The organism is Brevibacterium sp. UCMA 11752 (genome assembly GCF_021532235.1).
Taxonomy (GTDB): domain Bacteria; phylum Actinomycetota; class Actinomycetes; order Actinomycetales; family Brevibacteriaceae; genus Brevibacterium; species Brevibacterium antiquum.
In genome coordinates, this window is sequence record NZ_JACBOS010000003.1 from 1,438,352 (window position 1) to 1,553,694 (window position 115,343).

General features: G+C 63.7%; 105 protein-coding genes and 1 tRNA gene. 67 read left to right on the forward strand and 39 right to left on the reverse strand.

Annotation, left to right across the window (positions count from 1 at the left end):
- Positions 1 to 139: 139 nt before the first annotated feature.
- On the reverse strand, positions 140 to 1,240 hold the full coding sequence (gene pstS / locus HU144_RS06390; RefSeq protein ID WP_125188310.1) for a phosphate ABC transporter substrate-binding protein PstS: 1,101 nt from the start codon (positions 1,238 to 1,240) through the stop codon (positions 140 to 142).
- A gap of 337 nt (positions 1,241 to 1,577) precedes the next feature.
- Here pstS and HU144_RS06395 point away from each other — a divergent pair, with 337 nt between their 5' ends.
- A complete protein-coding gene (locus HU144_RS06395) occupies positions 1,578 to 2,393 on the forward strand; it encodes a class I SAM-dependent methyltransferase (protein WP_235350616.1) in 816 nt (271 codons plus the stop codon).
- 62 nt (positions 2,394 to 2,455) lie between these two features.
- On the opposite strand, the gene HU144_RS06400 is transcribed toward HU144_RS06395, so the two are convergent.
- From HU144_RS06400 to HU144_RS06420, 5 genes are all read right to left on the reverse strand, one after another.
- Positions 2,456 to 3,430 carry an NUDIX hydrolase gene (locus tag HU144_RS06400; RefSeq protein WP_235350617.1) on the reverse strand — a complete coding sequence of 325 codons (975 nt, stop codon included), beginning with the start codon at positions 3,428 to 3,430 and terminating at the stop codon, positions 2,456 to 2,458.
- Positions 3,427 to 5,571 carry an RNA degradosome polyphosphate kinase gene (locus tag HU144_RS06405; RefSeq protein ID WP_235350618.1) on the reverse strand — a complete coding sequence of 715 codons (2,145 nt, stop codon included), beginning with the start codon at positions 5,569 to 5,571 and terminating at the stop codon, positions 3,427 to 3,429. Before HU144_RS06405 ends, HU144_RS06400 begins: the two co-directional genes overlap by 4 nt.
- 4 nt (positions 5,572 to 5,575) lie before the next feature.
- Positions 5,576 to 6,544: a mycothiol synthase gene (gene mshD, locus HU144_RS06410; protein ID WP_235350619.1), complete on the reverse strand. Its 969-nt coding sequence runs from the start codon at positions 6,542 to 6,544 to the stop codon at positions 5,576 to 5,578.
- The gene (locus HU144_RS06415) at positions 6,541 to 7,536 is read right to left on the reverse strand and encodes a winged helix-turn-helix domain-containing protein (protein WP_442862643.1); all 996 of its coding nucleotides are present in this window, start codon (positions 7,534 to 7,536) and stop codon (positions 6,541 to 6,543) included. The genes mshD and HU144_RS06415 overlap by 4 nt, the downstream gene beginning before the upstream one ends.
- A 167-nt stretch (positions 7,537 to 7,703) precedes the next feature.
- Positions 7,704 to 8,519, reverse strand: coding sequence for a class I SAM-dependent methyltransferase (locus HU144_RS06420; protein ID WP_235350620.1), 816 nt, complete (start codon positions 8,517 to 8,519; stop codon positions 7,704 to 7,706).
- Positions 8,520 to 8,727: 208 nt separating this feature from the next.
- Here HU144_RS06420 and HU144_RS06425 point away from each other — a divergent pair, with 208 nt between their 5' ends.
- The 22 genes from HU144_RS06425 (at position 8,728) to HU144_RS06530 (ending at position 35,501) form a co-directional block, all read left to right on the forward strand.
- Positions 8,728 to 9,531, forward strand: a complete 804-nt coding sequence (locus tag HU144_RS06425; protein ID WP_235350621.1) for an ammonia permease — start codon at positions 8,728 to 8,730, stop codon at positions 9,529 to 9,531.
- A 250-nt stretch (positions 9,532 to 9,781) separates the two neighbouring features.
- Positions 9,782 to 10,381: an FABP family protein gene (locus HU144_RS06430; RefSeq protein ID WP_235350622.1), complete on the forward strand. Its 600-nt coding sequence runs from the start codon at positions 9,782 to 9,784 to the stop codon at positions 10,379 to 10,381.
- Between the two features lies 1 nt (position 10,382).
- Positions 10,383 to 11,519 carry a CAF17-like 4Fe-4S cluster assembly/insertion protein YgfZ gene (ygfZ, locus tag HU144_RS06435; RefSeq protein ID WP_235350623.1) on the forward strand — a complete coding sequence of 379 codons (1,137 nt, stop codon included), beginning with the start codon at positions 10,383 to 10,385 and terminating at the stop codon, positions 11,517 to 11,519.
- 229 nt (positions 11,520 to 11,748) lie between these two features.
- Positions 11,749 to 13,113 carry a 4-aminobutyrate--2-oxoglutarate transaminase gene (gene gabT / locus HU144_RS06440; RefSeq protein WP_143920651.1) on the forward strand — a complete coding sequence of 455 codons (1,365 nt, stop codon included), beginning with the start codon at positions 11,749 to 11,751 and terminating at the stop codon, positions 13,111 to 13,113.
- Positions 13,114 to 13,488: 375 nt separating this feature from the next.
- Positions 13,489 to 14,787, forward strand: coding sequence for a sensor histidine kinase (locus HU144_RS06445; RefSeq protein ID WP_235350624.1), 1,299 nt, complete (start codon positions 13,489 to 13,491; stop codon positions 14,785 to 14,787).
- On the forward strand, positions 14,784 to 15,479 hold the full coding sequence (locus HU144_RS06450) for a response regulator (RefSeq protein ID WP_235350625.1): 696 nt from the start codon (positions 14,784 to 14,786) through the stop codon (positions 15,477 to 15,479). Before HU144_RS06445 ends, HU144_RS06450 begins: the two co-directional genes overlap by 4 nt.
- Positions 15,480 to 15,657: 178 nt before the next feature.
- A complete protein-coding gene (locus HU144_RS06455; protein ID WP_235350626.1) occupies positions 15,658 to 17,328 on the forward strand; it encodes a PucR family transcriptional regulator in 1,671 nt (556 codons plus the stop codon).
- 166 nt (positions 17,329 to 17,494) lie between these two features.
- On the forward strand, positions 17,495 to 18,925 hold the full coding sequence (locus HU144_RS06460; protein WP_235350627.1) for a diaminopimelate decarboxylase: 1,431 nt from the start codon (positions 17,495 to 17,497) through the stop codon (positions 18,923 to 18,925).
- Positions 18,925 to 20,385, forward strand: a complete 1,461-nt coding sequence (locus HU144_RS06465) for a Na+/H+ antiporter NhaC family protein (RefSeq protein WP_235350628.1) — start codon at positions 18,925 to 18,927, stop codon at positions 20,383 to 20,385. Before HU144_RS06460 ends, HU144_RS06465 begins: the two co-directional genes overlap by 1 nt.
- 3 nt (positions 20,386 to 20,388) lie before the next feature.
- Positions 20,389 to 22,029, forward strand: coding sequence for an N-acyl-D-amino-acid deacylase family protein (locus tag HU144_RS06470; protein WP_235350629.1), 1,641 nt, complete (start codon positions 20,389 to 20,391; stop codon positions 22,027 to 22,029).
- A 189-nt stretch (positions 22,030 to 22,218) separates the two neighbouring features.
- A complete protein-coding gene (locus tag HU144_RS06475) occupies positions 22,219 to 24,045 on the forward strand; it encodes an ABC transporter substrate-binding protein (protein WP_235350630.1) in 1,827 nt (608 codons plus the stop codon).
- 152 nt (positions 24,046 to 24,197) lie between these two features.
- On the forward strand, positions 24,198 to 25,277 hold the full coding sequence (locus HU144_RS06480; protein ID WP_235350631.1) for an ABC transporter permease: 1,080 nt from the start codon (positions 24,198 to 24,200) through the stop codon (positions 25,275 to 25,277).
- The gene (locus tag HU144_RS06485; RefSeq protein ID WP_235350632.1) at positions 25,277 to 26,245 is read left to right on the forward strand and encodes an ABC transporter permease; all 969 of its coding nucleotides are present in this window, start codon (positions 25,277 to 25,279) and stop codon (positions 26,243 to 26,245) included. The genes HU144_RS06480 and HU144_RS06485 overlap by 1 nt, the downstream gene beginning before the upstream one ends.
- Entirely contained in the window at positions 26,245 to 27,900 is a 1,656-nt protein-coding gene (locus HU144_RS06490; protein WP_235350633.1) for an ATP-binding cassette domain-containing protein, read from the forward strand. Before HU144_RS06485 ends, HU144_RS06490 begins: the two co-directional genes overlap by 1 nt.
- The gene (locus HU144_RS06495; RefSeq protein ID WP_235350634.1) at positions 27,893 to 29,011 is read left to right on the forward strand and encodes a S66 peptidase family protein; all 1,119 of its coding nucleotides are present in this window, start codon (positions 27,893 to 27,895) and stop codon (positions 29,009 to 29,011) included. Before HU144_RS06490 ends, HU144_RS06495 begins: the two co-directional genes overlap by 8 nt.
- 48 nt (positions 29,012 to 29,059) lie before the next feature.
- A complete protein-coding gene (locus tag HU144_RS06500) occupies positions 29,060 to 29,968 on the forward strand; it encodes a serine hydrolase (protein ID WP_235350635.1) in 909 nt (302 codons plus the stop codon).
- Positions 29,969 to 30,051: 83 nt separating this feature from the next.
- Positions 30,052 to 30,366, forward strand: coding sequence for a DUF3870 domain-containing protein (locus tag HU144_RS06505; protein ID WP_235350636.1), 315 nt, complete (start codon positions 30,052 to 30,054; stop codon positions 30,364 to 30,366).
- Between the two features lie 153 nt (positions 30,367 to 30,519).
- A complete protein-coding gene (locus HU144_RS06510) occupies positions 30,520 to 31,671 on the forward strand; it encodes a DUF819 family protein (RefSeq protein ID WP_235350637.1) in 1,152 nt (383 codons plus the stop codon).
- 101 nt (positions 31,672 to 31,772) lie between these two features.
- Positions 31,773 to 32,861 carry a dipeptidase gene (locus HU144_RS06515; protein ID WP_235350638.1) on the forward strand — a complete coding sequence of 363 codons (1,089 nt, stop codon included), beginning with the start codon at positions 31,773 to 31,775 and terminating at the stop codon, positions 32,859 to 32,861.
- Complete coding sequence (locus HU144_RS06520) at positions 32,858 to 33,568, forward strand: type 1 glutamine amidotransferase (RefSeq protein WP_235350639.1); 711 nt, start codon at positions 32,858 to 32,860, stop codon at positions 33,566 to 33,568. Before HU144_RS06515 ends, HU144_RS06520 begins: the two co-directional genes overlap by 4 nt.
- A gap of 39 nt (positions 33,569 to 33,607) precedes the next feature.
- Positions 33,608 to 35,038, forward strand: coding sequence for an APC family permease (locus tag HU144_RS06525; RefSeq protein ID WP_235350640.1), 1,431 nt, complete (start codon positions 33,608 to 33,610; stop codon positions 35,036 to 35,038).
- Between the two features lie 67 nt (positions 35,039 to 35,105).
- The gene (locus tag HU144_RS06530; RefSeq protein ID WP_235349562.1) at positions 35,106 to 35,501 is read left to right on the forward strand and encodes a universal stress protein; all 396 of its coding nucleotides are present in this window, start codon (positions 35,106 to 35,108) and stop codon (positions 35,499 to 35,501) included.
- Between the two features lie 204 nt (positions 35,502 to 35,705).
- Here the strand turns inward: HU144_RS06530 and HU144_RS06535 are convergent, their stop codons facing one another.
- Positions 35,706 to 36,734 carry an NAD(P)/FAD-dependent oxidoreductase gene (locus HU144_RS06535; RefSeq protein WP_235349561.1) on the reverse strand — a complete coding sequence of 343 codons (1,029 nt, stop codon included), beginning with the start codon at positions 36,732 to 36,734 and terminating at the stop codon, positions 35,706 to 35,708.
- Between the two features lie 151 nt (positions 36,735 to 36,885).
- On the opposite strand from HU144_RS06535, the gene HU144_RS06540 reads away from it, so the two are divergent.
- The 4 genes from HU144_RS06540 (at position 36,886) to HU144_RS06555 (ending at position 42,671) form a co-directional block, all read left to right on the forward strand.
- A complete protein-coding gene (locus tag HU144_RS06540; RefSeq protein WP_235349560.1) occupies positions 36,886 to 37,335 on the forward strand; it encodes a helix-turn-helix domain-containing protein in 450 nt (149 codons plus the stop codon).
- A 270-nt stretch (positions 37,336 to 37,605) separates the two neighbouring features.
- Entirely contained in the window at positions 37,606 to 39,936 is a 2,331-nt protein-coding gene (locus HU144_RS06545; RefSeq protein WP_235350641.1) for an HNH endonuclease signature motif containing protein, read from the forward strand.
- 159 nt (positions 39,937 to 40,095) lie between these two features.
- Positions 40,096 to 41,208, forward strand: a complete 1,113-nt coding sequence (locus HU144_RS06550; protein ID WP_235350642.1) for an LLM class flavin-dependent oxidoreductase — start codon at positions 40,096 to 40,098, stop codon at positions 41,206 to 41,208.
- A gap of 374 nt (positions 41,209 to 41,582) precedes the next feature.
- Positions 41,583 to 42,671: a C40 family peptidase gene (locus tag HU144_RS06555; RefSeq protein WP_235350643.1), complete on the forward strand. Its 1,089-nt coding sequence runs from the start codon at positions 41,583 to 41,585 to the stop codon at positions 42,669 to 42,671.
- Between the two features lie 389 nt (positions 42,672 to 43,060).
- Here the strand turns inward: HU144_RS06555 and pepN are convergent, their stop codons facing one another.
- Complete coding sequence (pepN, locus tag HU144_RS06560) at positions 43,061 to 45,922, reverse strand: aminopeptidase N (protein WP_235350644.1); 2,862 nt, start codon at positions 45,920 to 45,922, stop codon at positions 43,061 to 43,063.
- 30 nt (positions 45,923 to 45,952) lie between these two features.
- Between pepN and HU144_RS06565 the strand changes: the two genes are divergently transcribed.
- Positions 45,953 to 47,155, forward strand: coding sequence for an FUSC family protein (locus HU144_RS06565; RefSeq protein WP_235350645.1), 1,203 nt, complete (start codon positions 45,953 to 45,955; stop codon positions 47,153 to 47,155).
- A gap of 19 nt (positions 47,156 to 47,174) precedes the next feature.
- Here the strand turns inward: HU144_RS06565 and HU144_RS06570 are convergent, their stop codons facing one another.
- On the reverse strand, positions 47,175 to 47,777 hold the full coding sequence (locus HU144_RS06570; RefSeq protein ID WP_235350646.1) for a helix-turn-helix domain-containing protein: 603 nt from the start codon (positions 47,775 to 47,777) through the stop codon (positions 47,175 to 47,177).
- Between the two features lie 65 nt (positions 47,778 to 47,842).
- On the opposite strand from HU144_RS06570, the gene HU144_RS06575 reads away from it, so the two are divergent.
- The 7 genes from HU144_RS06575 to HU144_RS06605 all read left to right on the forward strand — a co-directional run bounded on the left by HU144_RS06575 (position 47,843) and on the right by HU144_RS06605 (position 52,925).
- The gene (locus HU144_RS06575; protein WP_235350647.1) at positions 47,843 to 48,646 is read left to right on the forward strand and encodes an AzlC family ABC transporter permease; all 804 of its coding nucleotides are present in this window, start codon (positions 47,843 to 47,845) and stop codon (positions 48,644 to 48,646) included.
- A complete protein-coding gene (locus HU144_RS06580; protein WP_235350648.1) occupies positions 48,643 to 49,083 on the forward strand; it encodes an AzlD domain-containing protein in 441 nt (146 codons plus the stop codon). Before HU144_RS06575 ends, HU144_RS06580 begins: the two co-directional genes overlap by 4 nt.
- Before the next feature lie 215 nt (positions 49,084 to 49,298).
- Positions 49,299 to 49,628 carry a DUF2516 family protein gene (locus HU144_RS06585; protein WP_143920622.1) on the forward strand — a complete coding sequence of 110 codons (330 nt, stop codon included), beginning with the start codon at positions 49,299 to 49,301 and terminating at the stop codon, positions 49,626 to 49,628.
- Between the two features lie 21 nt (positions 49,629 to 49,649).
- A complete protein-coding gene (locus HU144_RS06590) occupies positions 49,650 to 50,480 on the forward strand; it encodes an alpha/beta fold hydrolase (RefSeq protein ID WP_235350649.1) in 831 nt (276 codons plus the stop codon).
- 9 nt (positions 50,481 to 50,489) lie between these two features.
- The gene (locus HU144_RS06595) at positions 50,490 to 51,983 is read left to right on the forward strand and encodes a glycosyltransferase (RefSeq protein ID WP_235350650.1); all 1,494 of its coding nucleotides are present in this window, start codon (positions 50,490 to 50,492) and stop codon (positions 51,981 to 51,983) included.
- Between the two features lie 70 nt (positions 51,984 to 52,053).
- Positions 52,054 to 52,572, forward strand: a complete 519-nt coding sequence (locus HU144_RS06600) for a YbjN domain-containing protein (RefSeq protein ID WP_235350651.1) — start codon at positions 52,054 to 52,056, stop codon at positions 52,570 to 52,572.
- The gene (locus HU144_RS06605) at positions 52,569 to 52,925 is read left to right on the forward strand and encodes an iron chaperone (protein WP_235350652.1); all 357 of its coding nucleotides are present in this window, start codon (positions 52,569 to 52,571) and stop codon (positions 52,923 to 52,925) included. Before HU144_RS06600 ends, HU144_RS06605 begins: the two co-directional genes overlap by 4 nt.
- Positions 52,926 to 52,928: 3 nt before the next feature.
- Here HU144_RS06605 and HU144_RS06610 read toward each other — a convergent pair whose 3' ends face one another.
- Together HU144_RS06610 and HU144_RS06615 are read right to left on the reverse strand one after the other, a co-directional pair.
- Positions 52,929 to 53,555, reverse strand: a complete 627-nt coding sequence (locus tag HU144_RS06610) for a GNAT family N-acetyltransferase (protein ID WP_235350653.1) — start codon at positions 53,553 to 53,555, stop codon at positions 52,929 to 52,931.
- A complete protein-coding gene (locus HU144_RS06615) occupies positions 53,552 to 54,499 on the reverse strand; it encodes a bile acid:sodium symporter family protein (protein ID WP_442862670.1) in 948 nt (315 codons plus the stop codon). Before HU144_RS06615 ends, HU144_RS06610 begins: the two co-directional genes overlap by 4 nt.
- Before the next feature lie 315 nt (positions 54,500 to 54,814).
- Here HU144_RS06615 and HU144_RS06620 point away from each other — a divergent pair, with 315 nt between their 5' ends.
- Positions 54,815 to 55,558 carry a phosphoglyceromutase gene (locus HU144_RS06620; protein WP_235350655.1) on the forward strand — a complete coding sequence of 248 codons (744 nt, stop codon included), beginning with the start codon at positions 54,815 to 54,817 and terminating at the stop codon, positions 55,556 to 55,558.
- A 19-nt stretch (positions 55,559 to 55,577) separates the two neighbouring features.
- Here the strand turns inward: HU144_RS06620 and HU144_RS06625 are convergent, their stop codons facing one another.
- Positions 55,578 to 56,513, reverse strand: coding sequence for a LysR family transcriptional regulator (locus tag HU144_RS06625; RefSeq protein ID WP_235350656.1), 936 nt, complete (start codon positions 56,511 to 56,513; stop codon positions 55,578 to 55,580).
- A 71-nt stretch (positions 56,514 to 56,584) separates the two neighbouring features.
- Between HU144_RS06625 and HU144_RS06630 the strand changes: the two genes are divergently transcribed.
- The gene (locus HU144_RS06630) at positions 56,585 to 57,535 is read left to right on the forward strand and encodes an EamA family transporter (RefSeq protein WP_235350657.1); all 951 of its coding nucleotides are present in this window, start codon (positions 56,585 to 56,587) and stop codon (positions 57,533 to 57,535) included.
- Positions 57,536 to 57,555: 20 nt separating this feature from the next.
- Here HU144_RS06630 and phoU read toward each other — a convergent pair whose 3' ends face one another.
- Positions 57,556 to 58,218: a phosphate signaling complex protein PhoU gene (gene phoU, locus HU144_RS06635; RefSeq protein WP_235350658.1), complete on the reverse strand. Its 663-nt coding sequence runs from the start codon at positions 58,216 to 58,218 to the stop codon at positions 57,556 to 57,558.
- Between the two features lie 216 nt (positions 58,219 to 58,434).
- Here phoU and HU144_RS06640 point away from each other — a divergent pair, with 216 nt between their 5' ends.
- On the forward strand, positions 58,435 to 59,820 hold the full coding sequence (locus HU144_RS06640) for a sensor histidine kinase (RefSeq protein WP_235350659.1): 1,386 nt from the start codon (positions 58,435 to 58,437) through the stop codon (positions 59,818 to 59,820).
- Positions 59,817 to 60,500, forward strand: a complete 684-nt coding sequence (locus tag HU144_RS06645) for a response regulator (RefSeq protein WP_204233162.1) — start codon at positions 59,817 to 59,819, stop codon at positions 60,498 to 60,500. Before HU144_RS06640 ends, HU144_RS06645 begins: the two co-directional genes overlap by 4 nt.
- A gap of 183 nt (positions 60,501 to 60,683) precedes the next feature.
- Here the strand turns inward: HU144_RS06645 and HU144_RS06650 are convergent, their stop codons facing one another.
- The gene (locus HU144_RS06650; RefSeq protein WP_235350660.1) at positions 60,684 to 61,256 is read right to left on the reverse strand and encodes a hypothetical protein; all 573 of its coding nucleotides are present in this window, start codon (positions 61,254 to 61,256) and stop codon (positions 60,684 to 60,686) included.
- Positions 61,257 to 61,541: 285 nt separating this feature from the next.
- On the opposite strand from HU144_RS06650, the gene HU144_RS06655 reads away from it, so the two are divergent.
- The 4 genes from HU144_RS06655 to HU144_RS06670 all read left to right on the forward strand — a co-directional run bounded on the left by HU144_RS06655 (position 61,542) and on the right by HU144_RS06670 (position 64,633).
- Positions 61,542 to 62,024 (forward strand): CarD family transcriptional regulator, encoded by a 483-nt coding sequence (locus tag HU144_RS06655; RefSeq protein WP_009883639.1) that lies wholly within the window; start codon positions 61,542 to 61,544, stop codon positions 62,022 to 62,024.
- A gap of 41 nt (positions 62,025 to 62,065) precedes the next feature.
- Positions 62,066 to 63,046, forward strand: coding sequence for an IspD/TarI family cytidylyltransferase (locus tag HU144_RS06660; protein WP_235350661.1), 981 nt, complete (start codon positions 62,066 to 62,068; stop codon positions 63,044 to 63,046).
- 2 nt (positions 63,047 to 63,048) lie between these two features.
- Positions 63,049 to 63,573 carry a 2-C-methyl-D-erythritol 2,4-cyclodiphosphate synthase gene (gene ispF / locus HU144_RS06665; protein WP_235352669.1) on the forward strand — a complete coding sequence of 175 codons (525 nt, stop codon included), beginning with the start codon at positions 63,049 to 63,051 and terminating at the stop codon, positions 63,571 to 63,573.
- A 259-nt stretch (positions 63,574 to 63,832) separates the two neighbouring features.
- Positions 63,833 to 64,633, forward strand: coding sequence for a hypothetical protein (locus tag HU144_RS06670; protein ID WP_235350662.1), 801 nt, complete (start codon positions 63,833 to 63,835; stop codon positions 64,631 to 64,633).
- Here HU144_RS06670 and HU144_RS06675 read toward each other — a convergent pair.
- From HU144_RS06675 to HU144_RS06695, 5 genes are all read right to left on the reverse strand, one after another.
- Positions 64,603 to 66,015 carry an amino acid permease gene (locus tag HU144_RS06675; protein WP_235350663.1) on the reverse strand — a complete coding sequence of 471 codons (1,413 nt, stop codon included), beginning with the start codon at positions 66,013 to 66,015 and terminating at the stop codon, positions 64,603 to 64,605. The genes HU144_RS06670 and HU144_RS06675 overlap by 31 nt on opposite strands.
- 187 nt (positions 66,016 to 66,202) lie before the next feature.
- The gene (locus HU144_RS06680; RefSeq protein WP_096159744.1) at positions 66,203 to 66,874 is read right to left on the reverse strand and encodes an MBL fold metallo-hydrolase; all 672 of its coding nucleotides are present in this window, start codon (positions 66,872 to 66,874) and stop codon (positions 66,203 to 66,205) included.
- The gene (locus HU144_RS06685; RefSeq protein ID WP_069600873.1) at positions 66,874 to 67,965 is read right to left on the reverse strand and encodes an S-(hydroxymethyl)mycothiol dehydrogenase; all 1,092 of its coding nucleotides are present in this window, start codon (positions 67,963 to 67,965) and stop codon (positions 66,874 to 66,876) included. Before HU144_RS06685 ends, HU144_RS06680 begins: the two co-directional genes overlap by 1 nt.
- Positions 67,966 to 68,318: 353 nt before the next feature.
- Entirely contained in the window at positions 68,319 to 68,423 is a 105-nt protein-coding gene (locus tag HU144_RS06690) for a methionine/alanine import family NSS transporter small subunit (RefSeq protein ID WP_083248838.1), read from the reverse strand.
- On the reverse strand, positions 68,423 to 69,991 hold the full coding sequence (locus tag HU144_RS06695) for a sodium-dependent transporter (RefSeq protein ID WP_235350664.1): 1,569 nt from the start codon (positions 69,989 to 69,991) through the stop codon (positions 68,423 to 68,425). The genes HU144_RS06690 and HU144_RS06695 overlap by 1 nt, the downstream gene beginning before the upstream one ends.
- A gap of 295 nt (positions 69,992 to 70,286) precedes the next feature.
- On the opposite strand from HU144_RS06695, the gene cysS reads away from it, so the two are divergent.
- Together cysS and rlmB are read left to right on the forward strand one after the other, a co-directional pair.
- Positions 70,287 to 71,738: a cysteine--tRNA ligase gene (cysS, locus tag HU144_RS06700; RefSeq protein WP_235350665.1), complete on the forward strand. Its 1,452-nt coding sequence runs from the start codon at positions 70,287 to 70,289 to the stop codon at positions 71,736 to 71,738.
- A 78-nt stretch (positions 71,739 to 71,816) separates the two neighbouring features.
- Complete coding sequence (rlmB, locus tag HU144_RS06705; RefSeq protein ID WP_235350666.1) at positions 71,817 to 72,752, forward strand: 23S rRNA (guanosine(2251)-2'-O)-methyltransferase RlmB; 936 nt, start codon at positions 71,817 to 71,819, stop codon at positions 72,750 to 72,752.
- A gap of 100 nt (positions 72,753 to 72,852) precedes the next feature.
- Here the strand turns inward: rlmB and HU144_RS06710 are convergent, their stop codons facing one another.
- The 4 genes from HU144_RS06710 to HU144_RS06725 all read right to left on the reverse strand — a co-directional run bounded on the left by HU144_RS06710 (position 72,853) and on the right by HU144_RS06725 (position 77,563).
- Positions 72,853 to 74,352, reverse strand: coding sequence for an amino acid permease (locus HU144_RS06710; RefSeq protein ID WP_235350667.1), 1,500 nt, complete (start codon positions 74,350 to 74,352; stop codon positions 72,853 to 72,855).
- 187 nt (positions 74,353 to 74,539) lie between these two features.
- Positions 74,540 to 75,415, reverse strand: a complete 876-nt coding sequence (locus HU144_RS06715; protein WP_235352670.1) for an SDR family NAD(P)-dependent oxidoreductase — start codon at positions 75,413 to 75,415, stop codon at positions 74,540 to 74,542.
- Positions 75,416 to 75,583: 168 nt separating this feature from the next.
- Entirely contained in the window at positions 75,584 to 76,852 is a 1,269-nt protein-coding gene (locus HU144_RS19390) for a DUF4032 domain-containing protein (protein WP_235350668.1), read from the reverse strand.
- A 3-nt stretch (positions 76,853 to 76,855) separates the two neighbouring features.
- Positions 76,856 to 77,563, reverse strand: coding sequence for an ABC transporter ATP-binding protein (locus HU144_RS06725; RefSeq protein WP_235350669.1), 708 nt, complete (start codon positions 77,561 to 77,563; stop codon positions 76,856 to 76,858).
- Between the two features lie 359 nt (positions 77,564 to 77,922).
- Here HU144_RS06725 and HU144_RS06730 point away from each other — a divergent pair, with 359 nt between their 5' ends.
- Complete coding sequence (locus tag HU144_RS06730) at positions 77,923 to 78,903, forward strand: LacI family DNA-binding transcriptional regulator (protein WP_235350670.1); 981 nt, start codon at positions 77,923 to 77,925, stop codon at positions 78,901 to 78,903.
- A complete protein-coding gene (locus tag HU144_RS06735; RefSeq protein WP_235350671.1) occupies positions 78,900 to 79,982 on the forward strand; it encodes a LacI family DNA-binding transcriptional regulator in 1,083 nt (360 codons plus the stop codon). Before HU144_RS06730 ends, HU144_RS06735 begins: the two co-directional genes overlap by 4 nt.
- Positions 79,983 to 80,049: 67 nt before the next feature.
- Here HU144_RS06735 and HU144_RS06740 read toward each other — a convergent pair whose 3' ends face one another.
- Positions 80,050 to 81,021: a trehalose-phosphatase gene (locus tag HU144_RS06740; protein ID WP_235350672.1), complete on the reverse strand. Its 972-nt coding sequence runs from the start codon at positions 81,019 to 81,021 to the stop codon at positions 80,050 to 80,052.
- Complete coding sequence (locus HU144_RS06745; protein WP_235350673.1) at positions 81,018 to 82,598, reverse strand: alpha,alpha-trehalose-phosphate synthase (UDP-forming); 1,581 nt, start codon at positions 82,596 to 82,598, stop codon at positions 81,018 to 81,020. Before HU144_RS06745 ends, HU144_RS06740 begins: the two co-directional genes overlap by 4 nt.
- Positions 82,599 to 82,663: 65 nt before the next feature.
- Here HU144_RS06745 and HU144_RS06750 point away from each other — a divergent pair, with 65 nt between their 5' ends.
- The 4 genes from HU144_RS06750 to HU144_RS06765 all read left to right on the forward strand — a co-directional run bounded on the left by HU144_RS06750 (position 82,664) and on the right by HU144_RS06765 (position 86,959).
- The gene (locus HU144_RS06750) at positions 82,664 to 84,796 is read left to right on the forward strand and encodes a serine/threonine-protein kinase (RefSeq protein WP_235350674.1); all 2,133 of its coding nucleotides are present in this window, start codon (positions 82,664 to 82,666) and stop codon (positions 84,794 to 84,796) included.
- A 156-nt stretch (positions 84,797 to 84,952) separates the two neighbouring features.
- Entirely contained in the window at positions 84,953 to 85,813 is an 861-nt protein-coding gene (locus HU144_RS06755; protein ID WP_235350675.1) for a DsbA family protein, read from the forward strand.
- A gap of 145 nt (positions 85,814 to 85,958) precedes the next feature.
- A tRNA-Thr gene (locus HU144_RS06760) sits at positions 85,959 to 86,034 on the forward strand.
- Between the two features lie 292 nt (positions 86,035 to 86,326).
- A complete protein-coding gene (locus HU144_RS06765; protein WP_235350676.1) occupies positions 86,327 to 86,959 on the forward strand; it encodes a hypothetical protein in 633 nt (210 codons plus the stop codon).
- 35 nt (positions 86,960 to 86,994) lie between these two features.
- Here HU144_RS06765 and HU144_RS06770 read toward each other — a convergent pair whose 3' ends face one another.
- The 4 genes from HU144_RS06770 to HU144_RS06785 form a co-directional block, all read right to left on the reverse strand.
- Positions 86,995 to 89,010 carry an ABC1 kinase family protein gene (locus HU144_RS06770; RefSeq protein WP_235350677.1) on the reverse strand — a complete coding sequence of 672 codons (2,016 nt, stop codon included), beginning with the start codon at positions 89,008 to 89,010 and terminating at the stop codon, positions 86,995 to 86,997.
- A 99-nt stretch (positions 89,011 to 89,109) separates the two neighbouring features.
- Positions 89,110 to 90,339 (reverse strand): MFS transporter, encoded by a 1,230-nt coding sequence (locus HU144_RS06775; RefSeq protein ID WP_235350678.1) that lies wholly within the window; start codon positions 90,337 to 90,339, stop codon positions 89,110 to 89,112.
- Between the two features lie 25 nt (positions 90,340 to 90,364).
- Entirely contained in the window at positions 90,365 to 91,555 is a 1,191-nt protein-coding gene (locus tag HU144_RS06780; protein ID WP_235350679.1) for a sensor histidine kinase, read from the reverse strand.
- The gene (locus HU144_RS06785; RefSeq protein ID WP_235350680.1) at positions 91,552 to 92,286 is read right to left on the reverse strand and encodes a response regulator transcription factor; all 735 of its coding nucleotides are present in this window, start codon (positions 92,284 to 92,286) and stop codon (positions 91,552 to 91,554) included. The genes HU144_RS06780 and HU144_RS06785 overlap by 4 nt, the downstream gene beginning before the upstream one ends.
- 106 nt (positions 92,287 to 92,392) lie before the next feature.
- Between HU144_RS06785 and HU144_RS06790 the strand changes: the two genes are divergently transcribed.
- Positions 92,393 to 93,592: a low temperature requirement protein A gene (locus HU144_RS06790; RefSeq protein WP_235350681.1), complete on the forward strand. Its 1,200-nt coding sequence runs from the start codon at positions 92,393 to 92,395 to the stop codon at positions 93,590 to 93,592.
- Between the two features lie 34 nt (positions 93,593 to 93,626).
- Here HU144_RS06790 and HU144_RS06795 read toward each other — a convergent pair whose 3' ends face one another.
- Positions 93,627 to 93,971 carry a hypothetical protein gene (locus HU144_RS06795; RefSeq protein WP_235350682.1) on the reverse strand — a complete coding sequence of 115 codons (345 nt, stop codon included), beginning with the start codon at positions 93,969 to 93,971 and terminating at the stop codon, positions 93,627 to 93,629.
- Positions 93,968 to 94,579, reverse strand: coding sequence for a winged helix-turn-helix domain-containing protein (locus HU144_RS06800; RefSeq protein WP_235350683.1), 612 nt, complete (start codon positions 94,577 to 94,579; stop codon positions 93,968 to 93,970). Before HU144_RS06800 ends, HU144_RS06795 begins: the two co-directional genes overlap by 4 nt.
- 93 nt (positions 94,580 to 94,672) lie before the next feature.
- On the opposite strand from HU144_RS06800, the gene HU144_RS06805 reads away from it, so the two are divergent.
- From HU144_RS06805 to HU144_RS06820, 4 genes are read left to right on the forward strand one after another with little or no spacing between them, the layout of a single operon-like run.
- Positions 94,673 to 95,797: a M4 family metallopeptidase gene (locus HU144_RS06805; RefSeq protein WP_235350684.1), complete on the forward strand. Its 1,125-nt coding sequence runs from the start codon at positions 94,673 to 94,675 to the stop codon at positions 95,795 to 95,797.
- Entirely contained in the window at positions 95,794 to 96,177 is a 384-nt protein-coding gene (locus tag HU144_RS06810; protein ID WP_235350685.1) for a hypothetical protein, read from the forward strand. The genes HU144_RS06805 and HU144_RS06810 overlap by 4 nt, the downstream gene beginning before the upstream one ends.
- Positions 96,178 to 96,226: 49 nt before the next feature.
- Positions 96,227 to 97,126: a tryptophan 2,3-dioxygenase gene (locus HU144_RS06815; protein ID WP_235350686.1), complete on the forward strand. Its 900-nt coding sequence runs from the start codon at positions 96,227 to 96,229 to the stop codon at positions 97,124 to 97,126.
- 47 nt (positions 97,127 to 97,173) lie between these two features.
- Positions 97,174 to 98,010 carry a PaaX family transcriptional regulator gene (locus HU144_RS06820; protein WP_268826130.1) on the forward strand — a complete coding sequence of 279 codons (837 nt, stop codon included), beginning with the start codon at positions 97,174 to 97,176 and terminating at the stop codon, positions 98,008 to 98,010.
- 74 nt (positions 98,011 to 98,084) lie between these two features.
- Here the strand turns inward: HU144_RS06820 and HU144_RS06825 are convergent, their stop codons facing one another.
- The gene (locus HU144_RS06825) at positions 98,085 to 98,855 is read right to left on the reverse strand and encodes an alpha/beta hydrolase (protein ID WP_235350688.1); all 771 of its coding nucleotides are present in this window, start codon (positions 98,853 to 98,855) and stop codon (positions 98,085 to 98,087) included.
- Positions 98,852 to 99,646 (reverse strand): SGNH/GDSL hydrolase family protein, encoded by a 795-nt coding sequence (locus HU144_RS06830; RefSeq protein WP_235350689.1) that lies wholly within the window; start codon positions 99,644 to 99,646, stop codon positions 98,852 to 98,854. Before HU144_RS06830 ends, HU144_RS06825 begins: the two co-directional genes overlap by 4 nt.
- 202 nt (positions 99,647 to 99,848) lie before the next feature.
- Here HU144_RS06830 and HU144_RS06835 point away from each other — a divergent pair, with 202 nt between their 5' ends.
- Both HU144_RS06835 and HU144_RS06840 read left to right on the forward strand, forming a co-directional pair.
- A complete protein-coding gene (locus HU144_RS06835; RefSeq protein WP_235350690.1) occupies positions 99,849 to 101,129 on the forward strand; it encodes an amidohydrolase in 1,281 nt (426 codons plus the stop codon).
- The gene (locus tag HU144_RS06840; RefSeq protein ID WP_235350691.1) at positions 101,126 to 102,868 is read left to right on the forward strand and encodes a threonine/serine ThrE exporter family protein; all 1,743 of its coding nucleotides are present in this window, start codon (positions 101,126 to 101,128) and stop codon (positions 102,866 to 102,868) included. Before HU144_RS06835 ends, HU144_RS06840 begins: the two co-directional genes overlap by 4 nt.
- 93 nt (positions 102,869 to 102,961) lie before the next feature.
- Here the strand turns inward: HU144_RS06840 and HU144_RS06845 are convergent, their stop codons facing one another.
- Positions 102,962 to 103,672: a uracil-DNA glycosylase gene (locus HU144_RS06845; RefSeq protein ID WP_235350692.1), complete on the reverse strand. Its 711-nt coding sequence runs from the start codon at positions 103,670 to 103,672 to the stop codon at positions 102,962 to 102,964.
- Positions 103,673 to 103,835: 163 nt separating this feature from the next.
- On the opposite strand from HU144_RS06845, the gene HU144_RS06850 reads away from it, so the two are divergent.
- From HU144_RS06850 to HU144_RS06875, 6 genes are all read left to right on the forward strand, one after another.
- Positions 103,836 to 105,302, forward strand: coding sequence for an aldehyde dehydrogenase family protein (locus HU144_RS06850; protein WP_235350693.1), 1,467 nt, complete (start codon positions 103,836 to 103,838; stop codon positions 105,300 to 105,302).
- Positions 105,303 to 105,571: 269 nt separating this feature from the next.
- A complete protein-coding gene (locus HU144_RS06855; protein ID WP_009881872.1) occupies positions 105,572 to 105,838 on the forward strand; it encodes a DUF3263 domain-containing protein in 267 nt (88 codons plus the stop codon).
- A 2-nt stretch (positions 105,839 to 105,840) separates the two neighbouring features.
- Positions 105,841 to 106,413, forward strand: coding sequence for a LytR C-terminal domain-containing protein (locus HU144_RS06860; RefSeq protein ID WP_235350694.1), 573 nt, complete (start codon positions 105,841 to 105,843; stop codon positions 106,411 to 106,413).
- A gap of 314 nt (positions 106,414 to 106,727) precedes the next feature.
- On the forward strand, positions 106,728 to 106,931 hold the full coding sequence (locus tag HU144_RS06865) for a cold-shock protein (protein ID WP_009881874.1): 204 nt from the start codon (positions 106,728 to 106,730) through the stop codon (positions 106,929 to 106,931).
- A 479-nt stretch (positions 106,932 to 107,410) separates the two neighbouring features.
- Entirely contained in the window at positions 107,411 to 109,048 is a 1,638-nt protein-coding gene (gene groL, locus HU144_RS06870) for a chaperonin GroEL (protein WP_198396524.1), read from the forward strand.
- A gap of 93 nt (positions 109,049 to 109,141) precedes the next feature.
- A complete protein-coding gene (locus HU144_RS06875; RefSeq protein WP_235350695.1) occupies positions 109,142 to 109,525 on the forward strand; it encodes a nuclear transport factor 2 family protein in 384 nt (127 codons plus the stop codon).
- A 69-nt stretch (positions 109,526 to 109,594) separates the two neighbouring features.
- Here HU144_RS06875 and HU144_RS06880 read toward each other — a convergent pair whose 3' ends face one another.
- On the reverse strand, positions 109,595 to 110,368 hold the full coding sequence (locus HU144_RS06880) for a DUF1707 SHOCT-like domain-containing protein (protein ID WP_235350696.1): 774 nt from the start codon (positions 110,366 to 110,368) through the stop codon (positions 109,595 to 109,597).
- 52 nt (positions 110,369 to 110,420) lie between these two features.
- Here HU144_RS06880 and HU144_RS06885 point away from each other — a divergent pair, with 52 nt between their 5' ends.
- From HU144_RS06885 to HU144_RS06895, 3 genes are all read left to right on the forward strand, one after another.
- Positions 110,421 to 111,170, forward strand: a complete 750-nt coding sequence (locus HU144_RS06885; RefSeq protein ID WP_235350697.1) for a sulfite exporter TauE/SafE family protein — start codon at positions 110,421 to 110,423, stop codon at positions 111,168 to 111,170.
- 178 nt (positions 111,171 to 111,348) lie between these two features.
- Positions 111,349 to 112,179, forward strand: coding sequence for a hypothetical protein (locus tag HU144_RS06890; protein ID WP_235350698.1), 831 nt, complete (start codon positions 111,349 to 111,351; stop codon positions 112,177 to 112,179).
- On the forward strand, positions 112,179 to 112,391 hold the full coding sequence (locus HU144_RS06895; protein ID WP_235346753.1) for an RNA-binding S4 domain-containing protein: 213 nt from the start codon (positions 112,179 to 112,181) through the stop codon (positions 112,389 to 112,391). Before HU144_RS06890 ends, HU144_RS06895 begins: the two co-directional genes overlap by 1 nt.
- Before the next feature lie 152 nt (positions 112,392 to 112,543).
- Here HU144_RS06895 and pspAB read toward each other — a convergent pair whose 3' ends face one another.
- From pspAB to HU144_RS06915, 4 genes are all read right to left on the reverse strand, one after another.
- Complete coding sequence (gene pspAB / locus HU144_RS06900; RefSeq protein ID WP_198396529.1) at positions 112,544 to 113,143, reverse strand: PspA-associated protein PspAB; 600 nt, start codon at positions 113,141 to 113,143, stop codon at positions 112,544 to 112,546.
- A gap of 51 nt (positions 113,144 to 113,194) precedes the next feature.
- Positions 113,195 to 114,103, reverse strand: a complete 909-nt coding sequence (htpX, locus tag HU144_RS06905) for a zinc metalloprotease HtpX (protein ID WP_235350699.1) — start codon at positions 114,101 to 114,103, stop codon at positions 113,195 to 113,197.
- 87 nt (positions 114,104 to 114,190) lie between these two features.
- Positions 114,191 to 114,475: a PspA-associated protein PspAA gene (gene pspAA, locus HU144_RS06910; RefSeq protein ID WP_198396531.1), complete on the reverse strand. Its 285-nt coding sequence runs from the start codon at positions 114,473 to 114,475 to the stop codon at positions 114,191 to 114,193.
- Entirely contained in the window at positions 114,472 to 115,218 is a 747-nt protein-coding gene (locus tag HU144_RS06915; protein WP_235350700.1) for a PspA/IM30 family protein, read from the reverse strand. Before HU144_RS06915 ends, pspAA begins: the two co-directional genes overlap by 4 nt.
- Between the last annotated feature and the right edge of the window lie 125 nt (positions 115,219 to 115,343).

Sequence of the window (115,343 nt, forward strand, 5' to 3'; positions counted from 1 at the left end):
GTCTGTGTGCTGGTCGGCACAAGTGCTCCTCATGAAACTTGCGGCGGATCCGGTGGAAGGATCCCTAGGCACCGAAGAGCGGCGCAGGGTCGCTGCGCCGCTCTTCGACATATCAATTCTGCAGGTCAGTGACCAAGAATCAGCCTTCAACCTTGATCGAATCGATGACGGTCTCGATCTGCGAACGCAGATCGTCGGACAGTGGTGCAGAGCCGGCGGAATCCGCTGCCGACTTCTGTCCTTCTTCGGACACGACGAACTTCTCCCACGCCTTGACCATGTCCACGGTCTCCTGGTCCTTGTAGGACGAGCAGACGACGTGGTAGGAGACGAGGACGATCGGGTAGGCGCCCGATTCGGTGGTGTCGCGAGCCAGGTCGAAGGCAAGGTCGCCTTCGCTGCGGCCCTTGACCTTGTCGGACGCGTCGACGACCTTGGACGCAGCGTCGGCCGAGAGCTCGACGTATTCTTCGCCGACCTTCACCTTGGCCTTGCTCAGTGATCCGACGGCTGAAGCGTCGGCGTAGCCGATGGCTCCATCGGTGTCGGAGACGGTCTGCACGACACCATCGGTGCCCTGTGCAGCTTCGCCACCGAAGTCCTTCGGGAAGTCGCCGCTGATCTCAGCGTCCCAGTCCTTCTCGGCCGTGGCCTTGAGGTACTCGGCGAAGTTCTCCGTGGTTCCGGAGTCATCTGCACGGTGCACGGCGGTGATCTTCGTGTCGGGGAGATCGGCATCCGGGTTGTCGGCCTTGATCGCCTTGTCGTTCCACTTGCTGATCTCACCCTTGAAGATCTTGGCGATCGTCGAAGGCGCGAGGTTGAGCTCATCGACGCCCTTGACGTTGAAGGTCACTGCGATGGGGGAGATGTAGACGGGGAACTCGTAGGCACCATCGGCGCCGCAAGCTTCTTTGCCCTGCTTGACCTCGTCGTCGTCGAGGTGAGCGTCAGACCCGGCGAACTGAGCGTTTCCGGCCAGGAACTGCTCACGGCCCGCACCTGAACCGTCAGGGGAGTAGTTGACGGTCACGCCGGAGTTCTCTGAGGCGAAGTCGGCAGTCCATGCGTCCATCGCGGCCTTCTGCGATGAGGCGCCGATTCCGGTCAGTGTGCCCTGCAGGTCACTGTCGCCGCCGCTTGCTTCTTCTCCGGTGGCAGAGGTTCCGCCGCATGCCGACAGGGTGAGTGCGCCGGCTGCGAGGATTGCAGCGGATGGTGCCAGGTGCTTCAGCTTCACGAAGATGCCTTTCGAATATGAGAACACTGTTCGAGATTGCTCGATCTTTCGTGTTACACGCTAGGGATCGTGTGTAAAGCTCTGGGAGTCGCTAAGTGAATGGAAGGTGAATGACGCCTGAAGGCTTCGGGTCCGGGCGAGTGCTCCATCACAGGAACCCGCGGATTCATGAAAGGATGCTTGTCGGGACGACGGTGTCCCGATTCCGCTGGGCCGAATCGGCCTGATTTCGCGGGGCCGCGCTGAGGTTCGTCCACCTCTTGTCGATGATCACCGGGGTCCATAGAGTGACGTGCCAGAACATACCGTCATTCATATTCTCGATGAGGAGAAGCCCATGTCAGCCGAGCACCACTACATGTTCGAAGACGCCGTCGAGGAAGAGGTTCGTCTGCGTGAGCAGTCGACCGTCCTGGACCCTCTGACCGAAGAGCTGCTTGTTCGAGCCGGACTCGGTCCCGGGATGAAGGTGCTGGATCTTGGCACCGGGACCGGTGCCGTGGCCGCGATCGCAGCGAAGCTCGTCGGAGAGACCGGCTATGTTCTCGGCATCGACCGGGACGTCGAGTCCCTGACAGCTGCCCGAGCAGCCCTGGCCGGTGTGCCCCACGTCGAATTCGCCGAAGCGGTCCTTCCCGATCTGGAACTCGACGGCGCCTTCGACGCCGTCGTCGGACGGACTGTGATCATGCATGTCCCCGATCCCGTGGCGGTTCTACGGTCTGCCGCCCTGCAGCTTCGTCCGGGCGGGCTGCTGTGCATGCACGAGCCCGATATGGCCTACATGTGGACGAACGAGGAGACCCCGCTCTGGAATCGAGCGCGCACCTGGATCCTCCAGGCCTTCGACGAGCTCGGCGTGCATGCCAAGATGGGGCCGGAGCTCTTCACCGCTTACCGCGCAGCGGGCCTGCCGGATCCGACGATGATGATGGGTGCACCGGTGGGCGGAGGTGGGGATTCGCCTGCTTTCGGATGGTCGAACACCATCACTGCGGTCGTGCCGCTGCTGGAGAGACTGGGAATCGCCAGCGCCGAGGAGATCGGGATCGACACGCTCACCGATCGGCTCAATGATGAGATCGATGCCCTCGACGGCATGGTCATGGGCCCGCCGATGTACGGAGCATGGTGCAGACTCCCCGCCCACTGAGGAAGCAGCCCCACTGAGGAACCAGCCTCGCTGAGGAACCGGGTCCCGCTGAGGAACCAGTCTCAGGCGTCGATCGGGCGGATCCGTTCGAATTCGACGATGCGTGGCACTGCGCCCGGACGCACATAGGCGACGAGGATCTCACCGGGTTTGAGGTAGGGGTCTTCGCGCGGCAGCTTCTCCGCGATGCGCTGTGGGGCGTACTTCGCGTAGACCTCGAGGATCAGCGGCAGGACAGGCCGGTGGGTGCAGTAGATGACCGGCCTGCCCTTCTCCAGCAGCTTCTCGATGAATCGGGAGGTCTTGTCGGGGTTCGCAGAGCTCGCCTTCTCGCTCAGACTCGAAGCCCTTCGGATCGGCTTGCCGGTCGCCGCGGACAGCGGAGCGAGCGTGGCCATGCACCGCTTCCAGGGGCTCGAGATCAGTCTCTTCGTCCCCCACGCTGAAAGCAGCCCGGTCAGTGCCATGGCCTGGCGGGTCCCCAGAGCCAGCAGCGGGCGCACGTGCTCCGTCTCATGCCACTTCGCTCGGGGAAATGCCTTCCCGTGGCGGACGAGGATCAGAGGCCAGGCACGCAGTGCGTTGGTCGAATCGAACTTCTCCAGCGCATCGAGCTGGTCGCGATCCGCGTAGGAAGTCAGCTTCGTTCGCGCCTCGCCGACGGGAAACCACTTCACCTCGTCGACCTCGCGTTGGTTCATCGGCGTGAAGGTGTGCTCGCCCTTGACCTGTGCTGACCAGTAGAAGACCTTCTTGAGGTATTTTCCGCTGACCATGTATTCCGCCGCGGGCAGGGGGACGCCGAGGGTGATGTCGAGTCCCGTCTCCTCCTTGACCTCGCGAATCGCCGTCTCCGGAAGGGTTTCGCCGGATTCCACCTTGCCCTTGGGCCAGGACCAGTCGTTGTAGCGGGGGCGGTGGATGAGAGCGACTTCGAGTCCTTCGCTGCCGTTGCGCCAGCACAGCGCCCCTGCAGCGAGGATATCGGCGGTGACGCGTGAGGATGCCTGCGCGGATCCGACCGATTTCGGGCTCAAGCCTCTTCTCCGATCTGCCGGCGCTTTCGATGTCGGCGGATGAGCTCCGTCTGGTACTCGGTGAGCCGGTTGCCCTCATCGTCGTGGGTGCTGCGCGTCCACTTGCCGTCAGCGGCGAGCACGAACGCCGAGGTGGTGTCGGCGAAGGCGAGGTCGAAGAGCTCGATGATCTCGGCCTTGTGGTTCGGGGCGACGAGCTCGACGAGGGTTTCGACGCGGCGGTCGAGGTTGCGGTGCATCATGTCAGCTGATCCGATGTAGACGATCGGGTCACCGCCGTTGCCGAAGACGAAGGTTCGCGAATGCTCGAGGAAGCGGCCGAGCACGGACCGTACTGTGATGTTCTCACTTACGCCGGGGATGCCTGGTCGCAGGGCGCAGATGCCGCGGACGAAGACCTCGACCTGGACTCCGGCGCGGGATGCCTTGTACAGAGCGTCGATGATCGCTTCGTCGACGATGGAGTTGACCTTGATCCGAACCGACCCGCTGCCACCCGCCTCGGCGATGGCGATCTCCTTGTCGATGAGTTCGGTCAGCCCCGAACGGACCCGGGTGGGGGCGACGAGCAGGCGCGAGTATTCGGCCAGGGGCGCGTAGCCCGAGAGCTGATTGAACAGCTTCGTCAGGTCATCGGCGACGCTCTTGTCCTTGGTCAGCAGCCCGAAGTCCTCATATCCGCGAGCGGTCTTCGGGTGATAGTTGCCGGTGCCGACGTGGCAGTAGCGGGTCAGACCCTCAGCCTCCTGGCGGACGACGAGGGAGAGCTTCGCGTGGGTCTTGAGCCCGACGATTCCGTAGACGACGTGGACGCCGGCGCGTTCGAGTTTGCGCGCCCACGTGATGTTGGCCTCCTCGTCGAAGCGGGCCTTGATCTCCACGACCGCGAGCACCTGGATGCCTGCCTGTGCGGCGTCGACGAGGGCATCGATGATCGGCGAGTCGCCCGAGGTGCGGTAGAGGGTCTGCTTGATGGCGAGCACGTTCTTGTCCGCTGCCGCCTGCTCGAGGAACGCCTGCACGCTCGTGGAGAACGAGTCGTAGGGATGGTGGAGCAGGATGTCGCGGTTCGAAACTGCCGCGAAGACGTCGACCTGGTCGCTGGATTCACGCAGGGACAGATCCTTGTTCATCTGCGGGACCATCTTGCGGAAGTGCAGGTCATCGCGGGGGACGTCGGCGATGTCTGACATGCCGGAGAGGTCGAGAGGGGTGGGCAGCTGGTAGATCTCGTTCTCGTCGATGCCGAGTTCGTCCTTGAGCATCTCGCGGACCCGAGGATGGATGTTCTCCGTGATCTCCAACCTCACTGCGGGGCCGAAGCGGCGGCGCAGCAGTTCCTTCTCCAGAGCCTTGAGGAGGTTCTCCGCATCGTCCTCCTCGACCTCGAGGTCCTCATTGCGGGTGACGCGGAAGGTCGAGTGGTGGATGATCTCCATTCCCTCGAAGAGCGTGTCGAGGTGTTCGGCGATGATGTCCTCGAGCGCGACGAAGCGGGCGGGGACGTCGCGGCCGGCGGGACGATCCGTGGCCGTGGCGACATTGAAGAACCGGGGCAGGCGCGGCGGCACCTTGACCCGGGCGAAGAGCTCCTTGCCTGAATCCTGGTAGCGCAGCAGGACGCCGAGGTTGAGTGAGAGTCCGGAGATGTAGGGGAACGGGTGAGCCGGATCCACTGCGAGTGGGGTGAGGACGGGGAAGACGTGGCCGGCGAAGAACTCATCGACTCTTGCGCGTTCGTCCTCGGTGAGCTCATCCACCTGGACCTTCGTGATCGACTCCGCATCGAGGCGGGGACCGATGTCGTCCTTGAGCAGGGTGGCGTGGCGGGTCATGAGGTCATGCGCCCGGACGCCGATCGCGTGCATGACCTGCAGCGGCATCCGGCCGGTGACGCTGGGCACGGCCAATCCGGTGTTGATGCGGCGTTTGAGGCCGGCGACGCGGACCATGAAGAACTCGTCGAGGTTGGTTGCGAAGATGGAGAGGAATCGGACCCTTTCCAGCAACGGCATATCAGGGTCGGAGGCGAGATCGAGGACACGCTCGTTGAACGCCAGCCAGCTGAGCTCCCGGTCGAGGAATCGATCCTTTGGATCCGGCAGACCCAGTTCCGCTCCGACTGCAGTGATGTCGTACATCGCTCTACTCCTGATTGCGTTCGGTCGAGGAAGCCGGCGCATAGGACACGTGCGCCACCGCGACATGGAATCCCAGCCGCTCGTACAAGCCTAGCGCCGGCGCATTGTCGGATTCGACGTAGAGTTCGATCACACTCGCACCGGCGGTGACCATCCGGCGCATGCCCTCGATCGTCAGCGCCTTGCCCACACCCTTGGCATGGATGCTCGGGTCGACCCCGACGACATAGACCTCGCCGAGGCGGCCCTCAGCGTCGGCGTCCGTGAGCTTGGTCTGGTGGAAGCCGATGACCTGGCCAGCCCGGATGGCGAGGATCACCGAATCCGGGTCGAAGTCGGGTGCCCGGATGATCTCGGCGAAGTCCTCGGCCGTCTGCGACCCCTGCTCCGGGTGCCAGTCGAAGGCCGCATTGTTGACTCGCCGCCAACCGTCCTCATCACCGGGGGCGAAGGAGCGGATCGTGACACCCTCCGGCGCCGAGGTCTGCGGCAGGTCATCGATTGAGAGTCCCGAACCGGTGCGCATCTGGTAGAGAACGCGATCACGACCGAGGTCGTGCTTCTTCGCCAGTGCCTGCGCGCCTGGGTGGTCGCCGTGTGACCAGCACCAGGAGTCGGGCTCTTCCTGAAGGATCGTCGACAGCAGCTCTCCGCCCAGGCCCTGACCGCGGTGATCGGGGTCGATGAGGAATTCGGCCGCATGACGATCGCCCTGGAGCGCGCGGATGCCGAAGCCGATGAGAGCGCCGTCGTCGGCGTTCGAGTCTGCTGAGTCGTCGGCATAGATTCGCCATACGCTGGAAGCCGTCTGCGCCGAATGAGATTCGTCCTCGCCGGTGGCGATGGCCAGGAGTCCGCCGGAGATCTCAGCGGACCCATCGGTTTCTGCCACGCGGTCGAGGAAGGTCAGCTCCGCCTCGGCGAGGGTGGTGATCGGGGTTCCGGTCACGGCTCCGCTGGCTTCGATTCTCATACCTTCACGTCCTCCTCGTTCGACTCTGCTTCCGGCCGTTCATGCTCTGGCTGTTCGTGCTCCGCGACCTCGTCAGTGGCCGACGCTGCGTCGGCTTCCACCGCTGCGTCGGTGTCTGGCGCCTCTTCGGTATCTGACTCTGCCTCGTCACTGTCACCGTCACCGTCGCCGTCGCCGTGTGCGGCCGCGGAGTCGGGGCTGAAGCGGTAGCCGACGTAGCGGACGGTGTGGATGGCGTTCTCGAAGTCTTTGCCGAGTTTCGCACGCACGCGGCGGACATGCACATCGACGGTGCGGGTCCCTCCGAAGTAGTCATCGCCCCACACCGCAAGAAGGATCTCGTCGCGGGTGAAGACTCGTTCGGGGTGCATCGCGAAGAACTTCAGCAGGGCGAATTCGCGGTAGGTCAGATCGAGGCTGCGCTCGCCCAGGTGTGCGGTGAACGCGGTCTCGTCGATGCGCAGGGCGCCGCTGACGACGATCATGGGCTCGCCCTCGCTCGTCCAGGGGCCGCTGGTGTTCCAGGATGGACGCTCGGGCCGCGATCCTCCGGTGGTGGCTGTCGAGCCGGCCGCGCTCACGCCGGCTCGGCCTCCCCACGAGGTGGCGCCGTGTGAGGCCTGCGCTCGGTGGTGATCACGTGCCAGACGCAGGCGTGCCTCCACCTCGGCGGGGCCGGCAGTGGTGAGGACGATGTCGGACACGTTCCATTTCGCCGAGGCGGTGGCCAGTCCGCCTTCGCTGAGCACGACGATGATCGGAGCTGCGATGCGCGTCTGCGCCACCGCCTCGGCGATGGCGGGTGCCAAGGACAGGTCCAGGCAGGCGTCGGCGACGACGATGTCGGCACTGAGCGAGTTGGAGTCTGCCCGGCTCAGCTGATCGAGGCTGAGGCGTTCGATCTGGTGGCCGAGATACTGCAGGGACTCTGGGGCGACGGGGGAGTCGAGGCGGGGTGCAGGGCAGATGTGCAGGATTCGCATGTGCTCCATCCACCTCCTCGGGCTCGGCTCGGCCGCTGAAGCAGCAGCCTGGGAAAAGTATACCGAGGGTGCCCAGCTGTGCTTCTCCGATACCTGGGGGAGGGGCAATGGGTCACAGGGGAAGGGTCAACGGGTTACAGGAGAGAACGGGTCACACGAGAAGTGAGGGATGCCGGTCATGCGCTCGGCTTGCGTCCTGTCGTGTACGTCAGCGAGAAGAAGCGCGCACGGAACTCGGGGTCGGTGAGCATGGTGCGGTAGCGGTCCAGGTCCTCGCGACGGAGGCCGGTGGCGAGGAGCCCTTCCTCATTCTGCAGGCTGAGGTTCAGATGGTAGCTCGTCCAGGGTCCACCGCCGCGGGCGAGGGGAACGAGGTGCTGCGCGGCGACATCCGCGAGCCCGGCTCCGAACATCTCGACCTCGGTCCGGTCGGCCCAGCCGTAGTCGCAGTCGACTTCCGGGCCGAACCGCTGATACGCCGCGTGGTTGTATCTCCGCCACGCCGCGTGGTCGGATTCCTCCGGTGCCACGAGCAGTTCCGCGGCGACACCGACATCTGCGATGACGAGCCATCCTCCGGGAGCCAGCTGTTCGACGAGCTGGGCGAAGACCCGTCTCCGGGCAGGCAGGTGGGCGAGGACCAGGCGCGCATGGATGAGGTCGAACGGCCCGATGGGGACGCCGTTGTGGACATCGTGATGGACGACAGCGACATCCGGCGATGCAACCAGGTTCGTCACGTCCTTGTCGACAGCCAGGACGCTGCCACCGAAATCTGCTGCCATCATCTCGGCGATGGAGCCGTTTCCGGCTCCGACCTCAAGATACCTTGCGTTCTCCTTCGGTTGCAGCGACCTCAGCACTGTACGCGTCGTCGGGTCGAGGAGTGCGGATAGAAGGGTGAGCTGCTGTGTGCCCAGATCGGCTCCAGCTCCGCAGCTGAGGTCGTATTCGTCGGCGGTGCAGCTGCCTGTTGTCAGCACATTGGTCATGAGATTCTCCATCAGAAGTGAGCAGGTTCGCATCAGCGTAGGTCGCTGCCTCAGGAGTGAACAGGGTCGGCTGTGACTCAGCAGATGCCCGCAACGACAGACGAGATGCCCGCAACGACAGACGATGAGCGGCGTCGGTGACGTCGGCGGGGATCGCCGACACTGGCCCAAATCGCGTCGCCTCGGCCGAATAAGGCACGATAGTGCTGTGATCAGATGGATTCGAGTAGTTGTCGCGCTGGCCTTGGCGCTGGCCCTCAGTGCCTCCGTGTACTGGGGCTACACCTTGTTCCTGCTGGCGACCGGGCTCATCGTCTTCGGCGTCGCCTACGGCTGGCCGCGACTGACAGACTCACCGCAGCCCCGCGCGACGTCGATCATGCTCGGCCTCTTCGGCGTGGCCGGACTGCTCGCGGCGTTCCGCGACGACGCAGCACCCTATCTTGACTGGCTTCCGGTCCTGGCGGGTCTCGGTCTGCTCTGGACCTTCGTGCAGAATCTCACCCGCGGAATGGGTGCCTCTGATGCAGTTGCCAACGTCTCAGCTCAAGTTGCGGGCGTAGTCATCGTCCTGTCCGCGAGCACCTGGGTCGCGGCGATCACCGTGCCCGGCGACAAGGAAGCCATCGTCGTCGGTCTCGTCTCGCTTATCGTCGCCGGTTGCATGACAGCCCTGCCCTGGCCTGCGATCTACACGTCTCCGCTGGCGATTGCGATGCCGGTCGCGGTCGCCGGGATCCTCTCGGTCCTCATCTTCAAGGACGCCATCAGCGTTCCTGTCTCGCTCGTCCTCGGCGGCATCATGGGACTGTTGGTCGCCGGCGTCGACCGCATGCTCGGACTCATCGCCTATAGCCAGTACCAGGCTGTGAGCCTTGAACTCTCCCAGAACATCGAGTTGAAGAAGAACGTGGAGAAGGCCCGCAGCTTCGCCGTTCAGCTCGCGCTCGGGGCCGCACCCATCGCCCTCGGCGGTGTCGTCGTCTATTCCCTGGAGCGCATCGCCTTCTGACCTCGGCTGTGAGGTCCGACACGGTGAGCGCGACTCCGCGTTGATACCGTGCTCAGGTTCGTGCTGAAGCCGTGTTCAGAGCACGGCCTGAGTGCGCATACCGCAGATGGGAAATGTAGACTGGGAGCATGGATAACCTTGTCGCTCTCGAAATCGTATTCTCCAGTCTCGTCGGCATTGCCGCTCTCGGCGCCATGGGCGTCGGAGTCAAGGTCGTCACGGCTCTGTTCAAAGACAATCGCTGAACTCAATGATCGAACTTGATGCCTCGGTTCACCCCGAGCTCGTTCCCCTGTCCTGGCTGATCGGTTCGTGGGAAGGCGTCGGAGTCGTCGGCTACGCGGACACCCCTGAGAAGCAGTTCGGCCAGCGCGTCGACTTCGTCGCCCATCCCGGAACCCCGTTCCTGCAGTACACCGCGCATGCGTGGCTGCTGACCGAGGACGGGGAACTGGAATCGACGCTGACTCTGGAGACCGGGATCTGGCAGCTCGTGCGCCCGCGCGATGCCGGTGACGTCGGCCCGGGAATGCTCGTGCCCACCGAAGAGCCCAGCTTCACCTCGGCGGCCGCCGTCGACACTCTGCGCACGAATGATGACGGATTCGAGATCGAAGCCGAGATCGTCCACCCGCACGGCGTGATGGAACTCTACGCAGGCCACGTCAAGGGGCCGCGCATCGACCTCTCCACCGATGTCGTCGCCCGGACCAAGACCGCGAAGGAGTACACGGCCTCGACCCGCATGTACGGCCTCGTCGGCGGGGAGCTCATGTGGGCCTGGGACATGGCCGCACTGGGCCACGAACTCGCCACACACTCCTCAGCCCGACTGAAGAAGATTGCCTGATATGACTGCCTCATCGCTGAATCGCCCACTGAGCTCCACCGCGGTATTCGGCGGCGAAGGGCTCGAGCACACCCCTGCCCACTACGGCTCGCCGCTGCGCGAACAGCGGGCACTGCTCGAAAAGGGTGCGATCGTCGATCTGCCCCACCTGCGGATCCTGCGTCTGAGCGGATCCGATCGCCTCACCTGGCTGAATTCCATCACCACGCAGAAGCTCGACACCCTGGCGCCGGGCGTGGCCACAGAGACTCTCGTCCTTGACCCGAACGGCCGCATCGAAGGCTGGCTGAAGCTCGTCGACGACGGCGAATCGCTGTGGGCGATCAGTGAGCTGCGCACCGACGAGACTCTCGAATTCCTCCGCAAGATGGTATTCATGATGCGGGTGACGATCGACGACGTCAGCGATGAGTTCCAATGCATCGGCGCCGTCGTGAAGCTCCCCGACAGCCTGCCCGTGACCCAGCTGTGGTCCGATCCCTGGCCGCACATCGGGACCGGTTCGGCCTCGTACGCCGAGGTCGATCTCGGACTCGAGGTGGCAGGGGAGGACCACCCCGGGCTCGAGACTCAGTTCGTCATCGGCATCATCGCCCGCGCAGATCTGCAGACCACCTCGGCGAGCGAATTCACCATGGCCGGGTTCGACGCCTGGGAAGCCGTGCGGATCGCCGCCTGGCGTCCGGGCACGAACGAGATCGACCACAAGTCGCTCGTCGGCGAACTCGATCTGCTGCGTACCTCGGTGCACCTGGCCAAGGGCTGCTACCGAGGTCAGGAGGCCGTGGCCCGCGTGCACAACCTGGGCCAGCCGCCCCGCAGGCTCGTCTTCGTCCACCTCGACGGATCCGGGCACATCCAGCCCGAAGCCGGCGCCGAGGTGCTCGCTGAGGTCCGCGGTTCCGAACGGTCCGTGGGCCAGCTGACCTCGGTCGCACTGCACTGGGAACTCGGGCCGATCGGCCTGGCCGTGGTCAAACGCAATCTCTCCGCCGAGGCTGAAGTCAGCTTCGATCTGGGCGATGACGCACCCCGTGTGGCCGGGGCCCAGGAGACGATCGTCGCGCCCGTGCGCGAACACGACATCGAACTTCCGGGACGCAACAAGGACACCGACATGCGGAATCAGCAACGCTGATTTCCTCCCTCGGCGGAAGCAGTGGAATCGGCGAGCGAATCCGCATCGGCGGCCCTCAGGCCCGACTCTCAGGCCCGACTTGAAACGCCTTGTGAGCGTATTCTGCACGGTTTTCGAGTCGTACCGATGGCAACGGATTTCGTACCGCCTGGATCTGCGGCAGGCGTGATCTGACCAGCCTGCGGACGGTAAGTGACAAGAACCGTCGAAAGGCTCTAATCTTCTCGTTATGACAGCTTTGGAAATTGGCGGCGAAGCTCTGCCGCAGGAACGTAAACTCGTCACCGAGATCCCCGGGCCGAAGTCCCGTGAGATCGAGGAACGACGCAAGTCGGCAGTGGCACCGGGAGTCGGCTCGAGCCTGCCCGCCTATGTGGTGGCCGCCGGTGGCGGAATCCTCAAAGACGTCGATGGCAACCAGATCATCGACCTGGGAGCCGGCATCGCCGTGACGACGGCGGGCAACTCGAACCCCCGCGTGGTCAAGGCCGCCACCGAGCAGCTCCAGTCCTTCACCCACACCTGCTTCATGGTCAACCCGTACGAGGGTTACGTCGAGGTCGCCGAGGCGCTCAACCGTCTGACCCCGGGCGATCATGAGAAGCGCTCCATCCTGCTCAACTCCGGCGCCGAGGCTGTCGAAAACGCCGTCAAGATCGCCCGTGTCCATACTGGCCGCGACGCCGTCGTCGTCTTCGACCACGCCTACCACGGCCGTACCAACCTGACCATGTCGATGACTGCGAAGGCCACCCCCTACAAGGCCGGTTTCGGCCCGTTCGCCGGTGAGGTCTACCGCGCACCCATGTCCTACCCTTACCGCGACAACGATGCTGCAGGCACCAAGGTCAGTGGCGAGGAAGCGGCCAAGCGCGTCATCACCATGATCGAGAAGCAGATCGGCGCCGAAAGTGTCGCTGCGATCGTCATCGAGCCCATCCAGGGTGAGGGCGGCTTCATCGTCCCAGCCGAGGGCTTCCTGCCTGCGCTGGTTGAGTTCGCGAAGGAGAAGGGCATCGTCTTCGTCGCCGACGAGGTTCAGGCCGGCTTCGCCCGCACTGGCAAGATGTTCGCCTCCGAGTGGGAAGACATCGTCCCCGATATCATCACCACCGCGAAGGGCATCGCCGGCGGTCTGCCGCTCTCGGCCGTGACCGGCCGCGCAGAGATCATGGACTCGGTCGGACCGGGTCGCCTCGGCGGGACCTACGGCGGCAACCCTGTCGCCTGTGCGGCAGCGCTCGGCGCCATCGCCTCCTACGAGGAGGACGGACTCGTTGAGAACGCCGCTCACATCGGCGAGGTCGTCACCGACCGCCTCACTAAGCTCCAGAGCAAGCACCCGGAGGTCGGTGACATCCGCGGCCGCGGCGCCATGATCGCTGCCGAATTCGTCCAGCACGACTCGATCGATCCGAACCCGGACCTGGTCAAGAAGATCGCTGACTACTGCGCGAAGAACGGGGTCCTCGTGCTCACTACGGGAACCTTCGGCAACATCCTGCGCTTCCTGCCCCCGCTGACGATCTCCGATGAACTCCTGGGCGACGCCTTCGACGTCATCGAAGAGGCTGTCGCCGCTTCCGTGGCCTGACAGCTCGAATCCGGCCCCGCTCGCAGGGCGGAGTCTGCGGGTTCTGACGGCGACGTATCGACCTCATGTGAGGTCGATACGCCGCCGTCGGCCGTTGTGGAGCCGGGTGGGAGTGGTGCTCAGCCGCGGTGATATCGCCAGGTCCAAGGGGGCGGGCTGATGTCACCGGTTCCATGAGGGTGGGGTGATGCCACTACTTCCATGGGGACGGGATGAAGTCACCGCTTCCATGGGGATGGTCCCGGTTTTCACGAGGGGTGTGCTGCTGCGGGGAGTGCCGTTGCAACGCTATCCTGCTTGCCGCAATCGGGCATCGCACGTAAGTATGAGATCCGACTGCTTCGGCAGGGACGCGGGTATAGCACAATAGGTTCCATGGCATCAGCGGCAGACGACGGCACCATGAGTGCGCTCAACAGATTGTGGCTCGTATTCCGTGGACCGCGCTTCGTGGATCTGCCCATGCGGCTCCTCGCCCTCATCATGGGGCTGACCGTGCTGATTCCCGGATCGTTCGAGATCGCAGAGCCTCGCTACATGGTCCTGCTCGTCTGTGCCTATGCTCTGCTCATCCTCTCCCCGTTCTTCCCTTTGGCGACGGTGTTCGTCTCGACCGGGCTGAGCCTCGTCTTCGTCGTGCCCTACCCCGACCTGGAGAACATGTTCCCCGAGTCGCTCATCTTCGCCACGGCGGTGCTGTTCAGCCAGCGGCGATGGGTCGGCTCAGCCATCGCCACCGTGGGACTGCTCGCCTATCTCATCACCTGCACCGAGCTGGCAGCCTACGACGGTGGCATTGCAGGGTTCATCGACTTCGGGTACGGCTGGGTCACCTACTCGCTGATCGGCTTGGCTGCCGGAATCGTCGAGCTGAGGATCCAACGCGAGATCCATCGCCGGGAGCGAGCCGCCGTGGAACACCAGCAGGCGGTGGAATCGTTGCGTGCACGCTTCACCAGCGATATGCACGACACCATCTCGAACTCACTCGCAACAGAGGGCGCAATCATCAAAGCACTGGCCAGAGGGTCGCGAGATCTCGGCACCAACCGTCAGCTCGCCGAGCTCTCCCTGGTCAACACCGAGGCGTCGAAGCGTCTGCGGCAGCTCGTCACGCAACTCAGCGACGGAGACGAGCGGCTGCCCAGGATTCGGCTGCAGGCCGAGGCGAAAGCACTGGCCACGTCCATTGAGAACGGCTGTGCCGCCGGCGGTGTGGCGTTGACGCTCACTGTCGGCACCCTTCCCCGATATGCATCCCCGGTACTGGGCGCACATTTCACCGCAATCATGCGAGAACTGGCGACGAACGTCATCCGACACTCCCTGCCGGGAACCGAGTCGAGTCTGACCGTCAACGTGGATCGTGAGGGATCTGACGCAGCCGTCCTGCGATTCCGCACGGAGAACGAGGCAGCGACGTCGCTGACGCGTCCACCTCGATCTCTCAGTCGGCGCGCTCAGGCCCTGGGCGGGTCATGCACCACGGGATCGAATCCCCAGGGCCGCGTCGTCGTCGACGTCTCCCAACCGCTGCGATTCAACGACTCGGCCGATGGGGACGAGGCCGACGCTGCCTGTGTCCGCGACGATTTCACCGCTGCCGCGTCCTCCGCAGTTCTTGAAGCGAATGCCGAGCGCGATGCGTCAGCAACGAAGAGCCAGAGAGTATGAGCAGCTCGGCCGGGTCGGAGATCGACAGCTCACCCGCAGACGAGCGCATCGTCGTGCTCGTCGTCGACGACGATTCGTGGACGACGAGAGCCGTGGCGGCAGCTCTGTTCGATGACGGAGGGTTCTCAGTTCTCGAACCTCAGCACTCCGGGGAAGACGCCGTCGAAGCGTTCGATCGTCTTCGCCCGGATCTCGTCCTGCTGGATGTCAACATGCATCCGGGGATGAGCGGAGTCGATGCGGCCCGGGAGATCATGTGTCTCGATCCGGAGGCGACGATCGTCGTGCTGACCACTGTCTCGCCCGGGCCAGGAATCACACGTGCGCTCGAGGCCGGAGCGATAGCGGCGGTGAACAAATCCGCCACCGATGCCGAACTCGTTCGCGTCGCGCGAGCGGCAGTCGCAGGTGAGTCTCCGGCCCTGCTGCGATCCTTGGCAGAGGACATCATGATCAGCGGCGACATCGCCGCTGATGGTTCGAGAACGGTGCCGGCTCTGACTCCGAGTGAGAAGCTCCTGCTCCGGCAGATCTGCGAGGGGATGGACTACTCGGAGATCGCCGAACAGCAGGTCGTCAGCGTCTATACAGTGAAGTCCCACGCCAGAAATCTGCGCATCAAATTGGATGCGAAGAATCTGGCGCAGGTCGTCATCCGTGCCATCCAGCACAAGTTCTACGTTCCGGAATGACGAAACTCGTCCGAAGGAGTGAGGCGCGAGGACTCGGTCACGAACTTCCCGGAGTTCGTCGATTCGATTTCTTCGGCGATCGATCCCCGTCCAACTGCGGAATGTCTGAAGCGCAAGCGGGTTCGGCAGACGACCGGGTCACGAGGTGTGTGGGTGCACTGTTGACTACAGTGGGTGTATGAGTGAAACGAACGCCCTACGCGTCTCCCGCCTGTTGCAGGAGACCGCGGGGTTTCTGCTTCCCCTGACTCAGACCGAAATCGACGTCGAGGTGACTCGCATCGAACTCGACCTCGACCTGCGAAGCTCGGCTGCTGCTCTCGGGTCTCCTGCTGGACTCGCGGGGGCCGTCGTCCTCGTCACCGAAGCAGTAGACAGCGTGGCCGGACTCAACGCGATCCGCTCACGATTTGCGGGTGCCGCGGCACTCATTGTGCCGCCGGGAACGCACACCCACCTCGGTGAGGGGACATCTGCCTCAGCGCTGCCCATTCTGCTCGAGCGGTCCACGGGCGTGACCTGGTCCGAGGTCCTCGTCCACCTGCGACAGCTCAACGAGGGTGCCGCGAGCGCCCTGGCTTGGCCCGACGTCGATGATCTCAGCGCGCTGGCCGCGGTCATCGCGGAGATGACGGGTGCGTCGATCACGATCGAGGACCCGGCGTCGCGTGTGCTCGCGCACTCCAACCTCGGCGATGAGATCGATGACATTCGACGGGAGACGATCCTCTCGGGTGCGATTCCTCAATGGCGGATCGCTGAGCTTGAGGAGTCCGGATTCCTCGACGTCGTCCGCCGCTCGACTGATGTCGTCGAGAGACGAGCCGCGGGCGCCTCTCCTGCCCGTTCGGTGATCGCACTGCGCAGCGAGGGCGAGCTGCTCGGCACGATCTGGGCTGCCTACCCGGATTCGCTGGATCCCGCGTCACTGCGCGATGTCCTCCGCGATGCTGCCCGAGCCGCACTGCCGGTCATGCTGCGGACCCTGCGACGTTCCCCGTTCGAGAAGCGGATCCGTCGTGAAGCCCTCGGGTCGATCCTCGGTGGCTCGCCGGACCTCGGGCCGGCCGCGACCCTGCTCGCGCTGCCATTCTCCGGGCATTATGCAACGCTGGCCTTCGCCGAGGTGGCCCCCGACCGAGAGCCCGTGCTGAGGTTTCATCTGCGGGCCGCCTTCGCCGACGCCGTGCTCGCCCACGTAGGGTCGGACGGTCATCTGGCCGTGCTCGTGCACATGAGCGAAGGGATGGAAGCCGCCGATATCAGGTCTCATGTCGCCTCGGCTCTGCAGCGGTCCCTGTCTCCGAGCCAGCCGCTGCACTTCGGGGTGGGCGTCGGGGTCGAACGTCTCGACCTTGTGCATCGATCGTGGACCGAGGCAGTGTACGTCCTCGATGCGCTGCTGACACGGTCGAAGAGCGGCGCGACCACATCTGCAGGCAGTATGCCCGCGGGCAACCAGTCTGCGGACAACGAGTCTGCGGGTGCCACCTGCGCCGACGACCAAAGCATGGTCCGCGGTGCGACAGCCGAGGACGTCGCGGCCGAACTCGTTGGACTCGAGGCTGCTGATGCCCTGCGCTCCGTAGGGCCTCGCATCACCGAGCCTGCCCGACTGCTTGCCGAGCATGATGCAAAGCACCAGGGGCAGCTGCTCGAGACCCTGCGGGTGTACTTTGCCACGGTCGGCAATTCCGCCGAGGCCTCCCGTCGTCTGCACGTCCACACGAATTCGCTGCGGCATCGTCTCAGCCGGATCGAAGAGATCACCGGACTGTCGACAGCCGATCGGTCCGGACGTCTGTGGCTTGAGCTCGCGGTGCTCGTCTTCGACCGAGAGCGAGCCTGAGTCGAGACTGACATCGACTCCCCGCGTTCAGCAGTCGTCCAATGATCGCCAAGGCGGGCGGCTGTGCGATTCTCACAAAGGTCAACAGCAAAGTTTGGCAGATTATTGTCCGTTCGTCCTGGTGCTCGCGTTCTACAGTGGCAGCACACCACGAACGAAGGACAGTATGCACAGCAACCAGTCGGGGCCATCGGTCCTGGTCAGCCGGGACCAAGCTATCAAGGCAGTCGCGAACAGCACGGTGGGCCAGGTCCCGCAGCTCGACGATTCGACACCGGTGATCGGACTCATCGACTTAGACCAGATCGAAACAGCATATGAGCATCTGACATCTGCCTTCGCCGGAGACAATGACGTCCTCCACGCCGTGGCCTGCAAAGCCGTGCCCCTGCAGCCCCTGCTGCGCTATTACGCCGAGGCCGGCGCTGGCTGCGAGGTCGCCAGTCCGGGAGAACTCGAGCTGGCTCTGAGCGCCGGATTCGCGCCGGAGAACATCGTCTTCGACTCCCCGGCGAAGACCATGAGCGAGCTCAAGCGCGCCGTCGAACTCGGGGTTTCGATGAACATCGACAACTTCACCGAGCTCGAGCGACTCGACGGGCTTCTCGACGGACAAACCACCTCGGCGACGGTGGGCGGCTCCACCGGGACCACCTCGGCGAGGGTGGGGGTTCGGATCAATCCGCAGTCAGGGACGGGCACGATCGGTGCGCTGTCCACCGCCACGCAGACCTCGAAATTCGGCATCGGACTGGCCGACCCCGGGGCTCGCGAGGCACTCATCGAGGCTTATCTGGCACGTCCCTGGCTCAACCAGATCCACGTCCATTCGGGTTCCCAGGGCATCAGCCTCGACCAGGCCGCAGCAGGTGTCGAAGCGGTCGTCGAACTGGCGCAGGAGATCAATGCTCGCGCCGCGCAGACTCACGGACGCGACCGCCAGGTCACCCGCATCGACATCGGCGGAGGACTGCCCGTGAACTTCGCAGGCGAGGACATCACCCCGACCTTCGCCGAATACCGGGCCGTGCTCGAAGCACAGGTCCCGGGCCTGTTCGACTTCGACATCATCACCGAATTCGGGCGAGCCCTCTTGGCCAAGGCCGGCACCATCCTCACCTATGTCGAGTATGCGAAGGTCACCGGCGGTCGGCGCATCGCCATGACCCACGCGGGCGTCCAGGTCGCGACCCGCACGGCCTACGCCCCCGCAGACTGGCCGCTGCGGATCCTGCCCTTCAACCCCGACGGCAGTCCTAAATCCGCCGAGGCGGTACCTACCGATGTCGCCGGCCCCGCCTGCTTCGCCGGTGACCTCCTGGCCCGCGACCGAATGCTGCCGCGCCTCGACGCCGGCGACATCGTCGCCGTGCCCGATACCGGCGCCTATTACTTCTCCAATCCGTTCTCCTACAACCTGCTCCCGCGGGTCCCGATCTTCGGGTACCGGGTACGGCCCGACGTGAGCGCCGATGCCCACCGTCACCTCGGCGAGGGAGAGGTTGAGTTCTCGCTCATCCGGCGCGGACAGACCATCGCAGAGGTCCTCGCCGAGGCGGCGGGCAGCGATTGGCAGACACAGAGCTTGGGGGTTTGATGGCCGACAGCAACGAAGCGAGCAATGAAGCCACTTCACTCCGTTCCGACAAGAACGAATCTTCCAATGCCTATGAGATTTCGTTGTCGCCCCGGCGTTCTCGCCTGATATGGTCTCTTGCCGGACTCGGCATCGTATTGGCCATAGTGGCGGCCTTCGTCTCGGACGGTCCCACCCTGTGGGGGCTGCTACCCATCGTCCTGTACGCGGTCCTGGCGATCCTCGGCATGGACATTGTCGTCGCCACCGTCGTCTCAGTGGTTGCGGGGCTCATCATCGGCAAGATGGGTGTCCTTGAAATCGGCACACTGCTGGGCGACTCCCTGGCCGATCAGATCACGATCATTGGCCTCATCATCATGCTCGGCGCCGGAGTCGGGGAAGTGCTCAAAGTGACCGGGGTTGCTCAGAGCATCGTGTCATCTGTCATGCACGTCTTCGGCCGCAGCGGCAGGAATGCCGTCGTCTTCGGAGTGATGATCTCATGTCTCATCCTGGTGGCATCTCTTGGCACCCTCGCTGGTGCGATCGCCATTGCGGCTCCGATACTGCTGCCGATCACCGCGCGATTGGGCTTCACGAAATCGGCCACTGCGTCGATGCTCTTCATCGGAGGGTGTGCTGGCCTCGCTATCGCTCCATTCGCAGGCTCGAACGTGGCCATTATGGAGGCTGCCGAGGTCAACTATGGTCAATACATTCTCTATGGTGCCGGACCAATCGCACTGCTGTCTTTGGCTCTCGGGATCCCGATCGTTTCGCTGATGCAACGGTGGACTGCGAAGAAGGGAGATTTCTACTCTGCCGAAGAAGTCGGTGGGGCCGAAACGGTGTCATCGAGTTCGAGACTTCCCACCGCAGTCTTCCTGGTGCTGCTTGCCATATCGGTCGTCTTCGCCGCTGTCACTTCCGCCGGCACCACCTTCCCTCTGTTGGCTCTTCCAGTCTTGGGCATTGCCACCGCTGTCGCGAATCGAATGCGTCCTCAGGACATCGTCTCGACGATCTATCGAGGGTGCTCGCAGGTGATCAGCATCTTCCTCCTCTTCTGGCTTCTGGCCGCGTTGTTCATCGTGATCGATCTTCTGGCGCCGTTCGATGTTGTGATGGACCTCTTCGGCTCCCAACTTCAGTCAGCTTCTCCGTTCGTATTCACAGTCATCATCGCTCTGTTGGGATGGGTCGGAGTTCCGGGTGCGACCGCCGCACAGGTCGTATTGCTCGATAAGGTGTTCGGCGATCTGGGGGCCACCTTAGGTGTCACCGCGGGTTCGTGGGTCGTTGTCCTCTTGTTCGCATCGAAGGCTGATACATACGGCCCCTTCCCGAACGGGAACATGATCGGTGTGATGGGGCTGGCCCGGTCGACCAATCTGCGCAACATGCTCATCACAGGTTGGATGCTGCTGGTCCCCGCCTGTGTCCTGTATTTCATCATTCTCTTCGTCGAAACCAGGTAGGAAATGCTCGACCTTCTGATCACCAACGCACGAATCGTCGACGGAACGGGGCGGCCCGGCTTCCCCGGCCAAGTGGGCATAGAGGCCGGCCGGATTACCCTAGTTGAGCAGGCACTCGACCACGAGATGGATGACGACCGCCACCGATCTGTCGCGAAGTCGGATGTCGAGTCGAAACAGGCACGACGAGTGCTCGACGCCAGAGGCCAGGTGCTCTCTCCCGGATTCATCGATCTTCATTCTCATGCAGACTTTTCGATCATGTCGTCTCCTGCGGCTGAGACCCAGCTCGCGCAAGGAGTGACGACTGCGCTCGTCGGCAATTGCGGGTCTTCGCCATTCCCGGCCCGCTCGGTAGATGCAATTCAGCAGGATAACGCCCACCTGGATGCAGTCCTCTCCGGTGAGTGGAGCGACGCCCAAGGGTACGCGGAGGAAGTGTCCTCTCTTGTGCCTGGAATCAACCTCGCCTTGCAAGTGGGATTGTCGAGCATCCGCAACTACGTCATGGGACCAGTTGACGAGGCTCCCAATGATGCACAGCTGAAAGAGATGACCGAGCAAGTTGCTCGCGCGGCTGACGCGGGAGTCTTCGGTTTCTCAAGCGGCTTGATCTACACCCCTGGTTCGTACGCACGTCCCGCGGAAGTCGAGGCGCTTGTCACCGAGGCAGCTAAGCGCGGTCTGCTCTATTCGACACACATGCGGAACGAGTCGAACATGCTCTTGGAGGCTGTGGGAGAAGCGATTGAGACGGCGGACCGCGCTGGAGCCAAGCTCGAGGTCTCACATCTTAAGTCCATGGGCCCCGAGAATTACGGTCTGACCGTCGAGGCTCTGAGGCTGATCGAAAAAGCCCGGCAACGTGGGCTGGACATCAAAGCCGATGTCTATCCGTACACTGCCTCGAGCACTCGATTGACCTCTAGACTGCCTGGCTATGCGTTGGACGGTGGCAAGAAGGCGCTCCTCGAGCGGCTCGTTGATCCGCAGCAGCGTCTCAGCATCGGACGAGACATGGCCTCGCGTTTCGGCCGAGATATCGACCCCGAAGGAGTGGTGATCGCTTCGCTGGGCGAGCCTGGCTCGACCGGTGCCGAATACTATTGGACGATCGGAAAATCCTTAGCTGAGATCGGCCGCCAGGAAGGCTGCAGTGCGGAGGAGGCCGCGATGCGAGTACTGGTCGCGCACGACGCATCCGTCGGAATCGTCAACCACGCGATGTCTCCGGATGACGTCGCCTCGGTACTGGCCCATCCACTGGTATCGGTTGCAAGCGACGGCTGGACGATGAGTGCGACGGGAACAGGCAAACCGCATCCTCGATCCTTCGGAACGTTTGCTCATGTATTGGGCAAGTACGTACGTGAAGACGGACTCATCTCGCTGGAAGAAGCAGTTCGGAAAATGACCAGTCAACCCGCCGAGCGACTGGACTTCACTGACAGAGGCATTGTCGAAGTCGGACGAATCGCCGATATCGTCATCTTCGATCCCGACACGATCCGCCAGAACGCAACATATGACGACCCTTGGCAACTTGCGACGGGGGTATCGACAGTTCTCATCCATGGAAATGCAGCAGTCGAGGACGGTTCGATAGACAATCGCAGATTTGGTCGAGTTCTGCGGAAGGGATGATTTCCCAGCGGCGAGGACGCAGGAAGCCCGAGACGTTTATCAACGTGGATGCTTGGAGGTGACAATGGCGCAGAACGACAGGGCGCGCTTGCCCCGAATTGACGTTCCGAGAACTTAAGATGAAGTGTGAGCAGGCTCTCACCTGCAACGACTGATAACTGAATCACCAAATCGAGAAAAAGGACAACGATGTTCGCTCAATATAAGCTGCGCAAGCGGTTGGGAACGTGCCTTGCCGGTCTTGCGGCAATGGCACTCCTCGGCTCTATGGCCGCCGCCCCTGCTCAAGCAGAGACCACCGAGGCCGCCGACGATTCCAAGGTGCTGCGGATCGCCACCGACGGCTTCATCGACTCGTTCAATCCGTTCACCTCCTTCTACCTGATGCCGACGAATACGTTCAAATACATGTACGAGAACCTCGTCGGCAACAGTGCCGAAGACACGCAGGTCTCGGAAGGTCTCGCCACCGAATGGGACACCGATTCCGAGGGCAAGGTCTGGACGTACAAGATACGTCCCGATATGAAGTGGTCCGATGGAGAACCGCTGACAGCAGAGGACGTCTCCTGGACATACAACCAGATGATGGAGAAGGAGGAACTGTCGGTCGCCAATGGCGCCCTCGTCGAGAACTTCGACAAGGTCGAAACCCCAGACGACCAGACCGTGGTCATCACTCTGAAGGACCCACAGGCGAACAACCCGGGCCAGGAGATTCCGGTCGTTCCCGAGCACATCTGGTCGAAGGTCGACAAGCCCGGCGAGTTCAAGAACGATGAGAAGACCGTGGGCTCGGGGCCCTTCCAGCTCGAGAGCTACGAGGCGAACAAGTCCGTCACGCTCAAGGCTAACCCCAACTTCTGGCGCGGTGAGCCCAAGCTCGACGAGATCCAATACCGCTACTACACGAATTCCGACGCCCAGGTGCAGGCGATCCGCTCCGGTGAAGTCGACTTCATCACCGGACTGACTCCCGAGCAGTTCAAGGCCATCGAAGGCGCCGACAACGTCGAGACCAATGTGGGCAACGGGCGCAGGTTCCAGGGAATCTCCATCAACTCCGGACTGGCCGACGCCGACAACAAGGAATTCGGCACCGGCAATGAGGCGCTCAAGGACAAGAAGGTCCGCCAAGCCATCCGAGCAGGCATCGACATCGACACCCTGCGTGATCAGGTGCTGCAGGACTACGGACAGCCTGCCACAAGCTTCGTGCCATCCGTGTATGAGACGTGGGCGCTTCCCGAAGACGATCCGGCGATCACCGGCTTCAACGTCGAGAAGGCGAAGAAGCTTCTCGACGACGCCGGTTGGAAGGAAGGCTCCGACGGCATCCGCGAGAAAGACGGCGAGAAGCTTCAGCTGCGCTTCCTCACCGACTCCGACGCCACGGTCGAACAGAACACGGCGAAGTTCCTCAAACCGTGGATGAAGGACATCGGCATCAGCCTCAAGAACGAGGCCAGCGACGTCGACACCGTGTCCGAGCGCACCACCAAGGGTGACTACGACATGTACTTCTCAGGATGGTCGCTCGGCCCGGACCCCGACTACCAGTTGTTCATCAACACCTGCGATTCGCGCCCCGACGCCGACGGCAACGGCGGAACCAGCCAGGACGGCTACTGCAACAAGGACTTCGACAAGCTCTACCAGCAGCAACACGTCGAACTCGACGAGGGCAAACGCGCCGACCTGGTCCACCAGGCGCTGGCCCAGCACTACGAGGACACCGCTTCGATCACGCTGTGGTACCCGAACCAGCTCGAGGCCTTCCGCTCCGACCGGTTCACCGGTTTCACCAAGCAGCCCACTGAGGGCGGCATCATCGCCAACCAGGTCGGCTACTGGGGATACTCCTCGGTCGAACCCGCCAGCGCGGAGGACGCTTCCGGTGACGGCGGCGGCCTGGGCGCAGGCGGCTGGATCGGCATCGCCGTCGCAGCCATCGTGGTCATCGGCGGAGGCGGCTTCCTGATCAGCCGTCGCAAGAAGTCCGACGATCGCGAATAGCCCCAGCACCGACAGACGTCGTCGGCGAGTGTCGTACCCACGGCGCTCGCCGACGATGGTCCTCGTCATTCCAACCCACCCGACGATGGTCCCTGCACCACCTGCTTCCCCAGCGAGACCAGGAGTTTCCCAGTGAGACCAGGAGTTTCCCAGTGACAACACCGACGCACGACCTCCCCACCCCCGCGGGTGGCCCCGACCCAGGAGGCTCCGGCATCTCCGGAGGTCCCAGCCGCGACATGGACGAACCGCCGAAGGGCGCCTCGTTCATCAGCTATCTCCTGCGCAAACTCGGCGGCGCCCTGACCTCGATGATCCTCGTCATCGTCCTCGGCTTCTTCGCCTTCCGCATGCTGCCCGGCGACCCCGTACTCAAGATCGCCAAGGAACGGCCCATGAGTCCGGCTCAGATCGCCGAACTGCGCAGTCAGTACGGTCTCGACAAACCGGTCATCGTCCAATTCTGGGACTACCTGGTCGGCATCTTCACCGGCGACTTCGGCGAAAGCTACGTCTACCGCAAACCCGTCGCCGCGCTCATCGGCGAATACTTGGGGCCCACGCTCCTGCTCACAGCCACGGCCGCAGTCATCGCCATCGGACTGGGCCTGTGGCTGGGCCAGCTCTCGGCCTGGCGCCGCAATTCGCTCTTCGACAAGATCGCCTCCTCGACCTCGCTCGTATTCTGGTCGGTGCCCACCTTCTGGCTGGGCCTCATCCTCCTCATGATCTTCGGCGGCACCCTGCAGTGGCTGCCCACCGGCGGCATGATCACCCCCGGTCTGGACCCCTGGTCGTTCGCCGGCATCGTCGACATCATCAAGCACCTGATCCTGCCGGTCATCACCATGGTGGCCGTCGTCTACGCACAGTTCCTCATGGTCATGCGCGCCTCCCTCATCGAAGAGATGAGCGAGGACTATCTGACCACCGCCCGGGCGAAGGGCCTGACCGAGGACGAGGTGCGCAAGAAGCATGCCGTACCCAACGCACTGCTGCCCACGGTCACCGTCGTGTTCATGCACATCGGCGGACTCATCGCCGGTGCGGTCACCGTCGAAGCCGTATTCTCCTGGCCAGGCCTGGGCAAGCTGACGTTCGAGGCGATCAGCGGGCCGGACCTGCCGCTGCTGCAGGGCACCTTCGTCGTGTTCTCGGCCATCATCATCGTCATGAATCTGGCAGCCGACATCGTCTACCGGTTCCTGGATCCACGAGTCAGGAGGGCCTGATGAGCAAGAACGACACCACCGCCGAGGCGAACGCTCCCGAACCGAACCCAAGCACCACCTCGGCGAACGCTCCCGTCATCGACGGCGCGAAGCTCGTCCGTGAACGCCGACTGAACAACGCCAAGAAGAACTGGTCCCTGTTCCGCTCCGACATCCCCGCGATGGTCGGCGCGATCGTGCTCGTCTTCTTCGTCCTCATCGCGATCTTCGCCCCACTCATCGCCCCCGCCTCGATGCTCGATGTGACGAAGCAGCTCGACGTGCCCCGCTACGCCCCGCCGAGCCTCGCCCATCCGCTGGGCACCGACGATCTGGGCCGCGAACTCTGGGTCCGCATCCTCTGGGGCGCCCGAGTGTCCATCCTCGTCGGCGTCGCCGCCACGGTGATGTCGATGGTCATCGGCACCGTGATGGGTCTGGCAGCCGGACACTTCTCCGGACTCTTCGGCGCCATCGTCATGCGCATCATCGACTTCTTCATCGTCCTGCCCTCCCTGCTGCTGGCGATCGTCCTCTCCTCCGTCCTCGAACGGGGAGTCTTCACGATCGTCATCGCGATCGGCCTGACCTCCTGGGCATCGACGGCACGCATCGTGCGCTCCCAGACCTTGAGCGTTGAGTCTCGGCTCTACATCGAAAGGGCGCGCATCCTCGGCGCCGGACATAGGCACATCCTGTTCAAGCACATGCTGCCCGCGGTGATGCCGCTGGTGCTGGCGAACACGACCCTGACGGTGGGCAGCGCGATCATCGCCGAGTCGACCCTGTCCTTCCTGGGCTTGGGGGACACGAGCAAGGAATCGTGGGGAACGATCCTGAAGAACTCGATGGACATCTCCGCCGCGACCTCGGGCTACTGGTGGTACGTGCTCACACCCGGCATCGCGATCCTGCTCGTGGTGCTCGCCTTCACGATGGTCGGGCGTGCGTTCGAAGCCATCATCAACCCAGCCCTGAGGAGCCGCTGATGACCGACCTCAGCTTTGACAAGGTCTCGATCACCTACCGTTCGGCCTCGGCCCGCGGCAACGTCACCGCCGTCAGCGACATCAGCCTCGACCTGCCCACCGGTGCCACTCTCGGCATCGCCGGGGAATCCGGCTCGGGCAAGTCCACGTTGATCATGTCGGTCCTGCGCCTGCTGCCCAAGTCCGCGCAGATCGACGGGCAGGTCAGCCTCGGCGGGAAGGACATCAGGGATCTCAGCTTCGGCCAGATCCGGGCGGTGCGCTGGGCGCAGGCCTCGATCGTCTTCCAGGGCGCTCTGCACTCGCTCAACCCCGTGCGCGAGGTGGGCGGACAGATCGTCGAGGCCCTCGAACACCACTCGAAGGGCACCTGGACGACACCGGCCAAACGACGAGACCGGATGTTCGAACTTCTCAGCGAGGTCGACCTCGATCCGAGCAAGGCCGTGGCGTATCCGCATGAGCTCTCCGGTGGACAGAAGCAGCGGATCATGATCGCCATGGCCCTGGCCTGCGAACCGGACATCATCATCGCCGACGAACCGACCACCGCCCTCGACGTCATCGTGCAGAAGCAGATTCTCGTGGGCCTGGCGAAGCTGGTCGCCGAACGCGGGATCTCGCTGCTCATGATCAGCCACGACCTCGCCGTGCTCTCCGCAGTGTGTGAGAACCTCGCGATCATGCGCAACGGCAGGCTCGTCGAGTACGGTCCCAGCGACCAGGTGTGCCTGTCGCCGCAGGAGAACTATACGAAGCAGCTGGCCGGTGCGTTCCCGCAGATCGGAGACGCCGAATCGCGGATGAATCCCCGAACCCTCAAGCCCGCCGAGGTGCGCCGGGCCGAACCGTTCACGATGACCGACGAGGTGGTCCTCGAGGCCAAGAACCTCAACGTCTCCTTCGACACCCGGCAGGGCAGGGAACGGGCCGTGCGCGACGTCGATCTGGCGCTGCACAAGGCCGAGATCCTCGCAGTCGTCGGCCAGTCCGGCTCGGGCAAGACGACCCTGGCCAGGTCTCTGCTCGGCCTGCAGGAGGTGGATCCGGGCTCGCAGATGGAGTTCGCTGGCAAGTCCCTGCCGAAGAAGGCGAAGGCACTGCGGACCTTCCGTCGACAGGTGCAGATGATCCTCCAAGACCCCTCGGGCTCGCTCAACCCGAAGCGCAGCGTCTACGAAGCGGTGGTCGAGGGCCTGCGCGTGCAGAAGATCACCGACAACGAATACGCGCGAGTCATCGGGGCACTGGAAGCCGCCGAACTGACTCCCGCGGCCGACTACCTCGAGTCGATCCCGCAGGAGCTCTCCGGCGGACAGAGGCAGAGGGTCGTCATCGCCGGAGCGCTGGCGCTGGACCCGCAGGTGCTCATCGCCGATGAACCCGTCGCCTCACTCGACGCCTCCGTGCGCGGAGAGATCCTCTCCCTGTTCCTGGCGCTGAAGAAGAACCTGGGGATGAGCGCCCTGATCATCACCCACGACCTCGGACTGGCGTGGAACATCGCCGATACAGTGGCCGTGATGAAGAAGGGCGAGATCGTCGAGTACGGCGATGTCGACACCGTGCTGTCGAACCCGCAGCACGCGTACACGCAGGAACTCCTCGCTGCAGTTCCCCGATTGGGAAGTCAGAGTCTGGTCAAGCATGCATAGCTCCACCCCTTCCGACGCTCAGACGAACTCGAGCACGAGCCCGTACCTGGGCACCGCGCCGCTGCAGGCCGGCGACACCGTCCGCCTCATCGCACCCTCGGGGCCCACAGATGAGGAGTCTCTGCTGCGAGCGATCGCGCAGCTCGAATCCTGGGGGCTGCACGTGGTCGTCGGCGACAACGTCCGCGCTCGTCACCCACGCGTGAAGTACCTGGCGGGAACCGACGAGCAGCGCCGCACTGACCTCGTCGAGGCCTGGTGCGATCCGGACGCCGCAGCGGTCATCGCTCTGCGCGGGGGATTCGGGGCGATGCGGCTGCTCGACGGCATCGACTTCGACCTCATGCGCACCCACGCGCTGCGCCCGGACGGGCGCCCCAAGCTGCTGACCGGCTCTTCGGACATCACCGCGCTGCACCAGGCCTGGGACCACCACCTGTCGGTGGCGACGCTGTTCTGCCCGATGGTCGGCAACGATCCGTTCAAGAACTCCACGGTCGTGCCGGCCGAGGTGGCCAGCTGGCTGTTCGCACCCTGGGGTGGCCGCGAACTCGGGTTCCCCGCCCTCGACGGAGTCACGGGGGAGTCCGGGGCTGAGTGGACGTTTTGGTCCGATAAACGGGCCGAGGATCAGCCCGAAACGTCCACCCAAGACCAGGGTGGGCGCCCGCTCAGCCGGGCGCGAACCTTGGTTCCGGGGACGGGGAAGGGCCGCCTCGGCGGGGGAAATCTCAGTCTGGTCGCGGCCGGGATGGGCAGTCCGGAACTGGCCGGGGTGCGTGAGCTGCGTGAGCGCAGCGGACCCTCGATCCTCATGCTCGAGGACGTTGAGGAGGAACTCTACCGACTCGACAACCTGCTCGTGCAACTGGTCCGCGGCGGCTGGTTCGATTCGGCGGACGCAGTGGTGCTGGGATCCTGGCAGGACTGCGCCGAGATCGACGAGGTCGAGTCGTTGGTCATGGACTACCTCGGCGAGGCGGGAATACCGATCGTGAGCGAGATGGGCTTCGGGCATGACCCGGATGCGCCGAGCACTCCGTTGGGAGTCGCCGTCACACTCGAGGCTCCGGCCCAGGGCCGACCGCGAATGTGGGTGGACGGGGCGTGAAGGGACTGTGATGCTGAAAGATGTCGATGGAGAAGAGGAATTCGCACGATGACGGAACACATGACGATGAGTGGGGACATGAACACGGGGACGGCGTCGAACATGGGGACGGCGTTGAACACGGCTACGGCGCCGAACACGACTGCGGCGTCGAACATGGGCAACGTGGACTTCGACAGACTGCCGGGAGTGCGCTTCAGCGCCCTGGCCTTCGACATCGACAGCGGCGAACGCGTGTTCGCCCACAACGAGAACGATGAACTCGACACCGCCAGCATGGGCAAGGTGTTCCTCCTGCACACGGCTCTGCAGATGCACGTCAACGGCAATCTCAACCTGTCCGAGCGTCTGTCGCGGCGACCCTCGGAGCGAGTCGACGAGTCGGGCATCTGGTATCTGATGGAGCAGGACGAACTGAGCGTCTATGACGTGGCCGTGCTCGTCGGGGCGTTCAGCGACAACTTCGCGACCAATGTGCTCATTCGCCGGATCGGCCTCGAGAACGTCGCCCGCCAGGTCGAGGATCTGGGATACAGGAACTCCGGCCTCCATGACTTCCTCCGCTGGCCGCGACCGGCCAAGGCGCCGCGAACACTGTCGACGGGCACCGCGGCCGAGCTCAGCGACTTCATGGCCCGGCACGCGAAGGACGAGTTCTGGGACGAGTCGACGAACGAGATCTTCCGACGCTGGTTGGGCGCCGGCGCGGACACCTCGATGGTCGCCTCGGCTTTCGATCTCGATCCTCTGGCCCACTACAACTATCAGCGCGACGTGTGGGTCTGGAACAAGACCGGCACGAACGGGACGATCCGGGCCGATGCCGGAATCGCCATGACACCGACTCGGCGGGTCGCCTACGCCGTGTTCGCCAACTGGGAGAAGGACACGGACCGGGTCGTCGACGTCATGCCGATCATGCGCGAAGCCGGCGACGCCATCCACCGATTCCTCTGACGATCCGGACATCGATCAGCATTCTCAATCGGCTCGAGAATACGCACTCTCACACGCCGTTCCTCGAGTATCGTTGATGTCCTATGACCTCCTCGATCTACGTCACAGGCGAAGCGAAAGCACCGTCGAACAATCCGATCATGGCACAGTACGGATTGTTCTACATCGCCTTCGAGATCGAGGCGGAGACACATCGAGTCCTCGATGTCGACTGCTCGGCGACGTTGGCCCTGACAAGGAAGTTCATCAGGGGCCTGTTCGTCGATGCAGACATCAGGGACACCGGTCGACTCACGGATTCGATCACAGCCAGATACCACGGGTCCTCCCAGAAGGCGCTCATCGTCGCGGTGAACAACGCGGCGAAGAAGTACCAAGAGCTCCCGCCTCTCGGCTGATTCGACTCCTCGACCACCAAGATTGCCTGGGCCCTCACCGGACCGGATCCAATCGACGACCGCACATGGCTTCACCGCGCACTGCGCCTGCACCTCGTGGAATGGACCGAGGGCAGGCCGACGCGGTCCTATCCACCTGAAGGAGTGTCGTTTGTGATTACGGACGGTTTTCTATTCATCAGCCTGCTGCTGGCGATTTCGGCGATTCTCGTCGTCGCCGATCGCAGCGGGAAATTCAAAGTATTCAGATATGTCCCCGGGTTCGTCTTCCTCTACATCGTGGCGGCCCTGCTCAACACGGTCGGCATGTTCGACCATGACGCGATAGACGGCGTCGGCGACGGGTTGCAGGACGCGCTGCTGCCGGCGATGATCCTGCTCCTGCTGTTCAAATGCGATGTGCGACAGATCATCCGGCTCGGACCGAAACTGCTGCTGACCTTCGTGGTGACGGCTGCGAGCATCATCATCGGCTTCATCGTCGCCTACCTGATCGTGCATTCGGCTTTGGCTCCCGAATCGTGGAAGGCCCTCGGTGCGCTCAATGCGTCATGGACCGGTGGTTCGGCCAATATGGTCGCCGTTCAGAATATTCTGGAGGCGCCGGAGGACATCTTCGGCTATGTGCTCATCGTCGACACCGTTCTCTACTCCTTCTGGCTGCTCCTCATCTTCTCTTCGGTCGCCGTCTCCGATAAGTTCAACAGATGGACGAAGGCAGACACCTCGAAGTTCGACTTCGCCGATCGGGTCACCGACGAGGAGGAGAAGCCGATGACGCTGTCCTCGATCATCGGTCTGCTGGGCTTCTCCCTGCTCGTCTCCGCCTTGGCAGCCAAGGCGGGCGAATTGCTCCCGGAAGTGGGCACGGTGATCAATGCCTCGGCCTGGACGATCCTCATCGTGAGCATCCTGGGCCTGGTCATCGGGTCTACCCGGTGGGGACGGGCAGCGGGCTCGAGCCAGCTTGCGACCATCATGCTCTACATCATCATCGGCATCATCGCCTCCGGATCCGACTTCACCTCGCTGGCCGAAGCCCCGATCTATCTGGTCGCCGGCGTGATCGTGCTCCTCGTCCACATCGTCATCATGCTCGTCTATGCGAAGCTGACGAAGACCGAACTGTTCAGCATCGCCGTGGCCAGCACCGCGAACATCGGGGGAATCGCCTCGGCACCGGTGGTCGCGGGTGCTTTCAACCGTCAGCTGGTGCCGGTGGGCGTGCTCTTCGCGCTCATCGGAACGTTTTCCGGAACCTTCCTCGGGCTGTGGTCGGCGCAGCTGATGTCGGGCATCGGATGATGAGCGTGATTCGGCGCCCGAGACCGCACAGATTTCCACCCCACTCACCGACGATCATCCGAACTGAAACCGACGATCTTCCGAACTGAAGGAGCACACTCATGACAATCGACGTTTTCGACGGACACAACGATCTCGCCTGGTACCTGCGGGAGGAGCGCGACTACAGCGTTGAAGGCCTCAACGACCCCAGCATCTCGCCCTTCACCACAATGGACCAGCTGCGGGAAGGCAGCGTCGCGGCGCAGTACTGGTCGGTCTACGTCCACTCCTCGATCACCGGGTCGGACGCGATCAAGGCCACCTGGGAGCAGATCGACGCCGTTCAGCGCGTCGTCACCGCCTACCCCGAACGGCTCCAGTTCGCCCGCACCGCCGCCGAGGTGGTCGCCGCCCGGGAGGCCGGAAAGGTGGCCTCGCTGATGGGCGTCGAAGGCGGGCAGCAGATCGACGAATCACTGGCCGTGCTCCGTTCCTACGCGCGCGCCGGATCCCGGTACATGACCCTGACCTGGTCGACGACGCACTCCTGGGCGGACTCGGCCACGGACGAACCGCAGCACGGGGGCTTAAGCTCCTTCGGCTGTGAGGTCGTGGCGGAGATGAACCGGATCGGCATGATCGTCGACCTCTCACACGTCGCGCCCAGCGTCATGCACCAGTCCCTGGACATCACCACCCTGCCGGTGATCTTCAGCCACTCCTGCGCCTTCGGCCTCAACCCGCATCCGCGCAACATCCCCGATGACGTCCTCGAGCGGTTGCCCGGCAACGGGGGAGTGGCGATGATGACCTTCGTGCCCTCCTTCGTCTCGAACGCGCGCCGCGAATGGGTCGATGCCGGGGAGAACGGCACCGCCCCCGAGGTGACCGTGGCCGATGTCGCCGATCACTGCGATTACGTCCGCGAACGGATCGGAATCGACCATATCGGCCTGGGCGGGGACATCTGCGGCGTCGATGAGCTGCCGACCGGACTCGGCGACGCCGGGCAGTACCCGGCCCTGTTCTCGGAGCTGAGTTCACGTGGCTGGTCGGGCTCCGATCTGCACAAGCTCGGCTTCGACAATGCGATGCGGGTCCTCGAAGCGCACGAGGACGCCTACACCCGCTTCCTGGGGACCTCAGCGGGATCGGGGAACACAGCAGGGACGGGTCGCACGGCCACCTCGGCGGAGGAATCAGCATGACCAGGCTGCTCGTCATCGTCAACCACATCGAATCCCAGCCGGGACTGCTCACGCAGTGGATGATCAGCGAGAACATCGAGTTCGACCTGCGCATCGGCGGCGTATCGCGACTGCCGGAAACCAGCGCTCTGAGCGGCTATGACGGGCTGATCATGCTCGGCGGCGGATATATGCCCGATGAGACCGATAGGGCGCCCTGGCTGGAGGCCGAGGCGCGACTGTCACGGCATGCGCTGGAGACGGATCTGCCGCAGTTCGGCATCTGCCTGGGCGGACAGCTCATCGCCCACGTCATCGGCGGGGATGTGCGGGCGCAGACCGGCGCGCCGGAGAAGGGGTACACCTGGATCGACATGACGGAGGACGCGGCACAGGACCCGGTGTTCTCCAGCATCGGAAAACGCGCGGCCTTCGTCGAGAGTCATGTCGACCGGATCGTCGACCTTCCGGATGAGGCAACCCTGCTTGCGACCAGTACAGCCTGCCGATTTCAGGCGTTTCGGATCGGCAATGCGTGGGGTACACAATTCCATCCCGAGTCGACAGGCGAGAATATACGCAGCTGGGACGCGGAAAAACTGCAAGAATTGGGGTTCAACAAGGACACGCTCCTCGAACAGGCCGAGGAGCGCGGCGAGGATAGCCGGAGGGACGCGAAGGCGCTCCTGACAGGCTTCCTCGACGTGGTCCGCAGCAGACAACAGTGATCCCGACGCGGCGATCGCGGACGACATGGAGGAACCATCGTGAGTCATAGCAACAGCACCGCCGAGGCGAGTCCGGGGTCTGGGGGCCAGCCGGAGACCCTGAAGCGGGTCATGGGCCCCAAGCTTCTGCTTCTCTTTATCGTCGGCGACATCCTCGGCACGGGTGTCTACGCGCTGACGGGGAAGGTGGCCGGTCAGGTAGGAGGTGCCGGCTGGGTACCGGTCATCCTCGCCTTCAGCATCGCCGCGATCACGGCATTCTCCTACATGGAGCTCGTCACCAAGTACCCGCACGCCGCTGGTGCCGCGCTCTACACGCACAAGGCATTCGGGGTTCACTTCGTCACCTTCCTCGTCGCCTTCGCCGTCCTCAGCTCCGGAATCACCTCGGCGTCAACTGCGTCGACGGTGTTTGCGGAGAACATGGCTGCCGGCTTCGGCTGGGACCTCCCTGTCACGGCCACGATGTGGATCGCAGTCGGGTTCCTCGCGCTTGTCGCGGCGATCAACCTCCGCGGTGTGAGTGAGAGCGTGTGGTTCAACGTGGTCCTGACCACGATCGAGCTCACCGGCCTGCTGTTGGTCATTCTCGTCGGGTTCTTCGCCCTCGGTTCGGGCAGCGCCGACTTCTCACGGGTGATGATCTTCGAGACCGCCGACGACAAGAGCATCTTCCTGGCGGTCACCGCGGCCACCTCGCTGGCGTTCTTCTCGATGGTCGGATTCGAAGACTCTGTGAACATGGTCGAGGAGACCAAGGACCCACAGGTCTTCCCGAAGATCATGCTCAGTGGTCTGACGATCACCGGCATCATCTACGTGCTGGTGTCGATCGTGGCCGTCGCCGCCGTACCGATCGGTGTGCTAAAGGAGAGCAAGACGCCGTTGCTCGAAGTCTTCGAAGCCGGTGCTCCGGGCCTGCCGATCGACGAGATCTTCCCGTTCCTGACCATGTTCGCGGTCGCGAACACGGCACTGATCAACATGCTCATGGCCAGCCGCCTGCTGTACGGGATGTCGAAGCAGAACGTGCTGCCACCGGTGTTCGCCAAGGTTCTCAAGGGGCGCCGCTCGCCCTGGGTGTCGATCCTCTTCACCACCCTCATCGCCTTCGCTCTCATCATCGCCGTCTCCACCTTCCTGCCGGAGACCGTGATCGCCTCCCTGGGCGGAACCACGTCGCTGCTGCTTCTGGCCGTCTTCGCAGTCGTCAATTGCGCGGTCCTCGTGCTGCGCAAGAAGACTGTCGAGCACAAGCACTTCCGCGCCCCCACCTTCCTGCCGTGGCTGGGCGTCTTCACCTGCTTGTTCCTCGTCGGGCCGTGGGCCCGACTCGATGACCTCATCCAGTACCAGATCGCGGTGGCGCTGATCGGCATCGGCGTCGTCCTCTGGGCGATCACCTGGCTGTGGAACCGCTCGGTCAAGGGCGCGAGCACCAAGTTCCGCAATCCCGAGGAACTCACATGATCGCAGTACTCTCAGAAGGTTCAATCCTGAGAAAAGGTTCAATCCTGACAACAAGTGAAGGTGAAAAATGACTGTCGTCGTGGGCTATGTCAACAATCCAGCAGGCCATGCGGCCCTTGACAGGGGCATTGCAGAGGCGAAGAGGGACAACCTTGACCTGGTCGTCGTCAACGCCTCCCGCTCATCTGATCGCAGCGATGCCTACCGCCTCGGCGAGGGGGAGATCAAGTCGGTCCGGGACTACCTGTCGCGCTCCGGTGTGCAGGCGCAGGTGCTGACGCGTGGCAGCGAGTACGACCCCGCGGAGCAGATTCTCGATGCCGCCGCCGAGGTGGGGGCTCAGCTGATCGTGCTCGGCACCCGGAAGCGGACCCCGGTTGGGAAGTTCCTCCTGGGGTCGACGATCCAACGCGTCATCCTCGAATCCGTCTGCCCTGTCCTCTGTGTGAAGGCCAGCCACTGACCTGAGCCCGACGTCGTGGGGTGGCCCACGACGGCGGGTGGCATGGTGGCCGGGTGACTCGGCGGCCTGGGCACCTCGATGGTCGGGTAACTCGACGGCCGGGGCGTCTCGACGGTTGGGCCACCTCGGCGGCCGGGTGATTCGACGGTCAGGTCGTCTCGCAGTGACCGTGTTCGGCACCTGAAATCGGGCCGGGGGTGATTGCTACGAGACTGAGCTCATGATGAGTTCGGCGTTGACCTGCGCACCGACCAGGACACCGCTGGCCGCGCTCGCCACCACCATGGCCGAGATGTCCGCGCTGTTTCCCACCGCCCAGACTCCGGGTACATCTGTGGCGCCGTTCGCCTCGGCGGGTATGGACGAGCCCATGCCGGTCGGGTGGTCGACGACGGTGCCGCCGAGCTGCTCGAAGATCTCGCCGTTCGCCCGGAAGTACGGCCCGACGGCCAGAGCGTCGAAGGTCATGCTGTCGTTGTCGCGCAGCGTGACGACGGTGCCGGACTCGGTGCGTTCCACCGCTTCGACTGCCGAGTCGACGTAGACGATGCCAAGCGAGTCGAGCATTCTCCTCTGCGCCTCATCCGGTGCCGGAGCATTGTGTCGCAGGAAGGTGACGCGGTCGCTGAGCTGGGAGAACATCATCGCCTGGTGGTATGACATGGCGGTAGTGCCGATGATGCCGATGTTCTGGCCGCGAACCTCGTAGCCGTGGCAGTAGGGGCAGTGAAGAACGGTATCGCCCCACCCGTCGGCCAGCCCCGGGATGTCGGGGAGCACGTCGGTGAGCCCGGTCGCGATGACGATTCGCTTCGCCTCGATGGAGATTCCGACCGATGTCTCGAGATCGAAGCCAAGTGTCTCTGGTGCCTGCGTCCTATTAGCGGCGCTGAGGACTGTGGCGTCGATGAACTGGACTCCATATGCTTCGGCCTCCTGACGCCCCTTGGCTAGGAGGCCGAGCGGGTTGACGCCCTCATGGCCGAGGACGTTGTGAGCGTGAGCGCTCGCCGCGTTGCGTGGGGAACCGGCGTCGATGACGATGACGCTGCGAAGCGAGCGAGCCAAAGCGATCGATGCGGCCAGACCACCGGCACCTCCGCCGATGACGGCCACCTCGGCGATGAGCTTCTGCCGGCTCGGCTGGTTTGGCTGACTCTGCAGTGAGGGATGCGGCTGATTCTGCTGGGTGGGGTGCGGCTGATTCTGTGGTGTGGGGTGTGATTCTGACATATCAGTCCTTGGCTCGGTGAGTGAGAAAGCGGGTACCTCTGCAGTTTCACCCTTCAAGCTACTGATGTGCAAGTAAATTTGCAGAATTGGCAAATTCTGGCAGTTTGTGACCCATGATTGAGGGTGCGCAGCACGAATCGAACACAGGCAGATGGGCGAGCGGCGGGTCGGGATCTCACTGAGCACCTTGTCGCGGTTGGAGCTTGGAAAGCGGAAGCCCAGCCTGGAGCTGCTCCTTCCTTTGGCGGGCATCTACGGGCCGCCACTCGATGAGCTCGTCGGAACGCCGCCGATCGGAGACCCGCGAATTCACATCACGCCACAGAAGATCAATGGTCGGACCGTGCTGCCGCTGAGCCGAGGTTCCATCGGAGTTCAAGCGTTCAAGCACATCGTCGACGGCAAGCAGGCGCCGAAGCTCGGCGCGCTGAAAACGCACCCCGGATTCGAATGGGTCTACGTGATCAGGGGCAGGCTCAGTCTGATCCTGGGTGACAGATCGATGACCCTGGACGCAGGGGAAGCTGCTGAATTCGACACCCATACCCCGCACTGGCTCGGAAGCGCGGAAGCGCGGAAGTGTCCGGCGTCGAGTATCTGAGCCTTTTCGGACCGGAGGGGCAGCGCGTCCACCTCAGGAAATAGCCTCGCCGAGGCTGTTTCAAGGTCGGGTTGTGGCCGTGAGGGCTGGTCGATCAACGGCCTCATCTGCTCTGATTCCAGATCTGAAGAGTCAAAATATAGAAGATCGTCGAGTCATAACATGACGATCCTAAAAGAATAGAACAAAACTATAGACAGGCTGACTGTGATGAGAGTAAAATTGGAATCAAGCGGACAACACAGCAGTTGACGAATGGATTCCGAGATCATGACTCTCACCCCCGACCGCAAGCGCCACAAGAAGAACGGGCATGACGAACCAGCCTCTTCCGCTGTGCCTGGTGGGGAAGACGAGGTGGGTCAGGACTCTCCCACCTATCGAGAGCTTCTGCGTGATGCCGGCTTCGACCTTGATGGTCACCCATTGGCCGATCGCTTCGATGAAGTAGCCACGCCGCCCCCGAGTGATTTCGAATTCGCCGACGCGGATCATCCTGCCGAGCCTGCGGAACGCGCCGAATCGACAAAATCTGCGGAATCCTTCGAGCGAACAGAGCCTTGCGAGGTACGTGAGTCGATTGATCCTGAACAAGCCGATGAGTTCACAGACGCTGCGCGACGAGCCCGTTGGAGTGGCCGTAACCCGTGGAAGGCGAGCGTTGATGATCCGGATGCGCAGGCCGAACTCAAGCGTCGTGCAGCGGAGATCGACGTTGAAAAAGAAGAGTGGATGCAAAAGAAGTCCGAGGAAGCTGCGGCCGAGTGCAGTGCCGGCGAGGACACCTCGGAAAACAGCGAAAACGGAGACTGGGCAGCCTTCCTGGGTCAGCAGTCTGCGGATGAGCCGACTGGCGGAGAACCACCGAACCGTTCAAGACTCACGAGCGAGACCGACTCTGAGTTCGTTCGAGGTGGCGCCTCCGACTCTGTTCCAGTTGGTGCCTCCGACTCTGCTCCGGTTGGCGCCTCCGATTCAGATGGTCCCCTCGCTTCGGAGCATCCTCTTCTTGACGAGCACGCCTGGGTGAGTTTGGAGCGTATCGCTCCGGAAGTTGCGAATAGCATCCACGGACTTCGGTCCCTCGTCGGTGACCTCGAATCATTCAATCGTCCGATGGGTCCCGACGATGCGGTAACGGTGTTGGATGGGCTGGAGACAGTCAATCGGCTGGTCGAATCACTCTCAGTCGTGACTCTCTCCGTCTTCGAACGGGTGGGAACCCCTCGAGACTATGGGGCGAAGTCGACGAAGGCGCTGGTCCAGAACCGCCTCAACCTCTCCGAGAGAGAGGCCTACCGTCGATCTGAACTGGCTGAGAAGCTGGGCAATCAGGTGAGTTTCAGTGGCCAGTCGATCGGGCCGAAGTGTCCTCTGGTATCCCAAGCCCTTCAGCGCGGATCGCTCTCATCAACACAGGCGAGCACAATCATCGGCTGTCTGAAAGACCTGCCACTTCGAGTGAGTCTGGAGGATCAGCTCGAAGCGGAGAGGATCCTGGTTGAAAAGGCTCCGAAGGTGCGTGTGAAGGACATCCAGCAGCTATTCAATGAGATCCTCGCTTGGCTCGACCCGGATGGCGACCTTCCAAATGAGGCTCCAAAGCGTGATGAGCTCTCAGTCAGCCTGCGTCAGCGAAAAGACGGAACCTGGGCGCTTAAGGGAGTCCTCGATCCCGTAACGGGCGGCATCATGAGCGGACACCTCACCTCGAGGATCAAAGCAGACGACAGAGAGACTTCAGGTTCTGACCGGCAGCAAGATTCGGCCACAGACTCAGGCTCGATCTCCGCGGGAAGTATCTCGGCGGCGGACCAAGAGGTGGTTGACGTATTCAGCCAGGTTCTGCGAGGCGATCGCTCGGACGCAGTTGACCCCTCGCTTGAGCTCGGCTTCGACCATGAAATCGGCGGCTGGCAGCGCGAGGCGAAGGATGACCCCGCCACGGATGGCCGTGATGTACCACCCGGATACGGAGTGAGGGAAGATGGCTCCACGGTGGCGATGGCCGGTCGCCAACCGAGCGTGAAGAACAAGATCTATGAACGGTTCGCCACAATGATCGGCCGAATCGAAATGAATCGGGTGATGGCGGGTGCGCCCTTCGCGCTCGTGGTGACAGCGAAAGCTGAGGACCTTGCGAAGCAGTCTGGTCGTGCTGTCACCGACGCAGAGGCATCATTTCCGATGCAGACAGCCTCTTACGAAGGACTGAACGGTTCGGTGTTCTTCCACCTCATGGGCGAGAAGACGAAGAGTATGGAGCTGGCCACCGAGAGACGGTTCGCCACCTCGAAGCAATTGGCGATTCTGTCCAGCAGAGACCAAGGCTGCACATTCCCCGGTTGTGACACCCCACCCGGATGGTGCGATGCACACCATATAGTTCCGTGGGCGAACGAAGGCAGGACCGATGTCAACAATCTGACATTGGCATGTGGATCCCATCACCACCTGATCGACGATTCGGATTGGCACACCGTGATGCTCAAGGATGGGCGCCCGGCATGGGTGCCGCCTGCGACGATCGATCCCGCCAGACGCCCGATCTTGCACGCACGATTCATTGCAAAAGAGATCACCGATACTCTCTTCGACTAGTGCTGGCTTAGCGGGGCAGGGGAGAGGTGTGCGTCGCCTGAAGTCTGCCTCTGTCTGATGTCGGTCCCTGTCTGATGTCGGTCCCTGTCTGATACGCCAGGGGCGCGGTCACCAGGACGTGAGCAAGGTCAAGCGGTGCAGTCCCAGGTCACGTGGGGAATGAGGAATGAAGCTGTTGAGGCAGCTGTTGCCTTGGTTATGGAGCTTTCTATTCTTGACCTTGTGCCGGTCCGTGTCGGACAGAGCACCTCAGATTCATTCGCTGCCTCCCACGAACTGATTCAGTCCGCGGACAAACTGGGGTATACCCGCTATTGGGTTGCCGAACACCACAACATGCCATCGATCGCGTCAACGATGCCCGGTGCCGAACTCATGTACCTCGGTCAGGGAACCGAGCGCATTCGCCTCGGATCCGGCGGCGTGATGCTGCCCAACCACGCTCCGCTGGCAGTAGCGGAACTCTTCTCCCTCCTCTCGGCGGTCTACGGTGACCGCATCGACCTGGGGATCGGACGGGCACCCGGCACCGATCCGATCACCTCGGCGGCCATGAGGGGACACCTCGGCGAAGGTCGAATGGTCGACAGGGAGGGGCGAACCGTCGATCCCGTCGAACAATTCCCGCAGCACGTCATCGACACGTTGAGCCTGATGAAGCCCGAAGGTCTGCGCGTTCCGCTCCATGGCGGCCGTGAGCACGTCCTGCATGCGACTCCTGCCGCCGTGCCGGGAACACAGCCATTGCCGTGGCTGCTCGGCTCATCCGGCTACTCCGCCCGACTAGCTGCCCAGCTCGGCATGCCCTACGTGTTCGCCAACCACTTCGCGGCGGGTGCCACGACCGGAATGAAGATCTATCGTGACAACTTCACCCCGGGTGCGTACGGCGACAAGCCGCAGACCTTCGTCACGGTCAATGCAGTGGTCTCGCCGACTGAGGAAGAAGCGCAGCTGCGCTCCGAGCCGTTCCTGTTGCAGATGTCTCGCCTGCGAACCGGCGGACGAATGGAACCTTTGCGCTTGGCCGGCGATGACGTGCGATCAGTCAGGACCGACCAGGAACGTATGGTCGGTGAAGAGATGTCTGAGAACTGGATCATCGGCGACGCCAAATCCGCCAAAGCCCAGCTCGAAGAGCTCGCCAGTCGTTTCGAGGTCGACGAGATCATGATCCAGCCCGTCGCAGGAGCGATGGAAGGTGAAGGTCTCCGCCAGGACGCTGCGAGGATCCAATCGCTTGAGCTGCTGGCCGCCGAGTTCCTCAACTGAAGGCACCAGGTCTGAGCTGACAGCAACGGCCTGGCCTGAACACCCGATCTAGAACTGAAGGCGGCGCCTCGAAATTGGGACGCCGCCTTCAGCTGCAATGCTCGTCCGAAGTCTCATCTCTGTATCGATTGGGACAAGGGCACTTCTATTCAACGTGGCATCGCGATATCCTGCCACAGTGTCGACGTTGTCGTCTGCTTCAGAGCGGACGGTAATATTGGCACTGTGCGGCGCTTCGATGCGCATGGGTCCGATCGATGTCGACCACAGATTTCGATACCGGTCGATGCCATGGGTGGCGGAGCACGCATACCGAATGACGTTCGGAGACTTCCCCCACGCGGGAGTGACACCCGCAGACCGAAAGAGAAATAATGCGTACCAAAATTGCTGTTTCGGCGGCACTTGGGCTCGGACTTGTATTCGGCGCAGGAGCTCCTGCGCTGTCGAGCAACCTGACGTCGACCGATGAAGAATCTGCAACCGATTTGGCAGCTGCAGTCGTCCCGGGCCAGGAGCTTGAGCGGATCACCGACGGAAAGATCGAAAAGGGCGAAACCGCCTACGTCGATGTCACTGTCGCCACCCTGTGGACCGATTCGAAAGCGCCCCGGAAGGTCGACAAGCCTGCCCTTGGCCATCCAGTCGACCTCGACAAATGGAACAAGAATCTCAAGAAGACCGATGTGCGACGCGGTCTGACCGGCAAGGTCGAGACGCAAGCCGCATACGGTTCCGAAGTCACTGTCCTCAAAACCAAGGGCGACTGGGCCCAGGTTGCGGTCAAGGAGCAATCGACGTCCAAGAACAAGAAGGGCTACCCGGGCTGGGTGCCGAAGAAGCAGCTTGTCGAGAACGACCGATTCGGGAAGCTCAAGGACGACCAGCCCCGCGCGGTCGTGACGAAGAAGAAGAGTGAACTCGAAGGTATTGAGTTCACCAAGGACACCGGTGCGGATGTCAGCTTCAACGTCGATCTTCCGCTCATTGCCCAAGACGTCGATGATGTGCGCGTGGCGCTCCCCGGTGGCGGCGCAGCGTGGATCGACTTCGACGACGTCGCCGTCTACGACACCGGTGGCAAGCCGGCGAAGCCCAGTGGCTCTGACCTCGTCAAGACTGCGAAGCAGTTCGACGGATTGCGTTACCTGTGGGCCGGAGTCTCGCCCTACGGCTTCGACTGCTCGGGCTTCACCTACAGCATCTACCGGGCCCATGGCATCGACATTCCCCGTGACTCGGGTGAGCAGGCCACCGCTGGCAAGAAGGTCTCCGAAGGTGACCTCAAAGCAGGCGATCTGCTGTTCTTCTCGACCAGCTCGGGAACCGTCCATCACGTCGGAATGTACGTCGGCGACGGCAAGATGATCCATTCGCCCAACGCGTCCAAAGACGTCTATGTCACCGACTGGAAGTCATGGGACACCGGCAATGAGTTCTCCGGAGCTCGCCGAATCATCTGAGCTCGGCATTGAGCGGTTGGCTGATTCCGGCCGACAGTGATGTCGCAAGTGCTGACGTCGCAAGTGCTGATGTCGCAAGTGCTGACGTCGCAAGTGCTGACGTCGCAAGACAGAGCGAAGGCCGATGCCCCACTTGAAATGGGGAATCGGCCTTCGCTCTGTCTCGTCATACTCCTCCACGACCGCTGCGGAAGAGGCAGCAGTCCTGGCCCCGGTTAGGCGACATCAGCCGCCCGGTCAGGCCCACTGAGCTGACTTGTCAGGCCCGCTGGGTCGCCTGGTCTGGCCCGCCGAACGGCCGTGTCTGGCCCGCTGCGCTGACTTGTCTGGCCCACCGGTTCGTCCGCTGGCCCGCCGAAGAGGCAGGCGGGCCCACTCGAGGGGACAGATCAGTGGCGTGAGCTCTGGGTCGACTTGAGATAGATCGCTCGGGCCAGATCGTCGCGTCGTTCGATGAGCAGCCGACGCAGCGCAGCCGGAGCATCGCTGTGCGCGGCCAACCAGGCATCGGTCTTCTCAACCGCTGCCTCTTCATCAACCGACCAACGAGGGTAGAGCCCGAGGACCAGGCGCCTGGCGATCTCGATCGAATTATCGGCCCAGAAGCCGGCAAGCCGCGAGAAGTACTCATCGACATAGTTTTCGATGAGCGGCATCGACGTGGGGGCCACAAAACCGGAGATGATGGCCGTGAGCACATCGTTGCTCAGCGCCGCCGCCTCGTTGATGACCTCCCATGCGCGGATCTTCACGATCGGCAGCGGCATGGCCGCACTCGCAGTCTCGGCATGGAGGCGACCCGATGAACTGGGATCTGACTGGTTCTCTCGCGCGATGTCGGTCTGGTCGGCCCAGCCCAGGCACACGAGCGCGGTCAGAGCATTCCATCGCAGGGCATGATCATTGAGCAGTCCCTTGAACGGCAGAGACGCCGCAGCGTGGTCCGGAGCATCAGATCCAGTCCCGGAAGCCCCAGCCTCGGAACTCCCAGCCCCAGCCTCGAAACTCCCAGCCCCAGCCTCGAAACTCCCAGCCCCAGCCTCGAAACTCCCAGCCCCAGCCTCGAAACTCCCAGACCCAACAGGTTCAGACGGTGCACTCAGATGGTCGATCTCTTCGCCGACGGGAACAGCGAGGATCTGCGACGCGAAGCCGCGGCCCATCGCGATCGCGGGACTTGCCCCAAAGCAACGAGCCGTGCGCGAGGTGAGAGCAAGAACCAGGTTCGCCAGATGAAGCTGAGCGTCCGAGCCTGACTTGGCCGTAGCCAATGCGTCAAGAGCAGCGCCCAACAGCCCGGTGATTGCGGTCTCGAAATTCCTCGCCGAGACCCACTGGTCCAGGCAGGTCAGCGCCGTCTGGCTCAGGCCTGCCATGATGCCGGCATGGCTCTCCTTGCCCAGGCTTCGGGCATAGGCCGTGAGATATCGCTGCACGGGAAGGAGACCATCGCGAACCGCATTTTCCAAGGCTGACCACACCAATGCCCGTGAAAGCGGATCCGCGATCCGGGACACCGACCTGATCGCGGCCTCCGTCGATGCCGGATCCAAGCGCACGCGCGCATAGTCGTGATCGGAGTAGTTCACCAGCGTGATATCGCCGAGGGTGCGTCCAGCGAGCTGCTCCACCTCAGCCGACTGGGTGGAGAAGTCGAAGGAGAAGGAATCGATCGGGACCAGCTTGCGTCCCTTTCGTCCCAACGTGGCGATCTCGAGCGTGTGCGGACGCAGCAGCTCGGCACCGCGGGCCGAATCGGCCTGAGTGATCTTCGCACTGGTGATGCCTGCTCGGCCTGAGCCCCGCGCAGACGGTGAGGCATCGTTGGACGTCGTCAGTTCCAACGACAGTTCGGAGACTCCGGAGGTGCCCAGCCATGCGCTGGCCCAGCTGGCGATGTCCCGGTCTGGGGCCGCCTCGGCGAGGCATTCGAGAAAGTCTGCGAGCTCGGTATTGCGGTAGTCGAAGCGCTTGAAGTACAGGCGCGAGCCGGCGAAGAACGCCTCCCGGCCGACGAAGGCCACGAGCTGCTTGAGCACGGACGCGCCCTTGGCATAGGTGATGCCGTCGAAGTTGAGCTTCGCAGCCTCGACGTCGGGGATGTCGGCGACGATCGGGTGCGTGGTCGGATAGAGGTCCTGCGTGTACGCCCACGCCTTGCGACGCAGTGCGAAGGTCACCCAGCCGTCGGTGAAGCGGGTCGCCTCGGCCAGCGCCAGCCCGCCCATGTAGTCGGCGAACGACTCCTTGAGCCACAGGTCGTCCCACCACTTCATGGTCACCAGGTCGCCGAACCACATGTGCGCCATTTCGTGCAGGATCACGTTCGCCCGCGACTCGTAGTTCGCGTCGGTGACCTTGTCCCGGAAGATCAGACTGTCGGTGAACGTGACCAGACCCGGATTCTCCATGGCGCCGAGGTTGTACTCCGGAACGAAGATCTGATCGTATTTGCCCCACGGGTACGGATAGTCGAATTCGTCAGTGAAGAAGTCCAGCCCGGCCTTCGTGATCGAGAAGATATCGGAGGCGTCGAGGTGGTCGACGAGGCTGGCGCGCGTCCATGCGCCCAACGCCACGACCTCACCGGTCGAGGGATCCGTCCAGTGGTCGGTTGCACCTTCGTAGGGACCTGCGGTGATGCACGTGATGTAGCTCGACTGTCGCAGCGTCGGAGCGAAATGATGAGTGATCGCGGGGGAGTCCGTATCGACAGGCCCCTGGCTCGTCTCCTGGCTCGGTCCGCGACTCGTCTCGGGGCGGTTCGACAGAACCTGGAAGTGCTCGGGGGCCGTCACGTTGAAGATGAACTCTGCCTTAAGATCCGGCTGGTCGAAGTTCGCGAACACACGGCGGGCATCGGTCGGTTCGTACTGAGTGTAGAGATAGACCTTGCCGTCGGCAGGGTCGGTGAAGCGGTGCAGCCCTTCTCCCGAGGTGGAGTAGTAGGCCTGTGCCTCGATCGTCAGGGTGTTCTTCCCCGTGCGGATGGGCAGTCCCACGCGTGCGCCGTCGAACACCTCGGCGGGGTCGAGGATCTCATCATTGAGCTCGGCGAATGTGACGGAGTCTGCGATCAGGTCGATGAATGTGCGGCACTCGGTTCGGGCGGTGAACTCGACGACGGTACGGGAGAGGTACGTCGGAGCTCCGGTCTCGGCATTGCTGACGTCGATATCGACGGTGTAAGTCGAGACATCGAGCACTTGAGTGCGGCTCTGCGCTTCATCTCGGGTCAGGTTGGTTGTCATTCATAGCCTCCTCGGCGCACAGACTTTAGCATGTCACAATTCCGGTACGCTGGGTACAGCGAAGGCGAGCACGAAGGGAGTCTGATGGCGAAGTCCGAGGTCAGAGAGTTGCCCCAGCGCGCCTTCAACACTGTGGTGCATCGATCTCGGATGGGTCTCAAGCGTGTGCAGGCCAACGCCGGGCAGCTGATCCAGATCCCGATCGCCGCCACCGCGGCCTATGCCTTCTGCGTCTACGTCCTCGGCCACCCATATCCGTTCCTCGCAGCCGTCGCCTCTGCTGTCGGCATCGGGCCGGTCGCCGACCGTCGTCTGCGCCGAGCCATGGAGATCGGTTTCGGAGCGACCTTCGGCGTGCTCGTGGGCGAGCTCCTCGTCAACGTCTACGGCACTGGGATCTGGCAGCTCACACTGACGCTGGCCATCGGCCTCTTCATCGGCACGATGCTGAATTCCGGTGGCATCTTCATCACCCAGATCGCCGTCCAATCCGTCTACGTCGTCGTGGTCCCTGCCACTGCCACCACCCTGCCGTTTCCTCGCACTCTCGATGCCCTCACCGGGTCCGTGTGCGCAATCCTTCTCGCCCTCATCCTTCCGCGCGATGCCCGCAAGGTCCCGCGCGGTCTTGCCGCGAGCATGCTCGACGAGATCAGTGCCGTCCTGCAGATGATGGCGCGGGCGCTGCAGGACTCCGATGTCGCGCTCGCCAAACGGGCGCTGACGCGGGCTCGAGAGACCCAGGACATCATCGATTCCTGGGGTTCCTCGCTCAAGATCTCGAGGGAGGCGGCGAAGATCAATGCCAGAGGCAGGCGTCATTCCGCCGAGGTGACCAGGCTGTCCCGTGCACACACCCATGCCGATCGTGCCATGCGTACCATTCGCGTCATCGCTCGCAGGGTCGTGGGCATCACCGAATTCGGTGTGGAGAAGCCGATCATCGCCGGCTACGTGGATTCGCTGTCCGAAGGGTCGAAGAAGCTCGAAGTCGCGCTGCGCAGAGGGACCGATCGGGCGCTGGCAGAAGCTGCGCTGGCTGAGGCCGCTTCCAGCCTTGATCCCCGTGCGGAGGAGAGCTGGGATATCCACGACGAGTCCCTTGTGCTGCTGCTGCGCCCGGTCGCGGTGGACCTCCTCGAAGCCTGCGGGCTGACCAACGAGGCCGCCCAGAACCGACTTCCCTCGCTCAGTGAAGACACACGAGATACGGATGAGCCGCCCGCGGAGTGACCCTCGAGTGACCGGGGCTTCAGCGGCTCTCGACGATGAACACGACGGTCGTCTCCGGTCTGAGCGCCGTGAACTGGTGCGGCTGATCGCCCGGATAGGTCAGGTAGTCGCCGACGTGAAGCTCGTAGGACTGCCCGAGCACCTCGATGCGCGCCGCCCCCTGCCCCAGGATCACATGCTCGATAGTGCCGACAGGGTGCGGCTGCGAGTTTCGGGGCTGACCCGGTTCGGCCTGAATGAAATACACGTCGCGCCGCGCATTCGCCGGCGATGCTGAGAGCAGAGTCGCAGCATAGTTCGCGGTGTTCGAGGGCAGACTGGGCAGATCCTTGGCGTGCAGGAGCGCGACTTCGTGCTGCGGAGGATCGAGCAGTCTGGCCAGAGGGATGTCGAGCGCGGCCGCCAGAGCCCACATCGTCTCGACGCTGGGATTGCCGGTGCCTGCCTCCAGCCCGGACATGGTCGATTTTCCGATCCCCGCCCGACGGGCAACTTCGGAGAGCGAGAGGTTCGCGTGCATCCGCTCTCGTCTGATTGCGATTGCGATCTGCTCACGAGGCGTCGGGCCAGCCGGCGGCTCACCGGGTCCGGTGGGTGCCTCATCTCGTGGTTGAGAACTCATGAGTTCACTATAGCGACATAACGTTCCAGTTGACGAACGATTCGTGAGTGTGCACTATATAGAACATGAGTTCTGTGTTTCGCACGATCGATCGGGTCCTTCCGGGCTCGACCTATCGTGACGTCATCATCGTCACGATCACGATCATCGCGGTCGCTCTGTCCTATGGGGCCATCTCCGCGGTGTCCGGATTCCCGTGGTGGCAGACGCTTCTGCTGGCGATGTTCGCCCTCGGCGGTGCAGCGGAATTCACCTTCGTCGGCGTGATCGCCGCAGGCGGAGCGCCGGTCCTTGCAGTGCTGGCGGGCCTGCTGGTCAACTCGCGCAACTTCGCCTTCGGCGTGGCCGTCGGGCCGTTCTTTCCGCAGGACTGGCGCGCACTCCTCGCGGCGCACTGGATCAACGACGAATCTATCGCCGTATCGCGAACCGTCAGCACCGACCGGGCACGGTGGCATGCCTTCCTCCTCATGGGTGCGGCCATCGCAGTGATGTGGCCGAGCGGGGCCATGGTCGGCCAGTGGCTCGGCAGCGTCATCGACGCCGACCTCCTCGGCCTCGATGCGGCCTTCCCGATCATCCTCTTCTGCCTCATCCGCGGCGACCTGAAGAGCAGAACCACCCTGTCGCTCACGGTCGTTGGAATCCTCATCTCGATCCTCCTCACTCCGCTCCTTCCTCTCGGACTCGGAGCTGTGACCTCTCTGTCAGTGTTCGTGCTCGTGGCAGTCGGCTGGTCGATCAGGGCAGTCATCAGGAAGCGCCGAGGTGGTGCCGCCCAGACAGATCTCAGTGAAGCTGGCGATCGCAGCGGTATTGACGATCGCAGTGGTGGTGACGATCTCGATCGACAGGAGGGGAGCCGATGAGCCCGGTCAGTTTTCTCATCGCACTCGCTGCGCTGAGCATCGGAACCTATGCCATGCGCTTCGCCGGTGTGAAGCTCGGTGCGGCGATCGCAACGAAGGGCAAACGGCGACAGCTCGCGACCGCCTCGGCGGGGTCAGACGGAACCGCGGAAACGAACAGCACTGCACGATCGAACAGCTCCGTGGAACTCACGGGGGAGTCGGAAGGCGACTCGACGGCGACGGTGACGAAGTGGATGGATCGGGCGACCGTCGTTCTCATCGGTGCAGTCTTCGCGACGACGGCGATCTTCGATGGGCAGGACATCGCGGACCCCGCACGGCTCATCGGCGTCGGTGTGGGAGTCCTGGCCTCGATCCTGCGAGTGCCGATGCTCATCTGTGTGCTGCTGGGCATGGGTGTCTGTGCAGGCATCCGAATGACGGGGATCCTGTGAACGCCGGCCGTGGTGCGAAGCTGTGACAGCCGGAGCCAGACCGCGTGACCGCCGGAGCCAGACCACGTGACAGCCAGAGCGCCGTGCTGCCTCAGTATCGTGTCCTCGCAGCGCTGAGGCGGTTCATGTGCGGCGAGTGATCCGACGGTGGGGATTCGCCCAGGATCCGAGCCGTCCCCGTGCCGGGTGGAGCTGCGATTGCTAGGGTAGATGCTATGGAAATAATTGCCGGCGTTCAGCAGATGGTCTTTCTCGCCTTGTCCGTCGCCGCCTTCGGCCTCCAGCTGTGGGCGTTCATCGACTGCCTCCGCTACAAGGACGAGAACTACCGCGCCGTTGACAAGCAGAGCAAGAAGTTCTGGGTCATCCTCCTCGGCGTCGGTCTCGCGCTCGCACTCATCGCGCTTCCGCCCATGGGCATGCGCATCATCTTCCTCAACCTGATCGCACTCGTCGCTGGCATCGTCTACCTCACCGACGTCCGGCCGAAGATCAAGGCCATCGACCCGCGCAATCGCAAACAAAATCGGAACCACTGGCGCTGAGAAGGCGACGAACACTCGCAGATGACAAACGACCTCAATCTCCCGGGCCCAGATTCCGACTACATCGCCACCTTCGGCAGCGGTGACCCCCACACACTCTTCGGCCACGGATTTGCCGGCGCAATCCGCGACACCCGCCCCTTCGGGACAGGCATCACCGGCACCAAGCATTTCCTCCACCTGCCCGGCCACGGCGGCCGCCCCTCACCTGGCTCGGGATGGAGCTACGGCCACATCGCCGAGGTGCTGGCACAGGCCCTGACGTCAACCTCGGCGACGCAGGCCCTCGGCGTCTCTATGTCCGCCGGCGGGCTCCTCAGACTGCTTGGCACCAGTCATCCGGCGACCCGGAACCTCGAGAAGGTCGCGCTCGTGCTCCCGGCATCATTCACCGGGTTCTCCGCCGAGGTGGCCGATGCGAACCGCAGCTACCTGGAGCGACTGCGTGATCTGGTGGCCGCTGGTGACGTTGAGTCCATTACGGACCTGATGCTGTCTCGCGAACCCACCGAGGTGGCCGAGCTCCTGCCGGTCAGAGCCTGGACGAAGACGAAGGCTGAGAATCTCGTCAATACGGACATGTCCGATGGGCTCGGCTTGGCTCTCGAGATCGCCGTCGACGAGAGCGCAGGCGATGTGAGCACGGGCAATGACCCGTTGAGTGCTCTGGCTCGGTTCCCGGGGGAGGTGCTCGTGCTCACCCACGAGGATGACCCTGCCCATCCGGTCGAGGTCGCCGAGGCGATTGCGGCCGCGATTCCCGAGGCTCACTTGGAAGTCCTGCCAGCGGGATCGATCCTGTGGCGCGGGCGCCACGAAGTTCGCCGGATCCTCGGCGAGTTCTTTGGCTAAACTGTCACCGTGCGCATATCCGTTCTCTCCCTCCACACCTCGCCCGCGGCTCAGCCGGGCCAGGGCGATGCCGGTGGCATGAATGTCTACGTCGACCAGTCGGTGCGCGCATTGGCAGCAGCCGGCCACGTGGTCGACGTCTTCACCGCCGACCCGAGCGGTATCGATGGACTGGGCGGGCGCGCCGGCACTCTGCAGATCGCTGAGAACGTCCGACTCCACCAGCTGCCGATCAATGCAGCCAACAAGGATGAGCTGGCCGATGCCATCGACGAACTCGCGCTGCTCCTCCTGGCCGAGCCGAGCTTCACCTCAGCCGATCTGATCTGGGCCCACTATTGGATCTCCGCCGAGGCGGCACTGCGGGCTCAGGAGCTTCGCTCTCAGGAGTCACCGGCCCAGGAGCCACTGACCCAGAAGTCATTGGCGCAGAAGTCACTGACTCAGGAGTCACTGGCGGCGGTCGCCGACGACGCGACCAGATCGGGTGAACGTCCTCGAATCGTCGTGAGCATGCACACGATCGGCGCGGTCAAGAACCGCGACTCAGAGACCAGCCACGAACGGCCTCAGCGCTTGGAAGCAGAGGAGAGAATCGCCTCGGCGGTGGACCTGATCGTGGCCAACACCCCGGCAGAGCGTCGCGATCTCATCCACGAACTCGGCGCCGATGCCGACGCCGTAGTGGTGGCCAGGCCCGGTGTCGACCACGACCTGTTCTGTCCAGGAGATCGAGCCGAGGCCAGAACAGTTCTGGGTCTTGCACCAGACGAATTCATCGTCCTCTATGTGGGGCGGATGCAGTTCATCAAGGGAACCGACGTCGTAGTCGATGCGATCTCCGGCCTGCGAGAGAACAACCCGCACCTGGCGTCTCGGACGCGTGGAATCCTCCTCGGCGCGGTCTCGGGCAAAGAGGCTCCGACAGGATCCACGACGTACCTGCGCGACCTGAACTCGGCGATCGCCGCCGAACCCAGCGTCGAGGTGCGACGTCCCGTCCCCGCGCATGAACTCGTCGCCTACTACCGCGCGGCGGACATCCTCCTCGTTCCCTCACGCAGCGAATCATTCGGACTGGTCGCGGCCGAGGCCTCGGCATCGGGCCTGCCTGCCATAGCCTCGGCGGTGGGCGGCCTGCCCGACATCGTCGAACACGGGTATTCGGGCGTGCTCATCGCCGATCACAACCCTCGGCATTGGGCCATGGCTCTCGAGCGGATGCTCCTCGACGACGAACTGCGACGGGAACTCGCACTTCATGCCGCCGATCGCTCGACTCGATTCGACTGGTCAGCCACGGCGGCGAGTGTGCTCGGCGCCCTCGACCTGCCGGATCTGGCCCTGACCACGACGATGACGGGCACGGAGCAGATGACGGGCACGGAGGAGACAGCGACTACGCAGGAGATGGCGACCGTGCGAGGGACAGCCACCGCGGAAGAGATGGCGACAGCGGAAGAACTTAATCCGACACCGCGACTAGTGGGGCGCGGCTGCTGAAGAACTCAATGGATTGCCGATGGAATGAATCGAATTGCGACGAAACGAATCGTTGACGGAAGGACACATGATGACGACCGACACCGAGGCGATTCTGGCCGGAGTGAGGCAGTGGGCGAATGAGAACGAGGTCGAAGTCGACTCCGTTGAGGACACGCAGATCGCCGTAGTCCTGCCGGGAGAGAAGAAGCTGAAGACGACCGTGTCGATCACCATCTCTGCGCGAACGGTACAGCTGCAGGCGTTCGTCATTCGCCATCCGGATGAGAACGCCGAGGAGTTCAACCGCTGGCTGCTCATCAAGAACATGAAACCGGGCCCGGTGTCGTTCGGCATCGACACCCTCGGCGATGTGTATCTGGGAGCCAGCGTTCCCCGGGACCGACTTCTCGAGGAACTCGACTCGCTGCTCGGGGCGATTCTGGCGATCGCCGACTCCTCGTTCAACGAACTTCTGCTCATCGGCTTCCTCACCGGAATGAAGAAGGAGTGGGCCTGGAGGATCAGTCGCGGGGAGTCGACGCGGAACCTCGCCGCCTTCGAAGACGTCCTCAGCGGACCGGACAACGAATTTCTGGAGCAGGAGTGAACGTCGACGAATACATCGCCGGCTTCGACGATGTGCACAAGCGGGAATTTCTGAGCCGCCTCCGGGAGCTCAGCCGCGCCGCTGCGCCCACAGCTGAGGAGGGCCTCAAGTGGGGGAACCCTGCTTATTTCGTGAGCACGATCCTCTTCGCCTTCGCCGGCTACGCCAAGCACGCGAACTTCGTCTTCACTCCCAGCGCCAAAGAGGCCTTCGCCGATCGGCTGAGCGGATTCGACACCGGAAAGGGTTCGATCAAGCTCTACTACGATCGCGAGATCCCCACCGACCTGCTGGCGGAGATGATCGCCCACCGCATCCGCGAGTTCGAGGTCGACGGCGTGAAGTGGATGTGAGTCTCAGCTCAGGTCCAGTTTGAGCCCTTCGTGACTGGCCTCGTAGCCGAGTCGTGCATAGAACCGCTGCGCATCCGTGCGCGACTTATCGGTCGTCAGCTGAGCCAGCGATGCTCCGAATCGACGCCCGCAGTCATGGGCCCATTCGAAGACCGCCGTGCCCAGACCGAGGCCCTGCGCATCAGGCCCGATCCTCACCGCCTCGATCTGCAGCCGCGTCGAACCTCGTCGTGACAGGCTCGGGATCAGCGTCAGCTGCAGGGTACCGACGACGGCAGCCGATTCGGTGTCGGAGGGTTGTGCCTGCCCACCCTCATCGTGGTTCTCGGAACCGTCATGATGGGTCTCGGAACCATCGTGATAGGCCTCGGAACAGTTGGTGACGTCGGCGATCGTGACCAGAAGCTGATTGGGATCGGAATCGATGAGGCCGAAGGCACGCTGGTAGTCGGCCACCTCCTCGGCGCCGGAACCCTCACGGGCAGCACCGAGGGCGTCATCGCGAAGCAGGGACACGAGGTCGTGCACATCGGTGTCTCTTGCCCGCCGAATCAGAAATCTCCTGTTCGCAAGAGTGATCGTCTCCGTCTCGAAAGTGAAGAAGCCCGAGGGGGTCGAGGGTCCGATCACCGTGCCGCCTGTGCGCGACTGTCTCCGGCGGCCTGCTCACGCGGCGGTTTGCCGTAGGGGCGGCGTGCGAACACCGAGGCCAGGAGTGCACCGGAGACGTTGTGCCAGACGCTGAACACAGCGCCGGGAAGAGCAGCGAGCGGCGAGAAGTACGTGGTCGCGAGAGTCGACGCGAGCCCCGAATTCTGCAGCCCGACCTCGAAGGTCATCGCTCGTCTGGTCGGAGTGTCCAACCTGCAGGCCGCGGCCACTCCATAGCCGATTCCAAGTCCCAGGATGTTGTGCGTGATGACTGCCAGGAGCACGAGGAGTCCGGCGGTCGCGATGGAAGCAGCCGAGCCCGCGACGACGATCGCCACGATGTAGGCGATGGCAATGGACGCGAACCAGGGCAGAATCGGTGAGATCTTGTCGACGAACTTCGAGGCCATGAGCCTGACGATGACCCCGACGATGACGGGCACGAGCACCGTCTGACAGATCGAGACGAACATCGACCAGAACGGCACGTCCATGTATGAGCCGGCAAGCCACAGAGTCAGCAGGGGTGTGAGCACCGGGGCGAGGAGGGTCGACAGGGTCGTGATCGACACCGACAGAGCGGTATCGCCCTTGGCCAGGAAGGTGACGACGTTCGATGCAGTCCCTCCGGGGGCACATCCGACGAGGATGACGCCGACCGCGATCTCAGGCGGAAGACCGTAGAGCGTGACGACCAGGAGGCCGAGCAGAGGCATAGCGACGAACTGCGTGACGACACCGAGGGCGGCGATCCATGGCTTCTTCGCAATTCGAGCGAAGTCCGGCAGCGTCAGCGTCAGACCCATGAAGAACATGACGATTCCGAGAGCCCAGGTGATCGAGGGTGCGAGTGGAGTGAATGAGTCGGGGCTGAGGAACCCGAGGACTCCGGCGATGACGACGAGGACCGGCAGTGCCGTCACAGCGATGATCGAACTGCGATCGGAGTTCGGCTGCTGGGGCGCAGGAGCCGATGACCCTCCCGCCTGCGGTGGCGGGGTCGGCGACTGCGAGCTCGACGACGGCGGCTGTGGGTTGGACGACAGCGACTGTGGGTTCGGCGAGGGAGGCTGTGGGTTCGACGACGGAGGCGTAGGGGTGTCAGACATGAGTTCAGGCTATCCGGGCATATCGCGATGCAAGATCGAATGCCGAATAGTGAGAAAGATCTCGGAAGCAGGTCGACCAGAGGGTGGGCGGCTCTGTGCGCGTCGGCACGGTCGTGCAAAAATGGTGGCATGACGCATAACCTCATCCTGCTGCGCCACGGCGAGAGCGATTGGAACCAGAAGAATCTGTTCACCGGTTGGGTCGACGTGACCCTGACGGACAAAGGGCGGGCTGAGGGCCAGCGAGCCGGCGAGCTCCTGCGCGAGGCCGACCTCATCCCCGACGTCGTGTACACCTCCCGCCTCAAGCGGGCCATCCTCACCTCGAATCTGGCGCTCGAAGCCGCCGATCTCTCCTGGCTCGACGTCCATCGCAGCTGGCGACTCAACGAACGCCACTACGGCGCGCTGCAGGGCAAGAACAAGAAGGAGATCCGCGAGGAGTTCGGCGAGGAGCAGTTCATGACCTGGCGCCGCTCCTTCGACACCCCGCCGCCAGCTCTCGGCGACGCCTCTGAGTTCTCGCAGGCAGGAGATCCGCGCTACGCCAACCTCGGCGGTTCCCTGCCTCGCACGGAATGCCTGGCCGACGTCATCGACCGCCTCCTGCCGTACTGGTACGACCGGCTCGTCCCCGAACTCACCGTCGGACGCACCGTGCTCGTCGTCGCCCACGGCAATTCGCTGCGTGCCCTCGTCAAGCACCTCGACGGAATCTCCGACGCCGACATCACCGGACTCAACATTCCCACCGGCATCCCGCTGCACTACGAGCTGACCGAGGACTTCACCCCGGTCAAGCCCGGTGGCACGTACCTCGATGCGGCTGCTGCCGAAGCCGCGATCGGTCAGGTCGCCAACCAGGGTCGCTGAGGCTCAGACTCTCACCCGCTCAGACTCTCCCTCGTACAGGCTCGCACTCACCTGCCGCGACCTCGGCGACCGCCTTCATCTGCTCAAGGAGAAGGGCGATCGCCGGGGATGCGCTCATCGAGGCCCGCCATACGAGGTAGATCCAGCGGGCGATGCTCGGATCGTCGAGTTCGACGACGGTGACGTCGGCAGGAAGATGCGGCCGTCCCAGCCGCGGCACCAGCGCGAGCGCCCCGACTGCCCGGACGAACTCGATCTGGGTGTCATACTCCATCGCCCAGTATTCGATCTGCGGTTCGGCGTTGAGGGGATCGAAGAGCGCGGTGAGCCAGCGATGGCATACGCCGTTGCGCGGTGCCGAGACGAAGACCTCGCGGAGGAGATCCTGCCGGGTCACCAGATGGCGTGAGGCCAGATGATGATCACGATGCATGACGATATCGGCCCGGTCGACGGTGATGAGCTCGGAATTCAGCGTCGAGAGCAGCTGCGGAGGGCCCTCCCGCCAGTCGAAGATCAGCGAGGCGTCGATCCGACCGACCGTGACCATGTCGATGAGCTCATCGGGCTCCTCCTCGATGTTGGTGATCGTCAGCTCCGGCGCGGTGGTCTTGAGCAGCGGCAGGGATGGCACCAGCACCCCGCGGATGCCGGTCGAGAATCCGCCCACCGTGATCCGACCTCGAGGTTCGCCCGACCTTGCCCGAGCGTCGGTCTCGAGGCTTTCGAGGTCCTGGAGCAGCTCGGCGCCGCGACGGCTGAGCTCACGGCCCATCGGAGTCAATGCGATCCCCCGTCCGGTGCGCTCGGTGACCGGTGAGCCGAGATAGCGCGAGAGCTTCTGCAGCTGGTGGCTGATGGCTGCCGAGGTGTAGCCGAGTGCATCGGCAGTCGCAGTGACGGATCCGGCCGAGTCGAGAGCAACCAGCGTGCGCAGGGCGAGAGTGTCAATCATCAAATAATTTTAACGAAACCACGCATTTATATTCAATGGAATTTTGATGCAATGGCTGGGTTCCTGGAGGTATGCGTCCCGTCCATTACATGCTTGCCCTGCTCGTCGTCGTTCTCTGGGGCGTCAACTTCATCTTCATCGACTTCGGACTGCGGGACTGGCCGCCGCTGCTCCTCGTCGCCGCCCGCTTCACGCTCGTCGTGATCCCGGCGATCTTCTTCGTCAAGTACCCCAGAGGGAGTTTCCGACGCATCCTCCTCATCGGCGTCTTCATGTCCGCCAGTCAGTTCGGACTCCTCTACACCGCCATGTTCCTCGGACTGCCTGCGGGCCTGACATCGATCGTGATCCAGATTCAGGCCGCCTTCACGGTGCTCGTCGCGGCTCTTGTGCTCAAGGAGTTCCCGAGTCGACGCCAGATCATCGGCATCCTCATCGGCCTGTCCGGACTGTGCGTCATCGGCCTGAGCCTCCAGGCATCGGTGCCGATCGTCGCCTTCCTCGTCGCGCTCGCCGCGTCCTTGTCCTGGGCGATCGGCAATGTCATCGCCCGCGGAGTCAAGGAGGGCACCGATGGTGTGCAGATGACCGTGTGGTCGGCCATCGTGGTCCCCGTGCCGCTGTTCGTGCTCTCGATACTCGTCGACGGCCCCGCCGAGGTGGCTCACGCTGTTGCGAACCCGACCTGGGGAGTCGTGGCTTCGGTCGTTTACACCGCCGGCTGCGCCTCACTCATCGGCTACGTCATCTGGAATTCGCTGCTTGCGAGGTTCCCGGCATCGCAGGTGGCGCCGTTCTCACTGTTGGTTCTCCTAGTCGGTGTGCTCTCGGCATGGCTCGTCCTCGGAGATCGTCCCACCGTTCCCGAGCTCATCGGCGGAGCCCTCCTGCTTCTGGGCGTCGCTGTCACGACGGGAGTGCTGAAGACGATCGCACGCAGCATCAGGGGAACGAACCGGAGGCAGCGGAAGGTCATCGCCAGCGAAAAGCCCGAGGTCGAACATTCGTCGACCTCGGGCTGATTCGGTGTTTCAGGCGTCTCTCACTTCTTCGACAGGTACGGTTCCCAGTTACCGGTGAGCAGGTATTCGACCTTCTGGGACACGGACACAGCGTGGTCGCCGAAGCGCTCGTAGTAGCGCGAGAGCAGGGTGACGTCGGCGATGTGGCGAGGTGCCAGCGAACCGGCGGGCGCCTCGGCCAGCTTGCCGAAGATGCTCAGGTGCAGTTCGTCGAGCTCTTCGTCGATCGCATTGATCGTGGGCACGGCGGTCAGGCCCGGGTTCGACAGCAGGTTCTCAGTCGCCTCGGCGATCTTCTCTCCGGATTCGCCCATGCGGGTGAATGTGTCGGTGAAGTGGTCGGGGATCGCTGACTCCGGGTAGCGGATACGGACCTGCTGGGCGATGTGGCGAGCCAGGTCGCCCATGCGCTCGAGGGACGCGGACATCCGCAGCGAGCCGATGACCGCGCGCAGGTCGGCCGCGACGGGGGCCTGCAGGGCCAGCATCTCAGCGGCCTGCTGGTCGAGGGCGAACTGCATATGGTCGATCACGGCGTCGGCTTCGATGACCTGTTCGGCCAGTTCGAGGTCGTTGCTGCGCAGGGATTGGTTCGCCAGGCGCATCGCCTCGTGAACCTTGACGGACATGCCGACCAGCTGCGTGGCCAGCTCGTCCAGCTCATTTCTGAAGACTTCGCGCATTGACAACGGTTCCTTAATCTCGTGGATCTTCTGCAAGGGGAGGTGCCTGAGATCGTCCTGGGTGCGGACAACCCTCCGGTCAGGACGGGCACACTGTGCCAGCTTGACACTACTGGGTGAACGTTGTCTGGCGTCCAGGTGAATTCCTCAGCAAAAGCGGCGTTCTGATGCCGATTCGGTGCCCCTGTGAAGCAGACTGCGCATAAGCTTGATGACGTGGACCTCTTGATCGTAGCGGTCCTGACCGGCATCGTCGGTCTGGGACTGGGCATAGCGGGAATTCTGGCGTTTCGTTTCAGCGAACGCTCCCGTGATGCTGCCGATCTGCATTCTGAGGACGACCTGCCCGAAGGCATCGCCGAGGTTCTGGCTGTGCTGCCCTCGGCCGCGATCGTTCTCGACGCCGGCGATGACGTCGTCAAAGCATCCCCGGCCGCGTACACATTCGGGCTGGTCAGAGGCCATTCCCTTGCCTCTCCCGAGATGCTGCGCATGGTCGGCCGAGTCCGCTCCAGAGGCCTCATCGAAGAGATCGAACTCGAACAGAAGCGCGAGCAGACGGATTCGATCCTGCGGTTCCTCCACGCTCGTGTGGCGCCCTTGGGTACGGCCTTCGTCCTCGTCCTCTGTGACGACCAGACCGAGTCCAAGCGCGTTGACTCCATTCGGCGAGATTTCGTCGCCAACGTCTCCCACGAACTCAAGACACCCATCGGCGCGATGTCCCTCCTCGCCGAGGCGGTCACCGACTTCTCCGATGACCCGCAGGCCGTCGAACGCTTCGGCGGTCGCATGCAGCGGGAGTCGAAGCGGCTGACCCAGCTGGTGCAGGAGATCATCGACCTGTCCCGCGTCCAGGACCACACCGCTCCATCTGCGACGGAGAAGATCTCCGCCGCCGAGGTGGTCGATGATGCCGCTGATCGTGCCCGCACGCGTGCAGAAGGCAAGAACATCCATATCGAGGTCTCGCCACCGGGCAGGATGCTCATCGAGGGCAACTACGAACTCCTCGTCAATGCAGTGCGCAACCTCATCGACAACGCCATCAACTACTCACCCGACGGCACTCGCGTCGGCGTCGGCGTCGAACTTGTCGACGAACGCGTCGAGATCTCCGTCGCCGACCAGGGCATTGGTCTCTCCACTCAGGACACCGAGCGTGTCTTCGAACGGTTCTACCGCGTCGACCCGGCGCGCTCGCGCATCACGGGTGGAACCGGGCTGGGGCTGAGCATCGTCAAGCACATCATCGCCACCCACGGCGGACAGGTGAAGGTCTGGAGCCGCCTCGGCAAGGGTTCGACCTTCACCATCGTGCTTCCGCTGGCAGGCAACATCTCCGATGACGAAGCATCCTCCTCGGCGCCGGATGGAGTCCTGCTCGAGCACTCGGCACGAGCCGATGCCGACGAAGCGGAGGTTGAGGCAGACGCCGAGGCAGACGCCCAGTCAGAGGGCGCAACTGCTGATGGCGCGGTTGCCGATGACAGCACCGAGCATGACCCTGACGATGACAAGGGCGTCAGCACAGGGGAGAATGAGAATGAGACAACCCAGGTTCTGAAAACCGGAAGCGAACAAAGGAAGCTCACAACGTGACTCGAATTCTGCTTGTCGAGGACGAGGATTCGTTCTCGGACCCACTGTCGTACCTGCTCGGTAAAGAAGGATATGAGGTGACAGTTGCCGATGACGGTTTGAAGGCTCTCGCAGAGTTCGACCGCAACGGCGCCGACCTCGTTCTGCTCGACCTCATGCTGCCGGGAGTCTCCGGCACCGAGGTGTGCCGAGAGCTGCGTGCGAAGTCCAGCGTTCCGATCATCATGCTTACGGCCAAGGACTCGGAGATCGACAAGGTGGTGGGACTCGAGCTCGGCGCTGACGACTATGTGACCAAGCCCTACTCCTCGCGAGAACTGCTGGCCAGGGTGCGAGCGGTGCTGCGCCGCAACGTCGAGTCCGAAGCCTTCGACGACGAGTCGGTGCTCGAAGCCGGGGGAGTCCGCATCGATGTCGAACGTCACGTCGTCAGCGTCCGCGGCGAAGAGCTGTCGATGCCGCTGAAGGAGTTCGAACTGCTCGAGATCCTCATCCGCAACTCCGGCCGGGTGATGACACGTGGTCAGCTCATCGATCGGATCTGGGGAGAAGACTACGTCGGCGACACGAAGACCCTCGACGTCCACGTCAAGCGTCTGCGGGCCAAGGTCGAGCAGAACCCCTCGGAGCCGCGCCTGCTGACCACCGTGCGCGGACTCGGCTACAAGTTCGAAGCCTGACTACGACCACCCGCAGAGCGTGACTGCGCGCAGAGCCTGATCGCCCGCAGCGGGAGCACTCACGGCACCTGCGCCGAGAGACTCACAGCTGACGCAGGCCGAGAGGCTCACAGCTGACACAGAAGGAGCCGCCCACATTGTGTGGGCGGCTCCTTGAGAAATACGGCTCTCGTGCGGTTGGACTCAGCCGTTGATACCGGTGGCTTCGCCGGACTGCGATGCGTCTTCGCCGGGCTGAGTGGCATCCTCGCTGGGAGACTCCGATGGCTTTTCGGTCGGCACGTACTGTTCGTAGTACGGCAGGGAATTCGACAGGACCTGAGTCCGGATCGTCTTCTCGTCGCTGCCGACCTTGACGGTGACGTCGGCCAGGTCGCCGGGCTTCGCCTTGAGGCTGTCCACGATGACCGGCTTCGATGACGTCGACGCCGAGCTCTCCGGGTCCTGAACGAAGGTTTCGCCGGCCTTGACCGACTCGGTGGTCGTCTTCCCGCCGACGTCCAAGGACACCTTGGCAGAGGAATCGCCCTTGTTGATGAGTGTGAAGAACAGCTGGGCCGGGCCCTTGCCGGACTCGTCCATGATGAGCATCAGACCGCGGACCTCGACGTCTCCGACCGATCCCCAGGCACCGTCACCGGCGTTGTAGTGGTACTCGGCGGTTTGGTGAGGTGACAGCAGGCTTGCACATCCGCTGACGGGAATGACGAGAGCGAGTGCGGCAACTGCGAGTGCCGCGCGGTTGTGCCGTTTCATTGTGCTCCTTGAAGTGGCAATACAAGATCAATCTGTATACTACCCGGTTTTTGACCGGCCGTAGAACCCGGAATGGGACCGGACGAGTTCCCGCTGTGAGAACTCCAACAGAGCCCAGGCCCGGAGGAACGGGTTCTGGCCGCGAGAATTTCGGTATCGCCTGAGATGAGCCTGCGTTCGGCAAACCGCGCAGCGGAGCCTAGCACGAAGAATCCGCAGCCTGAATGATTTCTGTGGCGCGCCTCATGGTAAACTGGAAGTCCGCGAAAGGGGTTTGAAGAGAATATGAGTTTCGAGGTCGGCGACACAGTTGTCTATCCACATCACGGTGCAGCGACAATCCAAGATATCAAGAAACGAACCATTAAAGGTGAGGAGAAACTGTATCTCAAGCTCCAGGTCGCCCATGGTGATCTAGTGATCGAGGTTCCTGCGGAGAACTGCGACCTCGTCGGTGTGCGAGATGTCGTCGGTGAAGAGGGTGTTGAGAAGGTATTCAACGTCCTCCGCGCGGAATTCGTCGAAGAGCCCACGAACTGGTCTCGTCGCTACAAGGCGAATCTTGAGAAGCTGCAGTCCGGCGACGTGATCAAGGTTGCCGAAGTCGTTCGTGACCTGTGGCGTCGCGAGCAGGACCGCGGCTTGTCGACCGGTGAGAAGCGCATGTTGTCCAAGGCCCGTCAGATCCTCGTTTCTGAACTCGCATTGGCTGAGAAGAAAGAGGAATCCGAGGCCGAGGCCATCCTGGACGAAGTGCTCGCGTCCTGAATATCTGCGTCATCGTTCCGGCCGCAGGGTCGGGAACGCGCTTGGGCAGTGCAGACCCGAAGGCCCTCGTCCGGCTGAACGGGAAGAGCCTTCTGGCTCGTAGTCTTGAGACGATCATCTCCTCGGGAGTTGCTTCCACAATTGTGGTTGCCGCTCCCGAGGAGTTTTTAATGCGTGCCCGCAATGAAATCGATTCCATTTCAGAATCGGGCGGAGAAGATTCGGAATCCAGTATTTCGGGAATGCGAATCACAGCTGTAGCAGGCGGAGAAGATCGAATCGAATCCGTGCAATTGGCCTTGAAATATGCCGGTGACGCAGACATTGTGCTGGTCCACGATGCTGCCCGGGCACTGACACCGTCCGAGGTCTTCCGGCGAGTGGCCGATGCTGTCAGCGCCGGCGCCGAGGCGGTCGTTCCCGTCCTGCCCATGACGGACACCGTGCGCCGCGTTGAGAGCCGCCCCGCGGCGCACTCGGATCACCGTCAGGCCATGAACGATCACCGTGCCACCACGAACGACGGGCCCCGGGCACCTCAGTCGCAGCCAGACGCAGACGGTTGGCAAGTTGTGGTCGAATCCGGTGCTGAGAACGACCAGAAGTTACCAACCGTTGAGGTCCTCAACGGCGATCTTGACCGTTCGCGACTGCGCCGCGTCCAAACTCCTCAGGGTTTCACTGCAAGCACCCTGCGTCGAGCCCACGAGAGATACGAAGACGATCTGGCCGCCTCGGGACCGGGAGGCCTTGCAGCCACGGATGATGCGGGTCTCGTCGAGCGCCTCGGTGTCGATGTCGTTGCCGTGGACGGTGACGAGGAAGCACTGAAGATCACCTACCCGCTCGACCTCGTACTCGGTGAGCACATCGCGATGAAGCGGGACGCCGGAGCGACTCGGGACGCGGGAGCGACTCGGGACGCCGGAGCGACTCGGGATGCGACGCAGCGGGAGCAGGCGACTGTCGATGCGGAAGTGAACGGCGCGAAGCCGAACGCAGCGAGCGAAGGAGAGCAGTGACGATGACCATGGTGATTCCGCGTACCGGCATCGGAGTCGACGTGCACGCCTATTCCGACGATCCCGAGCGTGAACTGTGGGTCGCGGGCCTGAACTGGCCCGGTGAACGTGGGCTCGAGGGCCATTCCGATTCCGACGTTGCCGCACATGCGTGCTGTGATGCGCTGTTCTCTGCCGCAGGAATCGGCGATCTGGGTCAGCATTTCGGCGTCGACCGGCCCGAGTTCGTCGGTGCCTCCGGGGCGACTCTCCTCGCCGAGGCGGCACGTCAGGTCCGTGCGGCAGGCTACGAGATCGGCAATGTCTCCGTCCAGGTCATCGGCAACCGCCCGAAGATCGGCACGAGGCGACTCGATGCTCAGCAGGCGCTGTCTGCGGCAGCTGGGGCCGAGGTGTCAGTGTCCGGGACGACGACCGATGCGCTCGGTCTGACGGGGCGCGGTGAAGGCGTCGCAGCCATTGCGAATGCTCTTGTCTATCCCATTGCGCGCGACGACGCGTCGGTGGCAGCGCCGAGACCGCAGTGAGCAGTGCATGAAGGTCGTGTTCCAAGGAGCCGGGGCGATCGGCCTCGCAGCTGCGGCGCTGTTCGGACGAGGACACGAAGCGGTGGTCGTCTCACGGTCGGAAAGTTCGAATTCAGACCCCGTGCGGGCGCGAGGTGCCGCATATCCGAGACGAGTGCGCGCGTTCGGGCAGCGGCTGGTGTGTCGAGTGCCTGTGCGTCGGGAACCTGGGCAGGGGACGGGGCCTGTGCGCCGAGTGCCTGTGGTCGATTGGGCTGCGGTGAGTTCGGAATTGTGGGACCTCGTGGTGCTGACGACACGGCCGGGTGACCTCGACGAGGATGTTGCCTCATCGATTCTCGCTCTTCGTCCGGGCCTCATCGCGATCACCAGCCAGGTCGACGGGGACCGGTCCGTTGCTGCGTCGATGTTCCCTGATTCCGAGATCCTCGTCTTCTCACCCGCGCTCCTGTCAGAGCGAACAACGGGACGCAACGTCAGTTATTGGCATCCGCCTGGGATGCCCGTGTTCATGGCCAGCGGCCGCGGCGAGACCGTGCGAGGACTGCGGCGCAGGCTCGGCGGCCTCATCGTCGGTGTACCGGCCTTCATGATCTCCGCCCCGCCGGCGGTGTTCATTCCCTACGTCGCTGAACTGAGTGCTCGTGAAGGGAATTGGGCCGGTCTGAGGTCGCACCTGCGACGGCCTACGCGGGCAGCCGCGGAGGCTGTGCATGCCGTCACCGGCGTCCGGATGCCGATGTCGGAACGAGGTGCCGGGCTCGTCCTCGACGCGTTGGAGCGATTCGTGCCCATCGACGTCACTGAGTATGCGGGCCGACACTTCGGCCGCCACGAGGGCCAGACACTCGACATGCTCGACGGGTGGCTCAGTCGAGCAGCCGAACGAACCCCCGCGAGGGCACAGCCGCTGACGCCAGCCATGCGCCGATCACCGACGCCCACCCCAGTGACGGGACAGCCGCCGATCCCAGCGCAGTCCTCGGCCCTTCCCGAACTGGCGCAGTCCCCGGCCCTTCGAGAACTGGTTCAGGCCCTGCGCTTACGCGTGACCAGGTAGCCGATTCCGTAGAGTGCCGCGGTGAAGACCAGGGTGCCGAGTATCTGGATGCGCACGGACTCCACGGTCAGACCGAGGATGATGATCATGGCGATGCCCGCCAGCGTCGCATAGGACAGCCAGGGGAAGAGCCACATCTTCAGCGGCAGTTCTTCGCCGGCGGCCTCGGTACGGCGGCGGATGATGATCTGGGAGATCAGTGTCACGACCCAGGTGACGATGAGCGTGGACCCGACGATGTTGAGCAGCACACCGAGCACTTCGGCGGCCCAGAAGTAGTTCAGGGCCACTGCCACGAATCCGAACGCCGAGGTGGCCAGCACCGCGATCATCGGGACGCCGCGTCTGGTCGTGCGGCTCAGTCCTGGCGGAAGCATCTTCCGCTCGGACATGGAGAACGCCATTCGGGAAGCACCATAGATGTTCGCGTTCATCGATGACAGCAGTGCGATGACGATGACCGCGGCCAGGAGAGAGGCGATGACGGGGAGACCAGCGGTGTCGAGGACCGCGACGAAGGGTGACTCGGCCAGCCGTTCGTCCTTCCAGTCGAGCACGAGCACGATGATCGCCACGGAGCCGATGTAGAGGAACAGGATTCGCCACACAATGGTCTTGATCGCCTGTGTCACGCTGCGACTCGGGTTCGCGGTCTCGGCGGCGGCGACCGCCACGATCTCGATCCCGCCGAAAGCGAACGCGACGACGAGGAGACCGGCCGCAACACCGGGGAGACCTGTGGGCATGAACCCATCAGCGAAGATGGTCTCGGGCGGTTGTGCCGGGGTCCAGCCGAACAGGAATGCGGCGCCGAGGACGAGGAACAGGGTCACGAAGGCGACCTTGATGAGGGAGAACCAGAACTCGAACTCACCGAAACTGCCCGAGGTGGTGAGGTTGATCGCGGTGAAGATGACCATGATGGCCAGAGCGATGACCCATTGTGGGACCGACGGCACGTAGCTGGCCGCGATCTGTGCAGCGGCAGTGGCCTCGGCGGCGACGACGAGGCAGAGTTGGACCCACCACAGGGCGCCGACGGCGAATGCGGCGGCAGGACCCATCGCTCGGCCGGCGTAGTGGGAGAAGGCGCCGGGATTCGGGTCGGCAGCCACGAGCTCTCCGAGTGCTCGCATGACGAAGACGACGATGAGCCCGGCAACCACATAGGAGATGAGAACGGCGGGGCCCGCAGCCTGGACACCGGCACCCGAACCGACGAACAGGCCGGCGCCGATCGCCGATCCGAGGCTCATCATGACCAGGTGGCGAGGCTTCATTCCGACCTTCAGGCCGGCTCCGGCCTTCGACGCATCAGGCGTCGGAGACGACGATGACGAGTCAGCAGGAACAGGGGGCTGTGAGGAATGAGAATCAGGCACCAGATGAGTGTATCTCGTGGCTGCAATCACGAGACAGCGCAGTCGAAAGGAAGAGGTGCCGTGGTCGCGTCTGCGACCACGGCACCTCTGTCCGGGGATCTCTGTTTCTGCGGTCCGGTGCGGTGCTCGGTGATCCGATCGATCGCCTGCTCACGCACCACCTCGGCGAATCAGAGAACGAGGATTCTCACGCTCCGCGTTTGACCCAGTCCTCCAGCGACGGAGCTTCGGCACCGATCGACGTCGGCTCGCCGTGTCCGGTCAGGACGATCGTGGCGTCGGGCAGCTTGAACAGGACGTCTCTGATCGATTCGATGATCGTCTCGAAGCTCGAGTGCGAACGACCGGTCGCGCCGGGGCCTCCGTTGAAGAGCGTGTCCCCGGAGAAGAGGACAGGCCCGACAGCACTGCCAGCACCCGCAGATGCCGGGATCGGCAGGCCGGTCTCGACGAAGAAGCAGGTGGAGCCGGGGGAGTGGCCGGGTGTGTGCAGGGCCTTGATCCTCACGCCGCCGACGTTCCAGGTATCTCCGTCGGAGATCTCCGTGTCCGGGCGGTAGCTGTCATAGGTCATGTCCCAGAGGACGTGATCCTCGGGGTTCAGATGAACGGGTGGGTTGCCCACACGGTGCGCGAAATCGCGGACGACTCCGACATGGTCATCGTGCCCGTGAGTCAGCAGAATCGCTTTGACCTCACGCGCACCGACCTTCTCCGCGATGGCGTTGACGTCGTGCGCGGGATCGATGACGATGACTTCGGAGTCGTCGCCGATGATCCATACGTTGTTGTCGACGTCCCAGGTTCCGCCGTCGAGCGAGAACGTTCCAGACGTGACCAGATGTTCGATTGCCGTCATCAGAGCTCCACCACCGATCGCAGTACCTTGCCTTGACTCATCTTCTCGAATGCCTCCTCGACGTCGCCGAGCCCGATGCGCTCAGACACGAACTTCTCCAAAGGCACGCGTCCCTGCTGATACAGGTCGACGAGCATTGGGAAGTCCCGTTCGGGCAGGCAATCACCGTACCAGGAGGACTTGAGGCGACCGCCGCGGCCGAAGACGTCGAGCAGCGGAACACTCAGCTCCATCTCCGGGGTCGGCACGCCCACGAGCACCACGGTGCCCGCGAGGTCACGGCCGTAGAAGGCCTGTCGCCAGGTTTCAGGTCGGCCGACCGCGTCGATGACGACGTCGGCGCCGAAGCCTCCGGTGAGTTCCTGGATGGCCTCGACGACTTCGTCCTCGCTCTTGCCGCGGGTATTGACCGTGTGGGTGGCTCCGAGATCCTTCGCCCAGTCGAGCTTCTTGTCATCGAGATCGAGGGCGATGATCGTGCCGGCACCGGCCAGCGCAGAACCGGCGATAGCCGAGCAGCCGACGCCGCCGCAGCCGATGACGGCCACGGTCTTGCCGCGGGTGACCTCGCCGGTGTTGATGGCGGCACCGATTCCGGCCATGACACCGCAGCCCAGCAGACCCACGACAGCGGGATCAGCCTCGGGGACCTTGGTGCACTGTCCGGCCGCGACCAGGGTCTTCTCTGCGAAGGACCCGATGCCCAGTGCGGCTTCGAGCTCGGTGCCGTCGGGCAGGGTCATCTTCTGCGAAGCGTTATGGGTGTCGAAGCAGTACCAGGGTTCGCCGCGCTTGCAGGCCCGGCACTCACCGCAGATGGCGCGCCAGTTGAGGATGACGAAGTCGCCCACCTCGACGTCGGTGACGCCTTCGCCGATCTCTGAGACCGTGCCGGCCGATTCGTGGCCGAGCAGGAACGGATAGTCGTCGCTGATTCCGCCCTCGCGGTAGTGGAAGTCCGTGTGGCAGACGCCGCACGACTTCACGTCGACGACGACCTCGCCGGGTCCCGGGTCGGGGATGACGATGTCTGTGAGTTCGACCGGCGCCCCCTTGCTGCGGGAGATGACACCTTTGACCGTCTGTGGCATTGCGTCTCCTAGTGCTCTTAGGCGTTGTGCTCTTCTGCATTGGCAAAGGCCATGTGCGCCCACCGAAAAGTTCGTACAGCCCCACCCTAACCAGGCTGGGCGCTCGCGACCAGTGCGCCCGCGGAATGAGAATTCAGGTCCGAAGTCGGGTGATGCGAGAGGTCCGAAATCGGGCTGTGCGGGAGGTCTGAAATCGGACTGTGCGGGAGGCCTGCAGCCGGTCAGGGCGAGGGCGAGACGAGCGGCGAGACGAGGGGTGAATCGACGAAGGCGGCTCGATGCCTGCTGCCAGGTGTCGAACCGCCTTCGTCGGAACAGATCTCGGGTGTGAGGTCACCATCTGTCGGTGGTGATCACTCCTGGTCCGGGTGCTTACGCAGGTGCATGATTGCGGCGATGAGGCCGCCCCAGACGGTGACCATGGCGATGACCATCATGACGATTGCTGAGGTACCCATCAGTGTGCTCCTCCGTGAGTGGTGTTTGTGCGATTCTTTTCGGCCACAGAATCGGCGACGGCCGCTTCGGCCGCGTCGAGTGTCTTCTGGGGCCATTTGATCAGGGTCAGGACGATCGAGGCGATGATGAGCAGTCCGATCATGCCCCAGCCGAAGGTGCCCGTGAGGACGGCTGGATAATCTTCGTAGCCTTCGGTCGAGTAGGTCATGATCTGGGTGATGAGCATGTAGATGAGCACGATGGTCGTGAGACCGCCGAGGATGATCATCCAGAGCCAGCCCACCTTGAAGCTCGAGATCGCGTTGAGGTGATCACGCAGGACAGGAAGCCTGCGGGCGATCCAGCCGATGGTGATGAGCGCGACGACGGCACCGCCGACGATTCCGATGTTGTTGGCCCAGGCATCGATCGTGTCGAGGACGTAGAGGCCGGTGACGGTGGGCATGAGCAGGATCGAGATGACCGCCATGATTCCGCCGACGAGCAAGGTCGACGCCCTGTCGCCGAGGCCGAACTTCTCACGCACGGCCTGGATCGGGACTTGCACGATCGAGATGATCGACGTCAGCCCGGCGAACACGAGGCAGGCGAAGAAGGCGAAGCCGAACAGCGCGCCTCCCGGCATCTCCGAAATCAGTGTCGGGAACGCCATGAACGCGAGTCCGATGCCGCTCTCGGCAACCTCGGAGACCTGCGTGCCCTGCGCCGCAGCCATGAAGCCGAGAGCTGCGAAGACGCCGATTCCGGCGAGGATCTCGAACGCGGAGTTCGAGAAGCCGACGACGAGTCCGGCACCGGTCAGGTTCGTCTTCCGCTTCAGGTAAGAGGCGTAGGTGATCATGATGCCGAAGGCGATCGACAGTGAGAAGAAGATCTGCCCATAGGCCGCGATCCATACTGCCGGATCTGCCAGCGCAGCGAAGTCTGGGGTGAACAGTGCGTTGATGCCGTCGAAGGCGCCCGGCAGGAACAGGGCCCGGACGACGAGCGCGAGGAACAGGACGACCAGCAGCGGGATGAAGATCTTCGAGAATCGCGCGATGCCGTTCTGCACACCGGCCAGGAGGATTCCCAGCGTGGCGATCCACACGAGGATGATCGGAATCAGGATGCCGGGGACGAATTCGAACGAGATGCCCGGGTCGCTGGCGTGGAGGAACGTCTCGGTGAAGAACCCGGTCGCGTCATCGCCCCATGCCTGGTTGAGGGAGAAGAACATGTAGCACCCGGCCCAGCCGATGATGGCTGCGTAGTAGATGCCGATGAAGAAGGCCACACCGGTCTGGAACCAGCCGATGGGCTCGGCGACCTTCGATGCCATCCGGAACGCCAGCGGCGCTGAGCCGCGGGACCGGTGGCCCATTGCGTAGTCGAAGAACAGCAGCGGAATGCCAGCTGTCAGAAGAGCGACGAGATAGGGGATGATGAAGGCGCCGCCGCCGTTGTCGTACGTGATGTACGGGAAGCGCCAGATATTGCCGAGGCCGACTGCCGACCCGATGGCTGCGAAGATGAACGCGCCGCGGGTGGCGAAGACCTCCCTCTGGGGTGATTTGGTGGAAGACACGGTGTTCCTTTCTGTCCAACCACATTGTTGTGAGGCTGATGCCGGTATGACGGTCTGCTGTGACGAAATCGCCGGCAAGCGAGCGTACCGCCTACGAGGATAGCCTCGTGATGAAGCGGGCGCGGTCGCGTTGACTTGCTCCCCAGCATACTGGGAGGTCACTGTGAAACGTGCCCCAAGTCACGTGAGCTGTGTAACACTCTCGTATCAAATGTCGGACACCTCATAGTCGTCCCCGAGTCATGATGCCCGCGCAGACAGCAACACAGCGCTTGTCCCCGGTAGACTTGTGTGCGTGACTATCGCTCTGTACAACACCGCCAGCCGCACCACCGACGAACTGCGCCCCGTCAATGCCGGGCACGTGGGCATCTACGTCTGTGGTGCCACGGTGCAGGGCGAGCCACATATCGGCCACCTGCGCTCGGCCTCGGTCTTCGACCAGCTTCGTCGTTGGCTGATGTATCGCGGCTACAGCGTCACCTTGGTCCGCAACGTCACGGACATCGACGACAAGATCCTGTCGAAATCCGCCGAGGAGGGGCGACCCTGGTTCGCCCACGCCTTCAAATACGAGCGGGCCTTCACCCAGGCCTATGCCGCCCTCGACGTGCTGCCACCCAGCTACGAACCCCGCGCCACCGGGCACATCACCGAGATGATCGAACTCATCGATCGACTCATCGACGCGGGGTATGCCTACCCGGCACTCGACGACAGCGGCGATGTCTACTTCGCGGCCACCTCGTGGGCGGACTACGGGGAACTGACCAACCAGCGCCTCGAGGACATGGAACCCGCGAACGATGCAGACATGCGGGGCAAGAAGGACGCCCGGGACTTCGCGCTGTGGAAGGCGCACAAACCCGGCGAGCCCGGCACCGCCTCGTGGCCGGCTCCCTGGGGTCGGGGCCGACCGGGCTGGCACATCGAGTGCTCGGCCATGTCGACGAAGTACCTCGGCGAGAATTTCGACATCCACGGCGGTGGGCTCGACCTGCGCTTCCCTCATCACGAGAACGAGCTGGCCCAGTCGCGCGCGGCTGGCGACCGGTTCGCCAACATCTGGATGCATTCGGGCCTGCTCAACGTGGGCGGGGACAAGATGTCGAAGTCGCTCGGCAACTCGGTCTTCGCCTCCGAACTCTTCCACCGCTACAGCCCGCTGGCCGTGCGCTACTTCCTCACCGGTGCCAGCTACCGGTCGATCCTCGAGTTCTCACCCGAGGCCATGGACCGGCAGACGGCCTCGCTCGACCGCCTGGCGAACTTCCTCCAGCGAGCCCGGCAGGCACTCGGAGACGACGCACCCGCACTGCCCGATGTCCGCGACTCCTACAGCGGTCGCAGCGTCGACGTACCCACGGAGTTCGCAGCGGCACTCGACGACGACCTCGGCGTGCCCCGTGCACTGTCCGTGGTCTTCGCGAAGGTCACCGAGGGTGCGAAACTCCTCGACTCCGGCCAGGACCGGAGCACACTCACGCAGATCGTCGCCGAGGTGGAGCTGATGCTCGATATCCTGGGAGTCAATCCCAGCGCCGAGGCGTGGGCCGGCTCAGGAGCGAGCGCGAGCGTGGAATCGGCGCTGGATTCCCTCGTCGATGCGCTCGCCGCACAAAGGGCCGCGGCGAAGGCGGAGAAGGACTTCGCCACCGCCGATGCGATCCGCGACAATCTGGCATCCGCCGGAATCGTCATCGAGGACACGGCCGACGGCTACCGCTACCACGTCAAGGACAGCTGACCCACGACACTCTGCTCAGAAAATCTCTCCCGGTGACGAACTCCGGTTCGTGACCACCTACGACTCTTAAGGAATCACATGGCTTCCAACCCACGCGCCGGCGGCTCGAAGAAGGGCCCGACCAAGGGCTCCGGCGGCAAGAACAAGCGCAGCCTGCAGGGCCGCGGCCCCACGCCCAAGGCCGAGGACCGTGTCTACCACAAGGCACACAAGACGGCAGCGGCGAAGAAGGCCTCAAGCGCCAATCAGGCCAAGCGACGCAAGAAGGAAAACGGTCCGAACATGGTCGCCGGGCGCAACTCGGTGCTCGAGGCTCTGCGCGAGGACGTTCCCGCAACAGCGATGTACGTCGCCGGGCGGATCGACTCCGATGACCGTGTCCGGGAAGCCATCACCCTGGCCACCAAACGCGGCATCTCGATGCTCGAGGCGAGCAAGCCCGACCTCGACCGGCTCACCGACGACGCGATCCACCAGGGCATCGCCCTGCAGATCCCGCCATACGACTACGCCGAGCCCCGTGACCTGCTCGAGGTCGCAGCCGACCGGGCCGAGGCTCCGCTGCTCGTCGCCCTCGACGGCATCACCGACCCCAGGAACCTCGGTGCCATCGTGCGTTCCGCCGCGGCCTTCGGCGGTCACGGCGTCATCATCCCGGAGCGTCGTGCCGCCTCGATGACCGCAGCTGCGTGGAAGACCTCCGCCGGTGCAGCTGCGCGCATCAAGGTCGCCCAGGTCGTCAACTTGGCCCGTGCCATCGACGAGCTCAAGAAGCAGAACGTCTTCGTCGTCGGACTCGACATGGACGGAGACGTCGAGCTGCCGGAGCTGACCTTCAGCCGTGACCCGCTGTGCATCGTCGTCGGCTCCGAGGGCAAGGGCATCTCTCGCCTCATCGCCGACAAATGCGATCAGATCGTCTCGATTCCGATCGCCGCGACCACGGAGTCCCTCAACGCGGGAATCGCCGCAGCTGTGTCCCTCTACGAGGTCGCCCGCACCCGCCGCGCCTGAGGCCGACCAGTCCGCGCTGAACCTCCCCGACGTCACTAATAACGCCCGGCGCCGCGCGTCATTAGTGACGTCGGGGAGGTTGAGCGAACCGTATCGCCGCTCAGACGTCCATGCTGGCGCGGTAGTCGCTGTTGCTCAGCGCTCCGACGCGGGAGTGGCGGCGGCTGTAGGTGAGGTAGACGACGAAGCCGACGAGCATCCACAGGCCGAAGACGGCCCAGGTGGTTCCGCCGAGGTTGACCATGAGGAACGCACAGGCCAGGGAGCCGAGGATGGGAATCGTCGGGCCGAAGGGCACCTTGAATGAGCGTGGCAGGTCCGGGCGTCTGACGCGTAGGTAGATGACCGCGATGTTGACGAGGCAGAAGGCGAACAGGGTGCCGATGCTCGTGGCATTCGCGAGTTCGCCGAGCGGGATCAGTGCCGCTGTGATCGCCACGAGCACGCCGGTGACCAGGGTTCCCACCAGGGGAGTGCCCGTCCGAGGTGAGACGATGCCGAAGACCTTCGGAACCATACCGTCGCGCGACATCGTGAGCAGGATGCGAGATTGTCCGTAGAGGACGGTGATGACGACCGAGAAGATCGCGAGCACTGCGGAGATGGCGAAGATGAAGACCGCGAGGTTCGACTGTGTGAGCTCGTGGACGATCTGGACCAGGGGAGCGACGGTCGTTTTCAGACTGAACCACTGCCACTCCCTGGCGCCGATTGCGGCGACTGCCACCAGCACGTACATCGTGGTGACGATGACCATGGAGAGGATGATCGCCCTTGGCATGTCCCGCTTCGGGTTCTTCGCCTCCTCGCCGGCGGTCGAGGCCGCGTCGAAGCCGATGTAGGAGAAGAACACGCTCGAGGCTGCTGCTGTGACGCCGGCGGCACCCATGGGCAGCATCGGTGCGAAGTTGCCGGCCTTGAAGGCGGTGAACGCGACGATAGCGAAGAAGACCAGGATGCCGAGCTTGACGAACACGATGATCGTATTCACGATGGCGGATTCCTTGGCCCCGCGCATGAGCAGGACCGTGGCGAGGAGGACGACGATGAGGGCGGAGAGATTGACGACGCCGCCGGGGCTGTCGGCCACACCGGGGCCGGCGGTCAGGCTCGGCGGCAGTGACAGACCGAAGATCCGCAGCGTCTCATTGACGTAGTCGGCAGCGCCCACGGCCACCGCAGCCACGGAGACCGCGTACTCGAGGACGAGACACCAACCGCAGATCCACGCCACGCCCTCGCCGAGGGTCGCATAGGAATACGAATAGCTCGATCCCGACACCGGAACCATGCCCGCCATCTCCGCATAGCTGACGGCAGAGAGCAGAGCGGTGATTCCGGCCAGGATGAAGGCCAACCAGACGGCAGGCCCGGCGATCGGCACGGCCTCGCCGAGGATGACGAGGATGCCCGTGCCCAAGGTGGCGCCGACGCTGATCATCGTCAGTTGGAAGACGCCGAAGGTTCTGCGCAGACCGCCGGTGGACGCATCCTGGGTGTCCTCGACCATGCTGCTGATCGACTTGCGACGGACCAGCTGACTGGCCAGCCTGGGTCGATCGGGCGCAGTCGGGGAGGTTGAGTTGTCTCGAGCGGTCATGCGAATATTCTTGCACGTGCACCCACCACGGTCGCAGGCGACTGCGTGCTAGGGCCGCAGGCGACTGCGTGCTAGGGCCGCAGGCGACTGCGTGCTAGGGCCGCAGGCGACCGCGTGCTGCGGCCGCACGCGACTGAGTACGAGCGCTGCACGCGACTGCGCTCGACCGGAGACTTACAGCTGAGACTTAGAGCCGAGGGGAGAAGCGACCGTCCTGGGCCATCCAGCCGCCGTCGACGAGCTGCGAGTGTCCGGTGACATACGTCGAGGCGTCGGAGGCGAGGAACAGCACGGGCCCGGCGATCTCGTGGAGGTGCCCCCAGCGGCCCAGAGCGGTCTTCTCCGCATAGGCGCTCCACCACTCGTCATCGGCCTTGATCTGCTGGGTCAGCGGAGTGTCGAAGGGTCCGGGCAGGATCGCGTTGACGCGCACACCCTGTGGCCCCAGCTCACTGGCCAGCGTCTTCGTCAGCTGCACGACACCTGCCTTGGCTGCGGCGTAGATGCCCTGGCCAGGTTCGACCGCGAGAGCCCGGAATGATGAGTAGGTGACGATCGAGCCGCGGCCGCGCTCGGCCATCTCGGCGCCGAATCCGCGCATCAGGCGGTAGGTGCCCTTGAGGTTGATGTCGATGACCCGGTCGAATTCCTCGTCGGTCGTCGACAGCAGCCGCTTGCGCACGTTCGCGCCCGGGGTGATGACGAGAACCTGGGCCTCCGGGTGAGCCGCGACAAGGGCATTGACCGATTCAGTGTCTGTGATGTCCACGCGTGCGGCCTCGGCCCCCGGCGACGAGGTTGCGCTGTGTCCGCCCTTGCCTGTGCCGCCCGTGCTTCCCGTGATTCCTGTGCCGCCCGGTTTGCCTTGGCGTTCGGCGATGATCCGCACGGTCTCCTCGGCGCCATCGAGGTTGAGGTCGGCGACGACGACGTGGGCACCGGAATCGGCGAGGCCGATCGCGCTGGCTTGGCCCAGTCCGGAACCTGCTCCGACGACGACGGCGGTGCGGCCGCTGAGGTCGAAGAGGGAGGGGATCGAAGGGTTGTGCTCATTCGTCGGCATGGAATTCTGCGTCGACTGGGATGAGTTCTGCGGGACTTGCGACATCGAAGGTCCTTTGCGTTGCACTGGCGGTTCAGGCGGGGATCGCCTCATTGTCCTCAAACATATGCCCGCCGAGGTGGCGCTCGGGTCCACGTTCCACTTGGTGGAATATCGGCCCAGACGTCCTCAGAACTTCTGGCTGTCGACGTAGAGCGCCTCGTCGGGGAGGTTCGAGAGATAGTCGACGATGAAATAGGCGATGGCCTCCATCGTGGGGATGTCGCGCTGCCGGGCCCGGGACATGACGCGCCGGTGCTCGACGAACTCATAGAAGATCTGGCCAGGTTCGAGTTTGTGGGTGAGGTTCTCGGGGATGGCGGAGATGAGGGGCTTGTAGACCTCCTCGAGCCACAGCCGCGCGGCATCGTCCTCGTCGAGTTCGACGGGCAGCTCGCCCGAGCCGTGTGCTCCGCCGGTGAAGCCTGGCGCGCTGCGGTGGGAGTCAAGGTCGTTGAGCATCGTCCGCGCCTGGTTCTCGTTGGCGCCGATGCCTGTCAGGCGCAGGAGTCTGCGGGAATGGTGATTGGGCTCGACGACCTTCGGCTCGACCAGCAGGCTGACGCCGTCGAGGTCGGTGGTCACGGTCAACTCACCCAGGTCGAAGCCCAAGTCGTTGAGGCGGCGGATGCGCTCGTCGATGCGCCAGCGTTCGTTGACGGAGAACTCTTCGACCCGAGTCAGCTCCCTCCACAGCCCGTTGTAGGCCTCGAAGAGACGCTCGCCGGCGGCCATCGGGTCGACCGTCGATTCGATGAGGCCCGCGGCCTGCAGATCGAGGAAGTCACCGGCGATGTTCGTGCGCGCGATGCGCAGATCCATCTGCCGCTGACCGTCGGAGAGCTGATCGTGGAGCTCACCGGTCTCCGCATCGACGACATAGGCCGCATAGGCATCGGCATCGCGCCGGAACAGGGTGTTCGACAGGGAGACGTCGCCCCAGTAGAAGCCGACCAGGTGAAGTCGGGCGAGCAGGACCGCGAGTGCGTCGACGAGGCGGTCTGCTGCGTCCGCGGCCAGCGACTGGGAGAACAGAGCACGGTAGGGCAGCGAGAAGTTGAGGTAGGCGGTCAGCAGTGCCCCAGGGAGCTCCGTCGCCGAGGCGGTGGATCGGTTGGTGACATAGGCACGCGGTTCGACCGTGGGTACGGCCAGGTTTCCGAGCACGCCGAGGATGTCGAATTCGCGCAGGGCCCGACGGTCGTCGGTCTCCTTGATCGCGAGGACCTCATCGCCGATCTCGACGAAGCGCACCACATGGCGGGAGATGCCGCGGGGCAGACCACCGAGGAAATCCTGGGGCCACTCACCGAGGGGAAGATGCCACGGAAGTCCCGCGATCGCGTCGTGATCGGCGCTGTGGACCGCGTGGATCTGCGGTGCTGAGGTTTCGGGCACCGATCAGGAGTCCACGTCCGCGATCGAGGCGACGAGCGCCTCGGCGACCTCAGGTTTCTCCACCCCGATCAGACGCCCATGGTCGAGGAACGCGATGCGGTCGCCGAGGACCTTCGCGTCATCGAGATCGGCCGTGGCATAGAGGGTAGTCAGCCCGAATTCCTGCTGCAGATCCTTGACCAGGCGCAGGGTGTCGGCCTGGTACTCGGGAACGAGGTTGACGACCGGTTCGTCCATGATCAGGACCTTGGGCTGACGGACCACGGCACGGGCCAGGGCGATCGTCTGGCGCTGCAGGGCGGAGAGATCACCGGGTACGGCATCGAGGATGTCGCTGAGCCCGATCTTCGAGGTCACGGACTCGACGCGTTCACGGATCTCCTCGGCGGGGAGACCATCGACACGGAGCGCGAAGCCGAGGTTGTCGCGCACGCTCATATGCGGGTAGAGGGCGTAGCTCTCAAGGGCAAGTGTGACGTCGCGATCGTTGACCGCGGCGTGGGTGACGTCGACTCCGTCGATGAGGATCGTGCCCGTCTTGGGGGCCTCGAGGCCGTGGAGCATCCGCAGAATGGTCGATTTGCCGGATCCGGACGGTCCGTAGAGGACGACGAACTCGCCGTCGTCGATGAAGAGATTGAACGAGTGCACCGAGGGGGACACGGTGTTCTCGTAGACATGACTGAGGCCATTCAACGACACTGTTGACATGCTTCCTCCTAAAGTATTCGTGAGCAGCTGGTCGTCGGTGACCTGGCGGGGATGCTCAGTCCTTCACATCCTAAGCCGTTGAATGCGCTCTGTGACAGCCTATTCGACGAAGCGTAGAGTGATTCTCAGCACTGTGCCAGCGCACAGACGCACACCTTGGCGGATGCTGGGTGAGAAACCGCGGGTTCGGCGATTGTTCAACAGTTCTCAAGCGCCGTGCGGACAGGCAAGCTTCTTTGTGCAATTGATTGTGCAGACGGCGTGTCGGACGCAGGCGAGACTGTCGACCGAATCTGCAATCGAGGCCCACCGCCGCCGAGGTGGTCGCCGGTGGGGCCGGCCCCGATAGACTTCCCGGTATGAAGGTCAAGCTCGACGATGTCGCCGCCCGGGCGGGCGTATCCCTGGCGACGGTGTCCCGCGTCCTCGGCAGACGCGGTGCTGTGGCCGAAGAGACCCGGGCCAGAGTGCTCGAGGCGATGGACTCGTTGGGCTACTCTCGTTCCACCCTCCTCCATGAGGCGCCGAGGCGGTTGGTCGCCGTCAGTGCTCCCGGAAATCCCGAATACTGGCAGGTTCAGGTCTGCACTCGCGTGGCCGCGGCTCTGCAGGACCACGGTCTGCTCATCACCCGGCCGCCGGTCGAGACCGAGACCACCCCGCTGGAAGTCGCCGTCGACGCCGGTGCCGTTGCCCTCGTGACGCCGACGCTGACGAGCCTGCACACCGACATCCCCTGCATTCGCGTCGACGAGCAGTCGGCGGTGGACTCCGATGATGTCAGCGGCGACATCATCGCCGCCCGCCTCGACCTCGGCGGGGGAATGACGACGGCCTTCGAACATCTCCAGGCCATCGGCCACCGACGCATCGGTCTCATCTGCAATGACAGCGGTGAGCTTGCGGTGCAGCTGATCAGACGCTTCCGCACCGAGCATCCCGCGCGCAACTTCGGGGTCAAGCTCGATGATTGGATCTCGCAGGTTCCGAAGTCCTTCTCCGGCGGTTCGCGCGCCGTCCTCGACCTCAAGGATGCGACCTGCACCGCGGTGATCGTGCAGTCGGCCCTGCAGCTGCACGGTGCTCTGCAGGGTCTGCGCAACCGGCACCTGCAGGTACCGCGGGACATGTCGATCGTCGGCTTCGGCGATTCGCCGACGATGAAGTTCACCGGGCCACCAGCCACCGTTCTCGGCATCGACGTCGAGGGACTCTCGCAGGCCCTTGTCGCAGCGACCCTGTCGACGCTGAAGATCTCCGGTGAGGACCTCAAGTCGGTTCCTCCGGTGTTTCGGCCCCGTCTGCTGGCACGAGGCTCGACGACGGCGGCCCGACAGTGAACCAGACACCGGGCACACCGGGCGCACCGGGCACACCGAAGCCGCCGGAATCCGGCAGCCACAAGCACGTCGGGCTCGCGGACATCGCGGGTGCTGCCGGGGTCTCGAAGGCAACAGCCTCCCGCGCCCTGCGCAACCCTGAGTCGGTGTCGTCCGGGTCCATGGCCAAGGTCAAGCAGGCACTGGCGATCCTGGGAGTGGATTCGCGCGCCCCGCATGCCACCTCCCGGGAGATGGTTGCGCTCGTGAGGCCCTCCGTGACCGCCGGCGATGTCGATCCCTATGCGCGCCTGTTCGACATTCTGACCAGCAAGATCTTCGCGCAGGGGATCGCCGCCGTGCACGTGGAGGCCGCCTCGAATCGGGTCGATGCCCTGGCCGAGTCCCTGCTGGGCCCGGTGGGGAGCGACCCGCACATTCAGGGTGCGATCGTCCTCGGCGGGGGACCGGCGGGCGAGCTCGCGGCAAAGCTGGCCGCGCGCAGTCTGCCGCAGATCAGGGTCTCCAATGCCCGACACGAAGACGGAATCTCACGCATCGTCCTCGACGCCACGGACGGCATCACCACAGCAGTCCAGCACCTCGTCCATCTTGGCCATCGTCGAATCGGACTCGCCGTGCTCCGCGATTCTGCCGCTGCCGCGCGTATCGCGGTCTTCCGCAAGGCCATGGCCAATGTCCTCCACATCCCGGCCACACGTGACCAGGCGCCGGTCATCGAGGCCGCCGGGGGCACCATGGCCGGAGTTTCGGCGGCCGACGAACTTCTCCGCCAGCAGTGCACGGCGGTCATCGCATGCGCGCCGTCTCTGTCGTTCGGCATCCTTGAGGCCGCTGCTCGCACCCGACTCGACATGCCGCGTGATCTGTCGCTGCTCACGGTCGGGGACGTACCCGATGCCGAAGTCATCGCCCCGCCCCTGTCGCAGGTCAGCTATGACTGGGAGGCTGTGGCAGTATCCGCCCTCACCGAGGTGAGAGGGATGATGGCCGATCCCGCCGAGGCGGTGCGCATCGACTATTCGGTCACCCCGGATCTCGTGCTCCGGGCCAGTGCCGTGCCGCCGCAGCGACGCTGACACCGCAGGCCCGAAAAAAGTGGCAGTGCCACCGCAGCGACGCTGAGAAAACAGCCGCCGAGGCGCTTCAGGACTGTGGCGGCTGTGCGCGGCGTTCGTTCGCGAGGCGTGTGAGGAGTTCTGCGACCGCGCTGGGATCCGTGATCCGCCACGGTGCGCGGGTCGGGGCTGGCCCGACCTTGATGCTCAGGCCCGTCGGCAGGTCGTCGAGTTCGGCGAAGGCATCCTCGTCGGTGACATCGTCGCCGAGGTAGAGGACCGCGGCGGGCGAACCGGCGGCGATGAGCGCCCGCAGACCATCGCCCTTCGTCGCCGTCTTCACTGCAAGCTCCGTGATGTCGTGGCCCTCGATGACGCGGATCCCTGGATGTTCGGCTTGCACGGCGATGACATGAGCGTGCAGCGCGGACGCGAACTCCAGGTCGAGGCCACGCGTGTGCACCGTGCGGGAGAACGGCTTCCGCTCGACCCTGACCTCAGTGACCGACCCCGATCCTGCAGCCGACCCCGATCCTGCAGCCGACCCCGATCCTGACACCGAGTCCGAGCCAGGCTCCGAACTCGCACCCGATCCCGACGACAGGTCGTGTTCGAAGGACTCGATGTGGGCATCGATCGCGGTGAGCATCCGCTGTTCGGCGACGCTGACCTGGGGCTGACTCATTGTCACCTCAGGTGAGGGAGTCGATGCCGGCGATGACGAGCCCAGGTGAACCTCGGCGCCGTGCGAACCGACCAGCCACACATCCGGGGGCGGGTCGGCAAGACGCCGCAGGGTGGTGACGTCGCGACCGGAGACCAGGGCCACCCGGGTCGCCGGCAGGGTGCTGAGATCAACGATCGCCTGTGCCGATTCCGGGAGCATCCGTGACAGGTCGGGATTGTCCTGCAGCGGCGCGAGGACACCGTCGAAGTCGAGGGCGATGAGGACGGAATCGGCGTCGGTGACCTGCCCGAGGTCGAGGGCGGCCGACGGCGTGTAATCGGGAGTCGATTGTGGTGAGGGTGCCTGCTCAGGTGACAGCGGATCCGATGTCACTGACGGCCCTCACCGGGTGCAGATGCCGAGCTGGAAGCCTGTGCGGCGACGGTGGACGTGATGCGATCGGATGCCGTCGTCGATCGTTCGGGCAGAGCGGCTGGACGGTCGGGGATGATCGCCTCCGGGTTCGTGTGGATGGCCTCGAGTTCGGCCAGGAACTTCTTCGACCAGATGCTCACAGTGTCCGTGGCGATCTTCTTGCGCATCTGCTTCATCCGCCGTGAGCGGGTCTTCTCATCCATCTGCACGGCGTCGAGGATGCCGGCCTTGAGGTCGCCGATGTCGTGGGGGTTGACCATCACTGCGCCCTTGAGCTGATCGGCGGCCCCGGTGAACTCGGACAGGACAAGGGCTCCGTCATCACGTCTGCGGCAGGCCACATACTCCTTGGCCACGAGGTTCATCCCATCACGCAGGGCCGTCACGAGCATGACGTCTGCGGCGAGGAAGAAGGCGGTCATTTCATCGCGCGGGTAGGAATGGTGGAGGTAATGGACGGCGATGGACCCGACTTCGGCCTGCTCACCATTGATCCGACCGACGGCCAGCTCCACATCGTGACGGATGATCTTGTACTGCTCGAGCCGTTCTCGGGAGGGTGTGGCGATCTGGATCAGGACGATGTCCTCGACATCGAGCTTGCCCTCGGCCAGCAGCTCACCGAAGGCCTTGAGGCGGTGCCGGATGCCCTTCGTGTAGTCCATCCGGTCGACGCCGAGCATGATGACCTTCGGGTTGCCGACCTCTTCGCGGATCTGCCGGGCACGCTCGATGATCTTCGGATCACGTGCCAGCTCCTCGAGGTAGGGGGTGTCGATGGAGATCGGGAAGGCCTCGGCGCGCGCGATGTGCTCCGGCAGGAAATCCCCGGCCGGGACGTTGACCGTCGAACCCTTCGTCGTGAAATTGAGGCGTCCGCGAACCGCACGACGGAAGTTCGCGGCATCGGCCGGACGCTGGAATCCGATGAGATCCGCGCCGAGGAGGCCGCGGAGGATCTCGTCGCGCCAGGGCAGCTGTGCGAAGAGTTCGAAGGGTGGGAAGGGGATGTGGTTGAAGAAACCGATCGCCAGATCGGGACGCATCCGGCGCACCAGCTGCGGAACCAGCTGGAGCTGATAGTCATGGACCCAGACGGTGGCGCCCTCGGCAGCCACCTCGGCGACCTTGGCCGCGAAGCGCTCATTGACACGCACATACGAGTCCCACCACGTGCGGTGGAACTCGGGCGGGACGATCACATCGTGATAGAGCGGCCACAGAGTTGCATTGGAGAATCCTTCATAATATTTGAGGACATCCTCACTGGTGAGGGTGACGGGAACCAGATGCATCCCGTCGATCGTGAACGGGTCGAAATCGACATCCGGCACCCCGGTCCAGCCGATCCACGCACCCTCCTGAGACTTCATCACCGGTGCCACTGCAGTGACCAAACCCCCAGGTGAGGTACGCCATCCTTGGCTCTTCTCAGCAGGGTCCCGGTCCACGGGCAGACGGTTCGCGACGACGACGAAATCGCTGTCACCATACGCGGATGCGGTAGTGCTTTCGGCAGAGTTGACGGTGTTCATCTGCGCCTCCTCCTGTGTCGGTCCTTGGAACGAACTGTACTCGCTCGACTACGCTTGGGAGAGTGATGGTTCAGGATCTTGGAGGCTACCGCCTCATCGAGGAGCTCGGCTCCGGCGGCATGGGTGTCGTCTATCTCGGTGTCGACGGCGGAAACAACCCTGTCGCTGTGAAGGTTCTGCATCCGCATATCGCCAATGATGAGACCGCTCGCAAACGCCTCGGACGCGAGGTCAGGACCCTGCGACGGATCAAACATCCCAGAATCGCCGAGGTGCTCGACGCCGAGCTCGAATCCGCGCAGCCCTTCATCATCACCGAGTTCGTCGACGGGCAGACGCTGTCCGACGATGTCAGAGACCACGGTCCTTTCGCCGAGGATGAACTCGTCCATTTCGGCCATGCCCTCCTCGACGCCCTCAATGCTGTGCACGAGTCCGGCGTCATCCACCGCGACCTCAAACCCGCGAACGTCATGATCATGGACGGCGAGCCGATGGTCATCGACTTCGGCATCGCCCAGGTCGCCGACGAAGTGCGGGTGACCGCGACGGGGCTGGTGATGGGAACGCCCGGATACCTGTCCCCTGAGATCGCCGATGGCAAGACCTCGAGTGAGAAGACCGACTGGTGGGGGTGGGCTGCGACGATGGCCTATGCCGCCACCGGCCGCAACCCGTACGGATCCGGTCCCCTCGAAGCGGTGCTGGGGCGAGTGGCCATGGGCAAGTTCGATCTCGACAACGCTCCCCGCAACTTCGTTCCCCTGATCGCGGCCTGCCTCGACCCGAAGCCCGAACGCAGACCCAGCGGACAGATGATCCTCGACGCACTCGTCGACATCGAGTCCGGACGCGAACCGCAGCTGGGGTCCGGACCGGCTGCCGGGAGCTCAAGCCAGGCATCGCCGACCGGGACCGCGCGGATGCCCGCGGTCGACGGCGGTGGGGGCAACGGGTCAGGCTACGGCAACGCCTTGGGCACGGCCTTCGGCGCTGCTGCCGGAGGTGCCGCAGCCGGTGCTGCTGTCGGAGGTGCCGCAGCCTACGGCGGAGGCACCTCAGCCGCCGGATACGACGCTTCCGGCTACGGCGCCACGGGGCACGGATCGCCGCGCGGAGGCTACCCGGGTTCGGCTCCGAACCCGAACGCGCCCGGCGGTACGGGGCCCGGAGGCTCGGGCCCCGGCGGAACCGACCCGCAGGGATACCCGCAACAGGGGTATTCCCCACACGGCCAGCGTCCACAGAGTCAGCGCCCCCAGGGCCCACCAGTGCAGGGTCAGCAACCGCTGGCCCGATCCGGGATGATTCCCGGCGCGCAGGGGAACCCGCCCACAATGAACCCGGGCCAGATGAACGGGGGAACCGCACCGCCGGTGCGCAATCCCAACGGCGGCATCCAGGCCGCTCCGGGATCAGCGATGGCCAGGACCAACCTCGGCGGGGCAGGGTATGGACTCGGTGGACCTCCAGCCGGCCGCGGCGGTCCGGCAGCAGGTCAGGGGACTGCCCGACACGACCCCAGCGGCACCGGAGTCCAGTCAGGACAGCAGAGCCGACCGGGTCAGCCGGACCAGCAGGGCTACGGCTGGGGACCGATGACCTACCGGACGATCCGGACCGGCGGATGGGTGGTGTTCGCCCTCATCCTGTTGGCCATCGCGATCATGCCGCTGGGCCCGCTGCTCGTCACACTCATCGTGTTCCTGTGGTCGATTCTGGCGCGGACCGGCACACGGTTGGACCGCAAGGCCCAGAAGCACCGGTTCGAACGCGGAACGAACGGGCGGGGATTCCTGCGTTCGCTCGCCTCGGCGCCGGGTGCGCTCCTGGCGTCGGTGCTGACCTCGATCACGTCATTCATCCTGCCGGCGATCGCAGGTGTCGCGATGCTCGTGCTGACCCGACTCGACATTGCGGGAATCGTGCCCAGCGGATACTCGGAGCAGTGGTCGGTGTGGGCAGCCGGTGCCGCCGGTGGCTTGGTTCTGTGGCTGGGCCCCGGTGCGGGCAGTCTGCGATTCGGATCACGGCTCATGGTCTCCGGGGTCACGCGCAACCAACTGGGCAGGCTCATCGCTCTGGCCGCGATCGCGCTCCTCATCATCATCGCGATCATGGTCATCCAGACGGGTTCCGGCATGTCCTGGTGGCCCCTGCAGACCAACCCATTCACCTATCTGCCCGAACCTGTCTAGGCGTCTCCCCGCCCCGGTGTGGTTGATCCTTGAATTTCACTGGGAGTCGAGGTACCACCTGTTTGGGTAAGGTGGGACGGTCGGGACTCGTATGTCGACCCGATTCCCCACGGTCCGAGGCAGGGCCGACGTCAGACGATCGCAACGTGAGGAACAATGGCGAAGAACAATTCCGGTGACAATCGGCGGAACCAAGCCCGTGAGAACGCGCGCCAGATCGCAGCGGCTCAGGAGAAGAAGGAGAAGACCGCCAAGACCATCCTCTACGTGGGGATCGGCGTTGTCGTGCTCGTTGTGGCTGCGGTCGTCGCTGTGCTCATCTTCCAGCAGAGCAAGCCGGGGATGACTCCGGCCAACTTCGTCGGCGGCGGTGTCAGCATCGCCAAGGACGGCAAAGTGGTGCAGCCGAAGCAGATGCCCGACGGCGAGGAATCGGATCTGCCGACTCCGGCCGATGCCGGCGCCAAGGAGAATGCTGCGACCGTGACGGTCTACCTCGACTTCCAGTGCCCGGGATGCAAGGCGTTCGAGGACGCGAACACCCCGACCCTGGAGAAGCTCGCCGACGAAGGCTCGATCGTGCTCGAGTACAAGCCGGTTTCCTTCCTTGACCGCGCGTCCAGCGGAAACGAGTACTCGACCCGCTCGGCCAACCTGGCCGCCTGCGTCATCGATTCCCAGCCCGAAACCGTCAGGGACTTCTTCCCCGCGATGTATGCCCAGCAGCCCGAAGAGCAGGGCAACGGCCGCACCGATGAGCAGCTGCTCAAGGTCGCCGAGGAGGCCGGTGTCGACACTTCGAAGAAGCTCCAGTCCGATCCCGAACAGACCGTCAAGAGCTGTGTCACAGACCAGTCGTTCAAGGACTTCGTCGAGAAGACCTCGTCGGAGGCTCTGGACAACGGAGTCGAAGCCACTCCATGGGTGCTCATCAACGGCAAGAAGACCGACAAGACCAGCGACCCGCAGGCGCTGACCTTGGAGATCCTCAAGGCCACCGGAGAGATCAAGGGCTGATCGACGTCACGAACATCGGTCGACCGCCGCCGAGGTGGTGGTCGACCGATGCTCGTGAGTGAAGTCTGCCTCGCGTCCGTTTTGTAGCCGCGAAGGTAAATGGACTACTATCGTGTAGGCGTCGACGGCATCGTTTCGCCGCCACGCCTCCCTAGCTCAGTTGGTAGAGCACCGCTCTTGTAAAGCGAAGGTCATCGGTTCGAGTCCGATGGGGGGCTCCACTCAGCCGGGCCAGACAGTGAATTGTCTGGCCCGGCTTTTTTCATGCACGGGCACCGGCTCGGGTACGCCGATGGGCAGACTCGCGCGTTCGCCCTCGTGAGTTGTGGCAGTTCTGCTACGCGGTGTGCTGTGATCATCACCCGTAACCGGATCGCTGACCATAGAGTCTTTCCTTGTCAGGGCCGAAGAGCCGTCAATCACATAGCTCATGCAGTGCCCATCATTTCGAAAGGGAACCCGATGAACCGTACCGGACGCCACTCAGCCCGAATCCTTACGCAGACTTCAGCCTTGGCCTTTGCCGCCGTACTGGCCCTATCAGCCTGCGGCACCGATGACTCGGCGGCGGAGACAGCCCCCGTGGATGCAGCGCCGACCCAAGCGCAGGGCGAAGCCCTCGAAGCAGAAGAGACCGCAGAAGAGACCGCAGACAAGACCACAGAGACCGACGATGCCGAAGGCGCGAGCGACAAGGCCGAGGGCACCGAGGTGAGGGTCGGTGCAGAGTTCACCGATAAGGAGACCGGGGATGTCATCACCGTCGTGTCCGCGGTGCGCAACAACCCCACTGAGTACTACGAAGCCGCCGACAACCCTGATGGAGAGATGGTTTACATCGAGGTGAAGGTGGAACCAGGGGACAGCTACGGCGGGACCATCAGCTCATCGGACTTCTACCTCGACAGCGCCGGCGAAGAGGCCAACTACGCATCGAGTGCCAGAGCCGAAATCGAAGATGCCGGTTATGAGTATTTCGACCTCGCGCCACGTCGCGATGGAGAGCACACGGGGTACATTCCGATCTACGTGAGTGAAACGGCCGACGAGCTCAAGGGAACCTACCGCCGTCCCGAGGCGAAGGTGCTCGGAGAGGACAGGAAGGTACCCGAATTCACCTCTGAGTTCGAGATCCCAGCCTCCTGAGCTGTCCCCGCCTCCTAGGCCGTCAGCGCCTGCGACTAACCGTCGACATCGCGTTTGAAGACGAGCATGAGCGATCGCATGCTCAGCACGAAGCCGCCGAAGAGCAGGACGAAACCGAAGAACGCGTAGAGGTGGATGCCCTCGGTCAGCAGTGGTCCTTCCTCACTGGTGATGAGGACGATCGAGCCCAATACCGCAGCGCCGGCGAGGACAGCGACGATGAGCTGCTGGAACAGGCTCGTGAGGAATCGTCGATCGGAGGTGTTCTCCAGTACGCGCATGTTCATCGAGAAGCGGCCCTGCTCGAGGTCCTCGGTGATCTTGTTGAGCCGCCGAGGCAGGCGGTCGATCATCGGCAGGATCTGCATCGCACGGCGCTGCAGTTCATCGGTGATCTTCGTGGACTTCAGCTTGCTGCGCATGAGTCGGTTGCCCTCCTTGCGAGCGACGGCGACCACGTCGAAGGTGGGGTCGATGACGAGGAGGGCTCCCTCGACCGAGGCCAGGGCACGGAATGCCGCGCTGATCGGGGCCGGGACGGAGAACCGGTGGGCCAGGACCAGGTTGAACAGATCGTCGAAGAGCTTCTGCCCGTTGTACGAGTGGCTTCCGCCGCCGTAGCGGGTGAGCAGCTCGCCGACCGCACGTTCGACGGCCCGATCGTCGAGGTTCTCGGGGCGTCCGAGGAGCTCGATGAGGGAGTCGGTGGCTCCTGCGCTGTCGTTCTGATCGATCGAGTAGAGCATGAGTCCCAGAGCCGTCTGCGTTCCCGGGTCGAGTCTGCCGACCGCGCCGAAGTCCAGCAGGCCCAATCCGCCGTCGGGCATGATGAAGATGTTGCCCGAGTGCAGGTCGGCGTGGAAGACGCCATCGGTGATGATCTGTTCGAGTGTGGCACCGAGAAGAGTGGTGGCCAGGGCCTTCCGTTCCTTCTCGGAGAGCTCCTTGAGGATGGTCCCGGCCGAGGACACCGGTTGCCCCGGCAGCTTGTCCATGATGAGGAGTCGTTCGCTCGAGAGTTCCGGATAGCCGTGGGGCACCGTCACGGAGAACTTGCCCGACCGCTTCAGACTGTCCTCGATGGTGCGCATGTTGCCGAGTTCGATCCGATAGTCGAGTTCCTCTTCGAGGGAGTTGGCGAAGCCCTTGGCAAGTGTCTCGATTCCCAGGTCCTGGCCCCACACGGTTGTCTTGTTCAACCACTTGGCCAGTCGCAGAATGATGTCGAGGTCCTGGTTGACCTGGTTGAGGGCCTTCGGGCGCTGGACCTTCACGATGACCTCGGTGCCGTCGAGGAGTGTGGCCTCATGGACCTGGGCCACAGAGGCCGCGGCCAGAGGCGTTGCGTCGATGCGGGAGAACACGTTCTTCAGCGGCCTGCCTATGCGCTCGACGATCGCCGGTTCGATGACGGACCAGGGTTCGGGAGAGACCTGAGTCTGCAGCATCTCCAGTTCGCGGATGTACTCGGGCGGCAGCACATCACGACGGGTCGAGAGCATCTGGCCGAGCTTGACGAAGGTGACTCCGGCTTCGGACAGTGAGTTCTTCAGGGCTCGGGCCGTCTTCGCCTCGCGCCCAGGGGTCGTGCCCCGACCGAAGCCGCGGATCTGTGCACCCAGGCCGTGACGGACGGCGATCGAGACGACCTCGGCGTAGCGTCGACCGCGCCGCCTGCGCGCCTTCCAGCCGAAGAACAGCGACTGCGGACCGGGCACCGATCCTGTCGGGAAGGCGGCTTCGATGACGACGAGAGCACCGACACCGAGAGCGAAGATCCAGCCGGTCGCCAGCAGCAGGAGCATGAGTGCGACACCCGGGGCCACATCGAGGCCACCAGTATTCTGTCCTGTCCCGGCGCGATAGAGGTACTGCACTGTCACGGCCATGACCGCGCTCATCACCAGACCTACGCCGATGGTTCGCGGCCAGCCCGTTGGGACGCCGACGACGCGTCGCACAACCGTGGCAGCCAGCCATGACTGCAGCAGGAGGAACAGCAGGGCGGCAATGCTCAGCAGCGCAAAGGCTCCGAAATCGAGGGCAGCCATATCCGCCTCTCCTTCCACGGGGTTGTCTGGGTGGGGCAGTCCGGGGGTTGAAGGTGGGTCATCACCAGCCTAGACGGTTCAGGGGAGTTCGACCGGTGTTCAGCGGCGACGTCGGCTGGGCAGACCGATCTGCTGCGACCAGATGATCGCCCACACGGCGCCCACGATGGCGAAGAGTCCCGGGAACAGGATCCCGAAGCGCAGTGAGGCGACCGTGATGACCAGCGAGATGAGGGTCGGTCCGGCCAGTTTGCCGCCGTTGGAGAAGATCGCCCAGATGCCTAAGAAGCGGGCGCGTCCGATCGCCGGCGACAGATCGGCACCGATGGTCATGTTCACACCCGCACCAAGACCGTTGCCGAAGGCCATGACTGCTGCGGCCGCGATCATGCCGGTCAGATCCGGACGCAGCACCATGACGATGAAGCCGGACCCGAAGATCGTCAGGCAGGTCACCAACGTCGTCGTCCGCCCGAGGTGGTCCTTGATATAGGCGCCGAGGAACATGAAGCCGAGTTCGAGGGCGGCGCCGAAGGCGATGAGCAGCGAGATCGACGATTCGTGCATCCCGATCTCGACTCCCCACAGCTGGATCACCACGGGCTGAGCCGACCGAGCCACCGTCAGTGCAGCGACCGAGATCCCCACGAGGACCACAGCCTTCCACCTCACGTCGAGGCGAGGGCGGGGAGGCTCTGCCGCCTCGGCGAGGGTGGGATTCGTCGGCGCACCGGCGCCGGAGCTTCCGCGGTCCGAGTAGCCGGGGATGTGGGCGATGGGCAGGGCCATGACGACGATGGCGGCGATGGCTGCAACGCCGGCGAAGACGAACACCGACCACAGTGGGAAGGCGAGCATGAGGCCGGCGCCGGCGATGGGGCCGATCAGGTTGCCCACCCGCTGAGTTCCGCCCAGCGCCGTCATCGCCTTGGCCAGATCCTTCGCCGGCATCACCTCGGCGACCACTGCCTGCCGGGCCAGGCTCCACACATCGGAGACCGGAGCGAAGAGCATGAGCGCCACGGTGTAGAGAACAAGCGAGGCAGGCGAGTCCCAGAGGAAGGCCGCGACGATCCCGCCGAGAACGACGACCGCGGTCATCGTGGCGACGAGCATCGCCCGGAAGTCGCCGAGGCGGTCGATGAGGATCCCGGCCGGCACAGTCGCGACAAGGGATACTGCTCCCATGATGCCGACGATGGCGGCGGCGAAGGAGGAGCTCGAGCCCAGATCGAGCGCGCCGAGGACCAGAACCGGAAGCATCGCGCCCACACCGACGGCGAAGAGAAGGGACGGTGCGAGGACCGGCCACAGGATGGGTTTGAGCACCTGACCAGTCTAGACGCCTGCGAATTCAGCCAGCGGGGCCGATTGCGGGCAGGCACACTTCGAAGCGTGCCCCCGCCTCGGTGTTGGTCACGCCTACGGTCCCCGCATGAGCCTCGACGATCCCGCGGACGATGGCCAGCCCCAGGCCGGCGTTGCCGGTGAGCGCCCCGCCGCCATCGACCGTCGGGTCGCCGGTGATCGTATCGTCGCCGGGGGTGCGTGCAGGTGAGCCCCGCCAGCCGGTGGTGAAGACCTCGGTGAGTGCCTCGGACGGGATGCCGCCCCCGTCATCGGTGACGGTGAGCACGGCCTGCCCCTGAGCATTCCTGCCCGTCTCGAGGACCACCTCGGTGTTCGCCGGTGTGTGCTGAAGCGCATTCATGAGCAGATTCTCGATCACCCGGGTCAGCTCGCGGGGGTCACCGGCGACGATGACGTCGCTGAGTCCGCGCGCGTGGACTGCGACGTCCTTCGACGCAGCCACGGGACGCAGCTCGGCCACCGCATCGGAGACGAGGTCGTAGAGACTGAGCTCGATGCTCTCGAGTTCGAGCGCCCCCGACTGGATCCGTGACAGAGCGAAGAGATCGTCGACCATGCGCGAGAGCCGGTCGATCTGGACGCGGATCTTCACGTAGTAGCGCTGCCGGTCCTCGACCATCCCATCCTCGAGGGCCTCCGACATCGCCTTCAGGCCGGCCATCGGCGTACGCAGATCGTGGGCGATCCAGGCGACGAGCTCGCGCCGCGAGCGGTCGAGCGCGGCAACTTCGTCCCGGGAGTCGGCGAGCCTACGGCTCGTCGCGACGAGTTCGGCACGCAGCAGCGCAGTCTCCGAAACATCCTTCGGATCGCCGAGGTCGCCGAGTCTGCGGCCGTCACCGACCTCGGCGGTCAGCGCCCGCAGGTCCTCGTGCTCACGGGTGATGCCGCGGGCGAGGAACCAGGTCACCGCGATCGTCGACAGCAGCGAGGCGAAGGCCACGGTGAGGAACACGTAGAGGTCGTGCTCGGACAGGTACATGGCCGCAGAGATCGCGATCATCCCGGTGAGCACGGATGCCAGGGTCGTGGCCACGATGATCGTCAGCCGCACTCTCAGTGATCGGCGCCTGCCCAGCCACAGTGCACTCACGCCGAGGACGCCGACGGCGGCTGAGCACAGGAAGGCGACGAGGAAGATCCGCAGCATCTCCGGCAGCGGCAGCATCATCATCGGACAATCCCGTCCGCAGCGTCCGGGACGTCGAAGCGGTAGCCGGCGCCCCACACCGTGGTCAGGAACTTCGCCTGAGAGGGCTCGTCCTCGATCTTCTCTCGCAGCCGTCTCACCGTCACGGTGATCGTCGACAGGTCCCCGACCTCCCATCCCCACACCGACCGCAGCAGCGTTTCACGGTCGAAGACCTGATGAGGATGTTTGAGGAAGAAGGCGAGCAGGTCGAACTCTCGAGCCGAGAGCTCTACTGGGAGCCCATGACGGGTGACCCGATGGGCCGAGACGTCGAGGTGGAACGGTCCCAGGTCGAAGGGGACCTCGGGTGTGGACTCGGTGACGGTGCGCCGGAGGATTGACTGGACCCGCAGAACCAGCTCCTTGGGGGAGAAGGGCTTCGTCAGGTAGTCGTCGGCACCGGCTTCGAGGCCGTCGATGCGATCTTCGGTCGCGGACAGCGCGGTGAGCATGAGCACCGGCACCGAGGTGAAGGCACGCAGCCGACGGCACACCTCGGTGCCATCGATGCCGGGGAGCTTGCGGTCGAGGATGACGAGATCGGGCACCGCCTCGGCGAGGGTCTCAAGGGCTTGGAAGCCGTCGGTGACCTCATCGACGAGGAAACCGGCGGCGCGCAGATAGTTGCGGGCCACCTCGGCGACCGTGGGATCGTCCTCGACGAGGAGGAGACGGCGATCGGCCAGATGAGGGTCCACAGAGGCATGGGTCATGGCTTCAGTCTAAGAAGCCGCACTCGGTTCGGATACCGTTTCGCGCCGACGCTCGGAGCTTAGACTGTTCCCAGCGGAAATCGGCCCCCATGCGAAGGTGACAGATATGAGCAGTGCAGTCGCGCACCGAGCCCGGTTCCGACTGACCCCGATGCGACCTCGAGACCCAGGTGAGGACTCTCGTGCGGCCAGTTCGCTCGAGCTCTTCTTCGACCTGGTGTTCGTCATCGCGGTGTCCATTGCCGCGAGCAATCTGCATGACACGGTCACTGCCGGCCACCTCGGCGCCGGTCTGGGCAAGTACCTCATGATCTTCTTCGCGATCTGGTGGGCGTGGATGAACTTCACGTGGTTCGCGACCTCATTCGACACCGATGACTGGCTCTACCGGGTGCTGACGATCGTGCAGATGGGCGGGGTGCTCATCCTGGCCGCGGGCATCGGACCGGTCTTCGAAGACGAGAACTTCCTCGTCCTCATCCTCGGCTACATCCTCATGCGCATGGTCATGATCGCGCAGTGGCTGCGCGCGGCACGGCATGCGGGCAAGGCGCGAGGGGCGACGCTGACCTACGCCTGCGGAATCGGCATCGCGCAGGTGCTGTGGGTGGCGTGGATGAGCATCGATGATCCGGCGATCTCACTGGCCGGGTTCCTCATTCTCGTCCTCGCCGAGGTGGCCATCCCCGTGATCGCGGAAGCGCGGGGGACGACGCCCTGGCATCCGGAGCACATCACCGAACGCTTCGGCTGCTTCACGATCATCGTCCTCGGCGAGTCCATGCTGGCCTCGGCGAACGCGGTGTTCGGAGCGTTCGAGGACAGTGATGACCTCGTCTCGCTGGTGTCTCTGGGCATCCTCAGCCTCCTCGTCACTGCGGCCATGTGGTGGATCTACTTCTGGCCGCCCCACCACCGGGCGATCGGCAGCCTCGGCGGTTCGCTCACCTACGGCTACGGCCATTACTTCATCTTCGCTGCCGCCGGAGCGTTCTCGGCCGGGGTGGGCATCGAAGTCGATTCGCAGCTGGGCAACAGCGCTCTTGACCCAGTGCTCGCGACCTTCACAGTGTCCGTGCCGATCGCGGTATTCGTCCTCGGCGTGTGGCTGCTGGCGATTCGGGCCAACGCCTCAGGGGTCGTCAACACGGTCATCCCGGTGTGCGCGGTCCTCGTGCTCCTCGATCCGATCATCCCGATTCCGACGTTCCTCACGACCTTCTTCATGATCGTCATCGTCATCACCCTCATCGTGGCAACGCCGAAGGGGAACGAATCGTCCACCGTCGCCGAGGCGAGAGCGTGAGTCCGGGGCCTGAGCTCAGTTCGGGAACCTGAGCTCAATTCGGGAGACCGATGAAGTGCCTCATGTCGTGAGCCTTCGCGGCATCGACACTGCGGGCGATCTCGTCGGCGTCGGTTGAGGGGCGACGCGCATGTCTGCGGCCTGCTTCGATCAGCCACACGCCGAGGTGGACGAGTGCACGAGCGATTCCGTGGATATCGTCGGCGGCGGCGCTCGAGGTCCGCTGCAGTTCGGTGACTGTCTCTGTGCCCGATTGAGACTGACCTTCAGCGGGATCGTCGAGGAAGATCTCGCGGGTGATGGTCGTCGTGCGTTCGACGATCCTGCTGGGGCCCCGATGGTGGGTCGGCGGCCGGATCGGGTTGAGCAAGGTGCTCATGATGGTGTTCCCTCTCCATCGATCAGGGGGAAGGCGTTGAACTGAATCTGCACGGGACGGGATCCGGGGTCGTTGCGGCCACGGAACTCAGTGACGATTGCGTCGATCGTCTTGTGGACCCGATCGTTGATCTCCCGCAGCTGGGCGGGCGTCGCATGCAGGTTGCTCGTGTCGACCGCCGCGGCATCGGCCCACACATCGGGCAGCAGATCGTCCGAGTTGAGGGCGTCGACGAAGTCCTCAAGTACACGGGTGCCGTTTCTGGTCCACTCGCGCAGAATGAAGCCTGCCGAGGCGCCAGCAGAAGGATCCTCTTTGGCAGTGTTTCGACTGACGTCGATGGCTCCCGGGGAGCGGTCCCACCACTTCGCTCGCCCTCCGGAGGTGCCCTCAACCTGATGGATGAAGTTGTGGCGGGCGAGCTGACGCAGGTGGTAGCTGGTCGAACCTGTCGACTCGCCGAGCCTGCTGGCCAGGCTCGTCGCCGTCTGCGGACCGAACTTCGACAGGGCGTCATAGATCTCGACGCGCAGCGGATGCGCGAGCCCCTTGAGTGCTTCGGGGCCGAGGGTTCGGATCGGTGTCGGAGAGTCTGGTTCTTCAGCCATAGTGCAAAGATACGCTTGCAAACAAAACTTTGCAAGGAAAAGTTTGCATTGAGTTCTCACTCGATGCACGGGCAGAAGTGGCACCCTGGTCATATGAGCCTTCGACATGTCATCCCGCCCTACCTGCTCGATGCGATCGCCGAACGCGGAGGCGAGAAGTTTCCCCGAGCAGCCCGAGCCGCGCGCAGCTGTCAGGTCTCCGACGACTCCTGTCGCAAGCTGCGCGCCGAGGGACTGCGCTACACCCCGGTGGCCACACCGGATGGGGGAGCACGGGACTCCGAGGGTGAGATGCACTCTCAGGTCATCGGTGCCAGTGCTGGGGTGAACCGACTCATCCACGACGCGCAGGGCACAGAGACTCTGCCGGGAGTCCTCGTCCGCAGCGAGGGCGAAGAATCGGTGTCCGACGAGGCAGTCAATGAGGCCTACGACGGGCTCGGGGCCTCCTATTCACTCTTCGCCGAGGCCTTTGACCGCAATTCGCTCGACGGCAAAGGGATGCCGCTCATCGCGAGCGTCCACTACGGCCAGGACTACGACAACGCCTTCTTCGACGGACGGCTGATGGTCTTCGGTGACGGCGACGACGAGGTCTTCACCGGCTTCACCGGGTCGCTGTCGATCATCGGCCACGAACTCAGCCACGGCGTCATCAGCCACACCGCCGACCTCGAGTACCTCGGGCAGCCCGGTGCACTCAACGAACACTGCGCCGACGTCTTCGGAGCCCTGACCGAACAGCACGATGCCGGGCAGAACGCCGAGGATGCCGCCTGGCTCATCGGTGCCGGCATCTTCACCCCCGAGGTCACCGGCAAGGCACTGCGTTCGATGCTCGCACCCGGCACCGCCTACGACGATGATGTCCTCGGTACGGATCCGCAGCCTGACCACATGGACCGCTTCGTCACCACAGAGTCGGACAACGGCGGGGTCCATCTCAACTCCGGCATCCCCAACCGCGCTTTTGCGCTCTCCGCCACCCGCCTCGGCGGCCCGGTGTGGGAGACCGTGGGGCAGGTGTGGTTCGCCGTGCTGACCGGATCTGATATCACCACCCGCACCGATTTCGCGGGCTTCGCGGCCCTGACCATCGCCGAGGCGGCCGACCAGTTCGGAGAGGGATCCGACGTTCACGACGCGCTCGTCCAAAGCTGGGACGCGGTGGGAGTCACCGGTGGCGGCGGCCGCGGAAACGTGGGGAGCAGCTGGTGAGCGAGGAGGCGCCTCGTCCGAGCGACTCGGCCGGTGCGAGCGATGGGAGCAGGGCTCGCAGCGACAGCTTCGGCCACCTCATCGTCGAGCGCAGCGGTGGGCTCGGCGGGTTCCTCCTCGTCTGGGACCTCGATATCGACTCGAGTGAGCATCGGGAGGAGATCGGTCCGAAAGTGGCAGAACTCCCGTGGCCGGGCGAGGCGAGCGCGCAGACTGCCGGCGGTTCAGGTGCCGGGGCTGACAGGTATGTCTATGTGATCGAGAGTCGCTTCGGCCTTGTGCGCTTCGGCGAAGCCGAGATGCCGGGGGAGTGGAAGAGCCTCGTCGAGCAGGTGCGCGAGATCGCCGCCCCCGAGCGGCGTAGACCCGGTGCGAATTGATGTTGCAAACTTAGTCCGACCGGACGTATATCGCAATACACTGGTTGTCATGACTCATGACGACTCCACCGCGGCCAAGAACGAACGGGATCTCGAAGACGGCATCCACACCGACCTGCGGTCGACGATGACCTACAGCTCCTACCTCAGCCTCGACCGCCTGCTGACGTCCCAGCACCCCGTCAGCGAACCGGTCCACCACGACGAGCTGCTGTTCATCATTCAGCACCAGACCACCGAGCTGTGGTTCAAGCTCGTCATCCACGAACTTCTCGACGCTCGCAACCTCATCGCCACTGACCAGCTCCAGTTGGCACTCAAACGCATCGCCCGAGTCAAGCACATCCAGAAGACCCTCACCGAGCAGTGGTCGGTGCTCGCAACCCTGACACCGAGTGAATACGTCGGCTTCCGCGATGAGCTGGGCCAGTCATCGGGCTTCCAGTCCTGGCAGTACCGGGCCGTGGAATTCCTGCTCGGGAATAAGAACGCCGGCATGCTGCAGGTCTTCGACAGTGAGCCCGAAGCCCGTGCGCAGCTAGAGAAGTACCTCAACGAGCCGAGCGTCTACGACGAGTTCCTGCGTGCCCTCGCCCGCCGAGGCCTTCCGGTTCCGCAGCGACTGCTCGATCGGGATGTGAGCGTGGCGCACACCTTCGACGAGGAGCTTCTCGACACTTTCCGAATCATCTATGAGAACCCGCAGGACTACTGGCTGGAGTACGAGAGCTGCGAAGAGCTCGTGGATCTGGAGGAGAACTTCCAGTTCTGGCGCTACCGGCACATGCGCACGGTGCTGCGGATCATCGGAATGAAACGAGGCACCGGCGGGTCGAGCGGTGTCGGCTTCCTGCAGAAGGCACTCGACCTGACGTTCTTCCCCGAGCTCTTCGACATCCGCACCGGCATCGAAAACGGCCCCGGCACCGCGAATGGTCCGGGGCTCTGAGTCCGATCGTCGATCTCGATCACACGCCCGGCAATCCCACTTCCCTGCTGCGGACCTTCGTCGGACTCCACTTGCGAGACCTGGGCGGGTGGATTCGGGTCGCCGCTCTGCTCGAGCTCCTCGCCACCGCCGAGGTGTCGAACTCCTCGGCCCGCAGCGCGGTCTCAAGACTCAAGGGCAAGGGTCTGTTCCTCCCCGAGGAGCGGGAGGCAGTGGCCGGGTATCGATTGGATCCCGCGGCCGTCACCGACCTGGAACGCGGCGATCGCCGGATCTTCTCCTACCGCGGACAGAAGGACGACGAACCCTGGTGCCTCGTGTCCTACTCTCTGCCCGAGGTGGACCGATCCAAACGAGTTCAGCTGCGCCGAGCGCTGACAGGGTTGGGCTTCGGGGCGGTCACTGACGGACTGTGGATTGCTCCGGGGCATCTGCGCGCCGAGGTCGAGGACGCTCTGGAGAACCTCGACGTCCGAGAGCGGGCGACGATCTTCATCACGCAGACACCGCTGACGGCCGAGCCCTTCGCCCGGGCCGCAGCGAAATGGTGGGACCTGGACACGCTCGCTGCCCGGCACACCGAATTTCTTCACCGGTACGAACACGCTGCACCGCACGCAGAGGGCTCAGAACCGCACGCAGCGGGTGCAGAACACGCCGGTTCAGTCACGCTGCCACGTCCCGAACCCGGTGAGGCATTCGTGCTGTGGCTGCGTTGCGTCGACGACTGGAAGACGATCCCCTACGTCGATCCGGGCCTTCCACTCAGCGCCCTGCCCGCGGACTGGCCCGGCGGGAGGAGCGTCAAGCTCTTCGCCGAGCTGCGCGCCACGTATGCAGAGCCTGCACGCGCCCACGTCCGGAAGGTCGCCGCCGGCAGGTGACCCGCACGGGTCGAATCAGCTTTCCGGCGTGGGCTCGGCACGGCGCACATCGGCGCGACCCGGCCGCAGCCGAATCAGCCCAGGAGCGTGTCGACCGTGAGCGGGAAGTAGGGCGATTCGGGATCGACGAGGTCGGCGTGATCGGCACCTTCGGCAATGGTCAGCCGAGCTGGGAACGTCCGTGAGAAACCGATGTCGACCGTCTGATCCCGGTCCCCGTGGAGGATGAGCAGATCCACCCGAGAGGGGATGGACAGCACTCGAGAGCGCGGATCCTCGCGCAGATACGGTGCCAGGTCCGTCTCCGGTCGCGCACCCATGTAGTCGAGCACCGCGCCCTCTCCCAGTCCGTCCTCAACTTCCCTGAACAGATCGGTGACTGGAGCCAGGGGCCGCAGCCGGAACTCGGGCCCGTCCTCGTTCAGGTGGCTCGCCCAGGCCAGCACCAGGCATCCACCGGCGGAGTGGCCCGTCACGACGAGATTCTTCCGTGCCTGTGCGTTCACATTCCAGTCCGACAGCGAGCCGCTCGCGAAGGCGATGGCGGCGGTGACGTCATCGAGGCAGTCGGGCTGCCCACCTGCGCGTCGGTACTCGATGAGCACGCACAGCACCCCCGCCTCGGCGAGGGCAACGGCCATGGGCCGGGCATGGGCAAGGTCCGTGCGCTGACGGAAGTAGCCGCCGTGGACGAGGATCACCGTCGCCGAGGCGGTGCCCGGGTCGCCGTAGACCTCAAGGAACTGATCGGACTCGGTTCCGTACTCATGCCGGTTGGCCGCCCGCTTCGAGCCGAGATCGGCACCGGCGTCGCCCAGGGCGGCAAAACGCTCGTCCTGTCTCATTCGGGTTTGCGCACGCGTGTCAGTTCGGGAAGCTTTGCATCGAGCTTGTCCCCCGAGGACTGTCCGCGCAAGCGCCGACCGACCCAGGGAGCGAAGTGCTCACGGGCCCATTTCGACTCCTCGCTGACTGCGGCGCGGATCGGCCGAGTCGGACGTGCTGGCATCGCGAACCCTGTCACGGGCAGCGAGTGTCCGCTCTCCAGCGTGGCCAGTGCCTGATCGGCGACGAGGTCGTGGCCTTCGGGTGAGAGGTGGATCCGATCATCGGCCCAATTCTCACCGGCGTAGAGCGGGCGCAGGCCCCAGACATCGATCATGTGGCAGCCGTGACGCTGCGCGATCGACCACAGATGGGTGTTGTAGATGCCCACGCGCGGACGTACGGCACGGATCAGAGGTGAGCTGATCTCCGTGTCGAAGCCGTTGCACATGAGCACCTCGATGCCGGCTTCGCGGAAGGCGACGACAGCGCGTTCGAACTGATCGGCCAGGTCATCGATGTCGGCCGTCGGGCGCAGGCAGTCGTTGCCCCCGCCGCAGAAGCTGACCAGGTCGGGTTTGAGGGCGAGTGCCTTGGGCACCTGCTCATCGATGATCCGATCGAGGAGACGCCCGCGGATGGCCAGGTTGGCGTAGGTGAGCTCGGGGCTGCCGATAGGGGAGTCGACGAGCTTGCCGGCCAGACGATCGGCCCATCCCAAGTAACGGTCCTCTTGGTTGGGGTCATGGTCCATCAGCCCTTCACTGAAGGAGTCGCCGATCGCGACATATGACGTGATGGTCTGGAGCATCGCAGGGTCCTTCTCTCATTGGTTCTCTGACTCCGAACTATACTGAATCGGCCTTGCCGGAATCAGGTCGAACTGCCTTGCCGGAAACAGAATGGACTGCAGCAGACCCCGGCGGCACCACGTCGTGACCGGTGCCGATCGCCTGGCGTAGACTCGAATCGAGACGGATCTCATCTGTGAAAGCCACTGCAAGAGGAGCACAATGTATCGTTCGATTCCGGTTCCCGAGATCACTGATTTCGCCATCACCAATGCTCGGATCGTGCCCATCGCAGACGCCGACGGCCGACGTGTCGAACCGATCGAATCCGGCACGATCCTGGTCTCGAACGGAACCATCACCTCGGTGGAATCCGGCGCCGGCTCCGCACAGAATCTGCCTGCCGGCACGGAGATCATCGACGCCGGTCGACGCTGGGTCCTGCCGGGATTCATCGAAGCCCACGGCCACCTCGGCGTCCATGAGGATGGTGAAGGCTGGTCAGGTGACGATACGAACGAGATGACGAATCCCAATGGTGCCGGCGTGCGTGCCCTCGACGGCATCGACCCGAGTGACCTCGGATTCAAGGACGCGCTGCGCGGGGGAGTCACCTCGGCGCTCATCAAGCCAGGATCCGGCAATCCGATCGGCGGGCGCACCGCCTTCGTCAAGACCTGGGGTCGGATCGTCGACGAGATGCTCGTGACGCAGGACCTGTCCGTGAAGTCCGCACTGGGAGAGAACCCGAAGCGGGTCTACGGTGAGAAGAACGTCACCCCGTCCACGCGCATGGGAACTGCGAAGATCTTCCGCGATGCCTTCGTCGATGCGCAGAACTACCTGGCGAAGCGGGCCCACGCCGAAGCCGAAGGCACACCCTTCGAACGTGACCTTGAAAAAGAGACCCTGGCAGATGTCCTCGAGCGAAAACTCGTCTTCGACCAGCACTGCCACCGCGCCGATGACATCGCCACGGCCATCCGACTGTCCGAGGAATTCGGCTATCGACTGGTCATCAATCACGGCACAGAGGGCCACAAGATCGCTGATTACATCGCCGACAAGGGCATCGACGTCATCCTCGGGCCCCTCATGACCAGCCGGTCGAAGGTCGAGCTGCGCGATCGCACCTTGGCCACCGCGGGCGCCTTGGCCAAGGCCGGGGTGCGCATCGCCCTGACCACCGACCATCCCGTCATCCCCATCAACTTCCTCATCCATGAGGCCTCCCTGGCTGTCAAGGAGGGTCTCGACCCGGTCATCGCACTCGAGGCGCTGACCATCAACCCGGCCGCGATCTTCGGACTCGATGACCGTCTGGGCTCACTGGCACCGGGACGCGACGCCGACCTCGTCATCTGGTCCGGTGACCCACTGGACCTGAACTCCCGCGCCGATCAGGTGTTCGTCTCCGGCCGCAAGGTCTTCGAGTTCGACGCCGCAGCAGGTTCTGCCGATGTGGCGGATCCATTCGGCCCGACTCTCATCAGTGAGCCGTGACGGACGACAGCACAGAAGAGGCCCCCACCGCTGAGGTACCGGTCGACGCCCAGTCGTCGTCCGGTCCTGAGCACGGTACGAACCAGGCCGAAGCCGGATCCTCTGCGCTGCAGGAACTGCTCGAACTCTCTCGTCAGCAGCGCCTGCAGGAGCTGCGCGAAGCACCGACAGGAGCGCTGAAGTCCGAGGACGTCGATCCTGCTGGCCCGAAGACACCGAGAGCGACGACAGCCAGATCGAAGCCGAAGGCCGACCACAGAGGCGCCTCCCAGCGGGTCGCCCAGCGCGTGGCCAGACGCACCGTGGGCAGGCTCGTCTCCGGTGCCTCGGTCAACACTCAGCCGGTGCCGATCGTCACCGCTCTCAAAGGCAGCCCATACAAGGCTCCGGTACAGGCCAGCGAGCCGGGAGAAGACGAGGCCAGGATGGTCCTCGACCTCGCGGCCGACATCGCCGCGATCATGATGCGTGCCGGCGCGGGCACCTCCGACATCGAGGTCTCCGTCATCGCGGCCTGTGCGGCCTTCGGGCTCACGACTGCCCAGGTGGACCTGACCTCGAACACCCTCACCGTGCACTATTCGACCTCTGATGGCCGTCTCATGACCGTCATGCGCGTCAACCGGGGCGAATCCATCCACTTTGCGAAGCTCGGCTCCGTGCACAAGCTCGTCACCGACCTCGTTGCCGGAAACCTGGGATTCAATGATGCCCGGAGCCGACTCGACGCCATCAGGTTCCAGCGACGTCCCTATCAGGAATGGTTCGTCACCGGTGCCTGGGGACTGATGGTCGGCAGCCTCGTCGTGCTGCTCGGCGGCGGAGCCGTTGCAGCAGTCCTCGGAATCGTCATGGCGATCTTCATCCGGGAGAGCGGCAAGTTCATCGGCCGCACCAGTCTGCCCAATTTCTTCATCACCACGCTGCAGGCTGCGATCGCGACCCTGGTGGCGATGGTGGCCGGGAACTTCGGCATCATCGAATCACCGCAGTACCTTGTCGCTGCCGGAATCGTACTGCTTTTGCCGACGCAGTCCTTGTATTCGTCTGTCCAAGATGCCCTGACGAACTTTCCGCTCACCGCGGCCGGGCGAATGGTGGGAGTGGTCCTGACTCTGGCCGGCATCGTTTCGGGCTTGGCACTGGGAGTGGTGACCGGCGAAGCGATCGGCCTCGACCCGATCGAGGTTCTCGTGCCCAAGACCGGTGTACACGTCCTCACCGCGATTGCCTCGATGATCGCAGCGGCAGTCGTCTCAATGGCGGCTGTCGTCGCCATGCAGTCGACGAGGCGGTTCATCCTGCCGGCCGCGTTCGTCGGTCTTGCCTCCTACATCACGATCACGGTGCTGACGGTCCTCGAGATCGACAACGTTCTGGCCAGTCTGCTGGCAGCGACCGTGACCGGTTTCCTGGCTCGACCGCTGTCCCTGCGCTTTGGCGCACCTGCCATCGTGCTCATGATTCCTGCGATCTACACCCTGCTGCAGGGACTGTCGATCTTCACCGCCGTCTATCAGATCGTCGCCGAATCCGAGACGACTTCCTTCGCTGTGGGACTGTCCTCGCTGTTCACCGCAATTCTTGCCAATGCGGCACTGGCCGTCGGCGCTGTGCTCGGCAGCTACCTGGCTCGGCCGCTGAAGAACCTCAAGGCAGACGCTGTGGAGAAGACCGCCGAATCTGCACGCTCGAATGAATCGACGATCACTCTGGACACGGTCGAACCCCGCGACTGAGTGCCGGCACGCCCACTGGCTGCCCGGTCAGTTTTGGCCCGCTCAGCATCGGCCCGTTCAATGTTGGCCCGCCCAGTCCTGGCCCGGTCAGTCCTAGCCCGCCCAGTCCTGGGCTGGGAGGGTCCAGTCGATGGGCGGTATGCCCTTTTGTCCCAGCAGTTCGTTCGTCCGTGAGAACGGTCGGGATCCGAGGAAGCCTCTGCTGGCCGACAGCGGCGACGGATGCGCGGACTCGATGATCGCGACCTCGGAGCGACCCGACTGCAGCAGCGGGGCAAGATTCCTCGCGTCACGGCCCCAGAGAATCGCCACGAGCGGCTGATCTCGGTCGACGAGTGCGGCAATCGCGGCTTCGGTGATGGCCTCCCAGCCGCGTCTGCGGTGGGATGCCGGCTCGCCTGGCGCGACGGTGAGAACCCTGTTGAGCAGCATGACTCCCTGTCGTGACCACGCCTGCAGATCACCATGGGCGGCAGGTTCGATGCCCAGGTCGGAGTTGAGTTCCTTGTAGATGTTCGTCAGCGACCGGGGGAGCGGACGCACCTCGGGATCGACGGCGAAGGACAGGCCGATCGCATGTCCGGGGGTCGGATAGGGATCCTGACCGACGATGAGCACCTTCACCTCGGCGAGGGGCTCGGCTAAGGCACGGAACACCTTGTCTCCGCTGGGCAGATAGCTCCTCCCGGCGGCGATCTCCTCCCGCAGGAAATCGCCCATGGCATGGATGCGATCGGCCTGGCCAGACAGCGCCGTGGCCCAATCGGGGGACATGATCTTCGTCAGTTCGGCTGTGGACGTCATGGCCGCGATTCTACCGACGGGGTGAGGCTCGGTGCCGATGTGCACACAACGCAGATCAGGTGTGCATCATCGCCTACCCTCCCGCCATTCTTTTCGGACCCGGGCAGACGATATGCTCGAGAACAAGAGTTCATCGCAGAACTGAGTAGGTGAAAGGATCACTATGTCGCAATTTCCCGAGGCCACGAACTGGAAGATGTTCATCGGCGGAGAATGGGTCGAGGCTGCCGACGGTGACAGGAAAGACGTCATCACCCCCATCGATCGCAACGTTGTGATCGCCACTGTGGCCAATGGCAAGGAAGCGGACGCCGATCGCGCCGTCAAAGCCGCTCGGAAGGCATTTCCCGAATGGGCTGCGCTTCCGTTCAAGGAACGTCAGAAGATGCTCATCCGCTGCGCCGATGCACTTGAAGCCGGTTCCGAGGAACTGGCCCAGCTGACCGCGATCGACACCGGCAACGCCATCCGGACGCAGGCCCGTCCGGAGACGATCATCCTGGCCGACCTGTTCCGCTACATGGGCGGAGTCGCCGGTGAGGTCAAGGGCAACACCCTGCCGGCCGGCGACGGACAGCTGCAGTACACGAAGCGGGTGCCGCTCGGCGTCGTCGCGGGAATCCTGCCGTGGAACTCACCGCTGATGATCGCAGCCTTCAAGACCCCGGCCGCACTTGCCGCGGGCAACACGATCGTCCTCAAATGCGCCGAGGATGCACCGCTGACGATTCTGAAGATGGCTGAACTGCTTGCCGACATCCTGCCGGCCGGCGTCCTCAACGTCGTCACCGGCAAGGGCTCGATCATCGGTGAAGCGCTCAACGTCCACCCCGACGTCGACAAGGTCTCGTTCACCGGTTCGACGAACGTCGGCCGCCACGTCGCTGAACTGGCAGGCGGACGCCTCGCTCACTCCTCGATGGAACTCGGCGGCAAGAGCCCCAACATCGTCTTCCCCGATTCGAACGACGACGACACTCTCCAGCAGGTGCTGCTGTCGACCCGCTTCGCACGCCAGGGTCAGTCCTGCACGATGGGTTCGCGCCTGTTCCTGCACGAGGACATCTACGATGACTTCCTGGGCAAGCTCGTCGACGCAGTGTCGAAGATGAAGGTCGGTGACCCTCGAAACGAGGACTCCGACATCGGCTGCATCATCAACGAGAAGCAGTACAACCAGGTGTCTGACTACATCGAGATGGGCAAGTCGATGGACGGCGTTGAGATCGCCTACGACGGTTCGGACTCACTCGAGGTCGGCGAACCCGGTTTCTATCACGCGCCCGTCATCTTCTCCAAGGCCAAGAACGAATGGCAGACCAGCCAGGAAGAGATCTTCGGCCCCGTCCTCTCCGTCATTCCCTGGAAGGACGTCGACGAGGTCATCGATATGGCCAATGACAGCGAATTCGGTCTCGCAGCGTTTGTGTTCACGAAGAACGTCGATGCCGCGCTGACTATGGCCAATCGGATCGAATCCGGCTGGGTCCAGGTCAACCAGGGCGGCGGCCAGCTGGCCGGCCAGTCCTACGGCGGAATGAAGACGTCCGGTTTCGGTCGTGAGGCATCGCTGGAGGGCATGCTCGAAGGCTTCACCCAGATCAAGCAGGTCAACATCCGCATCCGCTGATCAGCTCTCGCTCGACAGGTCGTCGGACCACCGGCCGGCACTCTCGACCCACTCTGCTGTGGGTGACTCACCCGAAACGGTCAGTCACCTGCAGCAGGGTGGGTTGTCTGGTTGGTGGCCATTGAGAGGTGTTGGCGGGGATGCGAAGGCGCGCTGGCGGGGATGGGAAGGCACGCTGGCGGACTCACGACGGCGCGCCGGGAATTTCAGTCCTGCCGTCCGGGCGATAATATAGAGGCAACGATTCATCTCGAAGGAGCACAACGTCTATGCCGCAGAACCAAGGCGCACCCGAACTGAGTGAGCTCGAGGTGTCCGTTTTGGAGTTCGAGCGGCGGTGGTGGAAGTACGGTGGAGCCAAAGATCATGCGATCCGCGAACGGTTCGACATGTCTGCCACAAGCTACTTCCAGATCCTCAATTCCCTGCTCGATAATCCAGCCGCTCTTGCCAGTGACCCTATGCTGGTCAAACGCCTGCGTCGCATCCGCACCACGCGGCAGAGCGAACGAGCACAAGCCCGCGTCTCGAGGTAGACATGACTGACGAATTCGACGAGATCGAAACCGGACGACGCAGCGGAGCCCATCGACAGGAGTCCGCGGCGCAGTCGAATGTCGGTGCCATCGCACTGGTCATCATCCTCGCCCTTGTTGCCGTTCTGCTGGTGGTCGCGGCCATCAACATCATCACCTCGTCGATGAAGGACCCCGAGGCCGACGTCGCCGATTCCGGGTCCGACAAGACCTCCTCGGCGAGTCCATCGCCAAGCGAGAGCGAAGTCAGCGTCGCTGACTCCTCACTCAAGGTTGACGTCCTCAACGGTTCCGGAGTCTCTGGAACCGCGAAGAAGTTCTCCGAGGCGGTGGAGGAGAAGGGCTGGAGCCTTGGCCAGGTCGGCAACTATTCGACAGGGCTGACCGACTCCACGGTCTACTACTCTGATGAGGCGAACGCCTCGCAGGCGAAGATGGTCGCCGAGGCGCTCGGCATCGAGGCCGTCGAGTCGTCGACGGACTTCGACACCGACATCACTGTCGTCATCTGTTCGGATATCGCCGAACGCGGACCCGAACCCAGCGAAGGCGGTTCGGGCGAAGCCGAGGGCTGAAGTTCCGCATGAATCTCAGCGGAAATGAACTCGTCTGCCAGGAGAAATGAACTCTCCGAACGGTGCCATATAACGAATTGGTAACAGTGTTGAGCGGTCGGAGGACCTGTCCGACGCTGGGGTAGAGTTGCATCAGCTAGGCAAGCACTGCCCTTGTGTTCTATTCGTGCTTCACCGAGATCATTCTCCAGAGGTCAATGAGAGAAATCGCGGGGTCGGTTGAGTTTTACTAGCCTCCGTTGTCCGCTGCGTGGCCAGACCGGTTGCAAAACGGGTGATGGAATGTCAATGACACTGCACTGTATGGAGAAGTAATGGCACAAGGTACCGTCAAGTGGTTCAACGCCGAAAAGGGCTATGGATTCATCACCCTGGAAGGCAACAACCAGGACGTGTTCGTTCACTGGAGTGCAATCCAGATGGATGGCTACCGCGCTCTCGAAGAGGGCCAGCAGGTTGAGTTCGAAGTTGGAGAAGGACAAAAGGGTCCTCAGGCGGAATCCGTCACCCTCCTCTGAGACTCACGTACGTAAAGTCTTTTGATCCGCCTCGGCGGGATGGCGGCTCAGGCCCGAATCCTTTCCAGCGGGGAAAGCGCCAAGCAGGCAACTGCTTGGCGCTTTTCAGTTCTATGGGGGCAGACTCCATGCAGCAGCTCTCCGGTGCATCCACCTCGGGAGACTGCGCCCCACAACCACCTGGCGCACACTCCTCACGTGCCCGCTCTGTGGGACTCGTTGGAGTTTCGCGCTGGGCCGAACCCCGGAAACACGTGGGAAGCAGCCATTTCGGCCGGTGTGACCCTGCGCCGATATTTGCACTCGCATGGGGAGAGTGCTAAATCTAGTACTGGTGAAAACCTAGGGTTTCTCATCAATCGTTTCGAGAGCGTGGTCCATGTGTGGAATGGAACATGCGGACACACTCTCTGCCGTCGCGGGCGCTGACGATTGCTCTGGATTCCCAATCCACTCCATCAGGGAGGATCTAAGCCACTATGGCAAAGATGATTGCATTCGACGAAGAAGCTCGTCGGGGACTCGAAGCAGGTCTCAACCAGCTTGCGGACGCGGTCAAGGTAACCCTTGGACCCCGTGGCCGCAATGTCGTGCTCGAAAAGCAGTGGGGCGCACCCACCATCACAAACGATGGTGTCTCCATTGCCAAGGAGATCGAACTCGAGGATCCCTACGAGAAGATCGGCGCTGAGCTCGTCAAGGAAGTCGCCAAGAAGACTGACGACGTTGCTGGCGACGGCACCACCACCGCTACCGTTCTGGCTCAGGCTCTCGTTCGCGAGGGACTGCGCAACGTGGCAGCCGGTGCTGATCCGCTCAGCCTCAAGCGTGGCATCGAGAAGGCTGTTGAAGCCGTGACCGCTGTCCTGCTCGAGAACGCCATCGACATCGAGACCAAGGAACAGATCGCCGCTACTGCCGGTATCTCCGCTGGAGATCCTGCTATCGGTGAACTGATCGCCGAGGCCATCGACAAGGTCGGCAAGGAAGGCGTCGTCACCGTCGAGGAGTCCAACACATTCGGACTCGAGCTCGAACTGACCGAGGGTATGCGCTTCGACAAGGGCTACATCTCCGGTTATTTCGTCACCGACACCGATCGCCAGGAAGCTGTCCTTGAGGATCCCTACATCCTCATCGTCAACTCCAAGATCTCGAACGTGAAGGATCTGCTGCCCGTCCTCGAGAAGGTCCAGCAGTCCAACAAGCCGCTGTTCATCATCGCTGAAGACGTCGAGGGCGAAGCTCTCGCGGTTCTCGTGCTGAACAAGATCCGTGGCACCTTCAAGTCCGTGGCCGTCAAGGCTCCTGGCTTCGGAGACCGCCGCAAGGCTCAGCTGGCCGACATCGCCATCCTCACCGGTGGTCAGGTCGTGTCCGAGGAAGTCGGGCTCAAGCTCGACAACGTGACCACCGAACTGCTGGGCACCGCCCGCAAGGTTGTCATCACCAAGGACGAGACCACCATCGTCGAGGGTGCCGGAGACGCCGAGGAGATCGCAGGCCGGGTCGCACAGATCCGTGCCGAGATCGAGAACTCGGATTCCGACTACGACCGTGAGAAGCTGCAGGAACGTCTGGCCAAGCTGGCCGGCGGTGTTGCAGTCATCAAGGCCGGAGCCGCGACCGAGGTCGAGCTCAAGGAAACCAAGCACCGCATCGAAGATGCAGTGCGCAACGCCAAGGCTGCTGTGGAAGAGGGAATCGTCGCCGGTGGCGGCGTCTCGCTCATCCAGGCGGGCAAGACTGCCTTCGCCAACCTCGCACTCGAGGGTGACGAAGCAACCGGTGCCAACATCGTCAAGGTTGCCATCGAAGCTCCGCTCAAGCAGATCGCCACCAACGCCGGCCTCGAAGCCGGTGTGGTTGCCGATAAGGTCGCCAACCTCGAACCCGGATTCGGCCTCAACGCCGCAACCGGTGAGTACGAGGACCTGCTGGCCGCCGGCATCAACGACCCGGTCAAGGTGACCCGCTCTGCTCTGCAGAACGCCGCCTCGATCGCCGGTCTGTTCCTGACCACCGAGTCGGTTGTCGCCGACAAGCCTGAGAAGGCTGCACCAGGTGCTGACGCAGCTGCTGCCGGTATGGACGGAATGGGTGGCATGGGCTTCTGATAAGCCCCTTTCGCTCGAAGAGCCGTGCCGGTGCCCGTTTGGGTGCCGGCACGGCTCTTCTCGGTTCGAAAGCCGCGCAGTAGCCTGGACGGTATGAACTTCACAGGCACAGATTCCTGCGGAAACAGCCCGAAGAACATGTTCGTAGCCAGGTTCGAGGAGAATCTGATCAACGGTGACAGAGAAGCCCTCGCCGAGGTGGTCGATGAGGACTGCATCCTCCAGATTGTGGGCAGCGGGAGAGTGGAGACCAGCACCGGGCGCGCGGAAGTCATCGACGCACTGCTCCGCATTGCTGACTCGAAGCCTGCGGCCGGTCATCTCGAAGCTGCCATCACTCACGGCAAGGCAGCTGCGGCCTGGGGCCAGTGGGACTATTCGAGCGACGGCGAGGACATCCGATACTTCTCACATACGCTCTGGTTCCGAAACAACAAGGCCACAGAGTTCGCTCAGATCCGTGTCTTCCACGCCTGAGCGCTCTGAGCCGGGCGCGGGCAGGTTCAGGGACGCCTCCTCAGCGCGTCGCTGCCCGTCACGAGTCGGTCAGTCCCAGGGGTTCCTGCGTCGATGACGACGCTCTCGGCGGCGCCTGCGCATTTCATCGCTGGGAGACATCCCTCCCGGAGCGAATGGAGGAGCCAAAGGGTGCGGAGGCTGCAATCCGTTGCCGAATGTGTCTTCGTAATCCTCGTCCTCATCGACGTTCTTATGTTCCTCAAGCTCACGCTTGGCCTCGGCGTCGCCCAACTGCGCTCGGGCCCGCTTGGTCAGTTCGCGCTTCCTGTCGCGGATGAGGCTCTGCTTGTTGGAGATCTGTGAGATCGCACCGAAGAGCATCGGAAGAATGACGAATATCGGCCAGAAGAATATGAACCTGCCCGTGGCGAATGAGGTGGCGGCCCAGATGGCGAGTGTGACTCCGACAGGACCGGCGAACATACCCAGGAGCGCATTCCGCACGCGGTCCTTGTAGTACTTCTGCGCGGCCGCATCGATCTGCTCGGGAGTGATCGGGATGCGGTCAGTATTCAGGCGGGCCAGAGCTTGGGCACGGGCGGAATCGTCGAGTTCTCCCGGTGCGACCTCGCCCGCCTCGGCGATGATGAGATCCTGCACGAGGTCGGGGACCTCTCCCAGAGTCTTCAGACGGTTGGCGGCCTCGCTGCGTTCGTCGAATTCCTCGGCGTCGATCTGACCCAGCGCAAACGCCTCGGACAGCACATCGGTCACGACTGCGCGATCGGCATCCGAAGCGCGCACCTGCCCATGAGCGCGGGGATCCACGCTGAATCGTGACCACAGTGGCGAACTGTTCATGACACTTACTGTAACCCCGCCCAGATAGAGAGCCTGAACTATGATGGTGCAAATGGAACCCGTCATCGTGCTCATTGTGTTCGCGGTGTTCCTAGGGGCAGTTTCGCAGCGTGTCACCGGAATGGGATTCGGCCTGGTCAGCGGCCCGTTCCTCGTGATTCTGCTCGACCCGTTCTCCGGCGTCGTGCTCGTCAACATCTGCGGCATCGTCGCCAGCGGCACGGTGTTCGTCCGCACCTGGCGAGAAGTCGAGTGGGGCAGTTTCTGGAAGCTGTCGCTGGGGGCACTCATCGGCACGATTCCCGGAGCCCTCCTGGCCGCAGTCCTCCCAGCGCCACCGCTGCAGATCCTTATCGGCCTGCTGATCATCGTCTCCCTCATCAGCTCCATGGTCATCGGCCGAATCGGCAAGACGATTCCCGCGAATTTCGGAACGAAGTTCACCACCGGCCTCTTCTCGGGAACGATGTCGGCTGCCGCAGGAGCGGGCGGGCCCGCCGTCAGCGCCTATGCTGTGCTGACGCAGTGGGATCAGCGAACATTTGCCGCAACCCTGCAGCCGTTCCTCGTCGTCGGGACCACCTCGGCGATCATCTTCAAAACCGTGTTCGACCACGGCGCATGGCCGCAGTTGGCGGCACCGACCTGGATCGGGATCGCGGCGGTCCTCGTCGCAGGACTTGTCGGCGGGGACTGGTTGTCGAAGAAGATCGATTCCTCAACGGCCCGGGTCGCCATGATCGTCCTTGCCCTCGGCGGGGGAATCGCGACCCTCGTCAAGGGGCTGGTCCAGCTGGGCTGAACGCCTTCCCGACTCCCCGTGATGTAGGCATAGACACCTGTGATGAGCATGTTGAGCGCTCATCTGAGAGCGATTTTCGAGGCCGGGGACTGAGCTGACACAAGGGTTCGGTTCAGTCGCTTGTCAGACTCGTCCGGCATACTGATTGGTGACTCGTTTTGCTGGGGAGGCATAGATCGTGGGAGCAGTATTCCTGATAATACTCGTGGTGCTCGGCACCATTTTCTTCGTTGGCTACCGCAAGGAGAAGCACCGTAAGAAGGAGCTCGCCGCAGCCGAGCTCCAGCAGGTGACAAAGACCGCTGAAGAGGATGTCACGTCCTTCGGTGAGGAAGTCGCCGAACTCGATATCCTCACCGCCGGAGTCGAACTCGACACCGGCGGCTCGCAGGACTACAAGCAGGCCTTGGACTCCTATGACATTGCCAAGGAGACGCTCGACAACGTCGACGAGCCCTCCGACATCCGCAGTGTCACCGAGGCCCTCGAAGACGGTCGCTACGCCGCCAAATGCGTGCGTGCCCGCGTTGACGGAAAGCCTCTGCCCGTGCGCCGTCCCCCATGCTTCTTCAACCCGCAGCATGGCCCCTCGGTCGAAGATATCGACTGGGCACCTGCTGGTGGCCAGCTGCGACCTGTTCCCGTCTGTGCCGCCGACGCCGAGCGCGTGGCAGTGGGTGCCGAACCGGCTGTCCGCAAGGTCGTGACCGGTGACGGACACACTCGCCGGGCCTACTGGGAAGCAGGACCCGCCTACGCCGAATACAACCGCGGATACTTCAACTCCTATGCAGGTTCGGGACTTCTGCCCGGCGTCCTCATGGGCTCGATGATGTTCGGCGGCATGGGCGGCGGCTGGGACGGCGCTTATGGCGACGCTGGCGGCGGTGACGCCGGTGGTGGCGATGCCGGCGGCGGAGACGGCGGCGGATTCTTCGGTGGCGGAGACGGTGGCGACGGAGGCGGTCTCTTCGGCGGCGACGGGTTCGATCTTGGAGACCTGTTCTGATGGAGAAGATTGAGATCCGCGGCGATTCGATCAAGCTCGGTCAGTTGCTCAAACTCCATGGTGTCGCCGAACATGGCGCGATGGCCAAAGACATGATCGCCGACGGCGAAGTCGTGGTCAATGGTGAGGTCGAAACTCGCCGAGGTGCCACGATTCGTCCCGGAGACACCGTCGAAGCCCTGGGCGAGGTCATCGAGGTCTCGGTCGAATAGGCTCCACAACCACAACCGCGAACACAGCATCTGATGCAGAAGGGACGTCCCCGCGGGGACGTCCCTTCTGCATTGCTGATCCTCAGTGCCAGTGGGTCATTGCGACGGTCTGCGTCTGCGGAGAGAGCCTCCGAGCAGCTGACGTGAAGACGTCAGGGTCGCTGATTGGCCTCTGGTGTGTCATTGAGCCCGGGAGCATCCCAGAGGGCTGACCAATTGGATGTGTCCTCTTCGAACGGAAGCTCGTTGGACAGTACGCCGCGCACCTGGATCTCCAGGGGGTTGTCGCGCTGCTTGGGCCCTGACTGTGCGAACGGATAGAACGTGCCGCGCTTGTATTGGTAGACGAGTGCCAGGCGGCGCCCATCCGGGTTCGCGAAGTACACGGTCGAGCACAGCAGCATCGTGTCGAAGCCCTGACTGACCAGAGCCGAGTTCACGGCGTGCAGATTGGTGACGAGGTTGACCACCTCGGCGTCGGTGTCGGAGACGACCTGCCAGGTGTAGCCGAACCCGTCGTTCTGCTGGGTCACGTTCGCGGCGGGGTCCGAGCCGATGAGGGCGATGCTCTCGGTCTCAGCGGACTGGAACGCCGCCCCTTCGACCTGTCGGAACGCCACGGCCCCGACGCCGGTGGGCTTGAAGCCTGTCGCAGCCTCGAGCGTCAGTGCGGCGGGCGGCAGTGCGAAGAGGTCGTCGAGGTTGGCACGCTTCGGTTTGGAACGGCCCAACAGAGCGTCGAAGAAACCCATGAAACTCCTAGAGGATGTCGGTCAGTGCGGTTGATGTCTGCGGGTCGACGGTCACTGGGGCTGTGAGAGCTGCCCGGAGATCCGCGCCAGCTGCTCCAGACGCTTGTCGAGCGAGGGGTGTGTGGAGAAGAGCTGTCCGAGGGCCGCCTTGCCGCTGACGGCGGGAATGAGCGCCAGATGATTCGCCGAGGAGGAGGCACGCAGGTCCTTCTCCGGGATCTTGCTCATGTCGCCGCTGAGTTTCGTCAGCGCAGAGGCCAGTGTCGAAGGTGCGCCGGTGAGGATGGCGGCGGCCCTGTCTGCGGCAAGCTCGCGGTAGCGCGAGAGGCTGCGGATGAGGAGGAACGAGAGTCCGTAGACGACGGCACCGACGAGGATGAACAGCAGCTGGATGGGGACGCCGCCGTTGTTGTTCGATCGTCCGAAGCTCATGTAGTAGCCGGCTCGCATCATGAGAGCGGCCACGACACCGGTGACTCCAGCGACGGTCATGATGGTGACGTCGCGATGGGCGACGTGGGAGAGCTCATGTGCCAGCACGACCTCGACCTCATCGCGGTCGAGCTTCTCGAGCAGCCCGCGTGTCACGCATACGACCGAGCGCTCCGGCGAACGGCCGGTGGCGAATGCGTTGGGAATGGCTGAGTTCGAGACTGCGACGCGCGGTTTGGTCGAATCTGCCAGCTGGCAGAGTCGGTCGATCATCGTGTGCAGCTCCGAGGCTTCCTCGGGGGAGACTTCCCGTGCACCCATCGCCTTCATCGCGATCTTGTCGGAGAAGTACCACTGGAAGAAGAACGCGCCGGCGCTGACGAGGACCGCGATGATCACGCCGGGCGTGCTGCCGCCGAGCATCCACCAGATGGCGAGGATGAGGATCACGTAGATGAGTCCGTTCAGGAAGATCGTCCACCCCATACGCATGGTGAGTCCGTTGTCCTTGACGAAACGATTCTTCATCGTGATTCCTCTCTGGGTGTGGCAGTTCCGGCCCACGGCCTTGGGCTAAGGCAGTGGGCCGGAGTCACCGATATCAAACTGTGTGGATCAGGCTGGATCTGGGATGAAGCCTTCACCGGTGAGGAGCTCTGTGATCTCCTGCAGAGTCGCATCGACGAACGGCACGACGGCCTCACTCGTTCCCAGATAGTCGTCCGAGACGGGCTTGCCGTGTCCGACGACGTAGTCGTGGAGGGCATGCAGAGCTTTTCGGGCGGCCTCTTCATCGGCGCCGTTGACTGCGTCTTCAACCTGGTTGTCGTATTTCTGCAACAGGTTCTGGTCGACGTCGGCGATGTCGAACTGACCCTCGCCCATGATGCGGATGATCATTGCTTGTCCTCGCCTTCAAGCGACTGGTGCTGCTTGTCGGAGGATGCCGGCAGCGAGTCACGCATCCGGTTGAGCTCCATCTCCACGTCGTTGTCGCTTGAGAGCGCATCGAGCTGTGCACTGATGTCGTCCTTCGACGAACCAGTGACATCTTCCAGTGCGCCCGAAGCGATGAGTTCGTCGACGGCACCGGCACGAGCCTGAAGTGAAGCGGTCTTGTCCTCGGCGCGCTGGACTGCGAGTCCGACGTCGCCGAGCTCCTCGGAGATGCCGGAGAAGGCTTCGCCGATCTTCGACTGTGCCTCGGCCGCGTTGTACGTGGCCTTGAGGGTCTCCTTTTTGGTGCGGAAGGCATCGACCTTGGCCTGCAGACGCTGCGAGGCCATCGTGAGCTTCTGCTCCTCGCCCTGCAGCCCCTCGTGCTGGCCCTGCAGGTCGGTGATCTGCTGGTCCAGCCCCGACTTCCGGGTCAGTGCCTCACGGGCAAGGTCCTCGCGGCCCATCTCCATGGCCTTCTGGGCCTGGCCGCTGAGCTTGTTCTGCTGCTGTTCGAGCTGAGTGATCTGCAGTTCGAGGCGCTTGCGGCTGGTGGCGACATCGGCAACACCGCGGCGTACCTTCTGCAGCAGCTCAAGCTGCTTCTGATATGAATAATCGAGAGTTTCATTGGGGTTCTCGGCTTTGTCCAGCGCCTTGTTGGCCTTGGCGCCAAAGATCGCCGCGATCCTTTGGAAGATGCTCATCCGTAGTCGACTCCTGCATTGGTCTTGACCCGACGGTGCTGACCGCTGGTCTCCGAAGCTGGAGGAACGTAGCCGGCGCCGCCGCGAACTATCGTTATCAGCCTACTAATAAAGGCTGACAATTT

Excerpts from the sequence above, each read along its gene's own strand:
- HU144_RS06580 (WP_235350648.1), top strand. The coding sequence starts at position 48,643 with ATGAGCCCGGTCAGTTTTCTCATCGCACTCGCTGCGCTGAGCATCGGA.
- HU144_RS06755 (WP_235350675.1), top strand. The coding sequence starts at position 84,953 with ATGGCGAAGAACAATTCCGGTGACAATCGGCGGAACCAAGCCCGTGAG.
- HU144_RS06685 (WP_069600873.1), bottom strand. The coding sequence starts at position 67,965 with ATGCCACAGACGGTCAAAGGTGTCATCTCCCGCAGCAAGGGGGCGCCG.
- HU144_RS06800 (WP_235350683.1), bottom strand. The coding sequence starts at position 94,579 with ATGGCTGAAGAACCAGACTCTCCGACACCGATCCGAACCCTCGGCCCC.
- phoU (WP_235350658.1), bottom strand. The coding sequence starts at position 58,218 with ATGCGCGAAGTCTTCAGAAATGAGCTGGACGAGCTGGCCACGCAGCTG.
- HU144_RS06430 (WP_235350622.1), top strand. The coding sequence starts at position 9,782 with ATGATCGAACTTGATGCCTCGGTTCACCCCGAGCTCGTTCCCCTGTCC.
- HU144_RS06445 (WP_235350624.1), top strand. The coding sequence starts at position 13,489 with ATGGCATCAGCGGCAGACGACGGCACCATGAGTGCGCTCAACAGATTG.
- HU144_RS06860 (WP_235350694.1), top strand. The coding sequence starts at position 105,841 with ATGACTGACGAATTCGACGAGATCGAAACCGGACGACGCAGCGGAGCC.
- HU144_RS06625 (WP_235350656.1), bottom strand. The coding sequence starts at position 56,513 with ATGATTGACACTCTCGCCCTGCGCACGCTGGTTGCTCTCGACTCGGCC.
- HU144_RS06570 (WP_235350646.1), bottom strand. The coding sequence starts at position 47,777 with ATGAGTTCTCAACCACGAGATGAGGCACCCACCGGACCCGGTGAGCCG.
- HU144_RS06790 (WP_235350681.1), top strand. The coding sequence starts at position 92,393 with ATGAGCAGTGCAGTCGCGCACCGAGCCCGGTTCCGACTGACCCCGATG.
- gabT (WP_143920651.1), top strand. The coding sequence starts at position 11,749 with ATGACAGCTTTGGAAATTGGCGGCGAAGCTCTGCCGCAGGAACGTAAA.
- HU144_RS06495 (WP_235350634.1), top strand. The coding sequence starts at position 27,893 with ATGCATAGCTCCACCCCTTCCGACGCTCAGACGAACTCGAGCACGAGC.
- HU144_RS06835 (WP_235350690.1), top strand. The coding sequence starts at position 99,849 with ATGTATCGTTCGATTCCGGTTCCCGAGATCACTGATTTCGCCATCACC.
- HU144_RS06565 (WP_235350645.1), top strand. The coding sequence starts at position 45,953 with ATGTCACAATTCCGGTACGCTGGGTACAGCGAAGGCGAGCACGAAGGG.
- HU144_RS06885 (WP_235350697.1), top strand. The coding sequence starts at position 110,421 with ATGGAACCCGTCATCGTGCTCATTGTGTTCGCGGTGTTCCTAGGGGCA.
- pepN (WP_235350644.1), bottom strand. The coding sequence starts at position 45,922 with ATGACAACCAACCTGACCCGAGATGAAGCGCAGAGCCGCACTCAAGTG.
- HU144_RS06780 (WP_235350679.1), bottom strand. The coding sequence starts at position 91,555 with ATGATGATGCTGCCGCTGCCGGAGATGCTGCGGATCTTCCTCGTCGCC.
- HU144_RS06680 (WP_096159744.1), bottom strand. The coding sequence starts at position 66,874 with ATGACGGCAATCGAACATCTGGTCACGTCTGGAACGTTCTCGCTCGAC.
- rlmB (WP_235350666.1), top strand. The coding sequence starts at position 71,817 with ATGGCTTCCAACCCACGCGCCGGCGGCTCGAAGAAGGGCCCGACCAAG.
- HU144_RS06745 (WP_235350673.1), bottom strand. The coding sequence starts at position 82,598 with ATGAACACCGTCAACTCTGCCGAAAGCACTACCGCATCCGCGTATGGT.
- htpX (WP_235350699.1), bottom strand. The coding sequence starts at position 114,103 with ATGAAGAATCGTTTCGTCAAGGACAACGGACTCACCATGCGTATGGGG.
- HU144_RS06915 (WP_235350700.1), bottom strand. The coding sequence starts at position 115,218 with ATGAGCATCTTCCAAAGGATCGCGGCGATCTTTGGCGCCAAGGCCAAC.
- HU144_RS06845 (WP_235350692.1), bottom strand. The coding sequence starts at position 103,672 with ATGACGTCCACAGCCGAACTGACGAAGATCATGTCCCCCGATTGGGCC.
- ispF (WP_235352669.1), top strand. The coding sequence starts at position 63,049 with ATGACCATGGTGATTCCGCGTACCGGCATCGGAGTCGACGTGCACGCC.
- HU144_RS06450 (WP_235350625.1), top strand. The coding sequence starts at position 14,784 with ATGAGCAGCTCGGCCGGGTCGGAGATCGACAGCTCACCCGCAGACGAG.
- HU144_RS06855 (WP_009881872.1), top strand. The coding sequence starts at position 105,572 with ATGCCGCAGAACCAAGGCGCACCCGAACTGAGTGAGCTCGAGGTGTCC.
- HU144_RS06555 (WP_235350643.1), top strand. The coding sequence starts at position 41,583 with ATGCGTACCAAAATTGCTGTTTCGGCGGCACTTGGGCTCGGACTTGTA.
- HU144_RS06505 (WP_235350636.1), top strand. The coding sequence starts at position 30,052 with ATGACCTCCTCGATCTACGTCACAGGCGAAGCGAAAGCACCGTCGAAC.
- HU144_RS06540 (WP_235349560.1), top strand. The coding sequence starts at position 36,886 with ATGGGCGAGCGGCGGGTCGGGATCTCACTGAGCACCTTGTCGCGGTTG.
- HU144_RS06475 (WP_235350630.1), top strand. The coding sequence starts at position 22,219 with ATGTTCGCTCAATATAAGCTGCGCAAGCGGTTGGGAACGTGCCTTGCC.
- HU144_RS06620 (WP_235350655.1), top strand. The coding sequence starts at position 54,815 with ATGACGCATAACCTCATCCTGCTGCGCCACGGCGAGAGCGATTGGAAC.
- HU144_RS06725 (WP_235350669.1), bottom strand. The coding sequence starts at position 77,563 with ATGTCAACAGTGTCGTTGAATGGCCTCAGTCATGTCTACGAGAACACC.
- pspAB (WP_198396529.1), bottom strand. The coding sequence starts at position 113,143 with ATGGGTTTCTTCGACGCTCTGTTGGGCCGTTCCAAACCGAAGCGTGCC.
- HU144_RS06895 (WP_235346753.1), top strand. The coding sequence starts at position 112,179 with ATGGAGAAGATTGAGATCCGCGGCGATTCGATCAAGCTCGGTCAGTTG.
- HU144_RS06405 (WP_235350618.1), bottom strand. The coding sequence starts at position 5,571 with ATGTACGACATCACTGCAGTCGGAGCGGAACTGGGTCTGCCGGATCCA.
- HU144_RS06825 (WP_235350688.1), bottom strand. The coding sequence starts at position 98,855 with ATGAGACAGGACGAGCGTTTTGCCGCCCTGGGCGACGCCGGTGCCGAT.
- groL (WP_198396524.1), top strand. The coding sequence starts at position 107,411 with ATGGCAAAGATGATTGCATTCGACGAAGAAGCTCGTCGGGGACTCGAA.
- pspAA (WP_198396531.1), bottom strand. The coding sequence starts at position 114,475 with ATGATCATCCGCATCATGGGCGAGGGTCAGTTCGACATCGCCGACGTC.
- HU144_RS06415 (WP_442862643.1), bottom strand. The coding sequence starts at position 7,536 with ATGGAGCACATGCGAATCCTGCACATCTGCCCTGCACCCCGCCTCGAC.
- HU144_RS06815 (WP_235350686.1), top strand. The coding sequence starts at position 96,227 with ATGACTCATGACGACTCCACCGCGGCCAAGAACGAACGGGATCTCGAA.
- HU144_RS06455 (WP_235350626.1), top strand. The coding sequence starts at position 15,658 with ATGAGTGAAACGAACGCCCTACGCGTCTCCCGCCTGTTGCAGGAGACC.
- ygfZ (WP_235350623.1), top strand. The coding sequence starts at position 10,383 with ATGACTGCCTCATCGCTGAATCGCCCACTGAGCTCCACCGCGGTATTC.
- HU144_RS06880 (WP_235350696.1), bottom strand. The coding sequence starts at position 110,368 with ATGAACAGTTCGCCACTGTGGTCACGATTCAGCGTGGATCCCCGCGCT.
- HU144_RS06655 (WP_009883639.1), top strand. The coding sequence starts at position 61,542 with ATGAGTTTCGAGGTCGGCGACACAGTTGTCTATCCACATCACGGTGCA.
- mshD (WP_235350619.1), bottom strand. The coding sequence starts at position 6,544 with ATGAGAATCGAAGCCAGCGGAGCCGTGACCGGAACCCCGATCACCACC.
- HU144_RS06545 (WP_235350641.1), top strand. The coding sequence starts at position 37,606 with ATGACTCTCACCCCCGACCGCAAGCGCCACAAGAAGAACGGGCATGAC.
- HU144_RS06550 (WP_235350642.1), top strand. The coding sequence starts at position 40,096 with ATGAGGAATGAAGCTGTTGAGGCAGCTGTTGCCTTGGTTATGGAGCTT.
- HU144_RS06730 (WP_235350670.1), top strand. The coding sequence starts at position 77,923 with ATGAAGGTCAAGCTCGACGATGTCGCCGCCCGGGCGGGCGTATCCCTG.
- HU144_RS06470 (WP_235350629.1), top strand. The coding sequence starts at position 20,389 with ATGCTCGACCTTCTGATCACCAACGCACGAATCGTCGACGGAACGGGG.
- HU144_RS06460 (WP_235350627.1), top strand. The coding sequence starts at position 17,495 with ATGCACAGCAACCAGTCGGGGCCATCGGTCCTGGTCAGCCGGGACCAA.
- HU144_RS06420 (WP_235350620.1), bottom strand. The coding sequence starts at position 8,519 with ATGACCAATGTGCTGACAACAGGCAGCTGCACCGCCGACGAATACGAC.
- HU144_RS06530 (WP_235349562.1), top strand. The coding sequence starts at position 35,106 with ATGACTGTCGTCGTGGGCTATGTCAACAATCCAGCAGGCCATGCGGCC.
- HU144_RS06590 (WP_235350649.1), top strand. The coding sequence starts at position 49,650 with ATGACAAACGACCTCAATCTCCCGGGCCCAGATTCCGACTACATCGCC.
- HU144_RS06585 (WP_143920622.1), top strand. The coding sequence starts at position 49,299 with ATGGAAATAATTGCCGGCGTTCAGCAGATGGTCTTTCTCGCCTTGTCC.
- HU144_RS06515 (WP_235350638.1), top strand. The coding sequence starts at position 31,773 with ATGACAATCGACGTTTTCGACGGACACAACGATCTCGCCTGGTACCTG.
- HU144_RS06630 (WP_235350657.1), top strand. The coding sequence starts at position 56,585 with ATGCGTCCCGTCCATTACATGCTTGCCCTGCTCGTCGTCGTTCTCTGG.
- HU144_RS06850 (WP_235350693.1), top strand. The coding sequence starts at position 103,836 with ATGTCGCAATTTCCCGAGGCCACGAACTGGAAGATGTTCATCGGCGGA.
- HU144_RS06485 (WP_235350632.1), top strand. The coding sequence starts at position 25,277 with ATGAGCAAGAACGACACCACCGCCGAGGCGAACGCTCCCGAACCGAAC.
- HU144_RS06500 (WP_235350635.1), top strand. The coding sequence starts at position 29,060 with ATGACGGAACACATGACGATGAGTGGGGACATGAACACGGGGACGGCG.
- HU144_RS06830 (WP_235350689.1), bottom strand. The coding sequence starts at position 99,646 with ATGCTCCAGACCATCACGTCATATGTCGCGATCGGCGACTCCTTCAGT.
- HU144_RS06875 (WP_235350695.1), top strand. The coding sequence starts at position 109,142 with ATGAACTTCACAGGCACAGATTCCTGCGGAAACAGCCCGAAGAACATG.
- HU144_RS06490 (WP_235350633.1), top strand. The coding sequence starts at position 26,245 with ATGACCGACCTCAGCTTTGACAAGGTCTCGATCACCTACCGTTCGGCC.
- HU144_RS06750 (WP_235350674.1), top strand. The coding sequence starts at position 82,664 with ATGGTTCAGGATCTTGGAGGCTACCGCCTCATCGAGGAGCTCGGCTCC.
- HU144_RS06710 (WP_235350667.1), bottom strand. The coding sequence starts at position 74,352 with ATGACCGCTCGAGACAACTCAACCTCCCCGACTGCGCCCGATCGACCC.
- HU144_RS06575 (WP_235350647.1), top strand. The coding sequence starts at position 47,843 with ATGAGTTCTGTGTTTCGCACGATCGATCGGGTCCTTCCGGGCTCGACC.
- HU144_RS06395 (WP_235350616.1), top strand. The coding sequence starts at position 1,578 with ATGTCAGCCGAGCACCACTACATGTTCGAAGACGCCGTCGAGGAAGAG.
- HU144_RS06785 (WP_235350680.1), bottom strand. The coding sequence starts at position 92,286 with ATGACCCATGCCTCTGTGGACCCTCATCTGGCCGATCGCCGTCTCCTC.
- HU144_RS06650 (WP_235350660.1), bottom strand. The coding sequence starts at position 61,256 with ATGAAACGGCACAACCGCGCGGCACTCGCAGTTGCCGCACTCGCTCTC.
- HU144_RS06520 (WP_235350639.1), top strand. The coding sequence starts at position 32,858 with ATGACCAGGCTGCTCGTCATCGTCAACCACATCGAATCCCAGCCGGGA.
- HU144_RS06715 (WP_235352670.1), bottom strand. The coding sequence starts at position 75,415 with ATGCCGACGAATGAGCACAACCCTTCGATCCCCTCCCTCTTCGACCTC.
- HU144_RS06465 (WP_235350628.1), top strand. The coding sequence starts at position 18,925 with ATGGCCGACAGCAACGAAGCGAGCAATGAAGCCACTTCACTCCGTTCC.
- HU144_RS06805 (WP_235350684.1), top strand. The coding sequence starts at position 94,673 with ATGAGCCTTCGACATGTCATCCCGCCCTACCTGCTCGATGCGATCGCC.
- HU144_RS06690 (WP_083248838.1), bottom strand. The coding sequence starts at position 68,423 with ATGGGTACCTCAGCAATCGTCATGATGGTCATCGCCATGGTCACCGTC.
- HU144_RS06770 (WP_235350677.1), bottom strand. The coding sequence starts at position 89,010 with ATGGCTGCCCTCGATTTCGGAGCCTTTGCGCTGCTGAGCATTGCCGCC.
- HU144_RS06865 (WP_009881874.1), top strand. The coding sequence starts at position 106,728 with ATGGCACAAGGTACCGTCAAGTGGTTCAACGCCGAAAAGGGCTATGGA.
- HU144_RS06600 (WP_235350651.1), top strand. The coding sequence starts at position 52,054 with ATGACGACCGACACCGAGGCGATTCTGGCCGGAGTGAGGCAGTGGGCG.
- HU144_RS06795 (WP_235350682.1), bottom strand. The coding sequence starts at position 93,971 with ATGAGCACCTTGCTCAACCCGATCCGGCCGCCGACCCACCATCGGGGC.
- HU144_RS06535 (WP_235349561.1), bottom strand. The coding sequence starts at position 36,734 with ATGTCAGAATCACACCCCACACCACAGAATCAGCCGCACCCCACCCAG.